Origin of the sequence: Erythrobacter rubeus (assembly GCF_014705715.1) — a bacterium.
GTDB classification, from domain to species: Bacteria; Pseudomonadota; Alphaproteobacteria; order Sphingomonadales; family Sphingomonadaceae; genus Erythrobacter; species Erythrobacter rubeus.
The window spans coordinates 1797385-1909524 of sequence record NZ_JACXLC010000001.1 but is presented as its reverse complement, the minus strand read 5'-3'; the positions used below and the strand labels follow the sequence as shown (position 1 = coordinate 1909524).

Below are 112140 nucleotides of genomic sequence, written 5' to 3'. Positions count from 1 at the left end.
AAGATGATTGCCGAGGCGGTGGGCAATCCGAATGCGATCGCGCCCAAGCTTCCAGCGGGAGTCCTGCAATTTGCAGCGAAAGCGGATCAGGCCATTCGCGGGCCAAAGGCAAAGCTGACCCCTGACCGTGTCGGCTACATGCTGCATCCCGATTGGGTGTGCGACATGAAGAAGGCCCCGCCGATTTCGCTGTGGCAGGCCGTATGGTCGGGCGAAGACGGCCTCAAAATGACCGCTGAATGGTACAAGGCACAGGGTTGGCTCTAGGTGATCCCGCTTTGACGCGGGCAGCCTTGCGACTATACCCTCAGCGGGTCGCATAACTTTCGGACCGTGCGAGCTTTGCCGGTCCGGTTATGCTTGGGGGAATTCCATGAGAAATATCGCACTGTTGGCGGCGCTTGCCGCTGTTGCCGCCTGCTCGCCTGCCGAAACCGAAGAGACCGTGGCCGCCGACGCTGCGGCTGTCGACAAAACGGAAGCCGTGGCCGAAACCACCGCTGCCGATGGCGGGCCATCGCATGGCACTTTCCGCATCACTCAGGCCGATGGCGACGTCATCATCGAGGAACTCGCGGAAGACGGAACTTTCACTGCCACCGATCAAGATGGCGAGGTAACGACCGGCACGTACGAACAGAGATCGCCCAACGAATTCTGTTCAAAGGACGACGATGAAGCGGAAATGAAATGCTACGCCGAAGAGGTGAATGCAGAGGGTGTCTGGACCTCGACCGACCCGGATGATGGCGAAACATCAACCGTCGAGCGCGTTACCGACGAGGAAACAGCCTGATACGGCTGAGGCTCTGAGAACCAAATGACAGGCGCCGCCTCGGCGATATCGGGGCGGCGCTTTTGTCTTAGAGGAACGGCTCTTCGCCGGGCTTGTGGATGCCGCATTCGGTCTTGTCCCAGCCCTTCCAGCGGCCTGAGCGGGGATCCTCGCCATCGGCGACCTTGTTGGTGCAGGGCTCGCAGCCGATCGAGGGAAACCCCTGCGCGACGAGCGGATGACGCGGCAGGTCGTGCTCTTCGAGATAGGCCTGCACATCGCTAGCCGACCAGTCGATCAGTGGATTTATCTTCAACCGGCCCTGCTCGTCCGAAGTGTCGACTTCGAAGCGCGGCAGGTTCGCGCGCGTTTCCGACTGGAACGCCTTGCGCCCGGTAAAGCTCGCATCGAACTGCGCCAGCGCCTTGGCCAGCGGTTTCACCTTGCGAATCTCACAGCACCCGTCCGGATCGTATGACCAGCGCAGGCCGCTTTCATCTTTCGCGATGACTTCGGCGGCATCCGGCGTGAGTACTTGCAAATTGGTAAGGCCAAGCCGCTCTACGACTTCGTCGCGGTAACGCAGCGTCTCGGCGAAATGCTTGCCGGTATCGAGGAACAGTACGGGCACGCTGGAATCGACCTGAGCGATAAGGCGCAGCAGCACCACGCTTTCAGCGCCGAAGCTGGACACGACGGCGACATCTCCTGCGAGATTGCCCTTGATGACGCCCTCGAGCATTTCAGCCGTCGAGCTGCCGCGGAACATCCGGTTCAGGCGAACGGCGTCGTGATCCGAAAAGCGTGGGCTGGTGTCGATACGGTCGATCGCGCGGTCCAGCGCCTCGTGCTGATTGAAAGGAGCGGAGCTTTCCGGCTTATTCATGGCGTAATTCCTGAATGGTTTTGCGGCCATCGGCAGCGCTCTGATAGACGTTGTCCCAGGTCGCGAATGCCTTGACGGCGTCCTCTTCATCGAGCCGCTTGTCCGGCGCGAATGCATCGAAACCGCAGCGACGCATGTGCGAAAGCTGATCGATCAGGACGTCACCCACCGCGCGCAATTCGCCGGTATATCCGGCTTCGCGTAAGATTCGCGCGGCCGAATAGCCGCGGCCATCGCCGAAGGTCGGAAAGTTGACTTCGACCAATGCAAGCCGGTCGAGGAAGGGCAGCAGAGCGCGCGCATCGTCGCCGGGTTCGATCCGCACGGCTGTTGCGTTGGTCTGGTCGCAGCACGCATCGACGGTGACGGTGCCGTGGTCGGCCACTTCGTCGTCGCGGAAACGAAACTGTACCTCGTCAGGCGATACGCCGAGCGAGCCTGCTTCGCTGTCGAACGAGTCATTTCCCATAAAGCGCCTCCTTGAATGGGGACATGCCGATGCGGCGATAGGTGTCGAGGAACCGCTCCCCGTCTTCGCGCTGTGCGATGTAGACGTCGGTCACGGTCTCGACCGCTTCGATCACACCGTCTTCGTCGAAACCGGGGCCGGTGATCTTGGCAAGGCTGACATCCTCCGCCTCGCTGCCGCCGAGGGACAGCTGGTAGTTTTCCTTGCCCTTCTTATCGACGCCGAGGATGCCGATATGGCCGGCATGGTGATGCCCGCAGGCGTTGATGCAGCCCGAGATTTTCAGCTTCAATTCGCCAAGCTCGGCAGTCTTGCCGGATTTGTCGAATCGCTCCGAAATGCGCTGGGCAAGAGGGATCGAGCGGGCATTGGCGAGCGCGCAATAATCGAGACCGGGACATGCGATAATGTCCTCGATCGTGTCGAGATTGGGCGCGCCCAGCTCGGCTGCATCCAGCTCGGTCCAGAGCGCGTGGAGATCGGCGATTTTCACATGCGGAAGGACGATGTTCTGCGTGTGCATCACCCGCAATTCGTCGAAGCTGTACTGCTTGGCGAGCCTCGCCATCGTGCGGATTTGTTCACCCGTAGCATCGCCGGGAATGCCGCCGACGGGCTTTAGCGAGATGACTGCGCTGACATAGCTGTCATGCTTGTGCCGGTGCGTGTTGCGATCGACCCATAATGCGAAATCGGGATCGGAGCGGTCGACCGTTTTCGGACCGTCCTCGAAAGGCGGATCGGCGAAGAACGGTTTCAGCCGCTCCAGTTCGGGTCTGGGCGGTTCGACTCCCTGATCGAGCAAATGAGCGAACTCTTCTTCGACCTGCCGGGTGTACTCCTCCGCACCGAGTTCGTGGACGAGGATCTTGATGCGCGCCTTGTACTTGTTGTCGCGGCGACCGTAGCGGTTGTAAACGCGCAGGCACCCTTCGGCATAGGTCACCAGCTGATCGAGCGGCACGAAATCGCGGATCATCGGCGCGATCATCGGCGTGCGGCCCATACCGCCACCCACGAAAAAGCGCGCACCGATCTCGCCTGCGTCATTTTTCACAATCTGAATGCCGATATCGTGAAGCCGCATCGCTGCGCGGTCTTTCTCCGCAGCGATCACGGCGATCTTGAACTTGCGCGGCAAGTAGGTGAATTCCGGGTGGAAGCTCGACCACTGGCGCAGCAGCTCGGCATAGGGGCGCGGATCGACGAGTTCATCGTGCGTGGCACCCGCGAAGTGGTCCGACGAGATGTTGCGGATGCAATTCCCGCTGGTCTGAATGGCGTGCATTTCGACCTTGGACAGGTCGGCAAGGATGTCGGCGGCGTCTTCCAGTTTGATCCAGTTGTACTGGATGTTCTGGCGGGTGGTGAAATGCCCGTACCCGCGATCATATTTGTCCGCGATGTCGCCAAGCGCGCTCATCTGCGCGCTGTTCAGCGTGCCATAGGGAATGGCGACCCGCAGCATGTAGGCGTGGAGTTGTAAGTAAAGCCCGTTCATCAACCGCAGCGGCTTGAACTGGTCTTCGGTCAGCTTGCCTTCGAGCCGCCGTTTCGCCTGGCCGCGGAATTCCTCGACGCGGGCGTCGACCATCTGCTGGTCATAATTATCGTACTTATACATCAGATTACCCAGTCGATCGCTTCGGGGGATTGGGGTTTGAGTGTCAGATCGGGTCGCACAGTGGGCCCTAGCGCACGCACGCGGTCCTTTATGTGTGCGGGCCTGACCTTGCCGTCATCCTCGCGCTCGGCATCGAGCGAGTAGGGCACATTGACCCGTCGCGCGGCTTCTTCGCGGGCCATGATCTCTTCGGCCTGATCGCCCACATCGACTGCATCGTCGACATAGATCGACCAGTCATTGCCGGTCCACCAGACGACAGCGCCGGTCTTGAGATCGTTTCCGGTGAGTATTTTCATTGCGCAACCTCCGCTGCGATCTTGCCAAGGGCGATATCGTCACGAGCGGTGACCTCGCCGATCACGATGAGCGCGGGGCTCTTGATCGCGTGCTGCATTACGAGGTCCGGCAGCCCGGCAAGCATCCCCCGCACCACGCGCATTTCCGGGCGCGCGCCGTTCTCGATCACGGCGAGCGGGACCTCCGGGGCCAGACCGTCGGCCATCAATTTCTCCGCGATCTGCGGCGCGGTCTTTACGCCCATATAGATCACCAAAGTGCGGCCCTTGCCGGCCAGCCCGGACCAATCCTGGTCAGACAACCCTTTGCACTGGCCAGCGACGAAGCTGACGATGCTCGATGCGTTGCGGTGGGTGAGCGCGATATGCGATGCGGCGGCTGCGCCATTGGCGGCGGAGATGCCAGGAACGATCTCGACCCGGAGACCGGCAGCCTTCGCGTCTTCGGCTTCTTCGCCGCCGCGCCCGAAGATCAGCGGGTCACCGCCCTTAAGGCGAACGATGTCTTGTCCGGTGAGCGCTTCGCGGATGAGCAGCGCGTTGATCTGGTCCTGCGGAAGCGTGTGCTTCGAGCGCTGCTTGGCGACCGAAATCAGCCGGGCATCCGGCGATGCGAGCGCGAGGATATCCTTACTTACCAGTCCATCGTGAACGATGATTTCGGCGCTCTCGATCAGACGCGCGGCGCGGAGGGTCAGCAGATCGGGATCGCCCGGGCCAGCGCCCACGAGATAGATTGTTCCATGCTTGCTCATGGTGACGAGATGGCGAGGAGCGCGCGGCAACACCAGCGAGAATGGATTTGCAGTGCGTTAGGAAAGCTTTCGCGGTGGATCAGCTCGCCTTGGTTTCGCGATCCGCCAGGGCTGAGATCAGGCGGTCCATCTGCTCGCTCGCGCGCAGGTTGAGATCGCGTTGCGGGAACGGGATTTCGATGTCGTTCTCTTTGAACAGCTGCCACATCCGCATGTAGACGTCGGATCGAATGTTCGCGATGCCCTCTTCGGGATCCTGGATCCAGAACCGGATGTCGAAATCGACCGAGGAATCGCCGAACCCCATCACATTGACGCGCGGTTTGGGACGTTTGAGCACTCGCGGTGTGTCCTCGACGGCCTGATAAAGCAGCTTCGTCACGAGGTCGAGATCGCTCCCGTAGGATACGCCGACGGGAGCCTTCACCCGCACATCTCGGGAAGAATAGGACCAGTTGACCACTTGGTTGATCATCAGGTTTTCGTTCGGGATCAGGTGTTCGGTCTGGTCTCGGGTAATGACAGAGATCGCGCGGATGCCGATCTTGCGGATCTGACCGACGCTTTCATTGCCCGCCTGGTCGGTCACGCTGATCACGTCGCCCGGCTTGATGGATTTGTCGAGCAGCAACAGGATACCCGAAATCAAATTACCGAAGGTCTTTTGCAGACCGAAACCGATCGCAAGGCCAAAAGCACCTCCGAAGAACGCCAGCGCGGTCAAATCGATACCGATAAGGTCGATGCCGATCAGAAATGCGAGCGCCCAGATGGCAATGGTGCTCAGCTTTTCGGCAAGCACTTTCTGGGTTTCATCGAATTTCGAAATGCGCCGTATCAGCCCGCGGCTGAAGCGGGTGGCCATCCATGCCACCGTGATGACGAGTAGGATGACGCCGATGACCAGAAGCACATCGAGCAGTGAAATTCGCAGATTGCCGATTTCGAAAGCCCAGCCCCTCAGGGTTTCGAGGAATGCACCTGCAGTTTCGCTGCGCTCCCCGACATCTTCGACGAGATTGCGGGAGCCTTCGATGACCTCGACCGGTTCTTCGGGCGTAGGCTCGGGTTCAGGCGTCGGACTGGCTTCTGCGGCGGGCGTTTCCCCAGTCGCAGCCGCTTCACCGGCTTCTCCGCTTTCCGCGGTGGGATCTACCGTCTCGGTTACGTCAGCTGGCAGCGAGGCGGAAGTCGTCATTTATGGTCCATCTTTGCGAGCGTCTGAGCGAGGTCTGCGATCAGGTCTTGTGGGTCTTCGAGGCCAATCGATAGGCGAATGGCCGGTTTTGTGCCAGTGTCCCCACCCGGCTGGGTGGGGGAGGCCATGACTGCGCGGTACTCCTGCGGCACGATTGGCAGCGCAAGGCTCTCGAACCCGCCCCAGCTGTAGCCGATGCCGAAGTGCTCGAGTTCGTCGACCACCCGGCCGCAGGCCTGCGGATCATCGCTTTCCAGAACGAAGCTGAACAGGCCGCACCCCCCGGTGAAATCGCGGCTCCAGATTGCGTGCCCCGGATCGCCCTCGAGCATCGGGCAGAGGACGCTTGCAATTTGCGGCTGCTGTCTGAGCCATTTCGCGATTTCCACCGCGCTAGCCGTGCTCTGTTCCAACCGGATCGCCATGGTACGCAGACCCCGCGCGGCCAATGCCGCGTCGTCGGGCGAGACGACCTGGCCGAGCTGCTGCGAGGTGCGCCGCAGCGCTCGGTACCAGCGCTCGCCTGCGCTTGCCGAACCCATCATGAGGTCGGAATGCCCGCCGACATGCTTCGACAGGCTCATCATCGTGATGTCGCAGCCGTGCTCTAACGGCGAAAAGCCCAGCGGGCTGGCCCACGTGTTGTCGATCATGGTGACCGCGTCGTTTTCGCGGGCGACGGCGGCAAAGGCGGGCACGTCGCAGACTTCCATCGTCAGGCTGCCGGGGCTTTCAAGCCAGACCGCCCTTACGGGTTCATCAAACAGCGCTCTGTAGGCGCCGATATCCAGCGGGTCGAAGAATTCGGCCTTTACACCAAGACGCTTCAGCAGACCGCTCGCCATGCTCCGCGTCGGGTCGTAGGCGTTGTCGGTCATCAGCAGCCGGTCGCCTGGACGTAGCACCGCGAGCATGCAGCCCGCGATGGCCGCGACGCCGCTAGGATAAAGTACCGTCCCATGCGCGCCCGGCTCTATCTGCGTGAGTGCGTCGGCAAGCGACCACTGTGTGGGAGCACCGCGCCTTCCGTAGAAGAAACCGCCATCGGCATTGCTCTTGCCTGCGAGTTTTCGGTCGGCTTCCGTTTCGTAGAGATGCGTCGATGCGCGCCAGACCGGTGTATTGACGACCGGCCCGGTCCATTCCGGGCGTCGGCCTGCCTGGGTCACGCGCGTGGCAGGGCGCGTGTTCTTGGGATCCTTGCCGCTCATGCGGGGCCGTGCGCCTTCGGGGTTGCAGGATCGGCGCTCCATTCCTGCCAGCTTCCATCATACAGCGCGGTGTCGTGTTTGCCGATCAGATGGAGCGCAAACAGCAGGACGCTCGCCGTGATGCCGCTGCCGCATGTCGCTACGACCGGTCGATCGAGATCCACCCCGGCACCGTGGAACGCCGCACGCAATTCTTCTTCCGACCTGTAGGTCCCATCGGCGTTGAAGAGTTTGTCGAACGGCAAGTTGAGCGAGCCGGGTATGCGTCCGTTTTCTCCGCCGTGTACGGGATCGATACCGGTCCCGAACACGCGGTCGGCGCTGCGCGCATCGAGCACCTGCTCGACCTCGTTTTCGAGATTGTTGAGCATATCCTGTTTGCTGCGAACACCCTTCGGAGAGAACACTCCGCCGGTCGAGACTGGGTCGGGCGCGGCGGAGCCACTTTCGAGATCGCGACCTTCCGCCTTCCATTTGCCGAGCCCGCCGTCCAGAATGGCAACGTCTTCGATACCGTGTGCGGTGAGCGTGAACCAAGCCCGCGCCGAGGTCTTGAGGTCACTATCGTCATAAAGGATCACGGCATCCTCTGGCCCTACACCAAGCCGGTCGAGGCGGTCGGAAAGCTGCGCAGCGCTTGGCAAGGCTGCCGGAACGTCTGACGCGGTGTCGGTCAGGCTCGCAAGGTCCAAGAAATGCGCGCCGGGGATATGAGCCGTCTCGAATTCGGCGCGCGGGTCGCGGTCCGCGGCGGGCAAGTGGCGCGACGCGTCGAGGACCACTAGGTTGTCGCTGCCAAGGCGCTTCGCCAGCCATTCAGTCGACACAAGACTTGGTACAGGATCGCTCATGGCCACAATCGGTAGCGCGGCGTGCTTCGATCGCCAAGTGCGAGCGCGATTACGCGGCTTCGGGCACCGCGTTTTGCTTGATCTCCTGCGCTCGCAATCCCGGCAAGCTTCCCGGCGGAGTGTCGAGAGGGATTGGATGCAACCGCGCCTGGCTTGCCGCGCTCGGTGCACCCACTACGAATGTCCGCGTGCGCTCGGGAAGACCGGTCGCCTTCACTGTGATGTGAAGCAGCGGTACGAATAAAGGCGTTTGCCCCTGACGAAGCCCCTGAATCTGGCCCAATGGCAGCCGCGCTTCGCCGGTTACCGTGCGGCTCTGGTGCGGGCCGATGCGTTCGATTTCCTGCGCTTGCCCGGCGCCCTTTGGCGCGGCGAGGTTCGAATTTTTGGAAGCGCTGGTGAGCGCTGCATCGATCGAAATGTCACGAACCGCATGGCCCGAGCGATTGCAGATCGCGATCCGGTATTCGACCGAAAAGTTCATGACACTGCGCTGCGCTGTGACGATATCCAGCTGCAGGTCTATGTGCACCGGATCATGAGCGGTTGTGACCGCGCGTCCATCCGACACTGCCGCAGCGCTGCGCGATGCATCAGCGACGTTTTCCCCGCTGGCCGCTGAGCTGTCGGTGACTCCGCGGGCCAAGCCGCTGGATCGAGACGCCGCGCTGGCTTTTCGCCTCCACGCCCAAACACCGATCGCGACCAATGCGAGCAAGAGCGCAATGAGAGCGGCCACCAAATAGCTTTGAAGGCCTTCACCGTTATCGCCCGCCGAATTGACTTCCCGCACTTCGAGCTCGGTTGGTCGTCCTGCGCCAGCGCTCGGTGCAGCGATGCTCGGCGTGTCGGTGGTGACTTCGCCTTCAGTTACAGCCGGCAGGCTGCTGGAGGGATTTTCAGCCGCCGGAGGGACGGCTTGCGCATTTGGCAAAGATGTGCCGGTTTGCGGCAGCGTTTGCTGGACGGCCTGCTGGCTGGGAGCGACTTCTTGCGCTCGTATGGGCGGCGTAGTTGGCGGTGCGGAACTCGGTTCGGCCGCAGGCGCAGGAGCCGGCGACAACGTCGGAGCAGGGAGGGAGCTCGCTTCTGGTTCTTGATTGCGGTTTTCCGGGATCGTCACCGGACCGAGCACGACGCCGTCCCGCTCGTCAACCGGCCCTTGAGGCGCTGGTGTTGGTGTGGGGGTGGGCTCCGGGAGACTGAAGGTGCCGGGTGAACCTTGCGCGGCGGCGATGGCCGGATTTGCGATCACGCTTACGGCGGTGGCAAGGAGCGCCGCCTTCCGGAAACCGTTCAGAAATCGTGTCGAGTATGTGTGCGCGCGCATCGTGCGTAAGGTCGGTTAAGCAAATTGTCTTGGATCGGGGGCCTGGTAGTTACTACTTCGCCTGCGTTGCCGTCCAGTTCTTAGCTTGCGCGAACGCGCATTTCGCTGCAACAGCGCGGCATGGAAAGCACACCCGAAAACGAACCTAAACCGCAGTTTCTCGGCAAGGACACGCCGCTTCCTTCGTCACCCGAAGAAGCGCAGCTCGACTATGTGCCCAACCCGCGCAAAGGATCGCTGTACCTGGTGCGGTTTGCAGCACCGGAATTCACCTCGCTGTGCCCCGTCACCTCGCAGCCTGATTTCGCGCATCTCGTCATCGATTACGCGCCTGGCGATACGATCGTCGAATCCAAGAGCCTCAAGCTGTTTCTCGGAAGCTTCCGAAATCACAATGGCTTTCACGAGGATGTAACAGTGGGAATTGGCCAGCGACTTGCCGAGGAGATGCAGCCGAGATGGCTCAGGATCGGCGGCTATTGGTATCCGCGCGGAGGCATTCCCATCGACGTTTTCTGGCAGACCGGCGCGCCGCCCGAGGGGCTGTGGGTGCCCGATCAAGGCGTGCAGCCCTACCGCGGACGCGGCTGAAGACGGTAAGCCCGTCAGCCGCGCGCCTTGAGGATTGCCTTGTTTCTTGCCTCGACGGTCCGGAATGCCTTGAAAACCGACAGGCCCTCATCGACGCGCCCCTCGTGACCGAGCATCCATAGCTGCTCGTAGAACCAGTATATTCCCGCAAAGCCGTTGATCGCTTTCATCATCTGGAACCGCTTGAGGAAGCCGAGCCAGCCCGGGATCAGGTCGAGGTCATTCTCGTAGCGCGGCAGGTTTATGCGCCCTTCGATCAGCTGCTTTGGAGCATCTGTGACGAGGCACAGCGGACGGCCAAGCCCGATGACATCGGCCGCGCCCATGTCGAGCGCCTGCTGCATCGCCGCGCGGGTGCGGAAGCCGCCCGTGACCATCAGCGGGACGCCCACTTCATCCTGCATCGCTTTGGCAAAGTCGACGAAATAGGCCTCACGTGCGGCGGTCGAGGGAGCGACATTTTGCGCTTCCTCATCCTCCATGCCGGCCACACCCATCAGCTTTGGTTGTTCATAGGTGCCGCCCGATATCTCGATCAGATCGACCGATGCCGCCTCAAGCCATTGGACAACCTTGAGACTGTCTTCGAATGCAAACCCGCCCTTCTGGAAATCGGCGCTGTTGAGCTTGACCGAGATCGGGAATTCGGGCCCGACTGCGGAACGCACTGCACCCACCGCCTCAAGCAGGATGCGGGCCCGGTTTTCGAGACTGCCTCCGTATTCGTCGGTGCGCAGATTGACGCGCGGGCTCAGGAACTGCGAAATCAGGTAACCGTGGGCTGCATGAACTTGCACGCCGGTGAAGCCTGCATCCTTGCACGCCTTCGCCGCGATCGCCCATCGCTGAACCAGATCGGCGATTTCTTCTTTCGTCAGCGGTGTCGGCTTGCCGAATTGTCCGCCCGGCAATGCAAGCGCGACATCGGATGAGGATTTCGGGTTCGGATTGACGATCTTTTGTGTCTGGCGCCCGCCATGGCTGATCTGAGCCCACAAATGGTTCCCGCCGCGTGTCCCCGCCTTGGCCCAGCTTGCAAGCCGAGCCGCCATGTCGGCATCCGGCTCGCGGTCAATCACGACATTGCCCGGCCGTTCGAGGTGATCCTTGTCGATGATGATGTTGCCCGTTAGCAGCATTCCTGCGCCGCCATCCGACCAGATACCGTAAAGCCGTTCGAGTTCGGGGGTCGGTCGCCCGTCCGGGGTGGCCATCCCCTCCGTCATCGCGCCTTTGGCAATACGGTTCGGCAGCACTGCACCGCAGGGCAGCGTCAGCGGTTGGTCGAGCATCGCGCAAATCCTCTTTCAGTCTCTATTTGAAACTGGACTAGCCTGATCCGCCATAACACTCAAGCTCTCTGCAGCATCTGCCACCTATGTCGGATATTCGCCCGGCATGAGTGCGGCTATACTCGCTGACATGTCCAGCGAGATCAAAGCCGTCGCGACCTTCCTCGCGCAGACCGCGCCGTTCCAGTTTTTGAGCGATGATCGGATCGCAGCCATCTCACGCAAGGTCACGGTTCGCTATGCCAAAGCTGGAAGCGCTATCATCAGGGCAGGAGATCACAACGATCATCTGTTTGTCGTGCGATCGGGTGCAGTGGAGCTGCGATTGGCTGGCGACGAATTGACCGCGCGCCTCGGCACAGGGAGTAGCTTTGCTTATCCGTCGCTCCTGCGCGGGGGCGAGGTCCATAACACCGCGACCGCCAGCGAAGATACTCTGCTTTACACGATACCAGCCGAGCAATTTCACGCCTTGCGCAGCGAAGTACCTGCGTTTCGGCAGTTTTTTGCCGAGGATGAAGCTGCGCGCATCAAGCACGCCTTGGCTGATCGCAAGCGGTCATCGGCTTTTCAGCTCGATACCAAGCGGTTGGGCGATTTGATCGTCAACACCGCTCCTATTTCGTGTCCACCAGATGCTTCGATCGCAAGTGCGGTTGGATTGATGCACGAACACGATGTCAGCACGCTCGCCATTTGCAATCGGCATGAGTTGCGAGGCATCTTCACCGATAAAGACCTGCGCAATCGCGTCGTCGCCCAGGAAATTCCTCTCGACCGTGCTGTAAGCGAAGTCATGACGGCGTCTCCAAGGACGCTACCGACCGAAGCAACCGCTGCCGAGGCCATGGCTCTCATGGCGGCAGGGGGATTCCGGCATATACCGCTGGTAAAGGGTGATGGTGGGCTCGCGGGAATATTGAGCGCAACCGATATCCTTTCCGCGATTGGCAGCAATGCGATCGACGCAGGGACTGCGATCTTTCGCGCCCGCACCGCCGATGCCCTGATCGAGGCGGCGCAGCGGGTACCGCAGAGCTTTGCGGCGATGACGAGTTCGGGCTTTCAGGCGAGTCATGCGATGCAATTCACGTCGGCACTGGGCGAGGCTGTTCACCGCCGCGCTGCTCAGTTGGCAGAGGAGGAGCTGGGCGAACCGCCTTGCCCCTATGCCCTTGTTGTCTTCGGCTCGCTCGCCCGCCGCGAACAACTGGTGGGATCGGATCAGGATAACGGTCTGGTCATCGCCGAGGATCAGGGTCCGGACGGTGCAGCTTACTTCAAAGCTCTGGGCTCCCGCATTTCGGACCTGCTCGACGCATCTGGTTATGTCTATTGCAAAGGCGGGATTATGGCCAGGAAGGCCGACCAGCGGCTCACGCAGGATGCTTGGCTGCACCGCTATGACCATTGGATATCCGAGCCGACCGAAGATCGCATTTTAAGAGCCACGATCTTCTTCGACATGCGCTGCGTGTATGGCGAGGCGAGCCTTGTGCGGTCTCTTAGGAGTGAGGTCGTGGCCAAGGCGGCATCTTCAAGCATCTTCATCAGCTACCTCGCGCGTGACGCGCTCCGCAGTAAAGTGCCGCTGGGCATCTTTCGCAATCTCGTGCTTGAGAAATCTGACGATGGGCAAAAGGTGTTCGATGCGAAAGCGCAGGCGATCATGCCCATCATCGATATTGCCCGCACCTTGGCGCTCGCCCATGGCCTTAACGAGGTAGGGACGGTGGCACGGTTGGAGGGCTTGGCGCAGTCGGGAAGTATGAGCGCCGACGATGCTCAAAGCCTTTCGGACGCAATGCTTTTCGTTAATGAACTGCGGATTGCACATCAGGCGCGCCAGGTCGAAAAGGGTGCCTCACCAGATAACCTGATCTCGCCTTACTCGCTTTCGCCGCTTGAACGAGATTATCTGAAGGACGCATTCGCTGTCATCCGCCAGGGGCTCGACGCATTGCGGCGAAATTATGCTGGCGGCATTACCTAAGATGTTCACCAAGTGGCGGTTCGATAGGCGGTTGAACAGTCTCGCCGCTTCGGGGCACGAGGTGCTGACAGACTATGCCGGATCGGATTGGCCGGATCGCAATTCAGCTGCGTCTGGAGCCGCATATCTGGCGCTCGACTTCGAGCTCGACGGTCTGCGCCGCGATGCGGACTTGCTGCAGGCGGGCTGGGTTCCTTTTGCAGGCGATTGCATCGCAATGGCCAGTGCGCGGTCGGTCGATATCCGCAGCGATGCGAGTTTAGACCCGGCCGCGGTTACGATTCATGGCATCGGGGAACAGCGCGCCGCCAGAGGGCAAAAGCTTGCCGAAGTCGCCGGCTCCCTGATCGCAGCCCTTTCTGGATGCATTATCGTTGCGCATGCGGCCGAGATAGAAGTGAGCGCGCTCCAACGAGTGGGCAAGGCGATCTGGGGCATCAAGCTCCCGGTACGTTCAATCTGCACACTCGCGCTTGAGCGAAAACTGCACCCTCATCTCGTCGGCGCCGAGGCATATAGACTGGGCCCATGCCGGGCGCGCTACGGCCTGCCGGACTATGAGGTACACGATGCGCTGACCGACGCGATCGCTGCTGCGGAGCTGTTCCAAGCGCAACTTTCGCGGCTCCCCGAGGACGTAATATTGGGCGATCTCGAGCAGCGCTAAAGCCCATTTTTCCGGATAAGACTAAAGTCCATCTCGCGCGTTTCTCAGCGCTAACCTAGCCTCTGGCAAAGCTCAGGGATCGTTCCCGGCACCAGAAGGAGGGGAGAACATGGACGACAACGCCACCACCGACCAGACTAGCGAGGCGGAAAACTCGTACTGGCGAGAGAATATTCGCTTGCTTGTGTCGCTTATGGCAATCTGGTTCGCGTGCTCCTTTGGGGCAGGGATCCTCTTCCGCGACTTTCTCGATCAGTTCAGCCTCGGCGGATATCCGCTCGGCTTCTGGTTCGCGCAGCAAGGGTCGATCTACGTCTTCATCGCTCTCATCTTCTTCTACGTCGTCCGTATGAAGCAGATCGAGCGCAAGTACGATCTCGACGATTGAGGGGGCGATAATGGACACGCAAACCCTGATTTACATTTTCGTTGGCATCACGTTCTCGCTCTATATCGGCATTGCGATCTGGAGCCGGGCGGGTTCTACGAAGGAGTTCTATGTCGCCGGCGGCGGGGTTAACCCGGTCGTCAATGGAATGGCTACAGCCGCCGACTGGATGAGCGCGGCAAGCTTCATCTCAATGGCAGGCATTCTCGCCTTTGCGGGCTATGACGGTTCGGTCTACCTGATGGGCTGGACTGGCGGGTTCGTGATGCTGGCGCTCCTGCTCGCGCCTTATCTGCGTAAATTCGGACAGTTCACCGTTCCCGATTTTATCGGCACGCGGTACTATTCGAAGGCTGCACGCGTCGTCGCGGTGATCTGCCTGATCTTCATCAGCTTCACCTATATCGCCGGACAGATGCGCGGCGTGGGGATCGTATTCTCGCGCTTCCTCGACGTCGACATCACGATGGGTGTCATTATCGGCATGGGGATCGTGTTCATTTACGCCGTGCTGGGGGGGATGAAGGGCATCACCTACACCCAGGTCGCACAGTATTGCGTGCTGATCTTTGCATACATGGTCCCGGCCTTTTTTCTCAGCTTCCTCATCACGGGGACGCCTATCCCGCAGATCGGTCTCGGCTCGGAGGTGGCCGATGGCTCGGGAATGAGCGTCTTGCAGAAGCTCGACAGCGTGCTCGTTGATCTGGGCTTCACTGCCTATACAGATGGGTCGAAGAGCATGATCGACGTGTTCTGCATCACGCTGGCACTGATGGTCGGTACTGCAGGGCTACCTCACGTGATTGTGCGCTTCTTCACCGTGCCCAAGGCATCGGACGCGCGCAAATCGGCAGGCTGGGCGCTAATCTTCATCGCATTACTCTACACGACCGCCCCGGCAATCGGGGCGTTCGGTATGCTCAACTTCGTCGATAAGGTGGATGACACCGCCTACAGTGAAGTCGACGAGTTCTTCCCCATGTGGGAAGGCAACGGCCTGCTCGCATTCCAGGACAAGAATGGCGACGGGGTCATGCAGTACCGCCCCGGTGCGGCGTTCGAAGGCAGTCCGGAATATACCGGCGAAACGGGCCCTTCGGGCGAACGACTTTTGTCGAACACGCCGAATGCGGACAGCGCGAACGAGGTTTATGTCGATCGCGACATCATGGTGCTGGCCAATCCGGAAATCGCCAACCTTCCAGGATGGGTCATCGCGCTAATGGCGGCGGGCGGTCTGGCAGCGGCGCTATCGACGGCGGCGGGCCTGCTGTTGGTAATCTCGAGCTCGGTCAGCCACGACCTGCTGAAGAGCACCTTCGCGCCCAATATTTCGGCGAAGAGCGAATTGCTCGCGGCCCGGATTGCGGCGACGGCGGCGATCTGCGTTGCGGGTTACCTAGGCATCTATCCTCCCGGATGGGTGGCGCAGGTGGTCGCTTTCGCCTTCGGGCTTGCCGCATCCAGCCTCTTCCCGGCAATCTTCATGGGCATCTTCTTCAAGTCGATGAACAAGGAAGGCGCCATCGCCGGGATGGTCAGCGGCCTGGTCTTCACTTTCAGCTACATTCTCTACTTCAAGTTGCTGGACCCGGCAGCGAACACGGCGGAGAACTGGCTGTTCGGAATCTCACCCGAAGGCATCGGAGTGATCGGAATGCTGATCAATTTCGGTATCGCCATCGCTGTTGCCAGCGTGACAAAGTCTACACCCGCCGACATTCGCAAGCTGGTCGATTCGATCCGCGTGCCGCGCGGAGCAGGGGAAGCACACGCTCACTGATCCGACCTCTCCACGGATCGCAACTGGGGCGGCGCTGCAAGGTGCCGCCCCTTTTCCTTGCACAATTACGGCGTTTGGCTAGCTTTTAGCGAAGGGGAGGATTGGGATCATGCTCTTCGGCGCGGCCATTGCAGCTGCTACGATCTATCTGGCGTTTCTTTTCTGGCTGGCCGCGCGAAGAGACCGTGAGGGCGCAGGCAGGTTCGGTCGTTACGCCGGGCTAATCTACGGGCTTTCGCTGGCGGTCTATTGCACCAGCTGGACGTTCTATGGCGGCGTCGGTACGGCGGCCACATCCGGGCTCGATTACCTGCCGATATATCTCGGTCCGATCCTGTTATTCACGGTTGGATTTGGCCTGGTGAGCCGCGTGCTTGCCCAAGGCAAAGCTCAGCATTCCACGTCAATTGCCGACTTTTTGTCGGCCCGATACGGCAAGAGTGCGAGCGTTGCTGCGCTCGTCACCATCATCGCAACGATAGGTTCGCTGCCTTATATGGCGCTGCAACTGCAATCGGTCGGCAGCTCTTTGCTGACACTTGATCCAACCCTCGTGGACCAAGTGGCAGCGGACGAACTGGTGCTGCTGGTTGCAGCGCTGATGGCGCTTTTCGCGATCATGTTTGGCTCCCGCCGGGCCGATCAGGCAGGGGATAATGGCGGACTGGTGCTCACCATCGCCGTGGAGGCGGTGGTGAAACTGGTCGCACTGATCGCTGTAGCGGCGCTAGCTGTGGGTGTTTTGATGCAGGGCGATGGTGCGAGCATGCCCGATGCATTCGAGCCGGCCCAGATCGATGCCCGCTTTGCTGTGCTCACGCTGATTGCGGCCTGCGCTGCGCTGTGCCTGCCTCGGCAGTTTCATATGACCATCGTCGAGGCACCTGAAGAGCGCGCATCACCGGCCATGCGTTGGGTGTTCCCCGCCTACCTCCTGCTGACCTCGCTTGTGATCGTGCCGATTGTGCTCGCAGGGCTGACGGTCCTGCCGGAGGGCACCGATGCGGACACGATCGTAATGGCGCTCCCGCTGGCCGCCGGAAATGAAGCGCTCGCCCTGCTGGTTTTCATCGGCGGATTCTCCGCATCGGCAGGCATGATTGTGGTGGCCAGCGTGGCCTTGTCGACGATGATCACGAACGACCTGATCGCACCGCTCGTTTTCAGACAGGCGCTGAGCGGAACGGGGGATCGCAGCCTTGTCGCAGCAAGGCTGCTTACGATCAGACGCGGAGTGATCGCGGCGCTGCTCCTTTTCGCTTATCTGTTTTATCTTGGGTTCGGAGCGGTCACCAATCTCGCCGGGCTCGGCACGCTTGCATTCGCCGCCGTTGCGCAATTCGCACCGGGCCTGGTGCTCGGTGTCTTGTCACGCGCAGGCAACAGAGCGGGGATGATGGCGGGACTGATCACCGGCTTCGCCCTTTGGCTGGCACTGCTGATCTTGCCAGCAGCAATCAGCGCGTCGCCTGTTATCTCGATCCATCCAGACCCGCTTGTGTCCGGTGTCTTGATAAGCCTCTTGGCCAATTGTGCAGCCTACTGGCTCGGCTCCATCTGGTCGCGGCCCACCCTGGTCGATCAAGCTCAGGCCGCGGTATTCGTCGGCTTACCATCAAGCGGCGCCGCGCTGAGCTTTGTCACCAATAAACGCGTCGCGGATGTTCGACTGCTTCTCGCGCAATTCGTTGGCAAGGATCGCGCAAACGCCGCATTGGCATCGATGCCTCGACCCTACCGCGATAAGGACACCGCCAATGAAGACGTGATGACAATGGCAGAGCGGACGATTTCCGGCGTAATCGGTTCGTCGTCTTCGAGAATGCTGGTGTCCTCTTGGTCCGACGGTGACCCCATCCCGCTCGCGCAAGTCGTTGCAATGATGGGAGAGACGAACAAGCGCCTCTCATTCAGCGCGGACCTGCTTCAGATTGCGATAGAAAACATCGACCAGGGCGTTGCCCTCGTCGATTTCGAAATGAACCTGGTGGCATGGAACAGCCGATACCAGGAACTGTTCGACCTCCCGGATGATCTGGTTGCGGTCGGCACGCCGATCGCGGAACTCATCCGCTACAATTTGCGCCAAAGCGAGACCAGTGATGCCGAAATCGAACTGCAGGTCCGGCGGCGACTTGATCACATGCGTGCCGGGCGCGAGCACCGGATGGAGCGCGAGCAACACGATGGGCGGATCATGCGGATCGTCGGATCGCCCGCTCCGGGTGGCGGCTATGTCACCTCCTATACCGACATCACGGCGGACCGGCGCGCAGAGCAAGCGCTCGAGACCAAGGTCGCAGAGCGGACCGAGCAGCTGAGCGAGGCCAACTCCGCGCTCGAGGAAGCGACGCGTTCGAAGACTCGTTTCCTCGCCGCGGCAAGTCACGATCTGATCCAGCCCCTCAATGCAGCGCGGCTTTTTGCATCCGCAGTAGGTGAAGAGGTCACCGGCCAGGCCCATCTTGAACGGCTGGTTGAAGATTTGGACGGATCTATCGCTTCCGCCGACCGGTTGATCCGCGCGCTGCTCGATATTTCAAAGCTCGACAGTGGCGGTATCGAACCGAAAATCGCACCGGTCGCGCTCGATGCAGTCTTTGACGAAGTCTTCCGCGAATTTGCAGTGCAGGCAGAGGCGAAGAAGCTTGAATTGCGCCGTGTTTCGACAAGCTCGTGGGCGATGACCGACCGGGCCTTGCTAACCAGCGTCGTGCGCAACCTTGTCAGCAATGCGATCAGATACACGTCCGAAGGCGGTGTGCTTATGGGGGTGCGCCGCGCGGGAGATGGGGTGCTGCTGTGCGTGCACGACACCGGCCGAGGGATCGCGGAGGCGGACAAGGGCAGGATTTTCGATGAATTCGAGCGTGCTTCCTCGAGCGACCGCGAGGGTCTGGGCCTCGGTTTGGCTATCGTCCGGCGTATCACTCGCTTGCTCGACATCCATGTCGAGACCGACAGCGAGATCGGAAGAGGCAGCCGCTTTGCCCTACACCTGCCGGTGCTTAAATGGGAAGCTCCGGTAAAGCGCGCGATTGCGGCGAGCGCGAGCGCAAAAGTCGGAAATGCAAGAGTGCTCGTGGTCGAAAATGAACCTGCTGCGCTGAACGCGTTGAAGACGCTCCTTGAAAAATGGGGGCTCGACGTGCTGAGCGCAGGTTCGCTTGACGAGGCCCGCGCGGCGTGCCCTTCCGCGCCGGATATAGCGATCATGGATTACCGGCTGGACGAGAATGAGCGCGGGGACGCCGTCTATCTTTCGTTATCCGACGATTGGAACAATGCGCCGCCTGCCATTCTGCTCACCGCAGAAGCGAGCGAAGAAACGCAGCTTGCCGCTACGAGGATGGGCGCGAACCGGCTTTTGAAGCCATCATCGCCAGCCGCACTGCGCGCGCTCGTATCCGATTGCCTGAACCGCCGGAAGGTTGCAGCCGAAGCCTAATCAGCGGAGCAATCGGCGACGGGTTGTTCGACATCGAGTTTTGCGGCAACCAGCGCAGCCTGTGTCCGGCTGACGACCCCGAGCTTGCGAAAGATGGCGGTGATGTGCGCTTTCACCGTAGCTTCGCTAATATCGAGCTCATAGGCGATCTGCTTGTTAAGCAGGCCCTGCCGTATCGCTCCCAATATCCGGCGCTGGGCGGGCGTCAGGCTGGCGATGCGTCCCAGATCGTCATCGTCTTCTATGCCGCTCTCGGGGAACCAGCTGTCCCCTTCGCGCACTGCGGAAAGCGCATCGCGCATCTCGTCGAGGCTCGCAGATTTGGGGATGAAAGCTGCGGCCCCAAGCTGCTTCGCTGCGGAAAATACGCGCGGCTCCTCGCTCGCAGATACGATCGCAACTGGAAGTGCAGGGAAGTCCTGTCGAAGGTCCATCAAGACCGAAAGCCCATGCGAATCCTCCATATGAAGATCAAGCAAGAGTGCCTCCGCGCCCTGATCGAGCTCGCTACGCGCTTCCGCAGCGGAGCTCGCTTCGACAATTTCCGCGGCCGGCCAGACCTTTGCCACCGCGTGACCGAGTGCGGCCCTGAACAGCGGATGGTCGTCAGCAATGATGATGCGGTCCGGCATGGTTCAGCGATTTTGCCGACCTTCGATCAGACGATCAACCAGAGATGGGTCCGCAAGCGTCGAGGTATCCCCCAGCGACCCGTAATCGTTCTCCGCAACCTTGCGCAGGATGCGGCGCATGATCTTGCCAGAGCGAGTCTTCGGAAGGCCATCGGTGAACTGGATGTGATCCGGCGTGGCGATCGGCCCGATCTCTTTGCGGACATGCGCGCGCAATGCCTTGTATAGTTCATCCGACCCATCGATCCCCGCATTAAGCGTTACATAGCAATAGATGCCTTGCCCCTTGATATCGTGAGGATAGCCAACCACCGCAGCTTCTGCGACGAGATCGTGAAGCACCAGTGCGCTTTCGACCTCGGCGGTGCCCATACGGTGTCCAGAAACATTGATGACGTCATCGACCCGGCCGGTTATCCAGTAATACCCATCCTCATCGCGCTTGCAGCCGTCGCCGGTGAAATATTTGCCTGTGTAAGTGCTGAAATAGGTCTGCTCAAAGCGTTCATGATCGCCGTAGATCGAGCGCGCCTGTCCGGGCCAGCTCGCCGTGATGCAAAGGTTGCCTTCGACCGCGCCCTCGAGAACTGCGCCGTCGTTGTCGACCAGCTGCGGCTGGATGCCAAAGAACGGTAGGCCGGCGCTGCCAGGCTTCATGTCGTGTGCAGCGGGCAGCGTCGTGATCATGACGCCGCCGGTTTCGGTCTGCCACCAAGTATCGACAATCGGACAGCGACCGGCACCAACGACATCATGGTACCAGCGCCATGCTTCTGGATTGATCGGTTCTCCGACCGATCCGAGCAGGCGCAGCGACGAGCGATCCCGGCTCGTCACGAACTCGTCACCCTCCCGCATCAAGGCGCGGATCGCCGTGGGGGCGGTGTAGAGAATGTTTACCTTGTGCTTGTCGACCACATCCCAGAACCGCCCATGGTCGGGATAGTTGGGTACGCCTTCGAAAACGACGCTGGTCGCGCCATTCATCAGCGGACCGTAGACAATATAGCTGTGGCCGGTGACCCAGCCGATGTCGGCGGTGCACCAATAGACCTCGCCCGGTTGATAATCGAAGACATAGTTGAACGTGGTCGCCGTCCACACGCCGTAGCCGCCTGTCGTGTGCAGCACGCCTTTGGGCTTCCCGGTCGAGCCCGAGGTGTAGAGGATGAAGAGCGGGTCCTCCGCTGCCATCACCTCGCACGGACAATCATTGTCGGAGGCGATTTCGTGCAACCAATGATCGCGGCCTTCGGTCATTTCGATCGCGGCACCTGTATGTTGGACGACAAGCATCCCGTCGAGCGGGGTTTCGTGATCGAGCTCGGCGAGGGCCGCATCGACATTTGCCTTGAGCGGAACGCGTTTCGAACCGCGCAGTCCTTCGTCCGCCGTGATCACGAAGCGACTTCCACAATCCTCGATCCTTCCCGCGAGTGCTTCGGGTGAGAAGCCGCCGAACACAACCGAGTGAACTGCGCCGATCCGTGCGCAGGCGAGCATCGCAGTGACACCCTCGATAATCATCGGCATGTAGAGGGTCACCCGGTCGCCTTTCGCCACACCCATGGCTTTCATGGCATTGGCCATACGGACCACTTCGGCATGGAGCTCGCGGTAGGTGAGCGTGCGCCCTGCGGTTTCAGGATCGTCGGGCTCGAAGATGATGGCGGTATCGCCTCCGCGGGTGCCCAGATGCCGGTCGACCGCATTGTGGCACAGGTTCAGCGATCCATCTGCGAACCAGCTTATGCTTGCTGGGTCGAAGGACCATTCCCCGCCTAGGGCCGGCTGTTTGAACCAATCGAGCCGTTCGGCCTGATCAAGCCAGAAGCCATCAGGATCCTCAAGAGATTGCCGGTACATTTCTTGATATTGCTCGGCAACGCAGTGCGTCGCGTGCTTCATCGATGGACGCGAGATTGCTTGGATCACGGCGAGTCTCCCTTTTGTCGCTACTTCAGTACCGTGAAACCGAGGCCGCGCGCCTTCAGACAAAGGTCGTACGACGATCCTCCAATTGTGCGCAAAGGGGACCGCGTTCCATTCTGCTTCATCAGATTAGCGAGGGAGGGAGGAACCATGTCGCAGTTGAAAATCTGCAGAAAGGCGCGCGCCGCATTGCTTTGCGCCACATGCCTTGCAGCGAGCCCTGCCGCGGCGCAGGACGCCTCGGTCGACGAGCGTTTGGATCGGCTGGAAGCCCTGGTCGAAGGGTTGATAGAGCGGCTCGACGCGCAGGAGGGTGCGAACGAGCAGGAGCAGATTGCGATGCAGGCTGAGCGCGATGAAATGCGCGCCCAGGGCGCTGCCTTACTGGCTGCCACTCAGGACCTCCAGACCAGGCAGGACGAGCTCGATGAGCAGATCGCGGCCGCTCCGCCATCTGGAGGTGGATCGAGCCCCGGCAAAACGACTTTTAGCTATGGCGGATACGTCAAGCTCGACGCGATCACTCAGCGCACGAGCGGCGGGCAGCTGCCCAACAATTCGATCCTGCGCGACTTCCTGATCCCGGTTGCCATTCCGGTCGGCGGAGAACCGAGCGGTTTCGACACCGACTTCAGCGCTCGCCAGACGCGGTTCCTGTTCAATACAGAAACCGATGTCGGGACCGAGCACGCGCTCAAAAGCCATATCGAGCTTGACTTCAATGTCACCGAAGGCGGGAATGAGCGGATTTCCAACAGCTTTGTGCCGCGTATTCGGCAAGCCTTCATCACTTATGACAAATGGACGTTCGGCCAGGCGTGGTCGACCTTCCAGAATGTCGGTGCGCTGCCCGACAGTCTCGATTTCATCGGCGTGACGCCGGGCACCGTGTTCGATCGCCAACCGCTCATCCGCTACACGAGTGGCGGCCTCCAGCTTGCTGTTGAACAACCTGAAACCGTCGTGACGGACTCTGACGGTTCGCGCGTGATAGCAGGTGATGACCAACTGCCCGATGTGGTCGCCCGCTACAATTGGGGCGGCGACTGGGGCTCGCTCACCGCGACCGGCATCTTGCGCCAACTGCATGTTTCGAAAGACGACCTGCAAGGAGTCGACGACAGCGCGGTCGGTTATGGCCTAAGCGTATCGGGCAAACTCAGAGTAGGACCCCGGGACGACTTCCGCTTCATGGCAACCGCTGGAGACGGGCTCGGGCGCTATATCGGCCTTAACCTCGTCAACGACGCGGCGATTACGGCGGCGGGCGAACTCGATCCGATCTTCACCTATTCAGGTTTTGCCGCGTTCCGCCATATCTGGTCGGACAAGCTGCGCTCGACGATTGCTGGTTCGTATTTCAAGGCGGACAATCCGGTCCTTTTGACGACCGATCAAGTGACCGACGAAAGCTGGAATGCGTTTGCGAACCTCATCTGGTCGCCGGTCGATCCGCTGAGCATCGGTATAGAGTACTTGTATGCGGAACGGACCTTGGAAGATGGTCAGTCCGGCAACCTGCAAAAAGTCCAGGTTTCAACGCAGTACAAGTTCTGACTTAGAGGCAGAGTTCGCCAAAAGACTTCAAGCCTTGAAGCTCAAATCAGGCAACCAACTTAACGCTGCTTGTGCCCGTTGCGCCCCTGGCTTCGCCGTGCTGTGGGCGAACATTGCGCAGCAGGACTGCTGCAGCTTGCGCTTTCAATTCGGCCAGGTCGGCACCGTATGAAGCATCGTAGCTCTGCATGACCTGCACCCAGCCTGGGAGGTTATAGAAGGCTTTCACGCGGCTGTAGATGTCGTCGCTCCACCACGGCATCGAGTACACCAGCCGGCTTTCAACGAAGCCGTTGGCGTCGAACTTGATCCCGTCGAGACTGGAAAGGTAAGCGACGGGCCGGCCACCGCACAAGACATTCATGGCAACCCCGCTATTGCCGCAAATGACGAGGTCGCAGGCGGCTATTTCTTCATCGAGCGGGTTGCCGATCGTCAGTTCGACTCTGTCGTCGTCAAGCGCCAGCCCTGAAAAATCCGTCTTGAGCAGCGTCACGGGATGCTGCCGGATGAGGATGCGCGCGTCGGGTAGGTCAATTCGGATGGTTGCTATCAGGCTCTTGAGAACGTCGATTTTTGTGCCCGAAGTCAGGAATATCCCGATGGTCTCCACTTCCTCGCGCCACTGCATCGGATGAGCCTCTCCTGGCTGCCCGATCAAGGCTATCTCCGCTGTGCAGGAACTGCGGCGCCTGTAAGTTTGCGTTGTCTTATCCCCGTAGAACAGCGCGCAATCGGCATAGACTGGCGGGACCACAGTCCCGTTCGCGGGTACCGTCGCATGATTTGAATAGACGACCTGTCTGTCTGTGCGGTGCGCGGCGGCAGCCATGCCCACGGCTTCTGGGCTGTAATTGCTGGCGATAATCGCCGCTTTTAGCTCCTGGCGATTCTCGAACAGCCACGAAAACCAAATGTAATAGGCAAGCGCACTTGCGATCCGGGCGGATGGCATGAAGCTGTGGCGACGCGCCAGGATTTGCAGAAACGGCCATATCCTGGCGGACGCGCCGATCATTTTCAGAGCGATTGTCAGCTGGCGAAAGTGCAGAACATGCCTGCGCTCAATAGCGAGACGCAAAAGGCGTAAATCGGGCACCAACGCTGCCACGCGGTCGATCGTTTTTTCTTCATTGGAAAAGTTGTGAAGGGCCACGGCTTCGAGTTCAGCTTCCCGATCTTCGACCGGTCCGATCGAAACAGCGCACTTCACCATGTAGAGGAACAGAAAGAACGGCTGAAGTATCCGTTTGTCAGCGCTTTCATAAAGTGCATCGACCGCGCGATAGACAGCGTTCTTGTTCTTGATTTCTTCGTAGACAGCTGCTCGACCTGATGTGGTTTCCAGTGCCCGTACGATCCGGAGTGCGGTTGGAAGATCGTATTGGCGATCGGTGATCTCAATTGCGGCATCGATCTTCGCCGTACTCGAACTTTCGGTGAATAGGCCACTGGCTTCGACTGCATTTAAGGCCACGCTGATCTACCTCAAACAAATGATTGTTGCTTACCGGACGGTCTTGACCAGCCGCTGCTTGAGGGCCTTATCTCATTTATGTCTTAACAATTTGCGTTCAGGTTCATTCAGGTCCAATGAGGTCGAACGCTGCCATATCGGCAAGAAATGGGGTGTCTATCATTCGTCAAGTAATGCATAATCGGAATATAGCCGAAGATAAAATAAACTTGGTCAATTAGTCTATGATTCTTACTCAATTAGACTCCCTGACGAATTTATCACAAAATTTAGATTCAATATTATTATAGTTTCATATATTTAACTTGGCGAGGCAAAAAACTGACTATGTCGATTTCCGTGAAGTACATTTACTCGGCTTGTATTGTAATCGCGACGCCTGATGTCCGCATTTTGTGTGATCCGTGGTTTACAGAGGGCGTGTATGATGGCTCATGGTATCACTTCCCCGAGGTCTCCAATCCGTTGGAAGCGATTGGCGATATCGACATAGTTTATGTATCCCATATCCATCCGGATCACTACGATGCCGAGTTTCTGAAAAGCTATTTTGCAAGGTATGGCGAAAAAGAAATCCTTATTGCCGACCACGACCCGAACCACCTTTTTTACAAGATGAGAGCTGATGGATTGGGGTGTACAGTGCTTTCTGAGCCGCGGCGTATTGGCTCGACCCTAGTAGACATATTACCTCATCGGACGGGCAGTATATCGGACATCGACAGTGCCCTCATCGTCAAACACGAAGGAGAGCGGCGTTGTTGTGTTGCAAACTCGAACGATGTGATTTTCGATGATGACATGATCGATGCATTTGTGGAGCGAGCTGGGAAAGTGGATATCTTATGCTGCGGTTACACTGGCGCCGGGCCGTTTCCGCAGACGTATTTCGACCTCGACGATCCTAAGTTGCCGGAAGCTGCCAACCAAAAGAAGGAGCAGTTTTTCGAACGATATCTTAAATTGGTTGACGCGGTGGGGGCGAAGAAGAACGTGCCATTTGCCGGTAAGTACATTTTGGGTGGTCGGCTCGCCCCACTGAACGAGTTTCGGGGAGTAGCCGATCCGGTCGAGGTCCTCGAACTTGACCCCAATGCGGTTGTTCTTGCGGACAACGGTGGAACCCTCGATACAATTTCATTCGAGCCAACGGCAGTGCGGACCGAGCCCTATAGCCGGGAAGATATAACGAAAAGAATCTCGGAAATCTCCACTCGGTCGATGGATTACGAGCGCCTCATTAACGCAGAGGAGATTGAGCAGCTTCCGATTCGACGATTGTTGGCGCTGGCTGCGAAAAGAGCCTTTGCGCGTTCTGAATGTAATGCTGACTATTTCTACGTTATCCCAGTCGACGAAAAGCAAGCGGCAATTCTCAATATAAACAAGAATAATCCATCATTATCATATATTGATTTGAATGTTGAATTTCCTCAACCCTACTCTTTACTGAAAATTGACCCTCGCTATTTGTTTGGCCTTTTGACAAACATCTACCATTGGAACAACGCTGAGGTCGGTTCACAGTTCGAGACCCGCCGCCAGCCAAACATTTTCAATCGTGATGCACAGCGTTTTTTGAATTATCTTTCGATAGGCTGACGACGGCCTCCCTAAGAAATAGGACGCCGCACCCAGCCGATTTATGAACGACTGCGCTCTACCTCCGAACAAAATTCCCCGAGCTTTGATCGTTTCAGCCGATCGGTGCGGGACGTTTCTCAGACATTCGTTAACGATTTAGGTTTACAGCTTCTCAAGTACTCGCAGGGGCGGGCGCTTAAAGCGTGAGGGCAAAAGATCGGTCGATGGTCCGGAAACTATTCAGTTTAAACGCCAAGAAGTTTCTGGCGCTGCAATCGCTTTTCTACGCTTTCGCGAACGGCATCGAGGCGCTCGTGCCACTGCTGCTGGCGCCGATCCTTACGCGCATGCTCGACCCGACCGGCTACGGGATCTGGGTGCTCTTCATAACCTACGCGACCTTTATGCGCCCGATCGTCGGGCTCACCACACAGGACGCGATCCGGATGAGGTTCTACGATCTCGACCAGAAACAGCTCGACCGGTTCACGCATACGGCGCTGTTCGTGATGGTCGTGCTGGCCGCGTTCGTATCTCTGGTGACGCTGGTATTTGGCGAACTGCTCGCGACGCTGACCAAATTCCCCGAAGCCTGGCTGGTCAGCATCGTGATCGCCGCGTTCCTTTACGAAGTTTTCTACACGGTCCTCGCGCTTCAGCAGTTCCACAACCGCCGCGGAGCCTTCTTGGCGACACAAGGCATCCAGGCGGTGCTGAGTATGGTATTCATCGTCTGCTTCCTGCTGGCGGGTTGGGATTGGCGCGGGGTCGTGCTCGGCCGAATGCTCAGCATGGGCATTGCCACACTATTTTCGCTGAGGTCGCTCGGTTTTACGTTGCCCGCACTGATTCGGGTCCCCGAGCGATCATTCTATCGCAACATCGCATCCTTTGGTGTGGTGTACTGGCCGGCAGGCGCGGTGGTGATGGCCATGGCGACCGCAGACAAGGTCATCGCGGCGCATTATCTCGGGGTCGAGGCCAGCGCGATGTACGGGGTCGCCGCCTTGTTCGCATCGGCATTCTGGATGGCGAACCACAGCTTTGTCCTCGCGTGGACTCCTTGGTTGTTCCGCAAGCTCAAGATCGCTGCCAGCGAAGGCTTGGGCGAGGTCGCGTCGGTATCGGTCCTCTATTTCATCCTTGCTGCAATCGCCGCTGCCGCGTTCTACGTATTCGCATTACTTGTCGCGCCAATACTTCTCGGCGAGGCGTTTCACAGCGCCATCCCGCTGCTGCAATATGTGATGATCGCGATCGTCCTGCAGGGGTACTTCATGCACAATATGAAGTTCCTCCACTTCGACAAGCGCATCGAGCTGATGTCCATCTGCAGCGCCGCGACGATCGGGCTGAACATCTGGCTGAGCATCCTCTGGGTCCAGACCATGGGAATTCGGGGTATCATGCTGGCGACAGCGGTTTCATTCGGTGCGGCATTCATTATTAGCGGTGTGCTTGTCATGGCGCGATATATGAACACTCGTAAGGGAGCGAAGGCCGTTGTTGGATAATAAGAGCATTCTTGTGACGGGGGGCACGGGCTCTTTCGGAAGAGCTTTTGTCCGTCAGGTCCTCGAAAAGTATCCCGGCGTGCGGCGTCTCGTGATCTATTCGCGCGACGAACTCAAACAGTATGAGATGAGCCAGGAATTCTCTCCGCAAAAATACCCCGCGCTGCGCTATTTCATCGGGGACATTCGCGATCAATCCCGGTTGCGGCGTGCATTTGAAGGGATCGACATCGTCGTACACGCGGCAGCACTGAAGCAGGTGCCAGCGGCGGAATACAACCCGTTCGAGTGCATCAAGACGAATGTTCTAGGCGCGCAGAATATCATCGAATCCTGCCTCGACAGCAGGGTCGAGAATGTCGTTGCGCTCTCGACTGACAAGGCTGCGGCGCCGATCAACCTTTATGGCGCGACCAAGCTGTGTTCGGACAAGCTGTTTACAGCTGCCAACAACATCAGAGGTGCGCGCGACCTGCTTCTTTCTGTCGTCCGATATGGCAATGTCATTGGCAGCCGAGGCTCCGTCGTTCCGTTCTTCCTCGACCGGCGTGAAACCGGCGTGATCCCGATAACCGATCCAACGATGACCCGGTTCAACATCTCTCTGGAGGAAGGGGTCCAGATGGTGCTCTGGGCGCTCGAGCACGCGCAGGGCGGGGAAATCTTCGTCCCGAAGATTCCAAGCTACCTGATCACCGATCTCGCCGAAGCGGTTGCGCCTGAATGCAAGATCGAAATGGTCGGCATCCGGCCGGGTGAGAAAATCCATGAAGAGATGATCACCACGAGTGATAGCCTCAACACGGTCGATCTTGGCCCGTACTACGCGATCCTGCCGACGACTACCGATCAAATGCCCGAGGACTATCTGAAGCGGGTCGGCGGCAAGCCGGTCGAAGCCGGCTTTTCCTTCAACAGCGGCACCAATCCAGACTTTCTTTCGGTCGAGCAATTGCGCGGGCTCATCCGCAAACATGTCGATCCAACGCATGAAGCGTGATGGCGGACTTTATACCCTATGGACGCCAATCGGTTACCGAGGCTGACATTGCCGCAGTCGTCGATGTCCTGAAATCCGATTTTCTAACTCAGGGGCCGGTCGTCCCCGCGTTCGAAGACGCAGTCAGATCGGCGGTCGGCGCGCGGCACGCGGTGGCAGCAAACAGTGCGACCAGCGCTCTGCATGTGGCCTGCATGGCATTGGGTGTGGGTCCGGGAGATAGCGTCTGGACCAGTCCCCTTACTTTCGTCGCCAGTTCCAACGCTGCACTTTATTGCGGCGCTGACGTCGATTTCGTCGATGTCGATGAGCGCAGCTATAATATGTGTCCGGTTCGATTGACGGATAAGCTCGAAGCCGCAGCGGCATCGGGCGAGCTGCCGAAGGTGATTATACCGGTCCACCTGACAGGCCAGTCCTGCGACATGGCGGCAATTCACGCTGCGGCGAGCAGGTATGGCGTCAAGATAATCGAGGACGCCTCGCACGCCATCGGAGGGCGTTTCGGCCCTGATCCTGTCGGAAGTTGCCGGTACAGCGACATCGCGGTTTTCAGCTTTCACCCCGTCAAGATCGTCACGACGGGCGAAGGCGGCATGGCGCTTACCAACGATGATGAGTTGGCCCGCCTCATGCGGCTCGATCGGAGCCACGGGATCACGCGCGATGCAGAAATGATGCACGCCGATGATCCTGGCGCATGGTATTACGAGCAACAGCGGCTCGGTTACAATTACCGCATGACAGACATAAACGCGGCGCTTGGTTTCAGCCAGATGGGCAGGCTCGCCGAATTCATCGAGCGTCGCAGGGAGATTGCGCAGACATATGACGCCGCTTTCGCGGCCCATCCCATTCAGACACCGTGGCAGCATCCCGAGACGGCTTCGGCTTGGCACCTCTATGTTGTCCGCGTCGCAGGGCGGCGCGCGGTCTTCGATGCGCTTCGAGACGCAGGGATCGGAGTGAACCTCCATTACATTCCGGTCTATCTGCAGCCCTATTACCGCGATCTCGGGTTCGAGCCCGGCTATTGCCCCAACGCCGAACGCTATTACTCCGAGGCGATCAGCCTGCCGATGTTTCCGTCGATGACGGCCGAGCAACAGCAACGGGTTATCGCAGAAGTGACGCAAGCGGTTGCTGCGGCAGCGGCTGCATGAATATTGCGATCATCCCGGCTCGCGGGGGCAGCAAGCGCATACCTCGCAAAAATATCCGCCCGTTCTGCGGACGCCCGATGATCGCCTGGCCGATCAAGGCGGCGATTGATTCCAACCTCTTCGATCAAGTAATCGTATCGACCGACGATGATGAAATCGCAGAGGTTGCGCGCGGGGCGGGAGCCGAAACGCCCTTCATGCGGCCTGCCGAGCTTGCTGACGATCACACCGGGACGAGCGATGTGGTTTCACACGCACTGTCTTGGGCTGCGGACATAGGTCTAGAGTTAGATGCAGTCTGCTGTATCTACGCGACAGCGGCATTCCTTTCAGGCGAGGACCTGCGCTCCGCGCATTCCCTTCTGTCACCAGACTGTGATTTTGCGTTTCCCGCCGTTCGTTACGGACATCCTCCGCAGCGCGGGTTTGTAAGCGGTGACGGCGGCCATCCCGAACTCCTCAACCCTGAATACGAAGAGACCCGCACGCAGGACTTGCAAGCCGTCTTCCACGATGCGGGCCAGTTTTACTGGGGTACTCGAGATGCGTGGATGGACCGACGTCCATTCTTCGGTCAGCGCACCAGGTTCATCGAACTGCCGCAATCGCGTGCATGGGATATCGATCGTCCTGACGACTGGGAAATCGCGGAGCACCTGTTTGCCGCCATGCGGGAGCCGAAGCGGTGAAGGCGCTGTTCCGGTGCGATGCTACCGCTGATATTGGCTTCGGCCACTTGAGCCGATGCATTGCTCTTGCCGAAGCGCTGCGACTTTCGGGCGTTGAGAGCACTTTCGCCGGGAAGTTCGATGCTGCGGCGCAGGATCAGCTTGCGGCCGCAGGCTTCAACAGCGTCCCTTTGTCGTTCCGGGTCAATTCAGATGCGGACGACACAGAAGTTGCGGGAGGGACATCTGGCGACACCTTCGATTTCACGATTATCGACAGTTACCGCGCTGACGAAGACTATCTTTTGCAAATCAAGTCGCCAGATCGCAAAATCGTGGTGATCGATGATTTTCGAAAACTGAACAGTTACCCGTGCGATGTGGTTTTGAATTTCACATGGGACGCGCCGAAACTCGGCTATCAAGACGATCCGGTGCTTCTTCTAGGCCCCGAATATTTCCTCGCACGGCGCCGCCTTGTTGACGCGCGTGGACGCAGCATCCTGCGAGATCGACAAGGCGAGGTCAGGAACCTTTTGATTGCCATTGGCGGATCCGATCCCAAAGGGCTGACCGGCCGGTTGCTGAAATTGCTGCGGCAGCAACATGCCGGGCTTTGCGTGCATGCCATAGGCACCGAAAACGACGAGGCGGCGACCCTCCTTGGCGAGTTCGATGAAGGCAGCCGGTTTTTGCCGCGACAACCGGACCTCTCGGAACCGTTGCTGTGGGCCGACGCTGCCCTGACCGGCGGGGGGCTTATAAAATACGAATGCGCCTATATGGGTGTCCCGGCAGCTGCCATTGCGCAGAACGAAGGGCAAGATAGTGAGAGCCAGTCTTTTGCGCGCGCAGGGCTGGTGCACGATCTGGGTCTGGCCGATCAAGTAGATGACGAGAGGTTGTCGCAATCGCTCGAAAAGTTCCTCTCGGATGCCAATTTGAGAGCCAGCCTTGTCGCGCGGGCGCGCGAAACTTTCCCATCCGATCCCGCTGCAAACGCGGCAGATGCTATCCTGGAGGCTGTGAAACGCTGAGATGAGCAACCATTTCAAGAACGATATCGACGCCTTGGCGAAGCATTATGGCGAGCTGGTCAAGCGCCACGGCGATGCGGCCGAGAGCGCGCAATATGCCGACCGGGAAACGCAAGAACGACGGATGCAGGTACTTTGCGAAATCGGCGTTACCAAAGACAGCAAAGTGCTCGATTTCGGGTGCGGAACCGGCCAGATGCTCAACCTGCTTCAGCGCACGATGGAGTTCGAGGGAGAATATGTTGGCTACGATATCTCGCCTGAAGCCATCGAATTCGCCCGGTCGGCCCATCCCGGCGGCAGGTTCGAAGTCCGCGATGTGCTGGAAAACCCCTCGGACGAGACCTTCGACTATGTGCTCGTCAGTGGAGTGTTCAACAACGCGATGTCGGACAACCGCGCTTTCTTCCAGGAGGTCTCGCGGCGTCTGATGGCTCAGGCCGGTAAAGGCTATGCATTCAACATGCTCAGCCGGTTCGTCGATTACTTCGACGAAGGGCTTTATTACGAAGACCCCTTGCAGGCATTCCGGTTTTGCAAGGAAGAACTATCGCCGCTTGTCACCTTGCGGCATGATTACGCGGTCCGGCCTGGCTCGATCCCGTTCGAATTCACCATCTACGTAAACCAGAGCGATATTGATCCACGCGCTTTGAACACGCCGAAACCCGACTGAGACAAAATTGTAGTTAACGAATTGTCTACGCCTTCCCCGTAATTGGGATGGCCATGACATTCGAACCCGAGAATTGCGGCGCCATGGCCCTCCTGAAAGGGACCCGCTGCGCATGAAACCCGTCAGGATTGTTGGCGGCGGGCTTACCGGCATTCTGGCTGCGTTTCAGGCCCATCGGCTGGGCGCGCGGCAGATCGAGCTTCATGAGCGGCTGGACCGGTTGGGCGGCGTGGCACTCCCTAAACTCGAAAATGGCCGCGAGATGCGCGAGGGTTGTATCTATTTCGGCCCGGAAGGCGACCCCATCCGCACTCTGCTCGAAGAGCATGGAGCGATCTTTGAAGACTTCGACAACCGTTTCGGATCGGTCAGTCCCGGCGCATACGGGCCCGTATATCTGGACGATTTCGGGGGTCCGGCGCTCCCTGCAACCAAAACGGATTTGCAGCCGCTTTCGGGAAACAGTCTGGGAGACCGGCTGGATTGCTACGAGGATGCGCTAGCATTTCCGCTTGCTCGCTATGTCCGGTGGCATGTCGGCTGCGCGCCTTCGAAATTGCATGCCGATGCAGCCATACCGCTTGCCATCAATCGGGTTTTTCCAACGGGAATTCCACTGGATACCTTGTCCGCTTCCAAAAGGGCGGATGGCCATGCCAACGAACTGTTCGGTATCCCGCGATCGATGTGGAATTATTCGAGCAATGTTCAGGCGAGCCTGCCGGTCGGCGGCTTCACGAGCTTGATTGACAAGTGCCGCGAGGCGCTGGATGCGATCGGCGTCGAGGTCAACGAACGCAGTCTTGCCCGCCCAAATAAACTGCTCAGCGAAATCGCTCCGGACGAGGTGCTTGTCTGGGCTGCGAGCCCGATGCCGCTTTTCAAGGCGGTCGGGCTCGAGGCTCCAAAAGCTCCGGCGAAGAAGTTCGCGACCTACACATTCGAAGTGGACTGGACTGGCGCAAAACCGTTCTATGTGCAGAATTTCACGACCGATGGCAGCTGTTTCAGAGTGTATATTTATGAAAGCAGAGGTGCGACCCTGTTGACGGCAGAATGCGTCGCCGAAACCGAAAGCGACGAGCTTGCCAAGGATATTCGCTTTCTGCTCGACGGTTTCGAAGGTGAGCTGAAGATTTGCGATCAGCTATATCGCTCGATCAAGCCGCGCTGGCTTTACCATACCGTCGATACCGTGAATAAACTTGGCGAATTGCGCACTGCGCTAGGCGCGAGGCTTGGAGACAATTTTGTCGCTGGCGCGTGGGAAGCTTACGCGAAAGGTGCCAAATTCGCTGAGGTGGAGGCCGATTTGCAGAAAGCATTCGGGGTCAGGATGATTGCGAAGGCATCATGATAAGTGCGATCATGCAGCCCACTTTCCTGCCGTGGATCGGATACTTCGACCTGATCGACACGGCGGATACGTTTGTCTTCCTCGACGATGCGCAGGTGCTGAAGCGAAGTTGGGGTGTGCGTAACCGGATCACCGGCCAGAATGGTGAGACTTTTTTGACGGTGCCTTTGACGGGGCACAGCCAAAATGAGCAGAGCACGTTCGTCGGCACCGCGATCGCTGCAGACCCGAAGTGGTCAAAAACCCACTTGGCTACGATACGCCATGCGTACTCCAAAGCGCCTTACTTTGCCGAGGTCCATGCAAACCTTGAGGCGCTCATGTCCGCTGGCCACGCGACGATCGGCGCGCTCAATATCGATTTCATAACCGATACGGCGCGGCTCATGGGTATCAACACGCCGTTTGTGCATTCGTCTGAACTGGCGGGCATCGACGGTCGGAAGGACGACCGCCTGCTCTCGATTTGCCGGACTATCAGATCGAATACCTACGTCGCGGCTCAAGGCAGTGCGGCTTACATCGAGCGTGACCTTGAAAGCGGCGCGTTTGCAGGTACCGACGTCGATCTCCGCTATCACAACTTTGCCCACCCCATTTACCAGCAACTGAGCGATGAATTTGTCAGCCACATGAGCGTAGTCGATCTGCTGATGAATTGCGGTTATTCGAAAGCTCTCGAAATCATCCGATCAGGACGGCGGCCATTGCTCACCAGTGCCGATATGAGGAAAGATATGGCATGATCGATGCCCCTGAAATCAGCATCGCCGGACGGCCCATCGGCGCTGCGCATGAACCCTATATCATCTGCGAGTTGTCAGGAAATCACAACGGTAGCTTGGATCGCGCGATCAAGCTCCTTGAAGCCGCAGCCGCGACCGGCGCCGATGCGATCAAAATTCAGAGCTATACCGCAGACACCATCACAATCGACCATGATGCGCCTGAATTTCGGGTCGAAGGCGGACTGTGGGATGGCCGCACACTCTATGACTTGTACGGCGAAGCGCAGACACCGTTTGAATGGCACGCGCCGCTGTTCGAGCGTGCCAGGGAACTGGGTGTAACGCTGTTTTCATCACCGTTCGACCGCACTTCCGTAGATATGCTCGAAGAGCTTGGCGCGCCTGCTTACAAGATCGCGTCTTTCGAGGCGGTCGATCTTCCACTCGTTGCCTATTGCGCGTCGAAGGGAAAGCCCCTGATTATCTCCACAGGGATGGCTAACCTTCGCGAGATAGACGAGGTTGTTGCGACCGCCCGGGAAAATGGGTGCAAGGAGATCGTGCTGCTCCACTGCGTGAGCTCATACCCCGCGCCTGACGAGCAGTCGAACGTACGCACGGTACCCGACCTGGCCGAACGCTTTGGGGTCGTCTCCGGTCTGTCCGATCACACGTCGGGATCACCGGTGGCGGTAGCTTCGATCGCGCTCGGCGGCGCAGTGGTCGAAAAACACTTCACGCTCCGGCGCGCGGATGGTGGACCCGATTCCGCTTTCAGTCTGGAACCCGCAGAATTCGAAGCGCTGGTGCGAGACTGCAAACGTGCCTGGCGCGCGCTGGGCCGAGCGACTTACGATCTTCAGGGTAGCGAAAACGCATCAGTCCAGTTTCGCCGTTCTCTCTACGTGGTCCGTGATGTCGCAGCGGGCGATGCGCTTACAGGCGAGAACATTCGCTCTATCCGCCCCGGTCATGGTCTTGCGCCTAAACACCTGCCCGAAGTTCTGGGTCATAAAGCGGCGCGTGACCTCAAGCGAGGCGAGCCGCTTGATTGGCCGTTGGTCGATTGACCTGCCTTTGAAGCGCTAGTCTTTTCGGACGTAATATCGAAATCTCACATATTCGCCCTTGTGCTCCAGCACAGGTCGGTATTGAGCGAGCAGGGCGTTGAAACGCGGGTCGTTCGAGAAAACGTGTGTCCAATCCACGATAACATGGCGCAGCGGCCAACTCGTGGTCTGATCGAGGATCAACGCGTCGGGCGGCATATCCTCCCAAAGGCGCAGAAACTCGTCATGCAGAATCTCCCGCCCCGGCTCTTCGAATGTGAGTGGAGGCGGCACCAAGGCTGCATTCTCTGGCGTGTCGAAAGGCTCAAGCTCGGCGGCGACATAGGAGTTGTTGACGCTGGCATTCCAGCGCCATGCCCCGTTCGCCGCAAGGTATTGACTGACCGGAGACGGGTTCATTATCAGCACGCCTACACGTTTACCTTCGACTGAGAACCCGGCTGCCTCCATCGCCTGATCGAGCTCGGTGACACCCTTTTGATAGGGTGTCGTGCTGAGAAGTTCTCCGCCAATCGGTCTGAGCAATACCACGGCAATCCCGACCAACCAGATTGCTTTCACATCGCGGTGGACGATCCAAAGCCACGCGACATAGGCTGCAGTGACCGGGAACAGATGGTGGCTGTACCAGCGCGACTGGATCCATGCTGCGATCACCGTCCCGCTGACTACCGCGAGACCGATCAATGTCTGTCTCGCGGGCACTTTGAAGACGAATGCTATCGCGACGAAGAACGCTGCGAGCGACATACTGATGGCGGCTTGCTGAAGGTTGGTTGTCTGGTCCGTAAGGTTGGCATCGATCGCATTGACAATCACTCCGATAGCCTCGCGCTGGGCAGGGTCCAGGACCAGCCACACGAGCAGGTAGATTGCAACGATAGCGCCAGAAATAAGGTTCTCGATCCGGAAAAGCAGCAGCGGCCTTCGCTTTATAGCCGCGTCGACAAGCTCCACCAGAAGCACGATGACACTGTAAAGGTACTTCATCAGTAAGGTTGCGCCGAGCCAGAGGCCGACGATGATGCGGGTTCTCCCGGCAATGAGCTTTCCGTCCGGGTCGGAAATGCGCAGGACCAAATATGGCCATATACCGAGCATGACCAAGTGCTCTCGAAGTCCGAACACATTCTTGAATACGATCGGCAACACTATGAAGATCGCTGCCGGTGCAATTAAGAAGACTACAGAGGCGCCCGCGGTCTCACGGCGAATTTGATATCCCAGCCCCGCGGAAAAAAGGACCGCCGTGGCAGTCATGATCACCACCGCAATAGGGAGGCTCAGTCTAGTCAACTGACTGAACCACACGGCTAAGGAAAACCACGCGCGCTCGGCTGGAGGAAAATAGCTGCTGAAATCCTCAAATGAGCTGCCAAGCGTGACCGCTAATCGGGCGGTCAGAACGCCTCCGGCCAAGTCATGATGGACCGAATAGATGGAACCGTAGAAGAAAATAAGACCGGCAAAGGCCACTCCTGCGAGCGCGAAATGCGACAGTGTGATCTCAAGTCGGTCCACACTGCGGGAAGTTCCGGGCGTCGGCGCACGGCTGTTCCATAACCCAATGATCATAGCCTGCTTGACTCTCTCGACGGTGCAATTTGATAAAGCTGCATGGCATCCTGTCTGCGATGACGATGATCAGTCTTTCGCAACCTCGTCACGCCATTTCAACAGTATCCAAGGAACTCGATCCGGCGCAAATTGGCGCCGGTTTTGACGATCGAAATAGGGCGGCATGTGGTCGCCGACGATCAGGATATCGGTTGGCGGGAAATCAAGAGCGCTCGCCTCGCGGATGATAGCCTCGTCGATCGCATCCCAAATCGCGAATTGGCGGCAGATCATCGGGTATTGCTCGGCGAGGATCGTGGAGACGCGATGACAATCATCAACGCCAAGATTGTTCTGGAGCGGAACCGGGAGGTGCGAATTCACGGTCAACCAATAGATGAACTGCGGCGTGTCCGAGCTCTTCAGACGCTGAGCCAATTCACTTGGTACGTCGCGATCGCACACCCCTGGGAAAACGCCGCCGCAAGGGCGGGAGCCGCGCTTGAGCAGGTCCTTGCGGAAGTAAGAATTCTCGAACCCAACATTCGGGTACCAGGACGAACGATCGAAGAATTCGCCGTCGAAACTGTGATAGGCGGTCGTCTCGACTCCGTGGCTGGCGAGCCGGGCTGGGAGGCACGTGCTGTCGCCCTGATCGACAAGGCTGTGATATTCGCCCCATCGGCTGCACAATTCGCGGATCTCTCCTGCGGTGGTGGAACTGAAATAGGTGGTTTCGCCGGTTGTCACCTCGAACCGGGAGCGGACAGCCTCGCTGTCATAGCGCAGAAACAGGAGCCGCTTCATCTCTTCGTTTTCAACGGGGAGGCCGAGAGATTCCACCATTACCACCAGAAGGTTTCGCTCCAGCGGTCCGGTTTCCGGGACAATGCCTGACTGGATCAAGGCCGAAGTAAACGGCGTTTCCGCCGACGCAGCGCGGTTGTAATGCCCGCGCATTCCCATGCTCAGCTGAAAGTCGAAGAGAGCAAACGCACCGGCCAGGCAGACCGTCAGGATTGTGATGCGGAGATCCTGAAAATTCGTCTTTTCCCGCATCCGACGAAGCGCTGCCATGACAAGAAACAGCAACAACCCGCCCCCGAGCATGTATTCCTTGGATTCGGTCACATCGAGTTCGATGAGGAAGCTGAGAGAATAGGTCAGCGAAACTATCGAAAGATTGAAGAGCCCCGCTATGAACGACAAAACAGAATACGTCATCACGACCAGAAAACCCGCGCATTGCAAGAGGTAGCGCTGGTCGCGGAGCAGCAATCCAACGGCGGCGAATGCAATGATCTCAGGGAAGCGCGGTGGCGACCCGACAAAATACATCAGGGCAAAGCCTCCATTGGCGAACACCACCCAAACGAGCAGCCAATTGGCGAAAGCGCGCCATTCACCAGGTTGCACCGGCGTCCACCGTAGACCGGAGCGGTCACTTTGCATTGCGGCTTCGGCCATGTTGTCCTCGTTCCCCCCAATCAGCCCGATTCAATCGATCGCTTGCAGATCGCCGGAACGAAGCGTTCGACAGATACAGCGCGCGAAGATCGATCTCTCGCTTGGTCCGATAATTACTGGTAAAATTTATGGTGGAAAAAGGTTAGTGGCTGGTTAAGCAAGCCAGCGGCGATCCGCAACGGCAGGCAAGCGCCGTCGATCGGGAATATCTGCGCAGAAAATGGTGCCGGCTGCAGGAGTCGAACCCGCGGCCTGATGATTACAAATCAACTGCTCTACCAACTGAGCTAAGCCGGCCCATTTCGCTGTCCCGCCGGCGGATTGTCGCGCCGGTTCGGAACGCGCGCCAAATGCTTCAAAGCGCGCCGAATGTCCACCCCTCTGTGTAGGCAATTTGTGCGGTGAGACATTTCGGTTCCCAGCGGCGCTTTTCGGGGGCGACCCTGCGCAGCCAAGCGGCGGTCAGCAGCGCGTCCGATGAGTGGTCGTCGACCTCGCCGATGCGATCGACTGCAGGGCAATCGAGCACCTCAAGCGCAGCGTTAAGGTCGGCGTAGGTGAGCAGCTTTGTCCGACCACCCAGCGCTGCTGTCTCTTTTGAGGCAAGGCCGGTATAGATTTCGACGAGCATGGATCCGCCTTGCTTTAGCCTTTTGTCCGGAATGGGGTCGACCGGCCAGACAGGCAGATGGCCCTGCAAGCGGTGGAGCATCCTCATGCCGGTGAGCGAGCTTTTGCCGACCTGCGCTGCGCCGACGAGATTGAAATTGCTCACCGGCCGACATTTTTGCGCGCGCTGCGCGGTTTCAGCCTCGCGAAAGCGGCCTTCGCGCGTGACCGCACCGGGCAACAGGAATTTGTCGCCCATGCGGTCTTTGCCGTGGCGGAAATAACGCGAGGCCTGCGGATGCTCGACAAAGCTGTGCGCGCCGAGATGCGGGTCGCCATCGCAGATATCGTCGATCAGCGCCCAAAGCCGCTTGGCGCTTTTGGGGCTCGCATCCCATCCGGGAAAGAACGCGCCCGCATCGTTAAATGGAAGGCTGATGCCGAGGTCGAGGCCGACGAGCGAATTGGCGGGGAGATCGTCGCGCAGGATTTCAAGGACATCGTTTCGGGAAAAGCCGCCTCGCGGGGGTTCGACGAGGACCGGCGCGCCGCCCTTTGCCTCGGCGATGGCGATCGCGATGCCCTTGTGCCGCTCACCCTTGGCGCCGGACCAGTCGATCGCGACGAAGTGGTCCCAGTCACGCGTCATTTGTGTCCTGCCGCTTCGCTACTTGAGGACGGGGCGCGCTCCCCCCTCAGCTTGTCCCAGTACGCGATCCGCTCGAGGACCTTGCGTTCGAACCCGCGTTCGACCGGTTCGTAGAAGGTCTGCGGCTCCAACTGTTCAGGCCAGTAATTGTCGCCCGAAAAGCCTTCGTCGGTGTTGTGATCGTAAGCGTAGCCAGCGCCGTATCCGATCTCCCTCATCAGCTTGGTCGGCGCGTTGAGGATATTGGCGGGCGGCATCAGGCTGCCGGTTTCCTTGGCCGCCTTGAACGCGCTTTTCTGAGCGGCATAGGCCGCATTGGATTTGGGTGCAGTGGCGCAATAGAGGCAGGCCTGGACGATGGCGAGTTCGCCTTCGGGACTGCCGAGGAATTCGTAGGCGTCTTTCGCGGCCAGACACTGGGTGAGTGCCTGCGGATCGGCGAGGCCGATATCCTCGGAGGCAAAGCGCACGAGCCGGCGCAGAACATAGAGCGGTTCCTCGCCAGCGGTCAGCATCCGCGCCAGGTAATAGAGCGCAGCCTGCGGGTCCGAACCGCGCAGGCTTTTATGCAGGGCGCTGATGAGATTGTAATGCCCGTCGCGATCCTTGTCGTAGACGGCCACGCGGCGCTGGAGAAACGCACCGAGAGCCGCCGGATCGAGCGGTTCCGTGATAGAGGCGTTGTAAAGCGTTTCCGCCTGGCCAAGGAGGAAGCGGCCATCGCCATCTGCCGAGGCTACCAGCGCGGCGCGCGCATCCTCGGTCAGGGGGAGGGGGCCTTCCAATTCCTCCGCACGGGTCAGCAAGGCTTCAAGCGCAGCATGATCGAGCCGCTCCAGGATCAGCACCTGTGCACGGCTGAGCAAGGCGGCGTTGAGCGCGAAGCTGGGATTTTCGGTCGTTGCGCCCACCAGTGTGACGGTCCCGCGCTCGACGAAGGGTAGGAAACCGTCCTGCTGCGCGCGGTTGAAGCGATGGATCTCGTCCACGAACAATAGCGTGCGCTGTCCGGCATCCGCCATCCTGTCGGCTTCGGCAAAAGCTTTCTTGAGGTCGGCGACGCCCGAAAAGACCGCACTGATCGACACGAACAGCATGCCCACCTCATCGGCGAGCAGGCGGGCAATGCTTGTTTTTCCAGTGCCAGGCGGTCCCCACAGGATTATGCTGGACAGTTTGCCTGCCGCGACCATTCGGCCAATCGCGCCCTCGGGTCCGGTGAGATGGTCCTGACCGATGATTTCGGAAAGAGCGGCCGGGCGCAATCGGTCGGCCAATGGCGCGTCCTCGCGCGGTGAGCCGGGCCTAGCGGGTGCAGGCGCATCATTTCCAAACAGGTCTGCCATTCGCAGACCGAAATAGGCGGCTCGTCGGAAATTACCAACGCGCACTTGTATCGATAGCTCTAAGATATATCTTGAACCTATCGAATACTATCTGGAGATGAAAAGTGACCTGGCAGAAATACGGTAAGGGCGGCTGGAACAACCTCGGCCCGATGATCGCGATGATGGCAGCTTCGGCGGCGAGCGATTGGGAAGAGGGAGAGCGGCGTTCGCGCCGGTCGCGCAACTGGCAGGACGGTCCCCACCGCCGCAAACGCCGGGGGCGGATGTTCGGTTCGGGCGAGTTGCGGCTGGCTCTGCTTGCGCTCATCAATGAAGAGCCGCGCCACGGATATGAGCTGATCCGTGCAATCGAGGACATGACCGGCGGCGCCTACGCACCAAGCCCCGGTGCAGTTTATCCGACCCTGCAAATGCTCGAAGAGGAAGGCCAGATCAAACAGGCCAAACCCAAGTCCAAGGACGACGACGGCGAGCCCAGCGGCAAGAAGCCGTTCAAGGCCACGAAGTCCGGCAAGGCTGAGCTTGAAGAGCGCGCCGCCGAGGTCGATGAGCTGATGGGCCGTCTGGGTGAGCATGGTGAACGCGCCGAGCGTGTGAAACAGAAATCGCCCGATCTCTTCCGCGCGATGGGCAACCTTGCCAACGTGCTCAAAAACCGGGCGAAAGCGGGCAAGCTCGATCAGAATACGATCAACGAGATCGTCGACATCATCGATGAGGTCGCCAAGCGTATCGAGCGCCTCTGACCCCTTTATCGAGCCGTCAACGCCGCCGATCGTTAACACGTTTGCGCGGGATCGCCTCCGCGCTTAGTCTCCCTCACATCGGAGCGGCCATCCCATAAGGTCGCCCGCTGCGAGGAGGGGAACATGAACAGATTGGGTGAGGCCAAGACGCCTTGGCATCTATGGGTGATCGGAGTTGTCAGTCTACTTTGGAATGCGGTTGGTGCGGCCAGTTACACCATGACCGAGCTCGGCATGCTTGACGGAATGGGCATGCCATCCGAACAACTCGACTATTTTTACAGCTTTCCAGCTTGGGCCGTCGCATTTTGGGCGCTCGGCGTTTGGGGCTGTCTGTTCGGTTCACTCGCGTTGCTGTTTCGCAGCAAGTGGGCGGTCTGGCTGTTCGGCATTTCGATCATCGGGCTGCTCGGCACAACCTATTATCAGCGCGCGGTCGCGGACATGCCCCCATCGCTGGCGACCACCGGGCAGGATATTTTCGCTGCGGTGATCTGGATCATCACCATCGGCCTGTTTTTCTACGCAAGCCGGATGAAACGGGCGGGCGTTTTGCGTTAGACCTCAGGCCGCGGCTGCGCGCGCTTCGTCTGCTTTCTGCAGCGCGCGACGGTCTTCGATCAAGCGGATGTAGGTGTCCGCGACGACCTGGTTGATCGCTTCCCAGCCATATTCGCGGCTGCGCGCTTCGCCCGCATTGCCGTGCGACATGCGCAGCGCCGGATCGGTGCAATAAGGTGCGATCGCCTCCGCATATGCCGCGATATCGCCCGGAGGGACGAGCCGGCCCGTCACGCCGTCATTGACGATGCTCGATGCACCGGTTGCGCCCGCGGCGATCACTGGCAGGCCGCTGGCCATGGCCTCCAGCGTGACGTTACCGAAAGTTTCGGTGATTGAAGGGTTGAAAAATACATCGCCGCTAGCGAGCGCCTGACCCAGGTCCGCCCCGGTCTTGAACCCGACGAAAATGCCGCCTGGCAGGATACCTTCGAACCATTCGCGTGCAGGCCCGTCGCCGATCACCAGCACCTTGTGCGGCACTTGGCGTTTGCGCAGTTGGACGATGGTCTCGGCAAAGACGTCGAGGCCTTTTTCCATGACGAGGCGGCCAAGGAAAACCACCGCCACATCGTCGTCCGCAAGTCCGAGCGAACGGCGCCATTCGAGATCGCGCTTTTCGGAGGAGAAGATCGTCCGATCAACGCCGCGCGACCAAAGCGAGATGTCATTGTGCATGTCCATCTCGAGCAATTCCTCGATCATGCTTTGCGACGGTGCGACGAGCGCATCGCAGCGATTGTAGAACCGGCGAAGCATGCGGATGACGACTGGTTCGAGAAACGCCATCTTGTAATAGCGCGGGTATGTCTCGAACCGTGTGTGCACCGATCCGAGCACCGGAAGGTCATATTCCTGCGCCCATTTGAGCGCCGCGTGACTTGCTACATCGGGCGAAGAAAGGTGCACGACATTCGGCTTGAATTTCAGCAGGTCGCGCTTGATCCTGCCGTTCAATCCGGTCGGAAACCGGTATTCACCGCGCCCGAAAGGAAACCCAACCGAAGGCAGGCTGACCAGATCACCCGTCGGCTCGAAAGCAGGTTCGGCAACGGTCGGGGAATACACCCGTACATTTGCGCCTTTGCCCAGCAACGATCCCACCAGCCGATTGAGCGCCTGATTGGCGCCGTCGCGGGTGTAATTGTAATTGCCGCTGAACAGGGCGATGCGGAGATCCGAAGTCTGCATTGCGAGCGACGTTTAAGCGAGTGTCGCAAATATTGCGAGAGGTAAGAACGGCAACAATTCTCTGCCTCCTGCGTTGACTCCACGAACGACATCACTAGAGCGGCCAACGGGCCACGCGGTCCCAACGCCGCGCGAGCTCTCTGTAAGGAGAGAATACATGACTGAATATGCACGTGGGCTCAGCCATGAGCCGCCGCTCAAGCCTGAGCGCCCTCAATTTTCATCCGGCCCGACGGTCAAGTTCCCCGGATGGTCCCTCGACAAGCTGAAAACCGAATCGCTCGGACGCTCGCATCGCTCGGCTGTGGGCAAGGCGCGGCTGAAATACGCGATCGACCTCACCAAGGAGCTGCTTGGGATACCCGACGATTATCTGGTCGGCATCATGCCGGCGTCCGACACTGGTGCTCTCGAAGCGGCGATGTGGACGATGCTGGATCCTGCGCGCCCGGCGACGGTGGCGGCGTGGGAAAGCTTTGGCAATGTGTGGATTCAGGATGCGGTGAAGCAGCTGAAGCTGCCGAACCTGCAAACGCTCTCCGCCGATTATGGCGAAATCCCCGATCTGTCGACCATTCCTCAGCGCAATGACGTGGTGTTCACCTGGAATGGCACGACGTCGGGAGCGATGATTCCGGACACCGATTGGCTGGAGCCGGGACGCGAAGGCATCACCATCAACGATGCGACCAGCGCGATCTTCGCTATGGAGATGGACTGGGCGAAGCTCGATGCGACGACCTTTAGCTGGCAGAAAGTCATGGGCTCCGAGGCGCAGCACGGAATGCTGATCCTTTCGCCCAAGGCGGTCGAACGCATCGAAAGCTACGATCCGCCTTGGCCGCTGCCCAAGCTGTTCCGCATGAAGAAAGGCGACAAACTCAATCGCGGCATCTTCGAAGGCGCGACGATCAACACGCCTTCGCTGCTGGCGACCGAGGATTACATCGCCGCGCTCGAATGGGCGAAGTCGATCGGCGGGCGCAAAGCGCTGTTCGAGCGTGCGAACACAAACGCCGATCTGGTCAAGAACTGGATCGAGGCAAAGCCGTGGCTGCGCAACATGGTCTCAGACCCGGCCAAGCGCACCAATACCGGCGTGTGCATGGTGTTCCAGGGCGACTGGTATGAAAGCCTGTCGGACGAGGACAAGGCCGCCGTTCCGAAGAAGATCGTCAAGCTGCTCGAAGAGCGGAATGTCGGCTACGATTTCAACGGCTATCGCGACGCTCCGCCGTCCCTGCGCATCTGGTGTGGCGGCACGGTCGAGGCGGAGGATATCGAACGCCTCCTGCCGTGGATCGAATGGGCTTACGAGACCGTCAAGAACGGTTGAAACCGCCCTGCGTGAGCTCCTGCGCAAGCAGGAGTCCAGCCCTCAAGCACAGACCACTCAATTTCGGCGCCCCTGCTTTCGCGGGAGCGCACAAAGGAACCCACAATGTCCCAGAAACCCAAAGTACTGATCTCCGACAAGATGGACCCCAACGCCGCACGCATTTTCGAAGAACGCGGCTGCGACGTCGATGTCATCACTGGCGAGACGCCTGAAGAATTGAAGGCGCGCATCGGGGAGTATCACGGTCTCGCGATCCGCAGTTCGACCAAGGTGACTCCCGAAATCCTCGATGCGGCGACGAATCTCAAGGTCATCGGCCGCGCCGGGATCGGCGTCGACAATGTCGACATTCCCTACGCGAGCGGGAAGGGGGTGGTCGTGATGAACACGCCGTTCGGCAACTCTATCACCACTGCCGAACACGCGATCGCAATGATCATGGCGCTCGCCCGGATGATCCCTGCGGCAGACACGCGCACTCAGAAAGGTGAATGGCCCAAGAAAGACTTCATGGGCATCGAAGTGACCGGCAAGACCCTCGGTCTGATCGGTGCTGGCAATATCGGCGGCATTGTCGCCAGCCGTGCGCAGGGCCTCAAGATGAAGGTCATCGCCTACGACCCCTTCCTTACAGAGGACCGCGCGGTCGGAATCGGGGTCGAGAAAGTCGATCTCGACAACCTTCTTTCACGCGCGGACTTCGTGTCGCTGCATACCCCGCTGACAGATCAGACCCGCAATATCCTGAGCCGGGAGCGGCTGGAGAATGCGAAGCCCGGCATTCGCATCGTCAATTGCGCACGCGGCGGTTTGATCGACGAGGTTGCTCTCAAGGAGCTGCTCGAAAGCGGCCATGTGGCTGGCGCCGCGCTCGATGTGTTTGCCGAGGAACCGGCGAAGGAAAACCCGCTCTTCGGCGCGCCAAACTTCATTTGCACGCCGCACCTTGGTGCATCGACCACCGAAGCGCAGGTCAATGTCGCTCTTCAGGTGGCCGAGCAGATGTCCGATTATCTCGTCAATGGGGGTGTCACCAATGCTCTCAATATGCCGTCGCTCTCAGCCGAGGAAGCGCCGAAGCTGAAGCCGTATATGGCGCTCGCCGAAAAGCTCGGTTCGCTGGTCGGTCAGCTCGCGCACGGCAACCTTACCAAGATCAGCATCGAGCGCGAAGGCGCAGCCGCGCAGCTCAATGGCAAGCCGATCACGGGCGCGGTGCTGGCCGGTTTCATGCGCCGCTATTCCGACACGGTGAACATGGTCAACGCCCCCTATTTGGCGAAGGAGCGCGGGCTCGATGTGAGCGAAATCCGGCATGAGCGTGATGGTGCATTCAACACGCTGATCCGCGTCACGGTGGAAACCGACGCAGGGCCGCGCTCGGTCGCGGGAACGCTTTTCGGAGCGGACAAACCGCGCCTTGTCGAGATTTTCGGCATTGGTATCGAAGCCGATCTCGATGGCGACATGCTCTACGTGGTCAATGACGACAAACCTGGCTTTATCGGGCGGATCGGTTCGCTGCTGGGTGAGCGCGGCATCAATATCGGCACGTTCAACCTAGGCCGGCGCGATGCAGGCGGCGAAGCCGTGCTGCTGCTCAGTCTCGACCAGCCGCTGGGTACTGACGTCTTGGCGGAAGCTGAAACGCTCGAAGGCGTGAAAATGGTCAAATCGCTCGCTTTCTGAAGACGAAGCGCTCCCGGGTCCCAGCTTTCGGGGCTTGACCCGGGGACGCTATCGCCTCACGCGCGTTGGCGAAATGACTGACACATCCGATCTCCTTCCCGAAGGTCTCGAAGACCGCCTGCCCGCATCGGCGGCTCGCATAACGACCGCCATGCGCGCCTGTCTCGATGTGCTCGACCAGCACGGTTACGACCGGGTGCGTCCTCCGCTGCTCGAATTTGAAAGCTCGCTGGCGCGGCGGATGCAGGGCATTTCGACCAAGCAGATGTTCCGCCTGACCGATCCAGCGAGCCTTCGCACGCTCGCTCTGCGCAGCGATATCACACCGCAGATCGGGCGGATCGCTGCGACAAGCATGGCAGGTGCGCCGCGCCCGCTGCGCCTCGCCTATTGCGGTGACACCACGCTGATCCGGGCTAGCCAGCTCGATCCGGCGCGCGAACGGCTGCAATTGGGAGCCGAACTGATCGGCGCCGACACCGCGGCGGCTGCGGGTGAAATCGTCGCGCTGGCCGTTCGCGCGCTGCACGCAGCCGGACTGACCGGCATCTCGGTCGATTTCACGCTGCCCGACCTGGTCGATACCCTCGCTGCGAAAGCGATGCCGCTTGCTCCGGAAACAGTGGAGCAGGTGCGCCGCGAACTCGATACCAAGGATGCAGGCGGTTTGAAGGCGGCTGGCGGCGAAGCCTACCTCCCACTGCTCTACGCCACTGGCCCCTTCGACAAGGCGCTGACAAAACTACGTGAGCTCGATGCAGGCGGCGCGCTGAAGAGCCGTCTCGACGGCCTCGAAGCGATCGCCGCGCGTATTGGAGACACCGCGCGCATCACGCTCGATCCAACAGAGCGTCACGGCTTTGAGTATCAGAGCTGGTTCGGCTTCACGCTCTATGCGCACGGCGTACGCGGCGCAGCAGGGCGGGGCGGAACTTACCGCATTGGCGGCTGCGATGAGGCGGCGACCGGCTTCACGCTCTATGTCGATGCCATCGCCGAAGCTGCACCGCAGCCGGAGACATCGCGCACCGTCTACCTGCCGACGGGTTTCGACGCAGCCGCTGCCGATCGTCTCCGTAGCAAGGGCTGGCGCACCCTCGAACAGCTTTCGGATGATGAAGACCCGAGCGCACTCGGCTGCACGCATATACTGGAGAATGGCGAGGCCGCCGAATTGTAAAGCAGCAAAGGAAAGCCGCAATGAGTGACAAGCCAGTACCCGTATCGATCGATCCGGACCCGCTGGAACCCTTTGCGCTCGCTCCGGCATGGCGCGTCGGCAATCTCGTGTTTCTCTCCGGCCAAGCCGCGCTCGCAGAGGATGGCTCGATCGTCGGAGAAGGCGACTTTGATCTGCAGCTGGGCCAGACCCTCGCCAATATCGAGCGCGTGCTGGAGTCAGCGGGAAGTGACCTTTCCAAGATCGTGAAAGTGACGATTTACCTCACCGACATGGCGAATTTTCCGAAGATCGTGGAGGCGCGCAAGAAGCACTTCACGCCGCCATACCCGGCGGATACCACGGTCGAGGTCAGCAGCCTCGCACTGCCCGAACTGATGGTCGAAATCGACGTCATTGCGGCGGTTTGAAGCCCAGCTTCTGGCAGTGATTATTGCAAAAACCTCTGCCGGTGGATGCTACAAGAGCTCTTCAGGACTACCGGATTTCCCTGTGCCAGGGATCAACTCGGTGCCGAGATACATTTTAAGCAGCTCTTCATTGCCAAGCAGCAGGTATAATCTCAATCGATCGACCAAGGGATTCTGCTTTGCGCGCTCTGCAGTCGGTCCGCCGCCTTCATCGTCCAGATCCGAGACCGGTATCGGTGTTCGTGTAACAAGCGCTACCTCGGCGTCATCTTTGAGGAGCAGAGTTTTTTCCTCGCCTCCTTTCCCGTCGCCAATCACCTTGTCGACATGATCCTCGTCAACTTCGAAATAGCTGCCGAGCGACAGGGTCGGGTAAACTCTCAAAGATGAGGCCGGGACGCCCGCTTTCCCGAGCGTAAAACCTCGAAGAAACTTCTGCTTACCCTTTGTTGCAACGAGCCTTTCTATCGTTTCGCTATTCTTGACTGCCATCGAAACCTCCCTTTCGATTAAGGGCAGCCAAATTACTCGATTTTTGTGTCAACAATTTGCCTGTTGAGCTTGGCTATATCGAACAAGGGAAGGCCTTCACCTATCCGAACACCTGCTCCAAAAACGCATCGATCGCCTGGTTCTGTGCAGAGCCTGCCTCGGTGCCGATCTCGCGGTTGAGGCGCCCGTGATCGGTGTCGGGGATCGCGACGGCCTGCGCATTTTTGCCAGCCTCAGTGAGCTCGCTTGCCAGCAATTTCGCTTGAGCCTCGGTATTCTCGCGGCCTTCGACATAAAGCGCCAGCCAGTTAGGGGCATCATCGCCCCCGACATAGGTCAGCGGTGATAGCGCCCGCTGCCGCGCAGGATCGTCCCCGAAGACGTCGACATAAAGGTTGCGCGCGCGCGGCCCCGCTTCAGCAATGTTCTTTGGAATATCGTAGGCGGCGGCATCGAGCAGAATGACGCCGCGGATGGCCGCGAAGGCATCGCCGGCATATTTGGGTTCGGTGCCGATCAACGCGGCGAGATGCGCGCCTGCGCTATGCCCCATGACCACGATGCGATTTGCGTCGAACCCTATGGCAGAGGCCTGCCCGCGCAGGGCCTGAATCGCCGCGCCGATATCGGCGGCCTGGTCTTCAACCGTAACGCCGGGGAGCAAGCGGTAGCCGGTCGAGGCGAAATAGTAGTTGCTGCCTGTGAAATACGCCGGTTTCGACTGCACAAGCTTGTGGTTGCCAGCCGACCATCCGCCCCCATGAATGTGGAGCACCAGCGGCAATTCATCGACTGCGCATTCCGGTTCGAAGACGTCGATCTGCTGGCGCTGCGCGTTGCCATATATGACCGTGTTGTCTGCACGCACCTGCGCAGCCGGTGGTGGTCCGCTTTGCGCCTCGCGCCGCTGCTGCACCCGCTCGCGCAGCTCGCCGGAGCACTCATCGGAAAGCCGGGCTGCATTCTCGCGGACACAGGCCCTTATCTTCGCGCGGTCGCGCCCGCACAGCTCGGTGATTTCCTCGATGCATTCGCGCGATGGCCGCTCGCGCTGCTGGGCGAAGATCGACCCGGCGGCAAGCGCGGCCAATGTGAACGCCGCGAGGGCAGATTTCGCATATTTCAAGACCATTCTCCTGCGCTCCCATGCCCCGATAACGCAGTCTTGCGCGAAGCGACGGCGAGGCCAAGGGAAACTGTGTCGCAAAGTGTATTCGATCCTTTTTCCAAGGCTCATCGCAAGCACCTTGCCCTTACACCTGCAACCGCCTACGCCCGCGCCGTTTGTTCACCCGTAAAGAAAGCTTTTGAATGGCCAACGTCACCGTGATCGGCGCCCAGTGGGGCGATGAGGGCAAGGGCAAGATCGTCGATTGGCTCGCGAGCCGCGCCGACGCCGTCGTTCGTTTTCAGGGCGGCCATAATGCCGGTCATACGCTGGTCATCGATGGCAAGGTCTTCAAGCTGAGCTTGCTGCCATCGGGCATAGTGTCGGGCACGATGAGCATGATCGGCAACGGCGTCGTGCTCGATCCCTGGGCGCTCAGGGACGAGGTCGAAAAGCTCGAAGGGCAGGGCGTGGTGATCAATGACGATAATCTCGCGATTGCCGACAATTGCCCGCTGATCCTGCCGATGCACCGCGATCTCGATGGCCTGCGCGAAGCCGCGGCGGGCAAGGGGAAGATCGGCACGACCGGGCGCGGCATCGGTCCCGCTTACGAGGACAAGGTGGGCAGGCGAGCAATCCGCGTGTGCGACCTCGCGCATCTCGACAGTCTCGACCCGCAGCTTGACCGCCTTTGCGCGCACCACGATGCCTTGCGCGCAGGTTTCGATCAGCCACCGGTGGACCGTGAGGCCTTGATCGAGGAACTGCGCGATATCGCCGATTTCGTGCAGCGTTTCGCGCAGCCTGTGTGGAAGCGGCTAAAGAAGGTTCGCAAGGCGGGTGCGAAAATCCTGTTCGAAGGCGCGCAGGGCGTGCTGCTCGATGTCGATCACGGAACCTACCCATTCGTTACCAGCTCGAACACGGTCAGCGGCACGGCCGCTGCGGGTAGCGGGCTCGGGCCGAATTCGACTGGTTTCGTGCTTGGCATCGTGAAAGCCTACACGACTCGCGTCGGGTCAGGCCCGTTTCCGACCGAGCTCGATGACGAGGTCGGTCAAGGTATCGGCGAGCGAGGCCACGAATTCGGAACGGTTACCGGGCGTCAGCGCCGGGTCGGCTGGTTCGATGCGGTGATCGTCAGGCAAACCTGCGCGATCAGCGGCGTGACCGGTATCGCGCTCACCAAAATCGATGTCCTCGACGGCCTCGATACGGTCAAGATATGCACCGGCTATCGCCTGCGCGGCAATGTCTACGATTACCTGCCGAGCCATGCGGGCGAGCAGGCGGAGGTCGAACCGATCTATGAAGAGATGGACGGCTGGAGCGAAAGCACCGCGGGTGCGCGCAGCTTTGCCGATCTTCCAGCCAATGCGATCAAATATATCCAGCGCGTGCAGGAGCTGATCGAATGCCCGGTGGCGCTGGTTTCCACCAGCCCGGAGCGCGACGATACGATCCTGATGCGGGATCCGTTCGTCGATTGATCGCCCCGGGCCGAGGAAAACTCAGTCCTGCGCTTTGGCTTCGGAAAGCAGCGCGACCTGCACCTGCAAGCGCTTAACTTCGCGCAGGACGGTGAGCATGTTCATGCGGGCGAACATCCACTCTTTCAGAAAGCCCTGCATGATGAGCAGACCGATCGTGGTCAGGCCCCAGCCGATCATCTCCCCGCCCGCATCGGCGGTGACGGCGCGGTAAAAGCAGTATGCGAGCGCCAGGCCAATCACGATGGCGGCGCCGAACCCCACTCGCGCCCAGCCGCCCAGCGGGCCATGCCAGCTGTCGCCGATCTGCTGAAACATGCCGCGATCTTCATCGAGGCTGGCGAGGAAGGCGTGATCGTCGCTCCCCAGCGCGTCGGCAATGCGGCTGTCGGTTGTGTGGCTGTTGCTCATGGCAAGTCTCCTTCGATTGGATCGAGTGTGAGCGCGTCCTTCAGCTTGCGGCGCGCGTGGAACAGACGGCTCTTCGCAGTCCCGGTGGGGATGTCTTGAACCGCTGCGATTTCGGTGAGGGTCATTCCCTCGATAAAGTGCATATGCGCAGCAAGGCGCTGGTCTGGCGGCAAGGCATCGAACGCCTGTCTTAGCGCGAGCGCTTCACCCTGAACCGCCTGCTGCGATGGCTCGGGAGGCGCGGCATCGGTGGTTTCGGGAATGCGGCCTTGCTTGCGCAAATGGTCCGCTCCGCGCCGATGCAGGATCGCAAAGGCATAGCTGCGAAACCGGGCGGGGTCGCGCAGGCCTGCGATGCCTTTCCAGATCCCGATCCAGCATTCCTGCACCAGATCGCGCGCCAGATCGCTGTCGCCGGTAAACCGGTATGCCGCGCGGACAAGCCGGGCGTTCCAGCGGCCGTGCAATCTCTCCAGCGCCTGCCGGTCTCCCTGCTGCACCATCACGACGAGCAATTCATCGAAAAGAACGCCGGATTGCGGCACGAGAGGGCGAGATTTTTCGGTCATCACAAAGGTAGTCGCGTCCTAAGCGCAAAAGGTTCAATCGCGACGCTGGAAAAGATGTGATATCGACGGTTTACTTGACCTGATCACTATTTGTTCTACTCTCGTTCTCATTTGCAGGAGGCGATTCGATGGGCGAGGCGAAACAGGTGGGTGAAGATTTCCGTTATGACATTGCGCAGGATTCCGCAGGCCTGCCCGCGCGGGTCGCGATCTTCGCGGATCGTCCGCGAATGCGCGAAGAGATTGCGGAGGATCTGACCGGAGCGGGGTTTCGCACGGTCGATGGCGGTGAGATCGCTGCTCTGCTCGACGGGCCGATCACCCTGCTCGGCGATGTGGTGATGGTCGATTGCCCTGTGCTCGATGGCCGCTCGCTTGCCTCTTTGGCGCGGCTCGATATGCGCATTGCCAGATCGGGTGCGCAACTGATCGTTGTGACGTCACTCGACGCGCTCGACGATATTTTCGCGGTCCTCGATCAGTCACGCCCGCAGATCCTGGTGGAGCCGAGCAGGGCCGAGCGCGTGGTCGCGGTAGGCCGCACTTTGGCGAATGTTTCGAGCGCGCGTGTGCGTGAAATGTCCGAAGAAGATCGTATGGCCTTGCTCCGGCTGTCGCAGCAGGTGGACGGGATCGCGCAGGAGCTCGACCGGATATCCTTGGCCGATGCGCCGGCCTCCCAGCGCCTCTCCGACCACAAGCGCGAATTTCGGGACTCTGGCGAGCCGCTTACCGGCGGGCACAGCGCGGGCCCGCGATCAGCTTATCCGCCGCTACCCGATCCAAGAATGGTGCGGCAAATGCTCGCCGCGCGGCAGGCGCGAGCGCGCTTCTTCGATGGAGAGCTGTTTGCCGATCCAGCTTGGGACATGCTGCTCGATCTCACCGCCGCCCATGCCGAGCATCAGCGGGTGTCGGTCACTTCCTTGTGCATCGCTGCGGGCGTTCCGGCGACCACGGCCCTTCGCTGGGTCAAGCAGATGGTCGAGAGCGGCATTTTCGAACGGATCGCGGACCGATCGGACAAGAGGCGTGCCTTTATCGCCTTGAGCGAACGCTCGGTCGAGGCGATGGCGCGCTATTTCGCCGAGGTCGAAATGCCGTTGGCACAGGCGGCTTAGCTACCGGACTAGCCCTTGGTGTCCTGCTCCGTGCCGGTCCATCGCAGGATGACAGTAAGGCGCTTTTCGTTTTGCGATGCGGCCGATCGCATGCACTGCGCCGGTCCGCCGTCAGCCCGCGCCTTGTGGCAAACGGCGTTTTCGCACGTCCACCTTTCGGCATCGGCACGCGCGCGGGCCATGATCTCTGCAGGTATGGCGCCGTCGCAGCAGACCGCATCGGCCTCGCCCAGCATGCGCGCCTGCCTGATGGTGAGGTCCTCGGGATCGGCGCTGCTAATGGCGAACTCGGCTGTCTCACAGTGGTCGCTCTCGAGCTCACCGCGCGCCCAGTCTCCCACTCTGCCTGCCGACTCCGGATTGAGCGGGTCGAGCGCGCCGCCCTCTCGTAGCGCCGCATCGATCGCCCGGCGTCGTTCGCCGCCATCGGGAAGCCGTTTGCGCAGCGAAGGGCGGACGCGTTTTAGCGCACCCGCCAAATCACCCAGCGATTGCGGCAGCAGACGCTCAAGGCGCAGGCGAATATGCTTCGCGAGGCCTGCCGATGCACCGCCAGTGCCAACGGCGATAAGCAGCGGATCCCGGTCGAGGATGCTCGGCGTCGTAAAATCGCACAGTTCGGGGCGATCGACCACGTTCACGATCATTCCGGCGCAGCGCAGATTGATTGCTGCCGCTTCGCAGGCCTTTGCATCGTCGTAAGCGATGAACGCGATACGCACGCCTTCATCCACCGCGCGCTGCATGTCATCGACGATGACACCGCCAGCGCGCTCGACGAGCCTTCGTTTCGGTTCGGCGGCATCGCCTTCGCCCAGCACCAGCACTTTCTGTCCTGCGATCTGGTGAAACAGCGGAAGGCTGCCGATCTCAGGTACGGGTGCGCTCATGCAAGCCAGTCCGGCACGCGTTCTGCATCCATGATCGCGCTCGCTTCGATCCGGTCGGCAACCACGGCAAACTTGTCTCCGTCGACAAGCACTTCGGCCACGAAGCCGCGCGAATTGTAGCTCGAGGCCATGGTGGCGCCATACGCCCCGGCGGTGCGAAACACCGCCAGATCACCGCTTTCGAGAAGGTCGCATTCGCGCCCCATCGCGAAGGTATCGCCGGTCTCGCAAATGGGGCCGACGATGTTGGCTGTCATCTGCGCACCGCGCGGTTCGACGGCTGCAAAGTCGTGGTAAGCACCGTAGAGAGCCGGGCGCGCCAGATCGTTCATCGCCGCATCGACGATGACGAACGGATTGTTGAGCCCGCGCTTCACGCGCACCACCCGGGTCAAAAGCACGCCGGCGTTACCGGCAATGACGCGGCCTGGCTCAAAGATGAGGGATACGCCCCAGTCTTTCGTCACGCGCGCGACCATCGCACCGTATTCGGCGGGCGAGGGCAGCTGGTCGCCGCGCTTGTAGGGCACTCCCAAACCGCCGCCGAGATCGACGTGGCTAATCGTATGACCCGCCCCGCGCAGCGATTTGACAAGTGTGCCGAGCTTTTCGAAAGCTCTCTCAAGCGGTGCCAATTCGCCAAGCTGGCTGCCGATATGCACGGCCACACCGCGCAGGTTCACGCTGTCATGGCTTGCAAGCATACCGAAGATCTGGCCGGCCTGATCGATCGGCACGCCGAATTTGTTGTCGGCCTTCCCGGTGGAGATCTTGTCGTGCGTACCGGCATCGACATCCGGGTTGATACGCAGGGCGCACTGCGCGGTCTTGCCCATGCTGGCGGCGATCTTCGCGAGCTCCAGTCCTTCTTCCTCGCTCTCGATATTGAATTGCCCGATGCCGGCTTCCAGCGCCTCGGAAAGCTCGCGCGCGGTTTTTCCAACTCCCGAGAACACGATCATTTCAGGAGCCATTCCGGCGGCGAGTGCGCGGCGCATTTCGCCAACGGACACGCAATCGGCACCATATCCCTGCTTCTGCAGGACCTTGAGTACGGCGAGGTTCGGGTTGGATTTCACGGCAAACGCGATGAGTTTGTCCGGCACATCGCTCAGCGCGTCGCGGAACACGCGCGCATGCCGCTCCAGCGTGGCGCGCGAATAGACATAGACCGGCGTGCCGACTTCCTCCGCAATGCGGGGCAACGGTACGTCCTCGGCGTGCATCACGCCGTCTTGCAGGGCAAAGTGATCCAAGAGTGTTCTCGTTTATTCGGGAGGAAGATCGAACGGATCGTCTTCGCGTTCTTCGCTGCGGCGGCGCAGCTCGACACTGCGCTCCGGCGCGGCCAAGGTGCTGAGTTCGAGCAGCTCCTCCGAGGTCGGCTGATCGGGAGCGCCGTAGGGAGCAACCGGCAGGCTGGCTCCCTCAGGCGGCGTCAGCTCGGTACGCGATCCGCATGCGGCCAGTGCGAGCCCAAGTCCCAAAAGCAAAACCGTACGCATCATTCGTCCATTCCAAGCTCTGCGCGTGCGCGCTTCACCTGCCTGTCTACCTGCTCCGGCGCGGTTCCGCCATAGCTTGCGCGCGCCGCGACCGATGCATCGACACTCAGCGCATCGAAAACGCTTTCATCAATGCGGTCATCGATGGCCTGAAGATCGGAGAGCGGCAATTCATCGAGCGCGCAGCCGCGCTTTTCTGCGAGTTTCACCGCGGCGCCGGTGATGTGGTGCGCTTCGCGGAAGGGAATATCGGCTTCCGTCACCAGCCAATCAGCTAGGTCGGTCGCGGTCGCGTATCCAAGTTCCGCCGCCTCGCGCATGCGATCCATGTTGAAAGTGCTGTCCGCGACCATGCCCGTCATCGCTGCGATGCTGAGCGCCATCAGTCCGGCCGCTTCGAACACGGGCGGTTTGTCGTCCTGCATGTCTTTCGAATAGGCGAGCGGCAGGCCTTTCATGGTGATCATCAGCGCGGTGTGGCATCCGATCACCCGGCCCGCATGGCCGCGCACCAGTTCGGCGGCGTCGGGGTTCTTCTTTTGCGGCATAATCGAGCTGCCGGTCGAGAGCGTGTCAGGCATGCGGACGAAGCCGTAAGGCTGGCTGGCCCAGATGATGAGCTCCTCGGCAAAGCGCGAAAGGTGCAGGGCGCAAACACTCGCCGCGTAGAGGTAATCCATCGCGAAATCGCGGTCGGATACCGCATCGAGCGAATTGGCGGTCGGCCGGTCGAAGCCGAGCGCGCTCGAAGTCGCGTCGCGGTCGATAGGAAAGCCTGTGCCCGCCAGTGCGGCGCTGCCCAGTGGGCTTTCATTGAGCCTTGCGCGCGTATCCGCGAGCCGGGAACGGTCGCGCCGGATCATCTCGTAATACGCCAACAGGTGATGCCCGAGCGTGACGGGCTGCGCGGTCTGCAAATGGGTGAAACCCGGCATGATGCTGCGTGAATGCTCACCGGCGCGGATGACGAGCGCGCGCTGGAGCGCTGCGAGCCCTGCATCCATCTGGTCGATCGCCTCGCGCACCCAGAGCCGGAAATCGGTGGCGACCTGATCGTTGCGACTGCGTGCAGTGTGTAGCCGTCCTGCAGCGGGGCCGATTAGGTCGGAAAGCCGTGCCTCTGTCGTCATGTGAATATCTTCGAGGTCCCAATCCTCCGGCACGCCGTCTTTTTCGTATTCGGCGGCGATGGCATTGAGCCCGTCGGAAATGGCCTTCGAATCGTCTGCACCGACGATCCCCTGAGCCTCAAGCATGGCGATGTGTGCCTGCGAGGCCGCGATATCCTGGCGCCACAGCGCCTTGTCGAACGGGATCGAGGCATTGATTTCGCGCATGATCGCGCTAGGCCCTTCGGCGAACCTGCCGCCCCACATCGCATTCGATTGGGCATCGGTCTTATCTGAGGAGTCGCTCATGATCCGGATTTCACTCGTTTTGGCTGCTTCGGCGCTTGCTCTTGCGGGGTGCGATAGTGCGCCGGAAGAGACTGCGCAACGCGGTAACGAAGCGCAGGTGGGTGGCGGAGCGCCAACGCCGCCGCCGCTGCCGGGTCAAATCGTGCGGTTCAAGGCGGGCACCGAGCTGCCCGATCTCAGTTTTTCCGATCCGGAGGGCGCCCAGCTGAGTTTGAGCGAACTTGAAGGCACTCCGGTCCTGCTCAACCTCTGGGCGACGTGGTGCGCGCCGTGCGTGATCGAAATGCCGACCCTCGATGCGCTCGCCACCGAAATGGGTGACGATTTGAAAGTGCTCACGGTAAGCCAGGACGTGCGCGGGGCCGAAGTTGTCGAGCCTTTCTTTGCGCAGCGCGATTTCGCGAATCTCGAACAATGGCTCGATGAAGATGCGACGCTGAATGCGGCGCTCAACGAAGACGGCCTGATGCCGCTCACGATACTCTTCGATGCCGAGGGCAAGGAACTGTTCAGGGTTGCCGGGGGCTACGAATGGGATAGCGAAGAGGCGGTCGCGCAGATTTCCGAAGCGATCGGATCGGCGGGCGGCGCCGAGTAAATCCGCGATTGTTTGAAAACGTGGTGGGCGATGACAGGCTCGAACTGCCGACCCTCTCGGTGTAAACGAGATGCTCTACCAACTGAGCTAATCGCCCCAACCACGGGCGCCCTTGAACGGGCGAGAGAGCGCTATCTAGCGGCTAAAAACGCAAAATCAATCGCTGATATGGTCGAAATCGTATCGCGGCGCTAAACGCGTCTGCCATGAGTGCACCCAATCTCCTCGTCCTCGCTACCGGAGGGACCATTGCGGGTATTGCCGGCTCGGCCACCCGTCACGATTATCGTCCGGGCCAGATCGCGATCGAGGATTGGCTTCAGCAGGTCGCCGAATTCGGGCTCTCGGCGAAGCTAACCGGCAAGCAGATCGCCAATATTGGATCGGAAGACATCGGTCCCCCGATCTGGACCAAGCTGCACCGTGAAATCACCGCTGCGATGGCCGACGATGCGATCGACGGGATCGTCGTCACTCACGGCACCGACACGGCAGAAGAGACGGCATTCCTGCTCGACCTGACGCTTCCCGCGACCAAGCCGGTCGTGCTGGTCGGCGCGATGCGTCCGGCCGATGTTGTGGGCAGCGACGGGATGCGCAATTTCGTGAATGCAGTGTGGGTTGCAGGAGATGCAGGCGCTAGCGGACGCGGCGTGCTGGTGGTGATGGGAGACCGCGTGCTGGGGGCGCGCGATGTTCGCAAAGTGCGCACGCGCGGGACTGATGATGCGTTCCGCGGCTTTCCGCGCGGCGGCATCGCACTGGTCACGCCGAGCGCGCTCGAATGGTTTGGCAATCCATGGCGCGAAGGTGAAGGCGCGCGGTTCTCCTATAGCGAAGATTTGCCCGAAGTGCCGATCCTCTACGTTGCCGCCGGGATCGAAGCGGACCTCGTTGACCGTATTCTTGGAGAAAACGCGAAGGGGATCATCGTCGCCGGTGCGGGTGAGGGCAACATGCCCGATGGCGTGCGGCGCCGTCTGGCGGAATACGCACGCGATGGCGTGGTCGTCGTGCGCGCCAGCCGCGTCGATGAAGGACTCGTCGACCGCGAAGAGGGCGAGGATGACGCCAACCGTTTCGTCGCGGCGCGCGCGCTCAATCCGCAGAAATCGCGGATCCTGCTCAAATTGTTGCTTTCAGAAGGGGTAAGCGACCTGGAGACAATCCAGGCCGCTTTCGACAATCCCTAGCCGTCAGGTCAGGACCAGGGCGTGACCAGGTATTTTTCGCCGGTCTTCATCTGGCGATAATCGGTGATGGCGTCCTTGGTCAGCATTTCTTCCAGATTGACCTTCGCCTTGTAGTGCGAAGCAAAGGTCGTGGTGAGGTTCTGCTGGACGCGGGTGCGCATCTTCACGACCGTTTCCATGCCGGCCTTCTGAAGGAACGGCGTCAGAAGCCAGCCCGAAATGCCCCATTGCAGGCCGTAGCTTGGCGTGAGGATGGTCGGGCTGAGGTCGAGCCGCCCGTACATGTACATCTTCTTGTCCTGCGTTGAGCCGTAGCGTGAGTACTCGTCCATCTGCGAGGCCGCGACCTGTTCCATCGCTTTCAACACGTTGTCGCTGGCCTGACCGCCACCGATCGGATCGAAGCCGAGATAGGCCCCGGTTTCCTTGATCGCGCTGCGAAGCTGCTTCATGTAATCGTCGTCCGACGAATTCACGATGTACTTCGCGCCGATGCCCTTCAGCAGGTCGACATGCTCCTGCTTGCGCACGACGTTGACGACCTTCAGCCCGTCCTCGATCGCGATCTTGTTGAGCATCTGACCAAGGTTGGAGGCCGCGGCGAGGTGCACGATCGCGTCGTGGCCTTCCATCTTCGCGGTCTCGACAAAGCCCAAGGCGGTCATCGGGTTGACGAAGCTGGACGCGCCAACCTCGCTCGAATGATCGCCCAGCGGCAGGCACATCATGGCATCGGCGATGGCATACTGGCTGAATGCATTGCCCGGTACGCAGGCAACGCGCTGACCCATCAGCGCCTTCGCCATGTCGCCGTCACCCGTCGCGACGACTTCACCGGCACCTTCATTGCCTGCCGGAAGGCGCTGTCCATGGCGGTTCTTCTGACCGGAAAGGAAAGGTTCCGGCATGTCGGCGACAACCTTGCCGGTGGAATAATCCGCGTTCTCGAAATCCGCCGCGCTTGTGAGGATAGCAAGATCGGAGGGATTGATCGGTGCCGCCTCCATCTTGACCAGGACCTGGTTTCCGGTGGGCTGCGGGAAGCTCTCCTCGCTGATTTCAAGCGTGAGTTTGCCATCCGCGCCAAGGGTGGTGAATAGCTGTTTGCCGGTCATGGTCATGGGTTTGTCTCTCCAGTGATTTTCTTTGTGGTTTCGGGATCGGTCTTTTCGCGCGGCGACAGCTCGAGGATTACGGCCATCGTGGCCCACACGGCGAGTGTAGGCTGCAATTTGGGCACCTTTGCGATGCTGAAAAACTCTTCTGCCACTTCCGGCAGGAAATAGATGGCAGCGGCCGTCGATGCGACGTTGAACAAAGTGTACTCGCTCAGCGCGATTGCCTGGATCATCATCACGATTAGCGCGCTGATGCTCAGCATGGCCATGAAGTCCGTGACAGGCAATTCCTGTCCGCCCACGAGTACGAAACCCAATACGGCCCCAAACACGATATTCATCGCGCTGAGCCCGGCGCGGTAGTCGCCTTCGGACATCGCCGAACTGGTGGGGAACTTGTACCACTTCGCCATTGTCAGCCGCCCCCTTCCGGATAAAGTGCCGCCACGAAATACAGCCCGTGCGGCGGCGCGTTAAGTCCCAATTGCTGGCGGTCGCGCGCGGCGAGCGCCTGTGCAACCCGCTCGACCTCCCAAGTCCCCGCGCCGACGAATTTGAGGCAGCCGACCATCGATCGGACCTGGTGGTGGAGGAAGCTTCGCGCCTCTGCATGGATATGGATTTCCGGGCCGTATGGTCCGTCTGTTTGCGCGACATCGAGCCGGTCGAGCGTCTTCACCGGATCTTTCGCCTGGCATTTGACCGAGCGAAAGGTGGTGAAGTCGTGCTCGCCTATCAGCGACTTTGCGGCCTCCCGCATCGCTTCGATATCGAGCTGCGGAGCGACCTGCCACGCGCGGTTCTTCGCGAGCGCGAGCGGCGCGCGGCGATTGACGATCCGGTAGAGATACTTGCGGCCCGTGCAGGAGAACCGCGCATGCCAGTCCTCCGGCACGATCTCGCAGAGGTTCACCGCGATGGGCTGCGGCCGCAGATGGGCGTTGATAGCTCCCATCAGGCGGAACGGCGTCAGCTCGGTTTCCAGATCGACATGGCTGCGCATGGCGATCGCATGTACCCCTGCATCGGTCCTGCCCGACGAATGAAGCACGGCATCCTCGCCGGTGATCGCGTGCAGTGCGTCCTCGATCGCCTGCTGCACGCTTGGCCCATGCTTTTGCCGCTGTAGGCCTTGGTACGGCGTGCCGTCGAACTCGTAGATGAGGGCGAAGCGCGTCATTCCGCTGAAGTCTTAAGTACGCCGATTGGCTTTGGACGCGACATGCACGGCACGGTTGGATTTAGCGACGGCTCTAGGCCCATATTGGAAAAATTCAGGTCGACCACCTCATCCATCTCAAGTTTGTCAAGGTCGACCAGATAAGTGTAGGTTCGAGTAGGTGCCTTCGCGATCAAGGCCAAGCGTTCCCCGAACCAACCGAATTTGCACGTTCCGTCTGTCAGTGGGCATTTCCGATCGGCAAGGTTCTTAACGCTGTCGTATCTCCATACGGCTCCGTCCCAAACAGTGAATGAATAGACGGTGGAACCATTGCCCCGATCCTTTTTGCAAATGATTAGCTGATCAGAAACCGTCAATGGGCTAATCTCAACTAGATCGTCAAAGGCGACTATCGGAACTGGATCAGTACGTGGCGGCGGTGGAGGTTCGCTTTCGAGCGCGCTTGAACAGCTTTCAAGCTGGTAATAAAAGAAGCCTACCGACAAGACAGTCACGCCCAACGCAAACCACGGTTGGCGGCTCATACGATTGTGCTCCCAACTTTAATCGCACGGCCTCTGAGGAAATCGCTGCGGTTCATTGCCGGCTTGCCCGCGCGCTGAAGGCGGAGAGGCTGGATCGCGCCGCTCCCGCAGGCGATCGTCAAGTCATCGTTCAGCACGGTGCCCGGTGCGCCGGATGCGGTCTTGGACTCACCCTTGAGCAGCTTAACCCGCTCGCCTTCCAGTTCGAACCAGGCGCCCGGAAATGGCGCCAGACCGTGCACATAGCGGACCAGCTCGCTCGCCGGGCGTGACCAGTCGATCCGCGCCTCCGCCTTGTCGATCTTGGGCGCGTAGGTCGCTTGGCGCTCATCCTGCGGCTGCGCTGCGAAGCCGCCTAGGTCGGCAAGCACCTCAACCATGGCGCTTGCGCCCAATTCGGCGAGTTCCTCGGTCAATTCTCCGGTCGTCTTGTCTTCGATCGGGGTGCGCACGATGTGCAGCATCGGCCCTGTATCGAGCCCGGCTTCCATCTGCATAATCGTGACGCCGGTTTCTTCGTCCCCTGCCATTATCGCGCGGTGGATTGGCGCAGCACCGCGCCAGCGGGGAAGGATCGAGGCGTGGATGTTGAGACAGCCGTGGCTCGGCGCATCGAGCACCGCCTGCGGCAGGATGAGACCATAGGCGGCGACCACCGCGACATCGGCATTGAGCGCTGCAAATTCGGCCTGCGCTTCTTCGCCTTTGAGCGATCTTGGTGAGCGCACTTCTATGCCCAGCTCTTCCGCTTTGGCCTGCACGGGGGAGGGGCGTAGCTTCTTCCCTCGGCCTGCCGGACGTGGCGGCTGGGTGTAAACGCATGCGACTTCGTGGCCGGCGGCATCAAGGGCGGCGAGCGCGGGCACTGCAAAATCGGGCGTTCCCATGAAAATTATGCGCATGAAGCTTCGCCCCGGCCTTTCTCGTTTCCGCGCCAGCCCCTATCTCTCCCCTCATGGCATCGCAAGAGATCGAAGCGCTTTCCGGCGCATTGGCCCGGCTTCCCGGACTGGGGCCGCGTTCGGCGCGGCGTGCGGTGCTGTGGCTGGTGAAGAACCGCGAACAGGCGCTGCCCGCTCTGCTGGAGGCGCTCGACGCCGTTTCGGAAACGCTGGTCGAATGCTCGACCTGCGGCAATGTCGACACACGCGATCCGTGCGGTATCTGCGCCGATGCCAAGCGCGATGACAAATCGATCTGCGTGGTCGAGGACGTTGCCGATGTCTGGGCGCTCGACCGGGCGCGGTTGTTCCAGGGTCGGTATCATGTACTTGGCGGCAGACTGTCCGCGCTCGACGGAGTGGGGCCGGAAGATCTCAACATCGCCGACCTGCTCGAGCGCGTCGCGGGCGGGGCGGTCGACGAGGTGGTGCTCGCCATGAACGCCACGCTCGAAGGGCAAACGACCGCGCATTATCTCGCCGAACGGCTGGAGCCGCACAATGTCCGCATCACGCAGCTCGCCCACGGCCTGCCGGTCGGCGGCGAGCTGGATTATCTCGACGAAGGCACGCTGGCGCAGGCCCTGCGCGCGCGGCTGCCCGTGGGATGACGCTGCGCATCGAGGGGCTGGCAGATGCTGATTTCGGTGAGGTTGCCGACCTCTGGTATCGAAGCTGGCTTTCGACCGGTGCAGAGCACGGCGAAGGAGTAACGCGAATTGTCCTGGAGCAGCGCCTGCGGGACGAGCCATGGGACATCTGGGTGGGCCGCTCGGACACCGGGATAGCGGCATTTCTTGCCATCGACCGCGAGGACGCCTGCCTGAGCCAGCTCTTTGTCGCTCCCGAACATCAGAACCAAGGCATCGGGGAAAAACTGCTCAGTTTTGCGCAGCGCGAGATGTCACGCGGTTTCTGGCTGCGAACCGACGAAGGCAATTCAGGCGCACGGCGATTTTATGAGCGCCGCGGCCTGAAGCTTGATCGCATCGATGATGGCCGCGCCTATTATCGATGGGATCCTGCAGCCTCAGCGATCACCCTCATCGAACCGTTACGCTTGCGAGGCTGCGCCGCACGCACTAAATTACTTCCATGGCTATTCGCGAAATTCTTGAAGTGCCGGATCCCCGGCTCAAAACCGTGTCCGTCCCTGTCGAACCCGATGAGTTCGACGATGAGCTCAAGCAGCTCGTCGAAGACATGTTCGAAACGATGTACGATGCGCCCGGCATCGGCCTCGCGGCAATCCAGGTCGGCGTGCCCAAACGGGTGCTGGTGATCGACCTTCAACCCGAGGATCCCGATGCCGAGCCGGTTGAATGCGAGCATGACGGGCACAAGCACACGCATCCCGCGACGAAGAAAGAGCCGCGCATCTTCATCAATCCAGTGATCGTCGATCCGGCAGAAGAACTATCGACCTATCAGGAAGGGTGCCTGTCGGTACCGGAAATCTATGCCGATGTGGACCGCCCGGCGACCTGCACGGTCCGGTATCAGGACCTCGATGGCAATCATCATGAAGAGAAGCTCGAAGGGCTGCTGGCAACCTGCCTCCAGCATGAGATGGATCACCTCGAAGGCATCCTGTTCATCGACCACCTGTCTCGCCTGAAGCGGCAGATGGCGCTCAAGAAGTTGAAAAAGCTGCGTCAGGCGGCGTGATGTGTTTTGCGCTCACCCATCCCGGTGAGCGTCCTCGCTAGACGCGTAGCCGAGCTACGCCCGGTGCGGGCGGGCAGTCGCGCTTGCGGGCCGACTATTTGTCGGCCCGACCTCATTTTTCATCCTTCGGTTTTCATGCGGCCGACCGCTTTCTTTACGTCGCGGATCACCTCTTCGCACATCTGCACGCAGCGCTTGCAGTGCCGGTCATCATGCATGGAGCAATGTTCGAGGCACTGCTCGCACGCGACGATGGTCGCGAGACCCATGGCGCGGATCGCGATCACATTCTGACCGGTGCGGCGCGATCCCATGCGGTAAAACGCCGTGCACGCGTCCGAGGCGTCGAGGCAGCGGCGAATGCACTCCGCCCGATCCTCGTCCTTGTGCGCTAAGCAGGCATCGGCGCACGAATTAATGATCGCCGCACCGTACATCGCATGCTTCACCGCGTCGCCGAGGTCCGAATTGTAATCGTCACCCACATGCGGGTGGTCCTGTATCATTTCCTTGATCGACATGGATTTTCTCTCCTTTGGAATTGGAGCGAACGGGGCTGGGGATTGGTTCCGAATTGGCGGCTTTGACGCTTGGCCTGCGCCTTCGTTCCAGCTATGTTCCACAGATGGATGCAAATGTTCTGATCGCTGTCGTGGGAGTGCTGGCGCTGCTCGTCGGGCTGGGCGTGGGGTGGTTTCTGGGCGGAAAGCCAGCAAGCGACCTGCGAGCGCGACTGGATGAGCGCGAGAGCGAGTTCAAGACGGCGATTGCCGAACTCGGCGAGGCGAAGATTGATCTGTCAGCGGCCAACGAGCGCGCCGCCCGGGCCGGGCAATTGGCTGAAGAACTGGAGGCTTCGCGTGCCGAAAACGCCGCGTTAAAAGCAGAGCGCGCAGGATTTGCCGAACAGAAGCGTCTGCTTGAGGAATCGCGCGGGGCGTTGCTGAAGGAATTCGAAAACACCGGCGCACAGGTGCTGGGCAAAGCGCAGGAGGCGTTTCTCCGCCGCGCAGATGAACGTTTCAAGCAATCGGAAGAAGCGGGTGAGCAGAAGATCAAGGCGCTGCTTTCACCGGTCGGAGAGCGGCTGGCAAAGTACGAACAGCAGGTCGAAACGCTCGAAAACCAGCGCAAGGATGCTTTCGGGCAGCTTCACGGCCTGATACAGTCGATGCGCGAAGGACAGGAAGAGGTCCGGCGCGAAGCGCAGCGTCTTGGCAACTCGCTCACCAACGCGCCCAAGGCGCGCGGGCGCTGGGGTGAGCGTGCACTGCAGAACGTGCTCGAACAGTGCGGGCTGGCCGAGCACACCGATTTCCATCTCGAACAATCGGTCGATACCGAAAGCGGGCGGCTGCGGCCTGACGCGATCGTCAACGTACCGGGTCAGAAACAGCTCGTCATCGATGCGAAGGTATCGCTCAACGCCTACCAGGCCGCGTTCGAGGCGGACGACGATGCTGAACGGATCACGCACTTGGACCTCCATGCGAAGAGCATGCGCAATCACGTCCAGACGCTGGGCAGCAAGAGCTATCAGAGCCAATTCGAACGCGCGCCCGATTACGTGGTGATGTTTGTGCCGGGCGAGCATTTCGTCGCCGCCGCGCTTGAGCACGACCCCAAGCTGTGGGACTTCGCTTTCCGCAACAAGGTGCTGCTCGCGACGCCGACCAACCTGGTTGCCATTGCGCGCACCGTCGCGCAGGTCTGGCGGCAGGACAAGATGGCCGAAGAGGCGCAGGAAATCGGCAAGATGGGCGCAGAATTGTACGACCGCCTGCGGGTGGCCGCCGATCACATGAAGCGCGTTGGCGGCGGTCTCGAAAGCGCGGTGAACAATTACAACAAGTTCGTCGGCAGCTTCGAGCGTAACGTGCTCACCTCGGGCCGGCGGATGGCCGAAAAGGGCATCGAAATCTCGAAGGAGATCGAAGATGTTCCGCTGGTCGAGGCGACCCCGCGATACAACAATGACGATATCGATGCTCTGGAGAGCGACAGCGGCAAAGACCGCGACGCTGCCGAATAACTATCCTTCAAGCGAAGCGAGCACTTCGTAGGCGAGCACCGCGCCCGCCACCGCTGCATTCAGGCTGTCCGCGCGCCCGCGCATCGGCATGGTGACGCGCAGGTCGCATTCGTCCTCGTAGGATTCCGGCAGGCCTTGGGATTCGTTGCCGACGAGGATGAAACACGGGGATGCGTACGGTGCGCCGCGATAGGGGACAGCATCGCGCAGGCTTGCCGCGACAAGTTGTCCCGCTCCGCCGCGTAGCCAATGCACGAATTCCGCCCACCGCGCCTGCGCCAAGCCCTGCGTGAAGACTGCGCCCATGCTGGCACGCACCGCTTCGGCGCTGAACGGGTCGGCGCAATCGTCGATCAGGATCAGCCCACCCGCTCCCACGGCGTCGCCTGTACGCAGCATCGTGCCAAGATTGCCGGGATCGCGCAAAGCCTGCGCCACCAGCCAGATCGGCGCGGTATCGCGCTCCATCTGCGACAGCGCGGTGTCCCATTCGTCGAACACCCCGACCACGCTCTGCGCGTTCGATTTTCCCGTAATCTTGGTCAGAATGTCGGGCGAGGTCTCGATGATCTCGCCGCCCGCACCTGCAACTTCGGTTTCAAGCCGCTCGAGCAGGGGATGCGGCTCGCGGCCCTGCGCCATGACAAGCTTGCGCGGCAGCCGGCCGCCATCGCGCGCATCTTCGAGAAGGCGCAATCCTTCGACCAGAAACTGCCCGGCGCGCTTGCGATGTTTCTTGTCGCGCAAGGATCGCAGATATTTGACGGTCGGATTGGAAAATCCGGTGATCTGTTTGCGCATGGCCGCGATGTCTTCCGATCAAGAACGCGCGGCTAGTCTTCGCCGAACCCGTTTTCTATCAGCCCGACGAGCTCTACCAGCACGTTTTCGGCGTCGCTTCCGCCGACGATCACGTCGACATTGTCGCCCTTTGCCGCGCCCAGCATCATCAGCCCCAGGATCGAGCCGCCAGCCGCCTCATTGCCATCCTTCGCAACGCGCACGTCCACACCTTCCGGAAGAGCGGCAACAGCGCCAACGAATTTCGCGCTAGCCCGCGCGTGGAGCCCGCGCTTGTTGACGATAGTGACATTGCGGCGAAGTTCGCTCATCCAGGCCGCCTCACGCTTTGGCCGCAGCCTGCCCGGCATCTTCGCCGAGAAGCTCGCTGGCTACGGTGATGTAGTTGCGGCCCGCCTGCTGCGCGGCCTCGACCGCGTCGACCACATCCATCTTGCCGCGTGCCCCCGCCAGGCGGATGAGCATCGGCAGATTGATGCCGGCAATCACCTCGACCCGCCCGATATCGAGCAGCGAAATCGCTAGATTGGACGGCGTGCCACCGAACAGGTCGGTCAGGATGATGACCCCGCTGCCGGTGTCTACGGTTTCGATCGCCGCAGCGATGTCCGCGCGGCGCTGTTCCATGTCATCATTCGGCCCGATGCACACGGTTTCGATGCCGGACTGCTTGCCGACAACATGCTCCATCGCTTCGACAAATTGGTCCGCGAGGCGGCCATGGGTGACCAGGATCAAGCCAATCATGCGGGAGTCACGTCCGTAAGTTACCTAACCCGGCACACGCTCGATTTCGTCGGCGGCGCGCGAGCCCAAATTTCGATGCCGGACAGTGGGCGAAAATCCGGCCTCGCGCAAGCCTTGGGCCATGCGTTCGGCGGTGAAAACCGATCGGTGTCTCCCCCCGGTACACCCGAAGGCGACGTGCACATAAGCCTTGCCCTGCGCTTCGTAGCGCGGGAGCAGAGTTAGCAGCAAATCGCGGATCTGTTCGAATGCTGCATGAAAAGCCGGGTCTTTCTCGATATGCTCGCCAACCGGCGCGTCACGCCCCGTTAGTTCACGCAGGCCGTCGACCCAATGCGGGTTGTCGAGAAAGCGCATGTCGAAAACAAGGTCGGCCAGCGGCGGCATTCCGCGCGCGAAACCGAAGCTGGAAATGGTCAAGGTGGCGTCGCCGGCTTCACCAATATCGAACAGATCGCGCACATGCGCTTGCAGCTCGTTGGTGGCGAGCGAGGTCGTGTCGATCACCGTGTCCGCGGCGTGGCGCAGCGCCTCCAGCAGGTCGCGCTCCGCTGCGATCCCCTCCTGCAGCGGGCGTCCATGGGTCATCGGGTGGCGGCGACGCGTTTCGTTGAAGCGCCGCTCCAGCTCGCCGTCCGCACAGTCGATAAACATGAAGCTGACAGAGAGATCATTGCGTTCGGTCAGCTGACCCAGAAGTTCGATGATGTCCGCCGGAACGAAGCCGCGCGTGCGCGAATCGAACCCGATGGCCAGCGGCCCGCGTTGCTCGTCCACCGGCTCATCCCCGGGCGCAACCAGCCTTTCGAGCATGCGAACAGGGAAATTGTCGATGGTTTCCCAGCCCAGATCCTCCAGCACGTCTAGCGTGGTCGATTTGCCAGCCCCGGAAAGGCCGGTCACGAGCAGAATGCGCTGCGGGCCGGGATCGGCAGCGGATTGATCGGCAGGATGCGCAGTATCCATGCCTCGTCTTCGCGAAATTGCCACCGAATGGGAAGCGCCTTTTTTGCAAGGGCTGTCGCCCGTGAGAAATCAGGCGGCGCGCATTCCATGCGCGGCGAGCGCTATCTCAGCACGCCGGGCAGGCGCGATCTCTCCGGGAAGGAAAGGCAAGACCGGAACTTGAATGCCGAGCAGGTCGCGGGTTGGCGCGTTGTCCGGCAACCGTTCACCGGTTTCTCCCAGCGTAAGGACCAGAGCGACCGGCGTGGGATCAGCGACCGGCAGGTTGATCAACCCCACTCCGCGGACCTCCAGCAGCCCGGCTATGTTCGGCGGCGGCGAGGCTATTGCCTGATCGCCATGCCGCTCCAGCGTCACACCATCATCACCGATTAGCACGGCGCCGCGATCGATGAGGGCCAGCGCAAGCGAGGACTTGCCGATGCCGGGCGGTCCTTCCATCAACAGCGCGCGGCCTTCGATCGCGACGGCGGTGGCCTGCAAGATGATGGGCGGACTATCCGTCATGCGGCGGGAAGCTTGAACCGCAGGCAAGCGCCGGGCTTACCATCGGGGCGCGCTTCTGCCGTGAGCGATCCGTCATGCGCCTCGGCAATAGCTCGCGCGATCGCCAGCCCAAGCCCTGAATGATTCCCGAAATCTTCCTCTTCAGGACGAACCGAATGGAAGCGGTGAAACACCTTTTCCCGCGACTTTTCCGGGATGCCCGGTCCGGAATCGCAGACCAGCACGGTTACGCAATTGCCATCGTTGTCGATCATTACTTCGATGGGGGCCTCTGGCGGCGAGAAAGACACGGCGTTGTCGAGCAGGTTCTCCACGACTCGTTCCAACCGCGCGCCGACGCCCAGCACTTGCGCCGCGAAACCGCGGGTCTGAAGCTCGATGCGATGGTCGAGATTTTCGGCGCGGTGTTCACGGCTGCCGATGATCTCCTGCACAAGGCCGGTCATGTTGATCCGCTCGAGCGTTGCGCGGGACATCTCGGCATCGATCCGGCTCGCATCGGAAATCTCGGAAACGAGCCGGTCGATCCGCCGTACGTCATGGGTCGCGATCTGTTCAAGCTCGCGGCGCGTGTCCGGGTCCTCGACGCGGGGGAGCGATTCGATCGCACTGCGCAGGCTGGCAAGCGGGTTCTTGATCTCATGCGCGACATCGGCGGCAAAGCTGTCCACCGCGTCGATGCGCTCTCGTAGGCCCCCGGTCATGTCGGACACTGCGCGCGCGAGCAGCCCGATCTCGTCGCTGCGTTCCGGTAGCCGCGGCACTTCGACTTCGCGTTCGCGCCCTTGGCGGACCTTGATCGCGGCCCGCGCAAGTTCTCGCAGCGGCGTGACGATCGTTCGTGCGAGATAGAGCGAGAGCATGGCGGAGGCGAAGAGGACCAGCAGCACGGCTGTGACCAGCGTGGTGCGGGCTGCGCGGACCGTCGCGGTAATGTCCACCGCATTGCGCACGGTCAGCAAAGTTGCGCCATTCAGTCCGACAGGAGCGGCGGCCGTTATGACGGGGGTTCCATCTTCCCAATCGTAGAGCGTGATCTGGCTCAGCCGCTCTTCGCGTGCGCGCACCAGTTCCGGCCAGGCATCGGCCGTTTGCGCTTCGGGTTCGACATAATCGGTCACCGCTTCGGCGCTGACGATGGCGTCGACCGTTCGGTCGAGCCACCGCGCGAATTGCTGATCCCATGTGTCGTCGCTGATATCGTCGAATTCGAACGATGGTTCATCGAGCGCAAAACTGTCTGCCCATAGCAGCCCCTCGGCATCGAACATGCGCAGCCGCATGCCCTGTTCCTTGCCGATCTGGACCAGCAGTGCCTCCTGCCTCTCACGGGTGGCACCCGCGAGCGCTTCTGCGGTGATCTGCGCTTCGATGCGGGCGAGCTTGAAGCGTTCATTGATCAACTGCGTGCGGTAGCTGTCGATGTAGAACAGTCCGCCGCCAAGCAATGCGAGCGGCAGGATATTCACGACAAGGATACGAGCGGTGAGCGAGAACCGGCCGCCGCTGCTCAGCGTTTCGGTTCCGCCGCCGACCTGCGGCGTTTCCAGACTGGCGCTTTGATAAGCGTCTTCAGCCATCGTTGAAACTGTACCCCGCACCGTAGAGCGTATCGATCGCACTGAACTGCGGATCGGCGCTGCGGAACTTGCGCCGCATCCGTTTGATGTGGCTGTCCACAGTTCTGTCATCGACGAAGATATCGTCGGGATAGGCGGCATCCATCAGCTGGTTGCGGCTCTTGATGACGCCGGGACGCGCGGCGAGCGCTTCCAGGATGAGGAACTCGGTGACGGTCAGGCTGACAGGGCGGCCATCCCAGGTCACATGATGCCGCGCCGCGTCCATTTGCAAGCGTCCGCGCTCCAGCTTTTGATGCACGGCTTCGGACGAGCCTGTGTCATCCCCCGACAACTCGCGCGAAGGATCGGCGCGGCGCAGTATGGCGCGGATGCGCGCGATCAGGAGCCGCTGGCTGAACGGCTTGGCGATGTAATCGTCCGCGCCGAGCTCAAGCCCTGCTTCCTCGTCATCCTCGTCATCCTTGGAGGTGAGGAAAATCACGGGCAGCGGCACATGTTCGCGCATTCGCTTCAGCAATTCGAGGCCGTCCATTTTCGGCATTTTGATATCGAACACGCCCAGCGCCGGCGGATTTTCGATGAGCGCCTTGAGCGCGGTCTCGCCGTCGGAGTATAGCCGCGTCACGAAACCCTCGGCCTGGAGCGCGATCGATACCGTCGTCAGGATATTGCGATCATCATCCACAAGCGCGATCACCGGTGCATCTTCCGAAGCAATAGAGGATGCCTGAGAGCCCTCATCGCCGGGGGCGCTTTCCATCGTATCGTTCATACTCAGCTCTCCTGCGGCCTGCGGGGGTAGGGCCGCGTTTCCAGACGATTAGCGCGTTCCAGATCGAGAGACAACGCAGCGCACCCGGGTGCATCCATGCCTTCACCTTACCACTTTGGGTTAATGGCCGTGTGCGCGTTTGACGTGCGCGGAGCGGAGAGATATGCGAGATGAAAATGGGATTAGACGGATTCTAAGGGCATATTTCTGCCCTTTCTGCAGGCTATTCATTCCGCCGTTTGCACCAGTGCTTGAACCGGTGGGAAGTGCCTGCTTCCGTGTGAAAAAAGCCAGTCCTTTGATGGAGAACTTACGTTGACGCCTCTTGCCCAATCGCTGACCAGTCAGGGGATAGAAACCCGCGCGGAAATACACCCCAACCTCGGCACGCCCGCTCTGGTCGAGGCATCGCTTGCAGCCGAAGAGGGCGCCCTGTCGAAGCATGGCGCTCTGGTGGTTCAGACCGGAGCGAAGACAGGCCGCAGCGCCAAGGACAAGTTCATCGTGCGCGACGAAACGACCGAAGACACGGTGTGGTGGGGCAAGGTCAACGCAGCGATGACGCCGGAGCACTTCGCCAATCTTAAAGCGGACTTCATGGCGGCGGTTGCGGACAAGGAAACGCTTTACGTTGCCGACCTGTTTGGCGGTTCGCAGCCCGAACACCGCGTCAATGTGCGGGTGATCAACGAGCTCGCCTGGCACAACCTGTTCATCCGCACGCTGTTGGTGCGTCCGACTGCCGACCAGCTCAGTGATTTCGCGCCCGAATACACCATTATCGACCTGCCGAGTTTCGAGGCTGATCCTGCGCGCCACGGTACCAACAGCGAAACCGTGATCGCGGTGAATCTCACTGAAAAGCTGATTCTGATCGGCGGGACCAAATATGCCGGCGAGATGAAGAAAAGCGTTTTCGGCATCCTCAATTACCTGCTGCCGACCAAGGGTGTGATGCCGATGCATTGCTCGGCCAATATCAGCGAAGACGGCAAGACCGCTGTGTTCTTCGGCCTGTCGGGCACGGGCAAGACCACGCTGTCTGCTGATGCTTCGCGCACGCTCATCGGCGATGACGAGCACGGATGGTCGGATACCGCCGTCTTCAATTTTGAAGGCGGCTGCTATGCCAAGATGATCCGCCTGTCCGAAGAGGCAGAGCCGGAAATCTACGCCACCACTCGCCGCTTTGGCACGGTGCTCGAAAACGTAGTCATGGACCCGCAGACGCGCGAGCTTGATTTCGACGACAACTCGCTCGCTGAAAACACGCGCGGGGCCTATCCGATCGACTACATCCCGAACACGAGCAAAGACAATCTCGGCCCTGTGCCGAGCAACGTCGTAATGCTCACCGCAGACGCATTTGGAGTGCTGCCTCCAATTGCGCGGCTCACGCCCGATCAGGCGATGTATCACTTCCTGTCCGGCTACACGGCTAAGGTCGCCGGCACCGAGATCGGCGTGACCGAACCTGAAGCGACCTTCAGCACCTGCTTCGGCGCGCCGTTCATGCCGCGGCACCCGAGCGTCTACGGCAATCTGCTGAAAGAGCGCATTGCCAAGGGGCAGGTTCAGTGCTGGCTGCTCAACACGGGCTGGACCGGAGGCAAATGCGGCACCGGAAACCGCATGCCGATCAAGGCGACCCGCGCGCTGCTGAACGCTGCGCTCGACGGCGATCTCGACAATGTCGAATACCGCAAGGATGGCAATTTCGGCTTCGAAGTGCCTGTGCATGTCCCTGTTCTGGCGGAGCAAGGCATCGATCAGACGATCCTCGACCCGCGCAGCACCTGGGATGACAAGTCCGAATATGATCGGACCGCGCACAAGCTGGTGCAATTGTTCATCGACAATTTCGCCGAGTTTGCGCCGCATGTGGACGAAGGTGTTCGTCAGGCGGCGCCAGAGGCGCCCGTCGCGGCCTGATCATCTTTCAAGAGTTGGAGAGGAAAAGCCTCGCTCAGCGCAGTGGCGCGGGGCGGGGCTTTTTTTGGCACGAATGCTGTGCTGAAACGTCTGTTTAACAACGGGGATAACCAAAGACAGGAGAGCTGAACAATGAGCCTTTTCGATCAAATCCTGGGTGCAGCCCACAACCACCCGACCGTGAAGAACATGGCTGAGAAACTCGGCATCGATCAGGCGACCGCGGAAAAAGCGATCGCCGCGCTTACCGAAGGCCACCAGGCCGAGGGTGACACACTGGAGGTTGCTTCGGCCAAGAGCGGTCTCGACACCGGTGTCCTCTCGCAGGTGATGGAGCATGTCGGCGGCGAAGGATCGCTGACGGGCTTCATGCAATTGCTCGATCAGGATCACGACGGCAATCCGCTGAACGACATCGCCGACATGGCATCGGGCCTGTTTGGCAAGAAATGAGCGCGCAACGGAAAGCACAATCAGGAGACACGCAATGAGCCTTGCTCAAATGCTGCAACAATCTGGCGCTATCACGTCGATGGCGAGCGAACTCGGTATCGACGAGGGCACCGCAAAGACGGCAGCCGGCGCGCTTCTCCCGGCAATCGTTGCCGGGATGGGGCGTAGCGCCACGGGCGGAGCGACGACGCCCGACCCTCTGGGCGGGCTCGGCGGTCTTGCCGGTGCGATCCTGGGCGGTAGCGGAGCATCCGCTGGCGGGCTGCTCGATGCGGTGCTCGGCAACAGCCCGACGCCGACGGCAGCGGGGAACGACATTCTCGGCAATATCTTCGGCAGCAAGGATGTGAGCCGATCGGTCGCGAGCGAGGTCGCCGCGATGACGGGTCTCGACGAAGGGTTGCTGAAGAAAATGCTGCCGATCCTGGCAATGGCCGTAGCGGGCTATATGGCGAAACAGGCCACCGGTGCGGGCACCGGCGGCGCTGCGCCATCGCAAAACCCCCTTGGCGGTATCCTCGGATCAATCGTCGGCGGGATGATGAAACGGTAGAGGAAGCAGGGGCGCGGCCGCGTCCCTGTTTCAAAACCACGCCACTTGCCGAGCGATCAGCTTAGGCGCTCGCGATCGTCGAGGTAGCTCCAGATTCGGCTGACCACCACGGACCCTTCGCCAACGGCGCTGGCCACCCGTTTGATCGACCCGGAACGCACGTCGCCGACCGCGAAGATGCCATCGGTCCCCGTTTCGAAAGGCGTCTCGCGGCCAACCTCCGATCCGGTCAGGACATATCCCTTCTCGTCGGTCTCGACGAGGCCGGAAAGCCATTCGGTATTGGGCGCGGCACCAATCATGATGAACAGCGCTTTTGTGTCGACGCGGCGTTCTCCTTCCTTTGTCTTGAAAGTCACAGCTTCGAGCCAATCGTCGCCGTGGAGCGCGCTCACTTCGGTATGGTAGTGGATCGTGATCTTCGGATCTGCATCGAGCCGCTGGCTAAGGTAGCTGGACATTGACGCGGCAAGGCTTCCGGAGCGCACGACGAGGTGAACGTGGGCCGCGGTGCGTGAAAGGAACATCGCAGCCTGGCCGGCCGAGTTGCCGCCGCCAATGACCACCGCTTCCGTGCCGCCGCAGAACCGCGCTTCCATCTCCGTCGCGGAATAGAAAACACCTGCACCTTCGAGCCGTTCGAGATTTTCGAGAGGCAGGCGGTTATACTGCACGCCGGTGCTGACGAGGATGGCGCCGGCGCAGAGTTCATCGCCATCGTCCAGCTCCGCACAGAAGCTCCCATCGTCGCGCTTGGCCAGCCCGACCACACGGCGAGGCATGACAAATCGCGTCCCGAATTTCAGCGCCTGTATCTGTCCGCGATAGGTGAGGTCGGTGCCGCTGATGCCGGTCGGGAAACCCATATAGTTTTCGATGCGGCTGGACGTGCCCGCCTGGCCGCCGACCGCAGTATCCTCGATCACCAGCGCGTCGAGCCCCTCGGAACCGGCATAGACTGCCGCTGCAACCCCGGCAGGCCCGCCGCCGACGATGAGCAGGTCGAATTCGCGCTGCGAACAGATGTCGAGATCGAGCCCGAGAAACTGCGCAACCTTGCGCGGTGTCGGATCTTCGAGCTTTTGGTCGGAATCGAGCACGACCGACGGCTCATGCCCGGTCAAATCGCAAACCTGCGCGGTTTCGCTGTCGGAGGCATCCATGTCGTAGCTTCGGAACGGGATGCGATTGCGCGAAAGGAAACGCTCCACCGCCTGAACGGCCGGATCGCGATCGGCGCCGATCACTTTCACGGACGAATTCTTGAGCTCGAATTGCCGCCTGCGCCGCGCCGCGAAAACCGTGATGATATGATCGGAAAGCTCGGGGATGCGGCTCATAAGGTCGAGCATCGCCGTGCGCGGTGCCTCGATCACGCGGGTTTCCTTGGCCGCGCGCATAGGCAGGAACCACGTCCCGCGGTTCATGAAACCGATCTCGCCCATAAACTGCGTCGGACCCAAAGCAGCATCGAACAGGCGCTCTTTCGTATAGGGATCGACGACCTCTATCTCGCCTTCGAGTACGTAGACGAAAGTGTCCATGGGCTCGCCGCTGCGCGCGAACCAGTGCCCCTTGGGATAGGTCTTTTCCTCGCCGATTTCGCAGATCGCTTGGACATGGTCATCGGCCAGCGGAACGCGCCGCATGGTTTCGAGATCTTCACCGAGTTGTTCCATGCGAGCCTCCTGAATTGCTTGCGAAAACTAGATGGGGTCAGGTCCGCGCGGCTGCAATATAGCGCGACACAGTTTTGTCGACGACATCGAGCGGTGCGTTGCCGCCAAGGATGACGGCGGTGTTGAATGCTCTGAAATCGTAGTCGCTGCCCAATTCGGCCTGCGCTCGCTCGCGTTGCCGCACGATTTCGCTGTGGCCCAGCTTGTATCCGGTCGCCTGTCCGGGCCAGCTGCAATACCGATCGACTTCGCTTGCGACCTCTTCGTATTTGGAGCCATTGCGTTCGACAAAGAATTGCCGGGCCTGCTCGCGGCTCCAGCCTTTCGAATGCAAACCGGTGTCGACGACCATGCGGCAAGCGCGGAAGGCGAGCGATTGAAGATATCCAAGCCGCCCCACCTTGAAATCGTCGTACGCGCCGAGTTCGTCGGCGATCTGCTCCCCGTACAAGGCCCAGCCTTCGCTGAACGGATTGAAGGCGAGGATCGAGCGGATGAGCGGCAGGCGGTTGGAATACTCGCCCTCCCACACGTGACCCGGAATGGTCTCGTGATAGGTCAGGTCGGCGAGGTCGTATTTCCGGTGCAGGTCTGTCGTGCGCAGGTTGATCCAGAAACGGCCCGGGATCGTCCCGTCCTTGCTTCCCGCACCGCCATAGGCACCCGGTGCGCCCGCTTCCTCTGCAATCGGGATACGGGTGACTTCGAGATTGGGATCGACCAGCTCGGTGAATGCGCGCGGCATCTGCGCTCTGATCCAGTCGACCTGTTCGTTGATGAAGGCGAAGATTTCCTCGCGGCCCTTGTCCCCTTCCGAGAACTTGTAGCGCGGATCTGCGGCAAGCGTCTGCATGCGCTCGCCGACAGAGCCACTGGTGTAGCCGATCTCTCGCAGGATCGGGTCCATGCGCGCGTGCAATTGTTCAAGCTCATCGAGACCCTGCCGGTGAATCTCGTCGGGCGTCAGGCGCGTGGTGGTGCTCGAACGCAGGGCCCAGGCGTAGAACTCCTCTCCGCTCGGGCGGGCGGCCATGCCCGGATCGGACGTCGCCACTCCGCGCTGCTGCTTCAATTCTTCAAGCTGCGCCTCTAGCGCTGCTGCGATCGCACCGCTCTCAATTGCCAGCGCTTGATCGGCGCGCGTTTCGTCCGTGCCCATCTCCGCAAGCGCCCCGCGCAGGTGATCGGTGAACAATTCGCCTTTGCCTGCGCTTGCGAGCGAAAGCTCCATCTGGCCGATCGCCTTGTCGATCAGGAAATCGGGCGGCACCAGCCCCATCGCCCGCGCATTCCGGATGCGCTCCAGCTCACCGCCGAGAGCCTCGGGAACAGCCTCCATACGCTCGATGTAGAAATCGGCATCGGTTGCACTGCGCAGTGGCTGGTCCGACTGCATGAAACGCGGCAGGCCGATATACGCGCCGACATTCTGGATGACGACATAGGGCGCGGTGCGCCAATTGCCGACAGGCGTATCGCCATAGGGTAGCGCGAACCCATCGAGCGCGAGTTCGTACGCGCTTTCTACGACTTCGATATTCGTCAATGTCTCTGTGTCCAGACCCTCGCGCGGATAGGCCCGCAGGGTCGCGAGGCTTTCACGCAGGGTGCTGGCGTAGGCATCCTGGCCTTCGGGCGACTGGTCTTCCAGCTTGCCGCGCAGATGCGCATAGCTGCCCGTATCGACGCCCAAAGTCGTCGCACGCGTCGGCTCGTGTTCCAGCATCGCGTAGGCGATCCTGTCGAGCATCGCGTTGGCGTTCGCGTTCGCATCGGTAGAGGCCGCCGCGGCATTGCCCGCCTGATAGGCTGCTCCGGCGCATCCCGGCATCAGCGCCAATGCGGAAACGCCGCCAAGCCCCATTGCGGTCGAACGTAGGGCCTGGCGGCGCGTGATATTCTTGTTTGTCTCTCTCATGGCGGACGGTGTTACCGCGCGCCCGAAAGCTGTCAAATCAGTTCTTGAGTTCGCCAGGTACGACGCCCCCAGCCTTGGCGATCTCGTCCATGACGTCGCGGTGCAACTTGATGTTGTCCTCGGCTGAGCCCGAATAGCCGGTATTGCCCATTTCCTGAGCAAGTTCCTTGCGGTTTTCGTAGCTCGGATCGATTTTCACGAGTTTCATCAGATCGACGATCGAAGTGCGCCAATTGAGGTCTTCGGCGCCGGGAATGTTGGCGATGCGTTTCTCGACCTCTTCCTGGCTGATCGGTGCGCGCTCCTTAGGTCCAGATGTGGCCGTCGGTTTGGGATCGGCCTTGATCTCTTCCTTCTCGTCGTCGCCGAAGATCGCGTTCTTGATCGAACTGAAAATACCCATGCATTCCTCCTCTTGTGATCTTGCCTCTTATGAACTTGCAGGTGTAGCGCCCACGCTTGCGTGGCACAATCGGCGGACACTTCACCCAACCAACGTCCCAGAAGGCTAATCGTTCATGGATATTGTTCTTTCCATCGTGATGCTGGCAGCGTTCGCCCTGCTGGCGGGCGCCTTTGTTTACTGGCGGCGCACCGGCGAGGTGAAGCAGCCCGCGCTGATGGTGCTGCTGGCCGTCATCGCGATCGCAAATGTGCTGATCTGGACGGTGCCGACTTCCGATGGCACGTCGCCGATCCAGCGGGCGGAGGAGGCCGGCGGATAACATCCCGCCAGCCCCGTTCGCATCAATTCGGCAATTTCCAATTGATCGAGTTGCGATAAGTGCCGGCAATCGGGTTGCCGTAGCTATCCTTTGCAGGCTCGAACTGGGCCCTACGCTGGATCAGCTTGCACGTCGCCTCATCCAGCGGAGCATGTCCGCTCGACTTGGTAATCGTGCAATCGCTGACCTTGCCCTTCCGGTCGATTGTGAGCGCAAAACTGGCGACGCCAGACATTTCTTCGCGCACCCAGCGGCTGCGATAATCGCTGTCCGTCACCCATCGGCCCGGATTGCCGCGCGGAGACGCCTTGATCGGATCCGGGAGGGCGGGGCTCGGCGTTGCCTGACCGATGGGACCGCCGACCTCGACCGGGCCAAAAGTGTCGGCACCGATTTCGGGCAAGCTATCGATCGGCTTGGTTGGAACGGGATCGTATTCGAAATCGAACGGTGTTTCGACCCTCGTTTCGTAAGTCGGCGTGACCTCGCGTGTCTGCTCGGTTTGCGGTTCGTCCGGGGTCACGGGTGGATCGATCTCAGGCTCGATCACCGTGACGTCATATGTGTCGGGATTTTCCACGATTTCCGGGATGACCGCTTTGACCGCGAGTCCGACGACCAGCACGGCTCCGACCCCGGCAGGCACACCTAGCGCGCCTATCATCGCCAGCGGGTTCGCTCGATTGGCGGTTTGCGCATAGCTCATATTGAAGTTCCTCTCTCACTTTATGCGAGCGGCGCCGGAACCGAGGGGGAGGTGGATCGTCGAAACCGGCACCTCTCATCAGCAATGTTACAACGTAACCTATGCAGAGCAAGAACTTTCGCGTTTCTTTTCAGTACCTTTTATGTTCGCGCACATGACCTTTGGCCGCGTTGCTGTGGGCGTGCAATAGCGCTTGCAGTCGCGAACGACCGTGATGTGGAAACTGCGATGTCGTCGAAGCGGTTCGGCTTTGGAGGCCGAACGAAAGCTACTTGATCGGGCAGTCCGGTGACAGGCGGAAGTCGAGGTAGTTGTCGACCGACAGCATCATGTCATCCATTTCGTTCTCGAAGAAATGGTTCGCGCGCGGGATCTCGTCGTGATGGATCGTGATGTGCTTTTGCGTGCGCAGCTTGTCGACGAGCTTCTGCACGGCTGCTGGCTGGACCACCGTGTCGGCTGCACCCTGCACGAAAATACCGCTGGCCGGGCACGGCGCGAGGAAGCTGAAATCGTACATGTTCGCAGGCGGTGCGACAGAGATGAAGCCGCGCACTTCCGGCCGGCGCATGAGCAATTGCATGCCGATCAAAGCGCCGAAGGAGTACCCGGCAACCCAGGTCGTCTGCGCCTCCGGATGGATCGACTGCACCCAGTCGAGCGCGCTCGCCGCGTCGGACAATTCACCGATGCCGTTGTCGAAGCTTCCCTGGCTGCGGCCCACACCGCGAAAGTTGAAGCGCAGCACCGCAAAGCCCCGGTCCGCGAACGTCTTGTAAAGCCGCTGAACGATCCGGTCGTTCATCGTGCCGCCGCCTTCCGGATGCGGATGCAGGATCATCGCGACGGGCGCGCGCGGGCGCGGAGGAGGGGAGAAACGACCTTCAAGACGGCCTTCGGGGCCGGGGAAGATGACTGATGGCATGAATGGACCTTGCGCTGAATTTAGTGATCGCGCGCCGGGTGGCGTGCGCGAAAGCGGGCTCTATATAGGGTCGGATGAGAAATTCGCAATTTTTTGTGGGCGCGTCCTATCCCTGAACGGACCTATCTCGATCACGCTGCAACATCGCCTTTGCGGCCGGAAGCGCGCGCCGCGATGGAGGAGGGTTTTCGCATCTGGGCAAACCCGTCTTCGCCCCATGCCGAAGGGCGCAAGGCCAGGGCCGCGCTCGAGGATGCGCGCGAGCGGATCAAACGCGCGCTGGGCTGGGACGGCGAACTTATCTTTACAAGCGGGGCGAGCGAGGCGGCTGACCTTGCGCTTAGATCGGCGAAGGCGGGCGCAAGGTTGGTCAGCGCAGTCGAACACGATGCTATCCTGAAGGCTGCGCCAGACGCCGAGCGCTTACCGGTCCATTCCAATGGGGCGCTCAATCTCAACGTTCTTAGCGAAGCCGTGCGACCGGCGCGCGCAATGGTCGCTGTGCAGCACATCAACTCCGAAACGGGGAACATGCAGGATTTGGCAGCGATCTCAAAAATCGTTCGCGATGCAGGTGGATGCTTGCTCGTTGATTGTGCACAGAGTGCTGGCAAGAAGTCTTTGCCTGATTGTGACATGGCGATAATATCGGCGCATAAATTCGGCGGACCGATCGGTATCGGCGCACTGCTGGTGAAGGACTACGCGATGCTCGAACCGAGCGGCGGGCATGAGCGCGGTTACAGGCGCGGTACGGAGAATCTCCCGGGCGCGCTCGGAATGGCTGCTGCGCTCGAGGCAGCTAGTCAACCTTATGTCAGCGGCCTCGTTTCAAAGAAGCTAAAGGAATTTGGCGCGTTCGTTCGCGGTTTTTCCGGGCCCTGCACATGGCTTTCGGATCATTTGAGCTGTCCGACCACTTACATTCAGGCCGTTGCCACTCCGCAATTATCGGGGAGCGCGCAAGTGATGCGGCTCGACCTGGATGGAATTGCAGTTTCTCAAGGAAGTGCCTGTTCGTCTGGAACAATGAAGACAAGCCACGTGCTAGAGGCGATGGGCCTAGACCCCAATATCGCTTCCAATGTTATTCGCATAAGTGTTGGATGGAATTCCAAGGGCGCAGATATTGACCGGCTTACGGAGCGTTGGATCGAAATGGCGGAATATTGATCTATCTCGATTACCAGGCCACCACCCCGCTCGCGCCGGAGGCACGCGATGCGATGCTGCGCTGGCTCGATGGGCCGGATGGCATAGGCTTCGGCAATCCGCATTCGCCGCACCGGATGGGCCGGCAGGCGGCGGCGGCTATCGAACTGGCGCGTGACCGTGTGGCGGCGCTGTTTCCGGCAGGCGGCAAGGTCATCTTCACCGGCGGCGCGACCGAAGCGCTAAACCTCGCGATCCGGGGAAGCGGGAAGGACGGCAGCGTGTCGGTCTCGGCAATCGAGCACGCCGCCGTGCTCGACACGGCCAAAGCAACGGGCCGCGCGCATATTCTCAACGTCTCGAAAGAGGGACAGTGCAACACCGCGCAGGATGTCCCGAACGATGTGCGGCTGATCGCGGTGATGCAGGTCAATAACGAGATCGGTACGATCCAGCCCACGATCGACTGGCACCGCAAGGCGAAGGAAAGCAATGCGCTGTTCCTGATCGACGCCGTTCAGGCCTACGGCAAAATGGAAATCACCGGCGCGGACATGATCGCGATTTCGGCGCACAAGTTTCATGGGCCCAAGGGCGTCGGCGCGCTGTGGGTGCGCGACGGGATCGAGCTCGATCCGCAGGTGAACGGCGGTCTGCAGGAAGGCGTGCGTTCGGGAACGCTTTCCCCCGCACTCATCGCCGGGATGGGCGCGGCGGCGCATCTGGCGAAGGAGGTGCGCAGCGAAGACGCCGCGCATACCGAGGATTTGTGGAACCGCGCACGGGAACTGTTCGCCGACTGGACGCTCAACGGCAGCGAGGACGCGCGCTGGCACGGCAATCTCAACATCCGCCGTGACGGCCTCGATGTGAACCGCCTGATGAGCGAATGCCGCAATGTCATGTTCTCCGCTGGAAGCGCATGCGCCAGCGGATCGGGCCGCACGAGCCATGTGCTCGAAGCGATCGGTCTTTCGAAAGCGCAGGCGAAGTCTTCCATCCGTCTGGGCTTCGGGCGCTACACGAAGATGGCCGATCTTGAGAAGGCGGCCGAAGCGATCAACGCGGCCGCAAAGGAACAGGGCTTGTGAGCGTATCCGTGACTTTCATCGACCCAAACGGCGACAGCGTTCAGGCCAAAGGCGAAGAAGGCGATAACCTGCTGCGCGTCGGCCAGGCTGCCGGCTTGCCGCTTGAAGGTACCTGCGAGGGCCAGATGGCGTGTTCGACCTGCCATGTGATCATCGCCGTCGACTGGTTCGACCGGCTCCAAGAGGCGAGCGAGGAAGAAGAGGACATGCTCGATTTCGCCGCCGGCGCGCGCCGCACGAGCCGCCTCTCCTGCCAGATCGACCTGACGGGTGAGCTCGACGGACTTGTCGTCAGCGTGCCATCGGAAAGCGCCGACGCGCGTAAGATGTAGGCGTCAGCGCACCCGCGACGGCGCGACGATGACAGCATTGGCGAGCAGCAGATCGAGCCCGTCGAGATAAGCGCGCAAGGTTGGATCGTGCGCGAAGGCGATGGTCATCCCCGCGCCGGATCGCTGCGCCATCAGGTAAGGCTTGAAGGCAAGCTGCCGCCGGTTCTCATCCCAGACATAGCCGCTGGCGATCAGGCTGTCGGCATCCGCAAAGCGCAGCACGTTGGTGCCTTTCGACCGGTCCAGCGGAGTGAAGATCTGCGATCCCTGCGCGTTCACCACCGCGCCGTCATCATACCCTGCCGAGAGGAAGTGATCGCGATCGGCCACGGTGTTGAGCAGCGCGCCGGGTAGCGTATCGGGCAGCGCCGACTGATCCTGTATGGCCGATCGGTAGTCTTCCGCCGAGGTCAGTTCGCTGCCCTCGGCAAGCGCTGGACCCTCTGCGTCCTCGCTCTCGTCGGATTCCCCAGGCTCAAGGCCGATTGCGGCCTCGCGTTTGACGGCGAGCAGCGGGTCTTCGCCTGTCGAGAATGCCTCAACGCTGCCTTCGATCGCGATCAGAACACCGCCGCGTTCCACGAATGCAGCAAGCTTATCGAGTCCCCCTTCGCGAAGCTCGCTCGCCGGTGATCCGTCCGGGATGAGCACCACGTCGTATTCCGAAAGATCGGCGCCTGCAAAACGGTCGGTGCGGATCGGGACGACCGGCAGGCCAAGGCGCTGTTCGAGAACATAGCGCGCCGCGCCTGCGCTCAGCTGATTGATCCCGTCATCCCACGCGATCGCGACTTTCGGCAAGGTAAGGCGCACGTACGCCTCGCTGCCGAGATTGGGGCCGGTCTCGACCCAGCTATCCTGCATTGCAACGGTCTGCGCGCCCACCTCGCGCGCCAGCTGCGAAAGCTGGGCCATGCCATCGGCGCCATTCGAGGCCGCCGGGAAGATGACCGTGCCACGCGGGAATGCGCGGCCATCCTTCGTAAAGGCTTCGTCGGTGACGCGCGCCTCCAGCCCAGCGCGCAGCGCGAGCGTGACCAGCCGCGCCTGCCCGCTGTCGGTCCACGGCACTGCCGTCGCGAAATCGCCTGACCCTTCGGCCAACGGCAGGATCGGTGCATCCGCAGTCAGCGCCTCGCCGGAGGCGGAGGTGCCGCACAGATCGACATTGACGCCCGACATCAGCCCGGCGGACCATGCAGTCACATCGTAAAGCTCATGGCGCAGGTCGCGCGCCCGGCGCTGTTCCTGCTGGCGTACAAAATCTTCGGGCAGGGGAGTGTCCCGGTCGAGCAGGCTGCGCACCAGCCGCGCGGCAGGCTGCGCTTGCGGCACCGCCAGGAACCCTTGCGGATAGGAGCGTCCACATGCGCTCGCGGCGCCGCCTTGCCGGAACACGGTGATCCCCTGAGCGGCCAGTCTGCGCCCCAGGGTTTCGGCGTTCCAGCGGCGCTGTACGAGGTCGATGAAATACGTGCTCCGTCCCGCAGCGCCATTGGCATTGGCGGAGCGGTATGCAGCGTAATCGCTCAGCAATCGGTCGGCATTGTCGGCAACCGCTTCGGCTGTCGAAAAACTCGCAATGAAGTGGTTCCGCACGGCGTCGGCATAGGTGAGCACCGTGCCGTCGCGCCTCTCGAACACAAGGCCGCGCGGCGATCCCTGCTCGTATGTGCTGCCGATCGCGCCGTGATGCGTGTTCCAGGTGTCGCCGTAGCCGGGATAGAACAGGTCATAGACTTCCCGCGTGAAATAGGGCTCTCCCATCTGGTCGAACCACATGGCGTTGTTGCGACCGATCATTTCGTATGCGCGCAGCTGTGCGGCGGTGATGTTGGGGTTGAGCGGCTGCGCTGCCGGGCTGAAGAAATAGGTGTCGTCGCCGCTCATCTCGTGCAGATCGACCACCACCACCGGGTTCCACTCGCGAATGGCGGCGACCTTGCCGCGTGTTTCCGGCTGGCTCAGCGTGAACCAGTCGCGATTGAGATCGAACATGTAATGATTGACGCGGCCCGATGGCCATTCCTCATCATGCTCCGCGGCCTGACGGTCGGCGGCAGGTTCGATCCCGACAGCCGCGCGAAAGTGATTGACGAAGCGCGCCCGCCCGTCGGGGTTCTGCATGGGGTCTATGATGACGACGCTTTCGCGCATGATCTGCTCTGCGCGCGCGTCTCCCCGTGCGGCGAGCAGGTGATACGCTGTCATCAAGGCGGCATCGGTGGAGGATACTTCATTGCCGTGGACGCCATATGTCAGCCAGGTCACCGGCAGCGCGCTCCCATTGCTCGCGCGCCCTGCCGAGATCGTGGCGAGGTCAGCCTGGATGGCATCGATCCGCGCCATGTTCTCGGGCGCGGTCAGGACGACATAGACGAGTTTTCGGCCCTCCCAGCTGGTCGCATATTGCACCACGCGCATCCGGTCCGGCGCAGCATCTGCGAGCGCGCGCAGATAGGTCAGCGCTTCGTCAGGAGACGTGATGCGCGCACCCGGTTCGTGCTCCACGATTTGCGAAAGTGTGGGAATGGCGGGATCGAATTCTGCGTCGAGAAAGGACCGCGCGGATGCCTGGGCCGGGAACAGCGCGATTGCACACAGAACCGAAAGACAAGCTCGTAAGTAGAGTGACCGCATCGCAATTCCCCGAATATCGCCAGATCGACAGCCGTTCTCTCCGGCAAGGTGATCGCGCGGTCAAGCGGTCATGGGGATCGAGGCTCTCCGTCAACTGGCCCGCCCGTACGAAAACCCCGCCGCGCAATGAAGCGCAGCGGGGCCCCGAGCTTGTTGCCGATCATCCGACCGACAAGAATAACTTTGTTGTATCAGGCGTTTTCCGGAATTCGCGCCATGTCGTCATTCATCTGCAGGGCGCTTATCAGCGTCGAGGTGAACGCGGGAATATCGCTTGGGTTGCGGCTGGTGATGAGGTTGCCATCCAGTGCGACGGTCTTGTCGACGATGTCGCCGCCTGCATTTTCGAGATCGGTGCGGATCGAGGGCCAACCGGTCACCGTCTTGCCGTCGATAATGTCCGCTTCGGCGAGCAGCCATGGTGCGTGGCAGATGGCAGCAATCGGCTTGTTCGCGCCGTCGAACTGTTTGATGAGGTCGATGACCGTCTCGTCCATCCGCAGGACGTCCGGATTGATCTGTCCGCCCGGCAGCAACAGCGCGTCATAATCGCCTTCGGATACCTCTTCGACGGTCAGGTCGACTTTCACACTGTCGCCCCAATTGCCGTCCTTCCAACCCATGATCTCGCCATCATCGAGGCTGGCGACAGTGATGTCTGCGCCGGCATCTTCGAGCAGCGATTTGGGTTCCATCAGTTCCGATTGTTCAAACCCGTCGGTCGCGATGATCAGGATGCGTGTCATAGTTTTATCTCCTTGTATTCGTTTGATAATAGTACGAAGGAGGCGAGGCGCCGTTCCGGGATGGCAGACGAGGCGTTGCGATGGTAAGGCGAGCTGCGAACGTCCGGCCCACCGCGTTTTCCGGGCCATCGGAGAACTCACGAATGACTATGCAGCAACGCGCGAAGGACCTGGTCGAGGCGCGCTGGTTCGAACGGTTCATCATAACCGTCATCGTCATCAACGCGATCGGTCTGGGCCTGGAAACCTATCCCGGGGCGATGTCTGTCGCAGGCGAGCTCATCCGGCGATTGGACCAGATCGCCATCGCTATTTTCGTGATCGAACTCGCGATCAAGCTGTTTGCCTACAGGCTCGCGTTTTTCCGCAATGGCTGGAACGTGTTCGATCTCGCCATCGTCGGCGCGGCGCTGGTGCCCGCGGGGGAGCAATTCTCTGTCCTGCGTGCACTGCGCATTCTGAGAGCGCTTCGACTGGTTTCCGTGGTGCCGAGCATGCGCAAGGTCATCGTCGGCTTGTTCAGCGCCATTCCCAGTATCGCCACGGTGATCGTGATGCTGCTGCTACTGTTCTACATCAGCGCGGTGATGGCGACGAAACTGTTCGGAGAGGCGTTCCCCGAATGGTTCGGCTCGCTCGGCGCGTCGCTCTATTCGCTGTTCCAGATCATGACGCTGGAAAGCTGGTCGATGGGCATCGTGCGCCCGGTGATGGAAGTGTTCCCGTGGGCATGGATGTTCTTCGTCCCGTTCATCCTGATTACAAGCTTCATCGTGCTAAACCTGTTCATCGGTGTCATCGTCAACGCGATGGCGGAGGCTACCGATGAAGAGGCGCACGATGAGCGGGAGGAAATTCTTCGCGAACTGCGCGACTTAAGAGCCGATATCGCTGAATTGCGCAGTGGCCAGCAGTCTTAGGACCGCTCGCCAAAGCAGATGCCAGAGCTTCGGCCACTGCGCCGGTTTCCAGCTCTAGTTATAGCTCGCATCGAGTTCCGGCGCGTGCTCCCCCAGCCACGCAAGCGCATCCTGAACGTCGCCTTCCGCCACGTCATAACAATCCTGCATGGCCGCTACCTTGCCATCTTCGAACCGCCAAGTGCTCGGCGCGGAGAAATGCAGTAGCGGCAGATCTCCCAGACGGTAGACGCCCATGGCGCGCGCGCAGACGACATTTGGCGCGAACTCCCGAACCCCGACACCGAACCACCATCTTTGGTCGAAATGTTTGTCGAAGTTGGCGATCGACTTTCTGAACCCTGCGAGCACCGCATTGATGCCGATTAAATGGCAGGCGAACGGAACGCCCGAGACGGTGTAAGTGACATTTTCGCTCATAAGAGGACGAAGCGCGTCCCAATCGTCTGCGCCAACAGCTTTGTCGAACGCAGCGATCCATTTTCTCCAGTTCTCGATCATCAATTCTGCTCCTTTCCTGCAGAATGATCTGTGAAGGTAATGGACTCAATTACCTAGACGTCATAATCTCAAGTCATGTCATTCGGATTTAATCTCGCTCGCATTCGGCGTTCGCGCGGATGGTCGCAGGAGGAGCTTTCAGGCCGTGCAGGCTTGTCTCAGAGGCATCTCAGCTTTCTTGAGACAGGGCGCGCCCGGCCTGGGGACCAAAGCCTGGCAAAGCTTAGCAAGGCTCTTGCACTCAGGGGGTGGGAGCACCGCGCCCTGTTCGCGTCGCTCGCGCCGCTTGCCGAGCTTTCGATGTCACGAGAGCATGAAAAACCGTTTATCGATGAAATGGTGGAGCGGGTATCGCATTGGCCTGCCTATGCGTTTCGACCCGATGGCACGCTCCTCGCCGCAAATGGCGCATTAGGCCGGCTACTCGCCGAGGTGGCGCCCAGGCAAGATCTTTGGAATATGACGGCTCCGTCAACCGGACCGAACATATATGATCTGCTTTTCCATCCAGCGGGATTGGTGCGCTGGCTAACCAATCCGCGCGAAACGCTCTCCGAAACACTTCGGCGTGTCCGTATCGAAGCTGCCCAAGACCGGGCACTCTTGCCAGTTCTAAGCCGCCTTGAAGGCTACCCATCTGCCGAGCTGTGCGGAGCATTTCACGACCTCCCCCCGCCTGTGCTTATTGAACGCTATCGCATCGCGAATAAGGACCTCGCGATTATATCGGTGCTTACGCATTTTGCCTCGCCCGGAGATCTCGAACTGGATTCGCTACGGATCGAGAGTTTCGTTCCCGCAGACGATGCGAGTGAAGCGTTGGTTGCGCACATTTGCGGGTAGCGACGCTTGCCGCCGTCATTCAAGTGCGTGCCATCTTTGTGTTGCGCCTGTTCATCTGCCGCCACTAGAGATGCAATTCATGTCCCGGCAATAGCTAGGAGCTTCCCGGCTATCGTGCAGTGCGCTCCGCCAGAGGCCAAGCCGAGATTGAAGAGGAAACTAGCGTGGGTGTGCGTACAACACTGCTGATGCTTCTTCTCGCTTGCCTGAGCCTCGCCGGGGCATGCGCGAGCGTGACGCATCGCGACGTATTTACGATCTATGTGGCCTCGTCAGGCGATGATCGACGTGATGGATTGACCCGCGGCACTGCGATCCTGAGTTTGAACAGAGCGCACGAAATATTGATGGCAGCAAATCCCGGCCAAGACACGGAAATCCGCATCGCGGCGGGAACGTATTATGATCAACATGTCACATGGACATTCACCATGCCGGACAACTCCATCACGTTTTTGCCTCTCGATAAAGACAAGAGCCGCCCCGTGTTCGATGGTTGCCCGGCTCCTGATCCCGAACCTCCCCAATGCGAAGGAGGCACCTGGTTTATCCTCACTTCCGCGAATGGAGCGCAGACCAATCTTCACTTCGAAGATCTTCACATAAAGCGATACCAGACCGCGATATCTTTCGATGGAAACAGGAACCGGCCCTCCGCATCGAACGGCGGCAACAGTGTACAAGGGTCTTACTTCGAAGACATCGGCAATGGCTTCAACACAGATCTCGTCCCTTCGACTGCCGCCATTCGGTTCAGGAATTCCAAAGCGAACGTCATCAGCGACAACCACTTTGCCAATATCGAAAACATCGGACGGGGATCGCGCCTGATCCACGCGCTTTACCTAGCGCATCACTCCAGCGACAACCGGATCGTGCGAAACCGGTTTTGGAATGTCAGCGGTGATGCGATCAGACTGCGCGATGCTTCGGACAATAACGAAATTTCGAAGAACCGGTTCAGCAAGGCAGGCCTGTACGGTTATTCGGACTGGTATTGCGACAAAGAGGCGAGAGACGATTGCACCAAACGTTCGCCGGAATGTCCGAGCTGGGGCAATACGTTCAAGAGCAATGTCCTCGATGGAACGCTTCAATGTAACCCGATGCCGGAATACCATTTCTACCAGGATGACGTGGCCGCGGGCTGCACGCCTCCCCCGGAAAGCGCGAAGCGTCTTTATACAGAGGGCAATACAAACACATCGGAGGTTTGCTCGCTGCGATGACCGAACGTTCGATCTGAACAAACAAAGCTCTTATCCTGTGGAAACGCCTCTCCCCGCGCAGGGCGTGCGTTGCTAAGCGAAGAGGATGTCCGAGACTACTTTGCCCGATGATTCCGATCCGTTCGACGCGATTGTCGATGCGCCGTTCGATGCTGCTCTTTCCGAGCGTTATCTCGTCTATGCGCTGTCCACGATCACCGCGCGTTCGCTGCCGGATCTGCGCGACGGATTGAAGCCGGTTCATCGCCGGCTGCTCTGGACCATGCGGCAGCTGAAGCTCGACCCGGCCAACACCTTCAAGAAATCGGCCCGCGTTGTGGGCGAGGTCATCGGCAAGTATCACCCGCATGGCGATACCGCTGCCTATGATGCGATGGTTCGGCTCGCGCAGAATTTCTCGCTGCGTTACCCGCTCGTCGAAGGGCAGGGCAATTTCGGCAACATCGATGGCGATAACGCGGCTGCCTATCGCTACACCGAGGCGCGCCTGACTCGGACCGCGATGCAGCTGATGGACGGGCTGGATGCGGGCACTGTCGATTTCATCCCTACCTACAATGGCGAGGAGCAGGAACCCGAACTGATGCCGGGCCTGTTTCCAAACCTGCTGGCCAATGGTGCGAGCGGGATCGCCGTCGGCATGGCGACCAACATTCCATCCCACAATGTCGCCGAAATTATCGATGCGACGCTTGAGCTGATCGACAATCCGCATGTCGAACACGAACGGCTGATGGAACTGTTCCGCGGGCCAGACCTACCCACCGGCGGTCAGATCATCGACAGCAAGGACATCATCTCGGAAGCCTACGCGACCGGGCGGGGCAGCTTCCGCGTGCGCGGCGTGTTCGAGGCTCCCGAAGCGGACAAACCGGAAGACAAGGTCGCCGGGATCGAACGTTTGGGTGGCGGGCAGTGGCAGCTTGTCATCTCCGAAATCCCCTATCAGGTCGCAAAGGGCAAGCTGATCGAGCAGATCGCGCAGGCGATTGCCGACAAGAAGCTGCCGATCCTCGAAGATGTGCGCGACGAAAGCGACGAGACGATCCGGATCGTGCTGGTGCCCAAAAGCCGGAACGTCGATCCGGAGTTGCTGAAAGAATCGATCTTCAAGCTGACGGACATGGAAACCCGCTTCGGCCTTAACCTCAACGTCCTCGATGCGACGCGCACGCCGATGGTGATGGGACTGAAGGAATTGCTCCAACACTGGACGGCCTCGCAGATCGAGATCCTCCAGCGCCGTACCCAGCACCGTCTCGATCAGATCGCGCGGCGGCTGGAACTCGTCGAGGGCTACATCATCGCCTTCCTCAACCTCGACCGGGTGATCGAGATCATCCGCTATGAGGACGAGCCCAAGGCGGTGATGATAGCGGAGTTCAGCCTGACCGACCGGCAGGCCGAGGCGATCCTCAACATGCGGCTGCGGAGCCTGCGCAAGCTCGAGGAGATGGAGCTCAATCAGGAAAAGACGGACCTGCTGGCAGAGCAGGATGATCTCGAAAAACTGCTGGGCAGTCCGGCCCGCCAGCGCACGCGGTTGAAAAAGGACTTGCGGGGTCTGCGAAAGGATTATGCCGAGGATACCGCCATTGGCGCGCGGCGCACGCGCATCGAGGAGGCGGAACCCGCCGTCGAGTTTTCGATGGATGCGATGATCGAGAAAGAGCCGGTGACCGTGATACTCAGCCAGAAAGGCTGGATCCGCGCCGCGAAAGGCCACGTGCCGCTCGATCAGGAATTCAAGTACAAGGAAGGCGATGCACTGGCCCATATTCTGCACGCGCAGACCACCGACAAGCTGCTGATCGCGGCGCATAACGGCCGTTTCTACACGCTCGGCTGCGATAAACTGCCGGGTGCGCGCGGGTTTGGAGAGCCGGTGCGCACGATGATCGATCTGGAGGCAGATACCGCGATTGCGAGCATGGTCGTTCACAAACCGGGCGGAAAGCTGCTGCTCGCATCTTCGATCGGCAAGGGCTTCGTGGCGGAAACCAACGATCTGCTCGCTGAAACGCGCAAGGGCAGGCAGGTGGTGAACCTTAAAGGCGATGCGAAATTGCAGGTGATCCGGGAAATCCCCGAAGAGCACGATCACGTCGCCTGCGTGGGCGATAACCGCAAGCTGATCGTATTCAACCTTGAAGAGATGCCGGTCATGGCGCGAGGGCAGGGCGTGATGCTGCAACGCTACCGCGATGGCGGTCTGTCGGACGCGACGACTTTCAAGCTGGAAGACGGGCTGAGCTGGAAAATGGGAGGATCAGGCGATCGCACCCGGACCGAAACCGACATCTGGCAGTGGAAAGTCGCCCGCAGCGCCGCCGGGCGTCTGCCGCCGCAGGGTTTCCCGAAGAACAACACTTTTGATTGATCCGGGCGATTGATGCGCCCGCGCATATCAGCCGCAAAAAAAGAAAGGCCGCGAATGTCCGAATGACACTCACGGCCTTTTCTCAGAATCGATTGGCTGGCGGGCTGGGATCGCCTGCCAAGCGCCGCGGCATTAGCCAGCGTCGGCTTCTGTTTCGGCTTCCGCTTCTGCCTGCTTCGCAGCAGCCTGAGCCGGGGTCAGAATCTCGGCACCTTCGGGCACTTCGACGGTGTTGGCGGCGATGTCTGCAGCCGAGAACAGCACCATCAGGGCGCCGTTGGGATCGACGACGAAAGATTCGCGCTTCAGCGTGATGATCCCGGCGTCGCTCTGAACGATCGCGGTGTCGGCGTCATCGACAGTGTAGACAGTGCCAGCGGGCATTCCGTCTGCGCTGATCACTGCAGCGCCAGCAACGAGAGCAGCGTCACGCGCGGCGTCGGCTTCGGCTTTCTGCGCGTCGAGCATGCTGTTGATCTGGTCTTTCGTGGCATTGACAGTCCACTTGCCTTCACGCTCGGCGAGGAGGTTTGCGGGCAGCGGCGCCTTATGCGCGCCGGTGTCGACGGTCACGATGCCATCGGCATTGCTTTCGACGGTACCGATCGGCGCGTCGTCATTGCCGTAAACAACAGCGCCCGCATCCTGCGCGGATGCCGCGTAGGGGGTCACAGCCATTGCGGTGGCCAGAATTGCCAGCTTTGCGAATTTCATAAGAAGTACTCTCCGTTGATCAAACTCGTGAGGGCCGCCGCAGAACGGAAGGGCAGCGCACGCATGACTGGCTTCGGACCCGAAAGGGCCAACAATGTCGACGCCAACAGCGATGAAATGCGCGCACCCGACCAATGAACGAACCGCGCAGGAAGTTCCCCTAGACAGAGAGCATGCGCTTTTCAACCGGGCGACCGGTGGGTTTCCTATGACGGACCGCAGGTGAAGCGAACCTTAACGTAAACGTTAAGCGGCGCTCAGTTCCTCATCGAGGAGTTGCCCGACCCGCTCTTCGCCGGGAAACCCTTCGGCCACCCAGCGCCGCTCGACCGCGCGCAGGATCCGCGCGACCTCAGGCCCGGCATCGACCCCGCGTGCGACGATCGTGCCGCCCTTCAGCGGAAAGCTCGGTACGTCCCAGCCCCTGACCGCGCTAGCGTCGTCACCGAGCAGGAGCAGCCGGTGCACGGCAATGTCCGTTCCCTCTTCATAGGCGAGCGCTTTGGGATGGTCGCGATCGGTTTCCAATCGCTTGGCCGTTCCCACCAGCACGCTGCGCTGAGCCTTCGACAGGCGCAGACGCGCCGCGACGATTTCCGCGACATCGGGGGAGGGGGGCAGCAGAGCGGCGAGCCGGCGCAGCGGGTCCGGCGGATAACCGAACGACCGCTCCCGCTCGATGACGTCGCGCATCAGCTCGACATGCGGAAGCGCCGTTTCCGGCAAGATCACCCGCAGCACCGCGCGGTTGAACATCCGCTCCACCGTGTCGCCCGGATCGGGCAGGGCCAGCAGCTTGAGCAATTCATCGGCGACACGTTCACGGCTCAGCCCCTTGATCGTGTCGGCCAGATCGGCGCAGGCTTCTTCCGCTTCGTGATCCAGCTCGGCCCCGAAGCGTGCCTGGAACCGGTAATATCGCAGTATGCGCAGGTGATCCTCTGCTATTCGCTCGCGCGGATCGCCGATGAAACGGACGCGGCGCACGGCGAGATCATCCAGTCCGCCGAAGTAGTCCGTAATCTCGAGTGTCTCGGGGTGCGCGTACAGGGCGTTGATGGTGAAGTCGCGGCGCGCCGCGTCGTCGCGCCAGTCGCTAGCGAATGCGACCGTTGCACGTCTTCCATCGGTCGAGACATCATGGCGCAGGGTCGTGATTTCGACCGGCCCGTCTTCGAGTATGGCGGTGATTGTGCCGTGGTCGATCCCGGTGGGCACGGTGCGTATGCCTGCCTCCCGGCATTTGTCGATCACGGCGTCGGGCAGGTGCGTCGTCGCACAATCGACATCGCTGACTTCGCTGCCAAGCAAGGTGTCCCGGACCGCGCCGCCGACCCAGCGGATGTTGTCCGCGCCAAGTGCACCTGTAAGCAGGCGCAGGCCATCGCGCCGCGGCCAGCTCGCATCCTCCAATGAACCCGGAAAGTCGTGTCCGCTCATGCCGATGGCTCGAGCGAGATGCGCCGCGAAAGGTTCGCTATAATCGCTGCGGTCACGCCCCAGATCCGAAAGCCTTGATAGTCCATTTCCAGATAGCGCCGGTTCGCCCCCCGCCAGTACACCTCGTTGACCGACCAGTTACTGCGTTCGAGCAGCAGTGCAAGCGGCGCTTCGAACCATGCTTCGACTTCGGCGGGGTTTGGTACGAGCTCCAGGCCCGAAGGGACCACTGCGAGCACCGGGGTGACGCAGAAACCGGTGCCGGTCTGATAGTCGTCGCTCGTGCCGATTACGCGCACCTTTTCGCGCGGTAGCGATAGCTCTTCCTCCGCTTCACGCAGCGCGGCGGTCACCGCATCTTCGCCCGGATCGAGCTTGCCGCCGGGAAAGGCGACCTGACCGGGGTGATCGCGCATTCCGCGCGGGCGCTGGGTCAGAATGACCTGCGGATCATCGTCTACATCGGTAACGGCTATCAGCACCGCTGCCGGGGTGGAGCGGCCGTCTGCGAATTCCGCATCGGTTAGCAGGTCGGGAATGTCGCGGGCGTGCCCCGCCTCGAAGGCGGCCTTGAGTGAGGTGAAAACCGTGCTCATGCAGCCTGCGCGTTCCTTCAGGGAAGGAGCGAAAAAATCGCGCCCTGGCTCGTCACCATCAGGCCTTGATTGAGATCGTCCCCGCTTGTTTCCATCGCGATATCGGCGAGCTGTCCATAGGTCGAGCGGTTGAGGCGTGCCTCGCAGCCGCGGCGCACGTGGAGATAGATTGCCGGGGTTTCGGGATCGCCCGCCGCACGGATCGCATTGTCGGGGCCTGCCACCACCAGTTCATCGGTGTTGAGGCGGAACGCGATATCGCCATCGCGCATCACGCAATCGACCGCGACGAAAGCCGCGTCGTCAACTTCGATGCTAAGCTTTTCGAATGGCGTGACCAGCCAGTGCTGTCCGGCATCATCGCGAGTCAGGAGGCCCGAAAACGCGCGCACCATGGCCGGGCGGCGGATCGGATCGCCTTCGTGATACCAGGTGCCATCCGCAGCGATGCGCATCTCGCTTTCGCCGATCTGCTGGGGCGCCCAGCCTTCGACAGGCGGCAGCTTGCGGTTTGCAACTTGCTCCGCGATTTCGGCAAGGGTCAGTTCGGCGAGATAGGGGGGCGGTTCGTAAGGCATGACGCTATAATGCGATGCCAGAACTCTGTGTTCCCGCCAAGTCGGGAGACGACCTTAATCGCGCCCTGCGATCCCGCCTTCGGGGTTCCACGGGCCGAGCATGCCGTGTTTCGGCATCGCGGAAAGCGCTGCACCGCGGGCGAGCAGGCGCTCGGGCTCGAATGGGCCGGGGCAGCGCCAGCCGCCGGTAGCCGCCGAAGAAAATCCCCACCTTCCGTAATAATCGGCATCGCCGATCAGGACTTGCGGGAAGGATGGCGACCCGTTTTGCGCAAGTCGGGTATCGGCATCAAGCATGGCTGCCATCAGTCCCATGCCGAAGCCTTCGCCCTGCCGTTCCGGCAGCACCGCGACCGGCCCCACCATCACCAGCGGAACGGGCCGCGCATCTTCATCGATCAGCGCGACCGGCCAGCACTGGATCGTGGCAACCAGCATCTCGTCTTCGTCGAGCGCGGCAAAGCTCAGTGCATCGAGCGGTGCCATGCCTGCGCGGATCCGGTACGCCGTGCGCGCATGGCGGTCTTTCCCGAAAGCGCGGTCGAGCAATTCGTCGACCATTGCCGGGTCGACAGCGGATAGCGGGATAAGGGTCGCAGCGTGATCTGACATGGGGCGGCGCGCTTAAGCCGTTTGGCGCGCCGTGCCCATCAAAAAATCACATGCTGAGCTTGAGCACTCGGCCCTCAGGCCCGTCTTCGGCGATCCAGACGCTGCCATCGGGACCCTCTTCGATCGAGCGGATCCGGCCATCGAACTCGTGACGAGCGACTTCGGACGCTTCGTCACCGTCGATCGCGACATGCACGATAGCCTGGCTGCTGAGCCCAGCGATCAGCGCATCGCCTTTCCACGGTGCGAACATGTCGCCGGAATAGATGATCATGTCGCCCGGCGCGATCACCGGAGTCCATGTCGCGGCCGGCTTGGTAAAGCCGTCATCCGGCGAATGGTCCTCGATCGGATCGCCATTGTAGTGATCGCCGTAGGAGCGGGTCGGCCAGCCGTAGTTTGCGCCAGCGGCCACCAGGTTGAGCTCATCGCCGCCTGCCGGACCATGCTCGACGTCCCAGAGGCGGCCCTGCTCGTCCCAATCCATGCCAAGGATGTTGCGATGGCCGTAGGACCAGATTTCAGCGGTGTTGCCGCCTTGGTCGGCCATCGGATTGCCTGTCGCCGGGGTGCCATCGAGGTTCAGCCGTACGATCGTGCCGAGCGTGTTGGTCGTGTCCTGCGCTGGTTCAAGCTTCTGCCGGTCACCGCTAGCGATGAACATGTACTGCTCGTCCGGCGAGAAGGTGATGCGGTGCGAATAATGGCCCTGTCCGGTCACTTTCGGAGCCTGCCGCCAGATGACATTGAGGTCCTCGATCGCGCAGGCATCGGTCTCTTCGCAGACCATCGTGCCACGTCCCACGACCGCGCCGCGGGTGTCGCCTTCTCCGGCTTCGGCCCAGCTGAGATAGACGGTGCGGCGATTGAACGTGTCGGAGGCTTCCGATGGCAGGAAGGCGATATCGCCAAATCCGCCCTGTCCGCCGTAGGCAACCTCGGGCACGCCGGTGACCGTACCCATCCGGCCTGCGCCGTCATTGGCGGCGGTGTCGATGAATTTGAGCGTGCCCTCTTTCTCGGTCACGAACAGCATTCCGGTGCCGGGCGCGAATTCGATCGCCCATGGCTCATCGAAAGTGCCCATTTCAGTCACGTCGAATGCGATGTCGGCGCTTTGCTCGGTTTCTGCGCTATCCCCGGTTTCTGCCGCCGCGCAGCTTGCGAGCGCGAAGGCCGAAAGGGAAAGTGCGAGCGGAAGCTTGGATGTGTGCGTCATGGTTGAGATAACTCCCGATTGTAATTCCGGTGCCCGGCCAGCCATTATCGGCGTGGATGAAGCGGGGCGCGGGCCGCTGGCAGGACCGGTCGTGGCCGCTGCCGTTGTGCTGGGTGAGGACGTACCGGCAGGGCTCGACGATTCCAAGAAGTTATCTGCCAAACGGCGCGCTGTGCTCGACCAGGAGATCCGGCGGACGTGTCTCTGGGCGGTGGCCGTGGCGCAGCCTGAGGAGATCGACCGGCTCAATATCTTCCAGGCGACGATGGAGGCGATGACGCGCTGCGTCGCCGATCTTGCGGGGCAATGCGGTGAGCCTCTCGAGGTGCTGATCGATGGGAACATGACGCCAGCGGGACGGCGCGCAGGGTGGCGCTGGAACGCGCGCGCGATCGTTGGCGGTGACGGGTTCGAGCCTGCCATCAGCGCGGCATCGATCGTCGCAAAGGAGTGGCGCGACCGGATGATGGTAGAGGCCTCAGCCGCCCATCCGCATTACGGCTGGGAACGCAATAAGGGGTATGGAACGAGAGAGCACATGGAAGCGTTGCGCCTCCATGGACCGACACCCTTCCACCGCCAAAGCTTTGCTCCCGTCGCGCAAGCGACTTTGCTGTAGAACACGCTTGCCCTAAGCGCCGCCCATGCTGAACGCGATTCTCCTGAGCCTTGCCGGATTGGTCGGCCTTGCCATTGGCGGTGAGCTGCTGGTGCGCGGTGCCGTGGGCATTGCCCAGAAACTCGGCGTCTCCACGCTTTTTACCGGCCTCGTCATCGTCGGCTTTGCGACCTCGATGCCCGAAATGGTCGCAAGCGTCCAAGCCGCTCTCGCCGGATCGCCCGAGATCGCGTGGGGCAATATCGTCGGCTCGAACCTAGCGAACACGCTCCTTATCCTGGGTGTTTCCGCGCTGGTGATGCCGATCGTGTTGACCGGGACGGGACGACGTGATGCGGTCTTCGCTCTTGGAGCGACGCTGCTGCTGTGGGCGCTCGTATGGTCGCAGCTCGGCGCGCGGTGGATCGGGATCGCGCTGCTTGGCGGCATTCTCGGCTATATCGTCTGGCGCTACCGTCACCCCGGTGCCGCTCAGATAGAGGAGGAGGACGAGGATGGCCCCTCCAACGCTGTGATCGCGGTCGTGCTGTTTGTGGCCGGCCTCGGCATTCTGGTGGTGGGAGGCAATGCGCTCGTCACCGGCGCGATTTCGCTTGCGACGATTTTCCGCGTTCCTGAAACGGTAATCGGTCTGACGGTGGTCGCTGTCGGCACATCCCTGCCGGAACTTGCCGCTTCGATCGCAGCGGCTTTGCGCGGAAAGCCGGGCCTCGCCCTCGGCAATGTGGTGGGCTCCAACATCTACAACATCCTGCTGATCGGGGGGGCGACCATGAGCATTGCGCCTTTCGCCTTGCCGATCGAGCTGGTCGGCCTGCAGATGGCGCTCCTCACGGGAAGCGCGGTGCTGCTTCTCGCGCTGCTGTGGCGCGGAAAACAGATCGGACGTCTGCTCGGCGCGGCGCTGGTCGCGGCGTTTGCCGCCAACGTCGTGCTCGTTTTCAATTAATCGCGCGGACCGAGTCTTCCCGACCACACCCCTTCATATCGAGTCCCGGATTAACGAGAGGACTCAACATCTTGTGCTGGTCACCTTTCGTTCCGTGTCAAAGGCTGCGCGTTTTACGGCGCATTAACCATAACCCTTCAGAATCTTCGCTTGACGCAGAGTGGGGATGGACTCACCCTGTGGATAACTCTGGGTCCGGCGTGTGGAGAAAGATGTCGTGGGCGTGATCGAAACAGCGAAGGTGCAGGCGAAACGCGCGTCGAAAGCATCGAAAAGGCTTGGTGCGGAAGAAATCCGCGCGCTTCTGCCGATCGGGCAAATTCTCACCGGCGACTGCGTCGAGGCGATGCGATCATTGCCCGACAATTCGATCGACTGCGTGTTCGCCGATCCGCCCTATAACCTCCAGCTTGGCGGTGACCTCAACCGGCCGGACGGCAGCGAAGTCGATGCGGTCACCGATCACTGGGATCAGTTCGACAGTTTCCGTGTCTATGACGAATTCACGCGCGACTGGCTGACCGAGGCCCGCCGCGTCCTAAAACCCGATGGCGCGCTGTGGGTCATCGGCAGCTATCACAATATCTTTCGCGTCGGGGCGATCCTGCAGGATCTGGGCTTTTGGATTTTGAACGACGTCGTCTGGCGGAAGACCAATCCGATGCCGAATTTCAAGGGCACGCGCTTCACCAACGCGCACGAAACTCTGATCTGGGCGAGCCAGGGGGAAAAGGCGCGCTACCATTTCAATTACCGCGCGATGAAAACACTCAACGACGAATTGCAGATGCGCAGCGACTGGGTGTTGCCGATCTGCTCCGGCGGAGAGCGGCTGAAAGAGGATGGGAAAAAGGCGCACCCCACCCAAAAACCCGAAGCGCTGCTGTACCGCGTCCTGCTAGCCACCACCGAAAAAGGCGATGTGGTGCTCGATCCGTTCTTCGGAACCGGGACAACCGGCGCCGTTGCCAAGCGCTTGGGCCGCGACTGGATCGGCTGCGAGCGCGAGGAATTCTATCGCGGCGTCGCCATGAAACGGATCGAGAAAGAACTCCCGCTCGATGAGAGCGCGCTTGAAACCATGCAATCGAAGAAGACCGCACCACGTGTTGCTTTCGGAACGCTGGTCGAGAACGGGCTCATCCCGCCGGGCACCAAGGTGTTCGACAAGAAACGCCGCTGGATTGCGCTGGTGCGCGCGGATGGCTCGCTCGAATATCAGGGCAAGACCGGATCCATTCATGGCCTGGGCAAGGACTTGCAGGACGCACCCAGCTGCAATGGCTGGACGTTCTGGCACTACGAGGTCGAAGGACCCGCCGGGAAAGACGTAAAACCGATCGATGCGGCGCGTCAGATTCATCTGCTTGCGTCCGAAGACGGATAAGCGCGCTTTCGGTCCATCGTTTATAAGTTTCAAGCGCAACATTCTGTCGTGAGACGGAAACAGTTGGTCGCAAGTGCCTGAAACCTGACGCAATTCTCCTCGTTCCTCGTTCGGGCAAGCGCAACTCCCCCAGCGTTTGCGTTCAGAAATGAATGAGGAAGAAATGACCAAAGTATTCTCACGTAGCTTACTCCCCGCAGCGGCCATTGCGTTTTTTGCGGCGCCAACGGCAGCACTGGCCGATGGTCCTTATATCGGCGTCAGCGGCGGTGTAGCTCTGCCCGAAGACAGCACGAATTCGGGCGAATTCGACGTCGATGTCCCGGCGACCGACGATTTCGGCGCGATTCCCGCCGGCACCGAGCTGGGCTGGGAAACCGAGTTCGACACCGGTTTCGCTATCAGCGGTCAGGCTGGTTATGCATTCGACAATGGCTTCCGCCTCGAACTGGAAGCGGCGTATTCAGAATATGACGTCGACACACACAGCGGTCTGACCGTGGGCGGCGCAAATATCGACGGCGCAGACGTTGCGATCCTGACCCGCGGTGTGCCCGATGCTGCGAACCCGACTGTCGGCACGGTGATTGCCGACGGGCAGGGCGATGTCTCCAATTTCGGTGTGTTCGGCAATGTCTATTACGACATCAATACGGGCAGCGCGTTCAAGCCGTATATCGGCGCCGGGATCGGTTATCAGTGGGTCGATGTCGATTTCAGCCCGTCGGGCGTGGCTATCGCCGACGATGATGACAGCGCGTTCTCCTATCAGCTGATGGCAGGCGCGAGTTTTGAAGTATCACCAGGCTTCGACGTCTTCGGCCAATACACCTATCGTGACACCACCGAGGATGCGGAAATTCCGCTTACCCTGCTGCCCGCAACGCTGGATGTGGAATCCTCGCAGTCGATCCTTTCGCTCGGCGTGCGTTTCCAGCTTGGTCAGTAAGCAAGCCGGGATTTTATCCAAAAGCACAAAGGGCCGCGCAGCGATGCGCGGCCCTTTTTCGTGCGGCGTCTGCCGATGCCTGTTTGTGGCTGTTCAAAGCTTGGGCGCTCGAGCTGTCCTACTTCGCGGTCAGGCGCTATCGATATGCGCATGACGAACAGCCGCCTCTATCGACACTCCGCCAGCCCGCTAAATAGGCTCGCGAACTCCCCGAAAAATACTGCGCCAGGACCGTGTAACATGCGGTCCATGTTACGGTGTATCCCATGAGCGATACGGGCGACGCGCGGGTCTACCTCCACCCGATCGGCTTCGCCAGCGGGCCACAGGCAGAGGATGGTGCGGCGATCCGGCTGGCAGGCTCGATGGTCTATGCGAGCCGCTTCGCCCTTGTGGTGCGCGAAGGCGGGGCACCGGTGCAGCGGGTCCTGTTCGGCGCGCGCGAGTTCGAAAGCGCACTAGATGGGCTGGACACCGCTCTTGCCCAGGAAGCGCGGAGGCAATGGGCCAACCTGCAGAAGGTGCACGCGCCGTGGCAAGCCGGAGAGCGGACGATACGCTTCGACCAGCCGCAGGTGATGGGCGTGCTGAACGTGACGCCTGACAGCTTCTTCGATGGCGGCGAGTTCCTCGAACGTCCCGATGCCGGACAAGCCCATGCCGCCGCCATGCTGGAGGCGGGAGCGGCCGTAATCGACATCGGGGGCGAGAGCACGCGGCCCGGCGCTGCGGCGACGTGGGAGGGGGACGAGAAGGATCGCGTGCTCCCTGCAATCGAATACTGCGCGGCCATGGGCGCCGCGATCAGCGTGGATACACGGCGCGCAGGTGTGCTTGAGGCAGCGTTGAAGGCTGGGGCGCACATCGCCAATGACGTATCGGCGCTGCGCTACGACCCTCGCTCCGCGGAGCTGGCGGCGAACAGCGGATGCCCGGTCATCCTGATGCACGCACCGGGCAGCGGCGACGATCTGCATGAGGGCGGCGAGTACCGCGATGTGGTCAGCGAGGTGTTCGACTTCCTGAAGGCCGCTCGCGACCGAGCCGTTGTCGGCGGGGTCGCCGAAGACCGCATCATGCTCGATCCCGGTATCGGCTTCGGCAAGAGCCTGGCGGACAACCTGGCTTTGCTGAACGCCTTGCCGCTGTTCCACGCGCTGGGTTCACCCTTGCTGCTCGGTGTCAGCCGGAAACGGATGATCGGCGCGCTTTCGCATGAAGAGGAAGCGCATGACCGGCTCGGCGGATCGCTCGCGCTGGCGATGCGGGGCATGGATGCGGGCGTGCACATGCTGCGGGTTCACGATGTGAAGGAAACGGTGCAGGCCCGCAATGTCTGGCGCGGTCTGCGCGATGCGGCGCTTACCGATTTCGCCCAATTGCCAATGGATTGACGGCAGCTGCGAAAGAAAACGAAAGCGGTGTAACCGAACGGAGAAAGGCGGCGAACGGGGGGTATCCATAACGGTAACACAAGGGCCGCCTTCCGATGACCAAGACACTCGCTCCCCGCACCATTGCGTTGGCGCTCACACTTCCCGCGGCGGCCTTCGCCACCTCTGCTGCGGCACAGTCATCGGATTTCGAGCCGGAAGGCGGGTTCTATGTGTCCGTTCAGGCCGGTGTATCCTCACCTACCGATGAAACTTTCGATGGAATACAGGATCCGGTCGCAGGATCGCCCGGCGTCGCAGGCGCCCCGGCTCAGGTCGAGGTCGAATACGACGAAGGCTTCAATGGAACGGCGGCAATCGGCTACCGCTTGCCGCGGCGCGTTTTCGGCCTCTTGCAGCCGAGCATCGAGCTGGAATACGCCTATTCCGAAGCGGACGTGAGCGGCGGCAGCTTCAATGGCGGCATCCAGAGGTTCGATGGCGATGTCGAGGTGCACACCGTATCGATCAATTACCAGACGGACTTTCGCTGGGCGGAAGATCAGCGCTTCATCCCTTTCATCGGCGGCGGCATCGGAATTGCTGATGTCGATCACAACGCTGCCTATTTCCCCGCCAACGGGATCGCGACCGCGCCCACTTTCGCCGTGACTGGCGGCGACACCGGCTTGTCGCTCCAAAGCAATATCGGCATCCAGTATGTCCTCACCGATAATATCGAGCTGCAAACCCGCGTCCGTTATCAGCGTATCACGGGGCTCGATTTCGAGCGGCGCTTCGTCGCCGGAGGAGCCGATCTCTTTAATGCCGATCTCGATGGCCGGTTCGAAACCGTGAACGTGCTTGCCGGCGTGCGCTATCGCTTTTGACGCCGGCGCACTTCCGTCATCAAGAAGGAGAGTTGGGCGAAAGTCGCGATAGCGTAATGGTTTGATCCCATGGGATGTGCAATCAGACCCGCAGCACAACCTAGGGGGGACTCGCCCATGCGCCGACTTTCGCTTTTCGCTCTTACAACTGCCGCCGCGGCCCTGGCTGCAGGGCCAGCCACTGCCGACCAGCATGATGCACAGGTTCCGCTTAGCGCAGAGGAACTCCTCCAGCCCTATTACGAGAAGCTTCAGCAGCAAATCGAACTGCCGGTCGCACCGCCGAATGCCGGGATTGCGCCGGAAACGGTCATCACCCGCCTCGCCTTCGGGAGCTGCAATCATCAGTCCCGCTCGCAGCATATGTGGGCGCAAATCGCCGCGACAAATCCTGAGCTGTTCCTCTTCATCGGGGATAACAATTACGGTGATCAGGGCTGGGATGGCGATGCTGCGCTGACGACTTTACGCCAAGCTTATCAGACACAGGCACAGACGCCCGAACTGACTGCGTTTCGCTCGCAAATCCCGATGATGATCACCTGGGACGATCACGATTTCGGGTTCAACGATGGCGGGGCAAGTTTCACCTACCGCGATTGGTCCGAGACGATTTTCGAGACGTTCTGGGGAGCATCCGACGAAGTGAAATCGCGTCCAGGCATCTATGAAAGCCGTACATTCGGCACCGATGGCAGGCTCACGCAGGTGATCATGCTGGACACGCGTTTCTTCCGCTCCGACCTGGCAATGATGGAATACACGCCGGAGCGCCCGCCGCTCGGTCCCTATGTGCCGAGCGAAGACGCTGCCAAGACGATGCTCGGCGGAGCGCAGTGGGAGTGGCTTGAACAGGAGCTTGCCAAACCTGCAGACCTGCGCGTGATCGTGTCCTCCATTCAGGTCATCACCGACGCGCACAATTACGAAAGCTGGGAGGCGCTCCCGCTGGAACGCGCGAAGCTGTACGAGTTACTGGCCGCACGAGAAGACAGCGGCATGGTGCTGCTATCGGGCGACCGTCATGCAGGCGGCATCTACTCCGACACACCCGAGGCAGCAGACGGAGAGCAAATCTGGGAGCTGACCAGCTCATCGCTTAATTACTCCTTCTCCTCGACCGAGCGGAACACCGCGCGCGAACCCGATCCCAAGCGGCTTACCGATTTCATCTCGGAAGAAAACTTCGGACTTGTCGAAATCGACTGGGATGCGCGCACCTTCACCACGAGCCTGCGCGGAAGCGAAGGCGAGGTTCGGGTGACGCGCACCATCAGCTTTTGATCCTCGCTAGCCGGGAGATGCTGCACTCCCGGCTAGCAGCCCGCCATCCAGCGTAAGCTCTGCGCCGGTCATGTACGCGCTGTCATCGCTTGCGAGGAACACGCAGGTGGCAGCGACCTCCTCCACAGTGCCGAAACGTTTCAGCGGCGTGTCCGCCACCAACGCCGCCATGTTCGCCTCCCGCTCCGGGCCATCTCCGAGCATTGGCTCCCACATGGGCGTAAGAATGGCTGCGGGGTGCACCGAATTGCAGCGGATCGACCATCCCTGCTGCGCGGCGTAGAGGGCGACGGACTTGCTGTGATTGCGGATCGCCGCTTTGCTCGCCGCGTACGCGGCCGCTCCGGGGATGCCCACCAGGCCCGAGCGGGAGGACATGTTTATGATCGAGCCGGTGCCTTTCGCCTTCATCGCCCGCAGTGCATACCGACAGCCGAGAAACGTTCCATCGGTGTTGACTGCATGAACAGCATGCCAGTCCTCAAGCGAGGCATTCTCGGGATCGTGCGGACGCGGTCCGTCTTCGAAGCCAGTGATGCCGGCATTGTTGACGAGCACGTCGATGGCAGGAAACTCGGCTTCGAATTTGGCCCAATCGCCTTCGCTACGCACGTCGAGCTCGCGGAATGTACAGCCGAGAGCCTTCGCTGCGGCTTCGCCCTGTTCGCGGTCGATATCGGTGAGGATGACATCGGCGCCTTCGGCGACGAACGACTTGCAGATGGCCTCGCCGATGCCGCGCGCAGCACCAGTGACGACGCAGCGCGCCTGTGACAATTTAGACATGAGGATACCTCGAAATTCAGGTTGGATAACGGACTCGTGAAGGTCCGGAGCTGGGATATGTCCGCCTTAACGGTCGCTCTTGGTCACCTGACTTGCTCCTCGAATTGACTTTCGGCTCCTTAGGTCAGTCCGAAAATCCGATCAAGCGGCGTTGTCGATTCCTAGGTCGGAGAGCTTGCGGTAAAGGGTCGAGCGACCGATGCCGAGACGGCGGGCAACCTCGGTCATGCGTCCCCGGTAGTGCCCGATGGCGAGGCGAATGACATCGGCCTCTATTTCCTCGAGCGGGCGCAGATTGCCGTCTTCGGTGTACAGCATCACGCCCATCCCATCGTGCGAGCTCGCAAGCGGATCGCTTTCGATGTCGCCAAGCATTTCGGACAGCTGCGGGAAGCTGTCTTCGGTCAGCGTGTTGCCTTCGCAATAGACCGCTGCGCGGAACAGCACGGATTGTAGTTGGCGGACATTGCCCGGCCATTCATATGCGGCGAGCAATGCGAGCGCGCTGTCGGACACCGAAAGGTGTTTAAGGCCGGGTTGCTCGCCGATGCGGCCGAGGAAATGACGGGTCAGAGCGGCTATATCCCCGGTGCGTTCGCGTAGAGGCGGCAGCACTATGCGCGTGCCGGAAAGCTTCGCTGCAAGTGCGGCGTCGAAATGACCCGCGTCCACCAGAGCGGACAGCGTGATGTTGCTTGCGACAAGCAAGCGGACATCGACGCGGAAACCATGCGCGGCGCCAATAGGCCGAACGATGCCGCTCTCGAGCGCTTCGGCGAGGCGGTTCTGAACGTCGGGCGTCAATCGGTCGACTTCGTCCAGCACAAGCGTTCCGCCGTCGCATTGCTGCAATGCACCGATTTGCCGATCGAATGCGCCGGGAAAGGCGTTGGGCTCATGCCCGAACAGCACCGATTCCATCGAATTGGGCGTTACGCTCGCAGCATTTATGAAGCGCAGCGTTTCCTTCGCCCGCGGGCTGGCTGCGTGCATGGCGCGCATCAGCATTTCCTTGCCCGTGCCGCTTTCGCCTTCGATCAGCGCATGGCCGTGACCGCGTGCAGCCTTCGCCGCTTGGGCAAGCGCGGTGCGGAATTTCGGCGCAGTGCCGATCATCGCATCGAAATCGAGTGTCGCGGACATCTTCTCAGTCAGCGGGGCGAGTTCATCCTGGGGCGCTTCGCGCGTAGTCACACTCCGCAGCGCTTCCATCAGACGGTCGGGAGAAACGGGTTTGACGAGGTAATCGCTTGCGCCCGCGCGCATCGCCTCGACCGCGAGCAGCGGAGAAGCACTGGTCGTCAGCATGAGGATCGGAAGGGTGGGGCGGCGGCGCTTCAGTTCTTCGATCAAGGCGCAGGCATCATCGCCGGGCACCCATTGATCGAGCAGAATGGCGGATAATTGCATCCCATCGCGGGTGCCCAGCATGGCGATCGCGGATTCGCCGTCGGCGGCCACGACCGTGCGCCAGCCATCGCGCGCGGCGATAGCCGATATCAACCTGCTTTGCGCAGGCTCATCGTCGATCAGCATCACGAGACGCGTATCGGCCACCGCAACCGGCGGGTTTTCGAGGTGCGAATCGCTATCCGACATAGGTTGAGCCGCGAATCCTCCACACTCCCCGGAAACCGTCCCGGGGTGAAACGTGGGGTAGGATTACGGGCTTGAGGTAAAGACCGAATTAAGGCTGACGCGGCGCGGACGGGATTTTATCCGATTTTTGCGTCGACCCCTCTCATCCCGCCTCTCTCGGCAGAGCGGACTTGAGTGCAGCGGCACTCCGCGATACGGGCAATATCCAGCAGGCATCGGCACCTTTTGCCGATTTCGACGTTAAGCATCCAAGGGGATACCAGAGCCATGGCTTCGCACGATATGGACAAGGCACGCCAGACTTACAGCGGCTTTATGAGCACGCTGAAATGGGCTGTTCCGGTCATCGCGATCATAACACTTTTCGTAATTACGCTTATCGCTGATTGAAGGCAGACACCGCCACGTGAAAATTGCTGTCCTTAAAGAGCGCGCCGCAGGCGAAACGCGCGTTGCCGCTACGCCTGAAACGGTCAAGAAATTCATTGCGCTAGGCAATGATTTCGCAGTGGAAACCGGCGCCGGGGGCGGCGCATCGATCCCGGACGATGCCTATGCGGAAGCCGGCGCGACCATCGGCGATGCGGCGACGTGCGTGAAGGATGCCGACATCGTGCTCGGTATCCGGGCTCCGGAGACGGCCGTGCTCGAAGGGGCGAAATCGGGCGCCCGGGTGGCGGCTTTGTTCGATCCGTTCACCAATGGCGATCTGGTCGACGCCTATGCCAAGGCGGGGCTGGAGGCCTTGTCGATGGAATTCATGCCGCGCATCACCCGGGCGCAGAGCATGGACGTGCTGTCGAGCCAATCGAACCTCTCAGGATACAAGGCGGTCCTCACCGCTGCCGACACTTTCGGCCGGGCATTTCCGATGATGATGACCGCGGCGGGAACGGTGAAAGCGGCAAAATGCTTCGTCATGGGTGTCGGCGTGGCGGGCCTTCAGGCGATCGCCACGGCCAAGCGGCTCGGCGCTCAGGTTTCCGCAACCGATGTCCGTTCCGCCACCAAAGAGCAGATCGAAAGCCTCGGTGCAAAAGCGATTTTCGTCGAGGATGTCGAGGGGATCGAAGGGGAAGGTTCGGGCGGCTACGCCACCGAGATGAGCGAAGAGTACAAGGCCGCTCAGGCAAAGCTCGTCTCCGAGCATATCGCCAAGCAGGATATCGTGATCACCACCGCGCTCATTCCCGGCCGCGCAGCACCTCGTCTGATCACGGACGAACAGATCGCGACCATGCAACCAGGCAGCGTGATATACGACCTCGCGGTTGCGCAGGGCGGGAACGTGGAGGGCTCCGTGCCTGACGATATGGTCGTGCGGCACGGCGTCACGATCATCGGCTATGCCAACACACCCGCGCACCTCGCCGCCGACGCATCGGCGCTGTTTGCGCGCAACCACTTCAACTTCCTTTCGGCCTTTTGGGACAAGGCGACGGGCAAGCCCGAACTCGACGAAGAGATCGGCGATGCGATCCGTCTGACGAAAGGCGGGTCGGTTGTGAACGAGCGGCTGAAGGGGGCCTGATCCATGGACTTCATCTCGATCCTATCGATCTTCGTGCTGGCGTGTTTCGTCGGATATTACGTGGTCTGGTCGGTCACGCCCGCGCTTCACACGCCGCTGATGGCGGTGACCAATGCGATTTCCTCCGTCATCATCGTCGGCGCGCTGATTGCGGCGGCTGAGGCGGGCAGCCCGACAGCCAAGTATCTGGGGCTGGCAGGTGTTGTGCTCGCCAGCATCAACATCTTCGGCGGTTTCGCAGTGACCGAGCGGATGCTGGCCATGTACAAGAAAAAGGAGAAGTAAAAGATGACCTTCTCCGTCCTTGCAGGCGCAGCAGACGCCGCCGCGACCCCCGCATGGGTTCCTCTCGCCTATCTCGTCTCGGGCGTGTTCTTCATCCTTGCGCTGCGCGGACTATCGAGCCCTGCCACCTCACGCGCTGGCAACCGCAACGGCATCATCGGCATGCTGATCGCGGTGGCGACGACGCTGGTGACGCATGACATCGCTAACATTGTCGAAATCGGTATTGCGATCGCTATCGGCGGCCTGATCGGGTTTACCATCGCCCGCCGCATTGCCATGACGGCTATGCCGGAACTGGTGGCCGGATTTCACTCGCTGGTCGGTTTGGCTGCCGTGCTCGTCGGTTGGGCAGCGTATCTCAATCCGGGCGCCTTCGGCCTGCTGGTCGACGGCGCGATCTCGCCTGTCAGCAAGGTCGAAATGGGTCTTGGCATCGCCATCGGTGCCATCACCTTCTCAGGATCCGTCATCGCCTTTGCCAAGCTTTCGGGCAAGATGAGCGGCTCTCCCATCCTCTTGCCAGGACGCCACATCATCAATCTGGGCACGCTGGCGGCGATCATCGTGCTGACCGGGCTGTTCGCGGCGGCGACCGGTCCTGCGGCGACATTGCCTTTCATCGTCGCCGTGACGGTGCTCGCCTTCGCCATCGGATCCCTGCTGATCATCCCAATCGGCGGAGCGGACATGCCGGTCGTCGTGTCGATGCTGAACAGCTATTCCGGCTGGGCGGCGGCAGCGATGGGCTTCACGCTCGGCAACACCGCGATGATTATTACTGGGGCGCTTGTCGGTTCATCGGGCGCGATCCTGTCTTACATCATGTGCCGCGCGATGAATCGCAGCTTCATCAGCGTGATCGCCGGCGGATTCGGCGCGGACGATAGCGGCGGAAGCGGGGAGCCTCGCGAGCAGCGCCCTTACAAGCAGGGCAGCGCCGAAGACGCAGCCTACATGCTGGAGCAGGCCGAGAAGGTCATCATCATCCCGGGTTACGGCATGGCGGTAGCGCAGGCCCAGCATGCATTGCGTGAGATGAGCGATGTGCTTGAGGAGAACGGAACCGAAGTTAAGTTTGCGATCCATCCGGTGGCCGGGCGCATGCCGGGTCACATGAACGTTCTGCTGGCAGAGGCCAGCGTCGATTACGACAAGGTTTTCGAGCTTGAGGACATCAACTCCGAATTCGCTCAGGCGGATGTCGCCTTCATCATCGGGGCGAACGATGTGGTGAACCCGGCAGCGAAGACCGACAAATCCTCGCCGATCTACGGAATGCCGGTGTTCGATGTCGACAAGGCCAAGCAGGTCTTCTTCATCAAGAGGTCGATGGGCGGAGTCGGATATGCCGGGGTCGACAACGATGTGTTCTACATGGACCAAACCGTCATGCTGCTCTCGGATGCGAAAAAGATGGTCGAGGAAATCGTCAAAGCGCTCGATTAGGGTTCGCAAGTCATGCGCAACATTGTCATTCTGCTGGTCGTGTTCCTGATCGGCATCGGCGCGTGGTTTCTGCTGCGCGATGGTGGTTTGATCGAGCAGGTGACGGAAACCCGTGTGGAAGAAGCTCTGCTCGCCAACCAAGTACCTGCGCCCATGGCGGCATGCATGGCACCGCGCCTGGTCGATCGCCTAAGCATCGATCAATTACGCAAGCTTGAACGCGCTGCGCCGCAGGATGGTGAGAACACCATCCCGCTATCGACGGGCGAGGCGATGGCAAGGCTCAGGCGGGTCGATGACCGCGAAGCGCTCGAAGCCGTGGTTACGGTTGCGGGCGGGTGCGGCTTTGAGCTCCTTTTGCAAGGCCGCTAAAACTCTCCGCTGGCCGCGGGCCTCCGCGTATTCTCAAGGCCGAGCGCTCTTGCATTCCCGGTGGCTTGCGGCAGAATGGCTTCGGGATAGGGAGACATTCATGTTCAGATTGACGATTGCCGCTTTGGCGCTGTGCGGCACGGCGCCTGTATTCGCCGAAACCCACACCGTGTCGCCGGGCGAAGGCGCACAGGAACGTTTGCAAGAGGCGCTGATCCTGGCGGAGCCGGGCGACGAGATCGTTCTGGAGGCAGGCCGGTATGAACTCACCGATGGCCTCAGCCTCGATATCGATGGAGTGATCGTCAGGGGATCGGGAATGGAAGATACCATTCTCGACTTCACGCAGCAGGCCGGTTCGGGCGAGGGGCTGCTGGTGACGAGCGACAACGTCACCCTGCGCGATTTTGCGATGGAAAATCCCAAAGGCGATGGGAT

General features: G+C 60.6%; 111 protein-coding genes, 2 tRNA genes and 1 pseudogene (2 of these 114 cut by a window edge). 57 read left to right on the top strand and 57 right to left on the bottom strand.

Translation table 11 applies throughout. The features are described 5' to 3' along the window. Positions 1 to 267: the end of an NAD-dependent epimerase/dehydratase family protein gene (locus IB285_RS09460; protein ID WP_190787938.1), read on the top strand. It extends 645 nt beyond the left edge of the window; only the last 267 of its 912 coding nucleotides appear in the window; its start codon lies off the left edge, out of view; it ends in the stop codon at positions 265 to 267. A 106-nt stretch (positions 268 to 373) separates the two neighbouring features. Then, entirely contained in the window at positions 374 to 796 is a 423-nt protein-coding gene (locus IB285_RS09455; protein ID WP_190787937.1) for a hypothetical protein, read from the top strand. A gap of 67 nt (positions 797 to 863) precedes the next feature. On the opposite strand, the gene IB285_RS09450 is transcribed toward IB285_RS09455, so the two are convergent. The 9 genes from IB285_RS09450 to IB285_RS09410 form a co-directional block, all read right to left on the bottom strand. After that, positions 864 to 1661, bottom strand: coding sequence for a phosphoadenylyl-sulfate reductase (locus IB285_RS09450; protein WP_190787936.1), 798 nt, complete (start codon positions 1659 to 1661; stop codon positions 864 to 866). Next, the gene (locus tag IB285_RS09445) at positions 1654 to 2130 is read right to left on the bottom strand and encodes a DUF934 domain-containing protein (protein WP_190787935.1); all 477 of its coding nucleotides are present in this window, start codon (positions 2128 to 2130) and stop codon (positions 1654 to 1656) included. The genes IB285_RS09450 and IB285_RS09445 overlap by 8 nt, the downstream gene beginning before the upstream one ends. Next, entirely contained in the window at positions 2120 to 3754 is a 1635-nt protein-coding gene (locus IB285_RS09440; protein WP_190787934.1) for a nitrite/sulfite reductase, read from the bottom strand. Before IB285_RS09440 ends, IB285_RS09445 begins: the two co-directional genes overlap by 11 nt. After that, positions 3754 to 4053 carry a DUF2849 domain-containing protein gene (locus tag IB285_RS09435; protein WP_190787933.1) on the bottom strand — a complete coding sequence of 100 codons (300 nt, stop codon included), beginning with the start codon at positions 4051 to 4053 and terminating at the stop codon, positions 3754 to 3756. Before IB285_RS09435 ends, IB285_RS09440 begins: the two co-directional genes overlap by 1 nt. Next, positions 4050 to 4808 carry a uroporphyrinogen-III C-methyltransferase gene (gene cobA, locus IB285_RS09430; RefSeq protein ID WP_190787932.1) on the bottom strand — a complete coding sequence of 253 codons (759 nt, stop codon included), beginning with the start codon at positions 4806 to 4808 and terminating at the stop codon, positions 4050 to 4052. The genes IB285_RS09435 and cobA overlap by 4 nt, the downstream gene beginning before the upstream one ends. A 79-nt stretch (positions 4809 to 4887) precedes the next feature. Then, entirely contained in the window at positions 4888 to 6006 is a 1119-nt protein-coding gene (locus IB285_RS09425; protein WP_190787931.1) for a mechanosensitive ion channel family protein, read from the bottom strand. Further along, positions 6003 to 7217 carry a cystathionine beta-lyase gene (gene metC, locus IB285_RS09420; RefSeq protein ID WP_190787930.1) on the bottom strand — a complete coding sequence of 405 codons (1215 nt, stop codon included), beginning with the start codon at positions 7215 to 7217 and terminating at the stop codon, positions 6003 to 6005. The genes IB285_RS09425 and metC overlap by 4 nt, the downstream gene beginning before the upstream one ends. Beyond that, positions 7214 to 8068: a sulfurtransferase gene (locus tag IB285_RS09415; protein ID WP_190787929.1), complete on the bottom strand. Its 855-nt coding sequence runs from the start codon at positions 8066 to 8068 to the stop codon at positions 7214 to 7216. The genes metC and IB285_RS09415 overlap by 4 nt, the downstream gene beginning before the upstream one ends. Before the next feature lie 49 nt (positions 8069 to 8117). Next, on the bottom strand, positions 8118 to 9398 hold the full coding sequence (locus IB285_RS09410) for a hypothetical protein (protein ID WP_190787928.1): 1281 nt from the start codon (positions 9396 to 9398) through the stop codon (positions 8118 to 8120). A 120-nt stretch (positions 9399 to 9518) separates the two neighbouring features. Here IB285_RS09410 and queF point away from each other — a divergent pair, with 120 nt between their 5' ends. Then, complete coding sequence (queF, locus tag IB285_RS09405) at positions 9519 to 9989, top strand: preQ(1) synthase (protein WP_190787927.1); 471 nt, start codon at positions 9519 to 9521, stop codon at positions 9987 to 9989. A gap of 14 nt (positions 9990 to 10003) precedes the next feature. Here the strand turns inward: queF and IB285_RS09400 are convergent, their stop codons facing one another. Beyond that, positions 10004 to 11281, bottom strand: a complete 1278-nt coding sequence (locus IB285_RS09400; protein ID WP_190787926.1) for an NADH:flavin oxidoreductase/NADH oxidase family protein — start codon at positions 11279 to 11281, stop codon at positions 10004 to 10006. 106 nt (positions 11282 to 11387) lie between these two features. Between IB285_RS09400 and IB285_RS09395 the strand changes: the two genes are divergently transcribed. The 5 genes from IB285_RS09395 (at position 11388) to IB285_RS09375 (ending at position 19563) form a co-directional block, all read left to right on the top strand. After that, positions 11388 to 13274, top strand: a complete 1887-nt coding sequence (locus IB285_RS09395; RefSeq protein ID WP_190787925.1) for a putative nucleotidyltransferase substrate binding domain-containing protein — start codon at positions 11388 to 11390, stop codon at positions 13272 to 13274. Position 13275: 1 nt separating this feature from the next. Continuing rightward, positions 13276 to 13941, top strand: a complete 666-nt coding sequence (locus tag IB285_RS09390) for an exonuclease domain-containing protein (RefSeq protein WP_190787924.1) — start codon at positions 13276 to 13278, stop codon at positions 13939 to 13941. A 109-nt stretch (positions 13942 to 14050) separates the two neighbouring features. Then, the gene (locus IB285_RS09385) at positions 14051 to 14329 is read left to right on the top strand and encodes a DUF4212 domain-containing protein (RefSeq protein WP_190787923.1); all 279 of its coding nucleotides are present in this window, start codon (positions 14051 to 14053) and stop codon (positions 14327 to 14329) included. A gap of 10 nt (positions 14330 to 14339) precedes the next feature. Continuing rightward, positions 14340 to 16115 carry a sodium:solute symporter family protein gene (locus IB285_RS09380; protein ID WP_190787922.1) on the top strand — a complete coding sequence of 592 codons (1776 nt, stop codon included), beginning with the start codon at positions 14340 to 14342 and terminating at the stop codon, positions 16113 to 16115. Between the two features lie 109 nt (positions 16116 to 16224). Then, complete coding sequence (locus IB285_RS09375) at positions 16225 to 19563, top strand: hybrid sensor histidine kinase/response regulator (protein WP_190787921.1); 3339 nt, start codon at positions 16225 to 16227, stop codon at positions 19561 to 19563. On the opposite strand, the gene IB285_RS09370 is transcribed toward IB285_RS09375, so the two are convergent. Continuing rightward, positions 19560 to 20195 carry a response regulator transcription factor gene (locus IB285_RS09370; RefSeq protein ID WP_190787920.1) on the bottom strand — a complete coding sequence of 212 codons (636 nt, stop codon included), beginning with the start codon at positions 20193 to 20195 and terminating at the stop codon, positions 19560 to 19562. The genes IB285_RS09375 and IB285_RS09370 overlap by 4 nt on opposite strands. A 3-nt stretch (positions 20196 to 20198) precedes the next feature. Beyond that, on the bottom strand, positions 20199 to 22103 hold the full coding sequence (gene acs, locus IB285_RS09365) for an acetate--CoA ligase (RefSeq protein ID WP_190789062.1): 1905 nt from the start codon (positions 22101 to 22103) through the stop codon (positions 20199 to 20201). A gap of 174 nt (positions 22104 to 22277) precedes the next feature. On the opposite strand from acs, the gene IB285_RS09360 reads away from it, so the two are divergent. Further along, positions 22278 to 23684 carry a DcaP family trimeric outer membrane transporter gene (locus IB285_RS09360; RefSeq protein ID WP_234033104.1) on the top strand — a complete coding sequence of 469 codons (1407 nt, stop codon included), beginning with the start codon at positions 22278 to 22280 and terminating at the stop codon, positions 23682 to 23684. Between the two features lie 46 nt (positions 23685 to 23730). Here the strand turns inward: IB285_RS09360 and IB285_RS09355 are convergent, their stop codons facing one another. Next, complete coding sequence (locus IB285_RS09355) at positions 23731 to 25161, bottom strand: hypothetical protein (RefSeq protein ID WP_190787919.1); 1431 nt, start codon at positions 25159 to 25161, stop codon at positions 23731 to 23733. 327 nt (positions 25162 to 25488) lie between these two features. Here IB285_RS09355 and IB285_RS09350 point away from each other — a divergent pair, with 327 nt between their 5' ends. The 10 genes from IB285_RS09350 (at position 25489) to pseI (ending at position 35958) form a co-directional block, all read left to right on the top strand. Continuing rightward, the gene (locus IB285_RS09350) at positions 25489 to 26763 is read left to right on the top strand and encodes an MBL fold metallo-hydrolase (RefSeq protein ID WP_190787918.1); all 1275 of its coding nucleotides are present in this window, start codon (positions 25489 to 25491) and stop codon (positions 26761 to 26763) included. A gap of 206 nt (positions 26764 to 26969) precedes the next feature. Then, positions 26970 to 28259 (top strand): lipopolysaccharide biosynthesis protein, encoded by a 1290-nt coding sequence (locus IB285_RS09345; protein WP_190787917.1) that lies wholly within the window; start codon positions 26970 to 26972, stop codon positions 28257 to 28259. A gap of 13 nt (positions 28260 to 28272) precedes the next feature. Beyond that, a complete protein-coding gene (gene pseB / locus IB285_RS09340) occupies positions 28273 to 29259 on the top strand; it encodes a UDP-N-acetylglucosamine 4,6-dehydratase (inverting) (RefSeq protein ID WP_328705877.1) in 987 nt (328 codons plus the stop codon). Continuing rightward, complete coding sequence (gene pseC / locus IB285_RS09335) at positions 29259 to 30422, top strand: UDP-4-amino-4,6-dideoxy-N-acetyl-beta-L-altrosamine transaminase (RefSeq protein WP_190787915.1); 1164 nt, start codon at positions 29259 to 29261, stop codon at positions 30420 to 30422. The genes pseB and pseC overlap by 1 nt, the downstream gene beginning before the upstream one ends. Continuing rightward, positions 30419 to 31111, top strand: coding sequence for a pseudaminic acid cytidylyltransferase (pseF, locus tag IB285_RS09330; protein WP_190787914.1), 693 nt, complete (start codon positions 30419 to 30421; stop codon positions 31109 to 31111). The genes pseC and pseF overlap by 4 nt, the downstream gene beginning before the upstream one ends. A 47-nt stretch (positions 31112 to 31158) precedes the next feature. Further along, positions 31159 to 32127 carry a hypothetical protein gene (locus tag IB285_RS09325; protein WP_190787913.1) on the top strand — a complete coding sequence of 323 codons (969 nt, stop codon included), beginning with the start codon at positions 31159 to 31161 and terminating at the stop codon, positions 32125 to 32127. Position 32128: 1 nt separating this feature from the next. Continuing rightward, complete coding sequence (locus IB285_RS09320) at positions 32129 to 32803, top strand: class I SAM-dependent methyltransferase (protein ID WP_190787912.1); 675 nt, start codon at positions 32129 to 32131, stop codon at positions 32801 to 32803. A 112-nt stretch (positions 32804 to 32915) separates the two neighbouring features. After that, entirely contained in the window at positions 32916 to 34160 is a 1245-nt protein-coding gene (locus IB285_RS09315; protein ID WP_190787911.1) for an NAD(P)-binding protein, read from the top strand. Continuing rightward, positions 34157 to 34906: a WbqC family protein gene (locus IB285_RS09310; RefSeq protein WP_190787910.1), complete on the top strand. Its 750-nt coding sequence runs from the start codon at positions 34157 to 34159 to the stop codon at positions 34904 to 34906. The genes IB285_RS09315 and IB285_RS09310 overlap by 4 nt, the downstream gene beginning before the upstream one ends. Continuing rightward, positions 34903 to 35958, top strand: a complete 1056-nt coding sequence (gene pseI, locus IB285_RS09305; RefSeq protein ID WP_190787909.1) for a pseudaminic acid synthase — start codon at positions 34903 to 34905, stop codon at positions 35956 to 35958. The genes IB285_RS09310 and pseI overlap by 4 nt, the downstream gene beginning before the upstream one ends. A gap of 15 nt (positions 35959 to 35973) precedes the next feature. Here pseI and IB285_RS09300 read toward each other — a convergent pair whose 3' ends face one another. The 5 genes from IB285_RS09300 to IB285_RS09280 all read right to left on the bottom strand — a co-directional run bounded on the left by IB285_RS09300 (position 35974) and on the right by IB285_RS09280 (position 41586). Continuing rightward, complete coding sequence (locus tag IB285_RS09300; protein ID WP_234033103.1) at positions 35974 to 37218, bottom strand: hypothetical protein; 1245 nt, start codon at positions 37216 to 37218, stop codon at positions 35974 to 35976. A gap of 384 nt (positions 37219 to 37602) precedes the next feature. Next, a complete protein-coding gene (locus IB285_RS09295) occupies positions 37603 to 38982 on the bottom strand; it encodes a sulfatase-like hydrolase/transferase (RefSeq protein WP_190787907.1) in 1380 nt (459 codons plus the stop codon). Positions 38983 to 39203: 221 nt separating this feature from the next. Beyond that, positions 39204 to 39279 (bottom strand) — tRNA-Thr (locus IB285_RS09290). Between the two features lie 58 nt (positions 39280 to 39337). After that, positions 39338 to 40240, bottom strand: coding sequence for a hypothetical protein (locus IB285_RS09285; RefSeq protein ID WP_190787906.1), 903 nt, complete (start codon positions 40238 to 40240; stop codon positions 39338 to 39340). Then, complete coding sequence (locus IB285_RS09280; RefSeq protein ID WP_190787905.1) at positions 40237 to 41586, bottom strand: replication-associated recombination protein A; 1350 nt, start codon at positions 41584 to 41586, stop codon at positions 40237 to 40239. The genes IB285_RS09285 and IB285_RS09280 overlap by 4 nt, the downstream gene beginning before the upstream one ends. Positions 41587 to 41690: 104 nt before the next feature. On the opposite strand from IB285_RS09280, the gene IB285_RS09275 reads away from it, so the two are divergent. Both IB285_RS09275 and IB285_RS09270 read left to right on the top strand, forming a co-directional pair. Further along, positions 41691 to 42335: a PadR family transcriptional regulator gene (locus IB285_RS09275; protein WP_328705876.1), complete on the top strand. Its 645-nt coding sequence runs from the start codon at positions 41691 to 41693 to the stop codon at positions 42333 to 42335. Between the two features lie 123 nt (positions 42336 to 42458). Continuing rightward, a complete protein-coding gene (locus tag IB285_RS09270) occupies positions 42459 to 42896 on the top strand; it encodes a hypothetical protein (protein WP_190787904.1) in 438 nt (145 codons plus the stop codon). 3 nt (positions 42897 to 42899) lie between these two features. Here the strand turns inward: IB285_RS09270 and IB285_RS09265 are convergent, their stop codons facing one another. Beyond that, positions 42900 to 44087: a glycosyltransferase family 4 protein gene (locus IB285_RS09265; protein ID WP_190787903.1), complete on the bottom strand. Its 1188-nt coding sequence runs from the start codon at positions 44085 to 44087 to the stop codon at positions 42900 to 42902. Positions 44088 to 44244: 157 nt separating this feature from the next. Here IB285_RS09265 and IB285_RS09260 point away from each other — a divergent pair, with 157 nt between their 5' ends. The 4 genes from IB285_RS09260 to IB285_RS09245 all read left to right on the top strand — a co-directional run bounded on the left by IB285_RS09260 (position 44245) and on the right by IB285_RS09245 (position 48705). After that, positions 44245 to 45423: a phosphoserine transaminase gene (locus IB285_RS09260; RefSeq protein WP_190787902.1), complete on the top strand. Its 1179-nt coding sequence runs from the start codon at positions 44245 to 44247 to the stop codon at positions 45421 to 45423. A gap of 105 nt (positions 45424 to 45528) precedes the next feature. After that, on the top strand, positions 45529 to 47115 hold the full coding sequence (gene serA / locus IB285_RS09255) for a phosphoglycerate dehydrogenase (RefSeq protein WP_190787901.1): 1587 nt from the start codon (positions 45529 to 45531) through the stop codon (positions 47113 to 47115). Positions 47116 to 47188: 73 nt separating this feature from the next. After that, positions 47189 to 48295 carry an ATP phosphoribosyltransferase regulatory subunit gene (locus IB285_RS09250; RefSeq protein ID WP_190787900.1) on the top strand — a complete coding sequence of 369 codons (1107 nt, stop codon included), beginning with the start codon at positions 47189 to 47191 and terminating at the stop codon, positions 48293 to 48295. 20 nt (positions 48296 to 48315) lie between these two features. After that, on the top strand, positions 48316 to 48705 hold the full coding sequence (locus tag IB285_RS09245; RefSeq protein WP_190787899.1) for a RidA family protein: 390 nt from the start codon (positions 48316 to 48318) through the stop codon (positions 48703 to 48705). Between the two features lie 48 nt (positions 48706 to 48753). Here the strand turns inward: IB285_RS09245 and IB285_RS09240 are convergent, their stop codons facing one another. Further along, a complete protein-coding gene (locus IB285_RS09240) occupies positions 48754 to 49197 on the bottom strand; it encodes a hypothetical protein (protein ID WP_190787898.1) in 444 nt (147 codons plus the stop codon). Between the two features lie 100 nt (positions 49198 to 49297). After that, a complete protein-coding gene (locus IB285_RS09235) occupies positions 49298 to 50323 on the bottom strand; it encodes an alpha/beta hydrolase (protein WP_190787897.1) in 1026 nt (341 codons plus the stop codon). Between the two features lie 185 nt (positions 50324 to 50508). Here IB285_RS09235 and IB285_RS09230 point away from each other — a divergent pair, with 185 nt between their 5' ends. After that, complete coding sequence (locus IB285_RS09230) at positions 50509 to 51798, top strand: adenylosuccinate synthase (RefSeq protein WP_190787896.1); 1290 nt, start codon at positions 50509 to 50511, stop codon at positions 51796 to 51798. A gap of 21 nt (positions 51799 to 51819) precedes the next feature. On the opposite strand, the gene IB285_RS09225 is transcribed toward IB285_RS09230, so the two are convergent. Both IB285_RS09225 and IB285_RS09220 read right to left on the bottom strand, forming a co-directional pair. Further along, positions 51820 to 52209, bottom strand: coding sequence for a DUF6768 family protein (locus IB285_RS09225; protein ID WP_190787895.1), 390 nt, complete (start codon positions 52207 to 52209; stop codon positions 51820 to 51822). After that, the gene (locus IB285_RS09220; protein ID WP_190787894.1) at positions 52206 to 52778 is read right to left on the bottom strand and encodes an RNA polymerase sigma factor; all 573 of its coding nucleotides are present in this window, start codon (positions 52776 to 52778) and stop codon (positions 52206 to 52208) included. Before IB285_RS09220 ends, IB285_RS09225 begins: the two co-directional genes overlap by 4 nt. 128 nt (positions 52779 to 52906) lie before the next feature. On the opposite strand from IB285_RS09220, the gene IB285_RS09215 reads away from it, so the two are divergent. Continuing rightward, positions 52907 to 53899: a MarR family transcriptional regulator gene (locus IB285_RS09215; protein ID WP_190787893.1), complete on the top strand. Its 993-nt coding sequence runs from the start codon at positions 52907 to 52909 to the stop codon at positions 53897 to 53899. Between the two features lie 8 nt (positions 53900 to 53907). Here IB285_RS09215 and IB285_RS09210 read toward each other — a convergent pair whose 3' ends face one another. From IB285_RS09210 to argH, 4 genes are read right to left on the bottom strand one after another with little or no spacing between them, the layout of a single operon-like run. After that, entirely contained in the window at positions 53908 to 54789 is an 882-nt protein-coding gene (locus IB285_RS09210; RefSeq protein ID WP_190787892.1) for a precorrin-2 dehydrogenase/sirohydrochlorin ferrochelatase family protein, read from the bottom strand. Beyond that, a complete protein-coding gene (gene lysA, locus IB285_RS09205) occupies positions 54786 to 56045 on the bottom strand; it encodes a diaminopimelate decarboxylase (RefSeq protein WP_190787891.1) in 1260 nt (419 codons plus the stop codon). Before lysA ends, IB285_RS09210 begins: the two co-directional genes overlap by 4 nt. A gap of 12 nt (positions 56046 to 56057) precedes the next feature. Next, a complete protein-coding gene (locus tag IB285_RS09200; protein WP_407925620.1) occupies positions 56058 to 56294 on the bottom strand; it encodes a hypothetical protein in 237 nt (78 codons plus the stop codon). After that, positions 56294 to 57670, bottom strand: a complete 1377-nt coding sequence (gene argH, locus IB285_RS09195) for an argininosuccinate lyase (protein ID WP_190789059.1) — start codon at positions 57668 to 57670, stop codon at positions 56294 to 56296. Before argH ends, IB285_RS09200 begins: the two co-directional genes overlap by 1 nt. 40 nt (positions 57671 to 57710) lie before the next feature. Here argH and IB285_RS09190 point away from each other — a divergent pair, with 40 nt between their 5' ends. Continuing rightward, positions 57711 to 58310, top strand: a complete 600-nt coding sequence (locus IB285_RS09190) for a TlpA family protein disulfide reductase (RefSeq protein WP_190787889.1) — start codon at positions 57711 to 57713, stop codon at positions 58308 to 58310. A gap of 21 nt (positions 58311 to 58331) precedes the next feature. Here IB285_RS09190 and IB285_RS09185 read toward each other — a convergent pair. Next, a tRNA-Val gene (locus IB285_RS09185) sits at positions 58332 to 58407 on the bottom strand. A gap of 109 nt (positions 58408 to 58516) precedes the next feature. On the opposite strand from IB285_RS09185, the gene IB285_RS09180 reads away from it, so the two are divergent. Further along, the gene (locus IB285_RS09180; RefSeq protein ID WP_190787888.1) at positions 58517 to 59503 is read left to right on the top strand and encodes an asparaginase; all 987 of its coding nucleotides are present in this window, start codon (positions 58517 to 58519) and stop codon (positions 59501 to 59503) included. An 8-nt stretch (positions 59504 to 59511) separates the two neighbouring features. Here IB285_RS09180 and IB285_RS09175 read toward each other — a convergent pair whose 3' ends face one another. The 5 genes from IB285_RS09175 to fmt are packed head-to-tail and all read right to left on the bottom strand — an operon-like array spanning position 59512 to position 63230. Next, on the bottom strand, positions 59512 to 60624 hold the full coding sequence (locus IB285_RS09175; RefSeq protein ID WP_190787887.1) for a zinc-binding dehydrogenase: 1113 nt from the start codon (positions 60622 to 60624) through the stop codon (positions 59512 to 59514). Then, entirely contained in the window at positions 60621 to 61034 is a 414-nt protein-coding gene (locus IB285_RS09170) for a hypothetical protein (protein ID WP_190787886.1), read from the bottom strand. Before IB285_RS09170 ends, IB285_RS09175 begins: the two co-directional genes overlap by 4 nt. A 2-nt stretch (positions 61035 to 61036) precedes the next feature. Continuing rightward, on the bottom strand, positions 61037 to 61801 hold the full coding sequence (gene truA, locus IB285_RS09165; RefSeq protein WP_190787885.1) for a tRNA pseudouridine(38-40) synthase TruA: 765 nt from the start codon (positions 61799 to 61801) through the stop codon (positions 61037 to 61039). Then, positions 61798 to 62328 carry a hypothetical protein gene (locus tag IB285_RS09160; protein WP_190787884.1) on the bottom strand — a complete coding sequence of 177 codons (531 nt, stop codon included), beginning with the start codon at positions 62326 to 62328 and terminating at the stop codon, positions 61798 to 61800. The genes truA and IB285_RS09160 overlap by 4 nt, the downstream gene beginning before the upstream one ends. After that, complete coding sequence (gene fmt / locus IB285_RS09155) at positions 62325 to 63230, bottom strand: methionyl-tRNA formyltransferase (RefSeq protein ID WP_190787883.1); 906 nt, start codon at positions 63228 to 63230, stop codon at positions 62325 to 62327. Before fmt ends, IB285_RS09160 begins: the two co-directional genes overlap by 4 nt. A 53-nt stretch (positions 63231 to 63283) precedes the next feature. Between fmt and recR the strand changes: the two genes are divergently transcribed. The 3 genes and pseudogenes from recR to def all read left to right on the top strand — a co-directional run bounded on the left by recR (position 63284) and on the right by def (position 64937). Beyond that, a complete protein-coding gene (gene recR / locus IB285_RS09150; RefSeq protein WP_190787882.1) occupies positions 63284 to 63880 on the top strand; it encodes a recombination mediator RecR in 597 nt (198 codons plus the stop codon). After that, positions 63877 to 64230, top strand: a pseudogene (locus tag IB285_RS15200) (GNAT family N-acetyltransferase); the annotation flags it as partial. The gene recR and the pseudogene IB285_RS15200, both read left to right, overlap by 4 nt. A gap of 134 nt (positions 64231 to 64364) precedes the next feature. Beyond that, entirely contained in the window at positions 64365 to 64937 is a 573-nt protein-coding gene (gene def / locus IB285_RS09145; protein ID WP_190787881.1) for a peptide deformylase, read from the top strand. A 119-nt stretch (positions 64938 to 65056) separates the two neighbouring features. On the opposite strand, the gene IB285_RS09140 is transcribed toward def, so the two are convergent. Beyond that, positions 65057 to 65458, bottom strand: coding sequence for a four-helix bundle copper-binding protein (locus IB285_RS09140; RefSeq protein ID WP_190787880.1), 402 nt, complete (start codon positions 65456 to 65458; stop codon positions 65057 to 65059). Between the two features lie 104 nt (positions 65459 to 65562). Between IB285_RS09140 and rmuC the strand changes: the two genes are divergently transcribed. Then, the gene (gene rmuC / locus IB285_RS09135; protein ID WP_190787879.1) at positions 65563 to 66969 is read left to right on the top strand and encodes a DNA recombination protein RmuC; all 1407 of its coding nucleotides are present in this window, start codon (positions 65563 to 65565) and stop codon (positions 66967 to 66969) included. Here the strand turns inward: rmuC and IB285_RS09130 are convergent, their stop codons facing one another. The 7 genes from IB285_RS09130 to IB285_RS09100 form a co-directional block, all read right to left on the bottom strand. After that, the gene (locus IB285_RS09130) at positions 66970 to 67770 is read right to left on the bottom strand and encodes a TrmH family RNA methyltransferase (protein ID WP_190787878.1); all 801 of its coding nucleotides are present in this window, start codon (positions 67768 to 67770) and stop codon (positions 66970 to 66972) included. A 32-nt stretch (positions 67771 to 67802) separates the two neighbouring features. Then, complete coding sequence (locus IB285_RS09125; RefSeq protein WP_190787877.1) at positions 67803 to 68081, bottom strand: HPr family phosphocarrier protein; 279 nt, start codon at positions 68079 to 68081, stop codon at positions 67803 to 67805. 10 nt (positions 68082 to 68091) lie between these two features. Continuing rightward, complete coding sequence (locus IB285_RS09120; RefSeq protein ID WP_190787876.1) at positions 68092 to 68517, bottom strand: PTS sugar transporter subunit IIA; 426 nt, start codon at positions 68515 to 68517, stop codon at positions 68092 to 68094. A 24-nt stretch (positions 68518 to 68541) separates the two neighbouring features. After that, positions 68542 to 69483, bottom strand: coding sequence for an RNase adapter RapZ (rapZ, locus tag IB285_RS09115; protein WP_190787875.1), 942 nt, complete (start codon positions 69481 to 69483; stop codon positions 68542 to 68544). A 69-nt stretch (positions 69484 to 69552) separates the two neighbouring features. Then, positions 69553 to 69990, bottom strand: coding sequence for an HPr kinase/phosphorylase (locus tag IB285_RS09110; RefSeq protein WP_190787874.1), 438 nt, complete (start codon positions 69988 to 69990; stop codon positions 69553 to 69555). Further along, positions 69987 to 71570, bottom strand: a complete 1584-nt coding sequence (locus IB285_RS09105; protein ID WP_190787873.1) for a sensor histidine kinase — start codon at positions 71568 to 71570, stop codon at positions 69987 to 69989. The genes IB285_RS09110 and IB285_RS09105 overlap by 4 nt, the downstream gene beginning before the upstream one ends. After that, a complete protein-coding gene (locus tag IB285_RS09100; RefSeq protein WP_407925619.1) occupies positions 71563 to 72333 on the bottom strand; it encodes a response regulator in 771 nt (256 codons plus the stop codon). The genes IB285_RS09105 and IB285_RS09100 overlap by 8 nt, the downstream gene beginning before the upstream one ends. Before the next feature lie 327 nt (positions 72334 to 72660). On the opposite strand from IB285_RS09100, the gene IB285_RS09095 reads away from it, so the two are divergent. From IB285_RS09095 to IB285_RS09085, 3 genes are all read left to right on the top strand, one after another. Beyond that, positions 72661 to 74277: a phosphoenolpyruvate carboxykinase gene (locus IB285_RS09095; protein WP_190787871.1), complete on the top strand. Its 1617-nt coding sequence runs from the start codon at positions 72661 to 72663 to the stop codon at positions 74275 to 74277. Positions 74278 to 74409: 132 nt separating this feature from the next. Next, positions 74410 to 74730, top strand: a complete 321-nt coding sequence (locus IB285_RS09090; RefSeq protein WP_190787870.1) for a hypothetical protein — start codon at positions 74410 to 74412, stop codon at positions 74728 to 74730. Positions 74731 to 74764: 34 nt separating this feature from the next. Further along, positions 74765 to 75283, top strand: a complete 519-nt coding sequence (locus IB285_RS09085) for a DUF937 domain-containing protein (protein WP_190787869.1) — start codon at positions 74765 to 74767, stop codon at positions 75281 to 75283. 56 nt (positions 75284 to 75339) lie between these two features. Here IB285_RS09085 and IB285_RS09080 read toward each other — a convergent pair whose 3' ends face one another. Genes IB285_RS09080 through IB285_RS09070 form a run of 3 tightly spaced genes read right to left on the bottom strand, consistent with a single transcriptional unit; the run spans position 75340 to position 79283 of the window. Next, positions 75340 to 76962: an FAD-dependent oxidoreductase gene (locus IB285_RS09080; protein ID WP_190787868.1), complete on the bottom strand. Its 1623-nt coding sequence runs from the start codon at positions 76960 to 76962 to the stop codon at positions 75340 to 75342. A gap of 37 nt (positions 76963 to 76999) precedes the next feature. After that, on the bottom strand, positions 77000 to 78880 hold the full coding sequence (locus IB285_RS09075; RefSeq protein WP_190787867.1) for a DUF885 domain-containing protein: 1881 nt from the start codon (positions 78878 to 78880) through the stop codon (positions 77000 to 77002). Between the two features lie 37 nt (positions 78881 to 78917). Continuing rightward, positions 78918 to 79283, bottom strand: a complete 366-nt coding sequence (locus IB285_RS09070) for a DUF3597 domain-containing protein (protein WP_190787866.1) — start codon at positions 79281 to 79283, stop codon at positions 78918 to 78920. Positions 79284 to 79398: 115 nt separating this feature from the next. On the opposite strand from IB285_RS09070, the gene IB285_RS09065 reads away from it, so the two are divergent. After that, positions 79399 to 79605 carry a hypothetical protein gene (locus tag IB285_RS09065; RefSeq protein WP_190787865.1) on the top strand — a complete coding sequence of 69 codons (207 nt, stop codon included), beginning with the start codon at positions 79399 to 79401 and terminating at the stop codon, positions 79603 to 79605. A 22-nt stretch (positions 79606 to 79627) separates the two neighbouring features. On the opposite strand, the gene IB285_RS09060 is transcribed toward IB285_RS09065, so the two are convergent. Together IB285_RS09060 and IB285_RS09055 are read right to left on the bottom strand one after the other, a co-directional pair. Further along, a complete protein-coding gene (locus IB285_RS09060; protein ID WP_190787864.1) occupies positions 79628 to 80311 on the bottom strand; it encodes an energy transducer TonB in 684 nt (227 codons plus the stop codon). A 268-nt stretch (positions 80312 to 80579) separates the two neighbouring features. Further along, on the bottom strand, positions 80580 to 81236 hold the full coding sequence (locus IB285_RS09055) for an alpha/beta hydrolase (protein ID WP_190787863.1): 657 nt from the start codon (positions 81234 to 81236) through the stop codon (positions 80580 to 80582). Between the two features lie 108 nt (positions 81237 to 81344). Here IB285_RS09055 and IB285_RS09050 point away from each other — a divergent pair, with 108 nt between their 5' ends. Genes IB285_RS09050 through IB285_RS09040 form a run of 3 tightly spaced genes read left to right on the top strand, consistent with a single transcriptional unit; the run spans position 81345 to position 83811 of the window. Then, on the top strand, positions 81345 to 82409 hold the full coding sequence (locus IB285_RS09050) for a cysteine desulfurase family protein (RefSeq protein ID WP_190789058.1): 1065 nt from the start codon (positions 81345 to 81347) through the stop codon (positions 82407 to 82409). Then, positions 82406 to 83479: a cysteine desulfurase family protein gene (locus IB285_RS09045; RefSeq protein WP_190787862.1), complete on the top strand. Its 1074-nt coding sequence runs from the start codon at positions 82406 to 82408 to the stop codon at positions 83477 to 83479. Before IB285_RS09050 ends, IB285_RS09045 begins: the two co-directional genes overlap by 4 nt. After that, positions 83476 to 83811 carry a 2Fe-2S iron-sulfur cluster-binding protein gene (locus IB285_RS09040; RefSeq protein WP_190787861.1) on the top strand — a complete coding sequence of 112 codons (336 nt, stop codon included), beginning with the start codon at positions 83476 to 83478 and terminating at the stop codon, positions 83809 to 83811. Before IB285_RS09045 ends, IB285_RS09040 begins: the two co-directional genes overlap by 4 nt. Before the next feature lie 3 nt (positions 83812 to 83814). Here the strand turns inward: IB285_RS09040 and IB285_RS09035 are convergent, their stop codons facing one another. Then, complete coding sequence (locus IB285_RS09035) at positions 83815 to 86451, bottom strand: M14 family metallopeptidase (RefSeq protein ID WP_190787860.1); 2637 nt, start codon at positions 86449 to 86451, stop codon at positions 83815 to 83817. Between the two features lie 191 nt (positions 86452 to 86642). Beyond that, entirely contained in the window at positions 86643 to 87197 is a 555-nt protein-coding gene (locus IB285_RS09030) for a type 1 glutamine amidotransferase domain-containing protein (protein ID WP_190787859.1), read from the bottom strand. 143 nt (positions 87198 to 87340) lie between these two features. Here IB285_RS09030 and IB285_RS09025 point away from each other — a divergent pair, with 143 nt between their 5' ends. Continuing rightward, positions 87341 to 88117, top strand: coding sequence for an ion transporter (locus tag IB285_RS09025; protein ID WP_199803354.1), 777 nt, complete (start codon positions 87341 to 87343; stop codon positions 88115 to 88117). Positions 88118 to 88171: 54 nt separating this feature from the next. Here the strand turns inward: IB285_RS09025 and IB285_RS09020 are convergent, their stop codons facing one another. Next, positions 88172 to 88618 carry a nuclear transport factor 2 family protein gene (locus IB285_RS09020; RefSeq protein ID WP_190787858.1) on the bottom strand — a complete coding sequence of 149 codons (447 nt, stop codon included), beginning with the start codon at positions 88616 to 88618 and terminating at the stop codon, positions 88172 to 88174. A 75-nt stretch (positions 88619 to 88693) separates the two neighbouring features. Here IB285_RS09020 and IB285_RS09015 point away from each other — a divergent pair, with 75 nt between their 5' ends. The 3 genes from IB285_RS09015 (at position 88694) to parC (ending at position 93070) form a co-directional block, all read left to right on the top strand. Continuing rightward, positions 88694 to 89461 (top strand): helix-turn-helix domain-containing protein, encoded by a 768-nt coding sequence (locus IB285_RS09015; RefSeq protein ID WP_190787857.1) that lies wholly within the window; start codon positions 88694 to 88696, stop codon positions 89459 to 89461. Between the two features lie 164 nt (positions 89462 to 89625). Beyond that, the gene (locus IB285_RS09010) at positions 89626 to 90690 is read left to right on the top strand and encodes a right-handed parallel beta-helix repeat-containing protein (RefSeq protein ID WP_190787856.1); all 1065 of its coding nucleotides are present in this window, start codon (positions 89626 to 89628) and stop codon (positions 90688 to 90690) included. Positions 90691 to 90775: 85 nt separating this feature from the next. Next, a complete protein-coding gene (gene parC / locus IB285_RS09005; protein ID WP_190787855.1) occupies positions 90776 to 93070 on the top strand; it encodes a DNA topoisomerase IV subunit A in 2295 nt (764 codons plus the stop codon). Between the two features lie 132 nt (positions 93071 to 93202). Here the strand turns inward: parC and IB285_RS09000 are convergent, their stop codons facing one another. The 6 genes from IB285_RS09000 to IB285_RS08975 all read right to left on the bottom strand — a co-directional run bounded on the left by IB285_RS09000 (position 93203) and on the right by IB285_RS08975 (position 98229). Continuing rightward, positions 93203 to 93784, bottom strand: coding sequence for a hypothetical protein (locus tag IB285_RS09000; protein WP_190787854.1), 582 nt, complete (start codon positions 93782 to 93784; stop codon positions 93203 to 93205). 246 nt (positions 93785 to 94030) lie between these two features. Further along, positions 94031 to 95224: a CCA tRNA nucleotidyltransferase gene (locus tag IB285_RS08995; RefSeq protein ID WP_190787853.1), complete on the bottom strand. Its 1194-nt coding sequence runs from the start codon at positions 95222 to 95224 to the stop codon at positions 94031 to 94033. Beyond that, positions 95221 to 95820 (bottom strand): CoA pyrophosphatase, encoded by a 600-nt coding sequence (locus tag IB285_RS08990; RefSeq protein WP_190787852.1) that lies wholly within the window; start codon positions 95818 to 95820, stop codon positions 95221 to 95223. The genes IB285_RS08995 and IB285_RS08990 overlap by 4 nt, the downstream gene beginning before the upstream one ends. 17 nt (positions 95821 to 95837) lie before the next feature. Then, positions 95838 to 96398 carry a DUF1285 domain-containing protein gene (locus IB285_RS08985; protein WP_190787851.1) on the bottom strand — a complete coding sequence of 187 codons (561 nt, stop codon included), beginning with the start codon at positions 96396 to 96398 and terminating at the stop codon, positions 95838 to 95840. A gap of 54 nt (positions 96399 to 96452) precedes the next feature. Further along, positions 96453 to 97010 (bottom strand): GNAT family N-acetyltransferase, encoded by a 558-nt coding sequence (locus tag IB285_RS08980; RefSeq protein WP_190787850.1) that lies wholly within the window; start codon positions 97008 to 97010, stop codon positions 96453 to 96455. Positions 97011 to 97056: 46 nt separating this feature from the next. Continuing rightward, positions 97057 to 98229 (bottom strand): PQQ-dependent sugar dehydrogenase, encoded by a 1173-nt coding sequence (locus tag IB285_RS08975; protein ID WP_190787849.1) that lies wholly within the window; start codon positions 98227 to 98229, stop codon positions 97057 to 97059. Between IB285_RS08975 and IB285_RS08970 the strand changes: the two genes are divergently transcribed. From IB285_RS08970 to IB285_RS08940, 7 genes are all read left to right on the top strand, one after another. Then, the gene (locus IB285_RS08970) at positions 98228 to 98848 is read left to right on the top strand and encodes a ribonuclease HII (RefSeq protein WP_190787848.1); all 621 of its coding nucleotides are present in this window, start codon (positions 98228 to 98230) and stop codon (positions 98846 to 98848) included. The genes IB285_RS08975 and IB285_RS08970 overlap by 2 nt on opposite strands. Before the next feature lie 25 nt (positions 98849 to 98873). Next, complete coding sequence (locus IB285_RS08965) at positions 98874 to 99797, top strand: calcium/sodium antiporter (protein ID WP_190787847.1); 924 nt, start codon at positions 98874 to 98876, stop codon at positions 99795 to 99797. 241 nt (positions 99798 to 100038) lie between these two features. Continuing rightward, positions 100039 to 101184: a site-specific DNA-methyltransferase gene (locus tag IB285_RS08960; protein ID WP_328705907.1), complete on the top strand. Its 1146-nt coding sequence runs from the start codon at positions 100039 to 100041 to the stop codon at positions 101182 to 101184. A 163-nt stretch (positions 101185 to 101347) separates the two neighbouring features. Continuing rightward, a complete protein-coding gene (locus IB285_RS08955) occupies positions 101348 to 102133 on the top strand; it encodes an outer membrane protein (protein ID WP_190787846.1) in 786 nt (261 codons plus the stop codon). A 266-nt stretch (positions 102134 to 102399) separates the two neighbouring features. Further along, a complete protein-coding gene (folP, locus tag IB285_RS08950) occupies positions 102400 to 103527 on the top strand; it encodes a dihydropteroate synthase (RefSeq protein ID WP_190787845.1) in 1128 nt (375 codons plus the stop codon). A 95-nt stretch (positions 103528 to 103622) separates the two neighbouring features. Next, a complete protein-coding gene (locus IB285_RS08945; protein WP_190787844.1) occupies positions 103623 to 104396 on the top strand; it encodes an outer membrane beta-barrel protein in 774 nt (257 codons plus the stop codon). 117 nt (positions 104397 to 104513) lie between these two features. Beyond that, on the top strand, positions 104514 to 105680 hold the full coding sequence (locus IB285_RS08940; protein ID WP_190787843.1) for an alkaline phosphatase D family protein: 1167 nt from the start codon (positions 104514 to 104516) through the stop codon (positions 105678 to 105680). A gap of 6 nt (positions 105681 to 105686) precedes the next feature. Here the strand turns inward: IB285_RS08940 and IB285_RS08935 are convergent, their stop codons facing one another. Beyond that, entirely contained in the window at positions 105687 to 106466 is a 780-nt protein-coding gene (locus tag IB285_RS08935; RefSeq protein ID WP_190787842.1) for an SDR family NAD(P)-dependent oxidoreductase, read from the bottom strand. A gap of 141 nt (positions 106467 to 106607) precedes the next feature. Beyond that, complete coding sequence (locus IB285_RS08930) at positions 106608 to 108065, bottom strand: sigma-54-dependent transcriptional regulator (protein WP_190787841.1); 1458 nt, start codon at positions 108063 to 108065, stop codon at positions 106608 to 106610. Positions 108066 to 108332: 267 nt separating this feature from the next. Between IB285_RS08930 and IB285_RS15095 the strand changes: the two genes are divergently transcribed. The 6 genes from IB285_RS15095 to IB285_RS08905 all read left to right on the top strand — a co-directional run. Continuing rightward, on the top strand, positions 108333 to 108455 hold the full coding sequence (locus IB285_RS15095) for a hypothetical protein (protein WP_268888705.1): 123 nt from the start codon (positions 108333 to 108335) through the stop codon (positions 108453 to 108455). A gap of 16 nt (positions 108456 to 108471) precedes the next feature. Continuing rightward, the gene (locus IB285_RS08925; RefSeq protein WP_190787840.1) at positions 108472 to 109596 is read left to right on the top strand and encodes an NAD(P) transhydrogenase subunit alpha; all 1125 of its coding nucleotides are present in this window, start codon (positions 108472 to 108474) and stop codon (positions 109594 to 109596) included. A 3-nt stretch (positions 109597 to 109599) separates the two neighbouring features. Next, entirely contained in the window at positions 109600 to 109881 is a 282-nt protein-coding gene (locus IB285_RS08920; RefSeq protein WP_190787839.1) for an NAD(P) transhydrogenase subunit alpha, read from the top strand. 3 nt (positions 109882 to 109884) lie between these two features. Further along, complete coding sequence (locus IB285_RS08915) at positions 109885 to 111330, top strand: NAD(P)(+) transhydrogenase (Re/Si-specific) subunit beta (protein WP_190787838.1); 1446 nt, start codon at positions 109885 to 109887, stop codon at positions 111328 to 111330. Between the two features lie 12 nt (positions 111331 to 111342). Then, positions 111343 to 111702, top strand: a complete 360-nt coding sequence (locus IB285_RS08910; RefSeq protein WP_190787837.1) for a hypothetical protein — start codon at positions 111343 to 111345, stop codon at positions 111700 to 111702. A gap of 100 nt (positions 111703 to 111802) precedes the next feature. Beyond that, positions 111803 to 112140, top strand: the beginning of a protein-coding gene (locus IB285_RS08905) for a parallel beta-helix domain-containing protein (protein WP_190787836.1). 865 nt of this gene lie beyond the right edge of the window; 338 of the gene's 1203 nt are visible here — the first part of the coding sequence; the start codon lies at positions 111803 to 111805; its stop codon lies beyond the right edge, outside the window.

Excerpts from the sequence above, each read along its gene's own strand:
- IB285_RS09455 (WP_190787937.1), top strand. The coding sequence starts at position 374 with ATGAGAAATATCGCACTGTTGGCGGCGCTTGCCGCTGTTGCCGCCTGC.
- IB285_RS09450 (WP_190787936.1), bottom strand. The coding sequence starts at position 1,661 with ATGAATAAGCCGGAAAGCTCCGCTCCTTTCAATCAGCACGAGGCGCTG.
- IB285_RS09445 (WP_190787935.1), bottom strand. The coding sequence starts at position 2,130 with ATGGGAAATGACTCGTTCGACAGCGAAGCAGGCTCGCTCGGCGTATCG.
- IB285_RS09440 (WP_190787934.1), bottom strand. The coding sequence starts at position 3,754 with ATGTATAAGTACGATAATTATGACCAGCAGATGGTCGACGCCCGCGTC.
- IB285_RS09435 (WP_190787933.1), bottom strand. The coding sequence starts at position 4,053 with ATGAAAATACTCACCGGAAACGATCTCAAGACCGGCGCTGTCGTCTGG.
- cobA (WP_190787932.1), bottom strand. The coding sequence starts at position 4,808 with ATGAGCAAGCATGGAACAATCTATCTCGTGGGCGCTGGCCCGGGCGAT.
- IB285_RS09425 (WP_190787931.1), bottom strand. The coding sequence starts at position 6,006 with ATGACGACTTCCGCCTCGCTGCCAGCTGACGTAACCGAGACGGTAGAT.
- metC (WP_190787930.1), bottom strand. The coding sequence starts at position 7,217 with ATGAGCGGCAAGGATCCCAAGAACACGCGCCCTGCCACGCGCGTGACC.
- IB285_RS09415 (WP_190787929.1), bottom strand. The coding sequence starts at position 8,068 with ATGAGCGATCCTGTACCAAGTCTTGTGTCGACTGAATGGCTGGCGAAG.
- IB285_RS09410 (WP_190787928.1), bottom strand. The coding sequence starts at position 9,398 with ATGCGCGCGCACACATACTCGACACGATTTCTGAACGGTTTCCGGAAG.
- queF (WP_190787927.1), top strand. The coding sequence starts at position 9,519 with ATGGAAAGCACACCCGAAAACGAACCTAAACCGCAGTTTCTCGGCAAG.
- IB285_RS09400 (WP_190787926.1), bottom strand. The coding sequence starts at position 11,281 with ATGCTCGACCAACCGCTGACGCTGCCCTGCGGTGCAGTGCTGCCGAAC.
- IB285_RS09395 (WP_190787925.1), top strand. The coding sequence starts at position 11,388 with ATGAGTGCGGCTATACTCGCTGACATGTCCAGCGAGATCAAAGCCGTC.
- IB285_RS09390 (WP_190787924.1), top strand. The coding sequence starts at position 13,276 with ATGTTCACCAAGTGGCGGTTCGATAGGCGGTTGAACAGTCTCGCCGCT.
- IB285_RS09385 (WP_190787923.1), top strand. The coding sequence starts at position 14,051 with ATGGACGACAACGCCACCACCGACCAGACTAGCGAGGCGGAAAACTCG.
- IB285_RS09380 (WP_190787922.1), top strand. The coding sequence starts at position 14,340 with ATGGACACGCAAACCCTGATTTACATTTTCGTTGGCATCACGTTCTCG.
- IB285_RS09375 (WP_190787921.1), top strand. The coding sequence starts at position 16,225 with ATGCTCTTCGGCGCGGCCATTGCAGCTGCTACGATCTATCTGGCGTTT.
- IB285_RS09370 (WP_190787920.1), bottom strand. The coding sequence starts at position 20,195 with ATGCCGGACCGCATCATCATTGCTGACGACCATCCGCTGTTCAGGGCC.
- acs (WP_190789062.1), bottom strand. The coding sequence starts at position 22,103 with ATGAAGCACGCGACGCACTGCGTTGCCGAGCAATATCAAGAAATGTAC.
- IB285_RS09360 (WP_234033104.1), top strand. The coding sequence starts at position 22,278 with ATGTCGCAGTTGAAAATCTGCAGAAAGGCGCGCGCCGCATTGCTTTGC.
- IB285_RS09350 (WP_190787918.1), top strand. The coding sequence starts at position 25,489 with ATGTCGATTTCCGTGAAGTACATTTACTCGGCTTGTATTGTAATCGCG.
- IB285_RS09345 (WP_190787917.1), top strand. The coding sequence starts at position 26,970 with ATGGTCCGGAAACTATTCAGTTTAAACGCCAAGAAGTTTCTGGCGCTG.
- pseC (WP_190787915.1), top strand. The coding sequence starts at position 29,259 with ATGGCGGACTTTATACCCTATGGACGCCAATCGGTTACCGAGGCTGAC.
- pseF (WP_190787914.1), top strand. The coding sequence starts at position 30,419 with ATGAATATTGCGATCATCCCGGCTCGCGGGGGCAGCAAGCGCATACCT.
- IB285_RS09320 (WP_190787912.1), top strand. The coding sequence starts at position 32,129 with ATGAGCAACCATTTCAAGAACGATATCGACGCCTTGGCGAAGCATTAT.
- IB285_RS09315 (WP_190787911.1), top strand. The coding sequence starts at position 32,916 with ATGAAACCCGTCAGGATTGTTGGCGGCGGGCTTACCGGCATTCTGGCT.
- IB285_RS09310 (WP_190787910.1), top strand. The coding sequence starts at position 34,157 with ATGATAAGTGCGATCATGCAGCCCACTTTCCTGCCGTGGATCGGATAC.
- pseI (WP_190787909.1), top strand. The coding sequence starts at position 34,903 with ATGATCGATGCCCCTGAAATCAGCATCGCCGGACGGCCCATCGGCGCT.
- IB285_RS09300 (WP_234033103.1), bottom strand. The coding sequence starts at position 37,218 with ATGACTGCCACGGCGGTCCTTTTTTCCGCGGGGCTGGGATATCAAATT.
- IB285_RS09295 (WP_190787907.1), bottom strand. The coding sequence starts at position 38,982 with ATGGCCGAAGCCGCAATGCAAAGTGACCGCTCCGGTCTACGGTGGACG.
- IB285_RS09285 (WP_190787906.1), bottom strand. The coding sequence starts at position 40,240 with ATGACGCGTGACTGGGACCACTTCGTCGCGATCGACTGGTCCGGCGCC.
- IB285_RS09280 (WP_190787905.1), bottom strand. The coding sequence starts at position 41,586 with ATGGCAGACCTGTTTGGAAATGATGCGCCTGCACCCGCTAGGCCCGGC.
- IB285_RS09270 (WP_190787904.1), top strand. The coding sequence starts at position 42,459 with ATGAACAGATTGGGTGAGGCCAAGACGCCTTGGCATCTATGGGTGATC.
- IB285_RS09265 (WP_190787903.1), bottom strand. The coding sequence starts at position 44,087 with ATGCAGACTTCGGATCTCCGCATCGCCCTGTTCAGCGGCAATTACAAT.
- IB285_RS09260 (WP_190787902.1), top strand. The coding sequence starts at position 44,245 with ATGACTGAATATGCACGTGGGCTCAGCCATGAGCCGCCGCTCAAGCCT.
- serA (WP_190787901.1), top strand. The coding sequence starts at position 45,529 with ATGTCCCAGAAACCCAAAGTACTGATCTCCGACAAGATGGACCCCAAC.
- IB285_RS09250 (WP_190787900.1), top strand. The coding sequence starts at position 47,189 with ATGACTGACACATCCGATCTCCTTCCCGAAGGTCTCGAAGACCGCCTG.
- IB285_RS09245 (WP_190787899.1), top strand. The coding sequence starts at position 48,316 with ATGAGTGACAAGCCAGTACCCGTATCGATCGATCCGGACCCGCTGGAA.
- IB285_RS09240 (WP_190787898.1), bottom strand. The coding sequence starts at position 49,197 with ATGGCAGTCAAGAATAGCGAAACGATAGAAAGGCTCGTTGCAACAAAG.
- IB285_RS09230 (WP_190787896.1), top strand. The coding sequence starts at position 50,509 with ATGGCCAACGTCACCGTGATCGGCGCCCAGTGGGGCGATGAGGGCAAG.
- IB285_RS09225 (WP_190787895.1), bottom strand. The coding sequence starts at position 52,209 with ATGAGCAACAGCCACACAACCGACAGCCGCATTGCCGACGCGCTGGGG.
- IB285_RS09220 (WP_190787894.1), bottom strand. The coding sequence starts at position 52,778 with ATGACCGAAAAATCTCGCCCTCTCGTGCCGCAATCCGGCGTTCTTTTC.
- IB285_RS09215 (WP_190787893.1), top strand. The coding sequence starts at position 52,907 with ATGGGCGAGGCGAAACAGGTGGGTGAAGATTTCCGTTATGACATTGCG.
- IB285_RS09210 (WP_190787892.1), bottom strand. The coding sequence starts at position 54,789 with ATGAGCGCACCCGTACCTGAGATCGGCAGCCTTCCGCTGTTTCACCAG.
- IB285_RS09200 (WP_407925620.1), bottom strand. The coding sequence starts at position 56,294 with ATGCGTACGGTTTTGCTTTTGGGACTTGGGCTCGCACTGGCCGCATGC.
- argH (WP_190789059.1), bottom strand. The coding sequence starts at position 57,670 with ATGTGGGGCGGCAGGTTCGCCGAAGGGCCTAGCGCGATCATGCGCGAA.
- IB285_RS09190 (WP_190787889.1), top strand. The coding sequence starts at position 57,711 with ATGATCCGGATTTCACTCGTTTTGGCTGCTTCGGCGCTTGCTCTTGCG.
- IB285_RS09180 (WP_190787888.1), top strand. The coding sequence starts at position 58,517 with ATGAGTGCACCCAATCTCCTCGTCCTCGCTACCGGAGGGACCATTGCG.
- IB285_RS09175 (WP_190787887.1), bottom strand. The coding sequence starts at position 60,624 with ATGACCATGACCGGCAAACAGCTATTCACCACCCTTGGCGCGGATGGC.
- IB285_RS09170 (WP_190787886.1), bottom strand. The coding sequence starts at position 61,034 with ATGGCGAAGTGGTACAAGTTCCCCACCAGTTCGGCGATGTCCGAAGGC.
- truA (WP_190787885.1), bottom strand. The coding sequence starts at position 61,801 with ATGACGCGCTTCGCCCTCATCTACGAGTTCGACGGCACGCCGTACCAA.
- IB285_RS09160 (WP_190787884.1), bottom strand. The coding sequence starts at position 62,328 with ATGAGCCGCCAACCGTGGTTTGCGTTGGGCGTGACTGTCTTGTCGGTA.
- fmt (WP_190787883.1), bottom strand. The coding sequence starts at position 63,230 with ATGCGCATAATTTTCATGGGAACGCCCGATTTTGCAGTGCCCGCGCTC.
- recR (WP_190787882.1), top strand. The coding sequence starts at position 63,284 with ATGGCATCGCAAGAGATCGAAGCGCTTTCCGGCGCATTGGCCCGGCTT.
- def (WP_190787881.1), top strand. The coding sequence starts at position 64,365 with ATGGCTATTCGCGAAATTCTTGAAGTGCCGGATCCCCGGCTCAAAACC.
- IB285_RS09140 (WP_190787880.1), bottom strand. The coding sequence starts at position 65,458 with ATGTCGATCAAGGAAATGATACAGGACCACCCGCATGTGGGTGACGAT.
- rmuC (WP_190787879.1), top strand. The coding sequence starts at position 65,563 with ATGGATGCAAATGTTCTGATCGCTGTCGTGGGAGTGCTGGCGCTGCTC.
- IB285_RS09130 (WP_190787878.1), bottom strand. The coding sequence starts at position 67,770 with ATGCGCAAACAGATCACCGGATTTTCCAATCCGACCGTCAAATATCTG.
- IB285_RS09125 (WP_190787877.1), bottom strand. The coding sequence starts at position 68,081 with ATGAGCGAACTTCGCCGCAATGTCACTATCGTCAACAAGCGCGGGCTC.
- IB285_RS09120 (WP_190787876.1), bottom strand. The coding sequence starts at position 68,517 with ATGATTGGCTTGATCCTGGTCACCCATGGCCGCCTCGCGGACCAATTT.
- rapZ (WP_190787875.1), bottom strand. The coding sequence starts at position 69,483 with ATGGATACTGCGCATCCTGCCGATCAATCCGCTGCCGATCCCGGCCCG.
- IB285_RS09110 (WP_190787874.1), bottom strand. The coding sequence starts at position 69,990 with ATGACGGATAGTCCGCCCATCATCTTGCAGGCCACCGCCGTCGCGATC.
- IB285_RS09105 (WP_190787873.1), bottom strand. The coding sequence starts at position 71,570 with ATGGCTGAAGACGCTTATCAAAGCGCCAGTCTGGAAACGCCGCAGGTC.
- IB285_RS09100 (WP_407925619.1), bottom strand. The coding sequence starts at position 72,333 with ATGGAAAGCGCCCCCGGCGATGAGGGCTCTCAGGCATCCTCTATTGCT.
- IB285_RS09090 (WP_190787870.1), top strand. The coding sequence starts at position 74,410 with ATGAGCCTTTTCGATCAAATCCTGGGTGCAGCCCACAACCACCCGACC.
- IB285_RS09085 (WP_190787869.1), top strand. The coding sequence starts at position 74,765 with ATGAGCCTTGCTCAAATGCTGCAACAATCTGGCGCTATCACGTCGATG.
- IB285_RS09080 (WP_190787868.1), bottom strand. The coding sequence starts at position 76,962 with ATGGAACAACTCGGTGAAGATCTCGAAACCATGCGGCGCGTTCCGCTG.
- IB285_RS09075 (WP_190787867.1), bottom strand. The coding sequence starts at position 78,880 with ATGAGAGAGACAAACAAGAATATCACGCGCCGCCAGGCCCTACGTTCG.
- IB285_RS09070 (WP_190787866.1), bottom strand. The coding sequence starts at position 79,283 with ATGGGTATTTTCAGTTCGATCAAGAACGCGATCTTCGGCGACGACGAG.
- IB285_RS09065 (WP_190787865.1), top strand. The coding sequence starts at position 79,399 with ATGGATATTGTTCTTTCCATCGTGATGCTGGCAGCGTTCGCCCTGCTG.
- IB285_RS09060 (WP_190787864.1), bottom strand. The coding sequence starts at position 80,311 with ATGAGCTATGCGCAAACCGCCAATCGAGCGAACCCGCTGGCGATGATA.
- IB285_RS09055 (WP_190787863.1), bottom strand. The coding sequence starts at position 81,236 with ATGCCATCAGTCATCTTCCCCGGCCCCGAAGGCCGTCTTGAAGGTCGT.
- IB285_RS09035 (WP_190787860.1), bottom strand. The coding sequence starts at position 86,451 with ATGCGGTCACTCTACTTACGAGCTTGTCTTTCGGTTCTGTGTGCAATC.
- IB285_RS09030 (WP_190787859.1), bottom strand. The coding sequence starts at position 87,197 with ATGACACGCATCCTGATCATCGCGACCGACGGGTTTGAACAATCGGAA.
- IB285_RS09025 (WP_199803354.1), top strand. The coding sequence starts at position 87,341 with ATGACTATGCAGCAACGCGCGAAGGACCTGGTCGAGGCGCGCTGGTTC.
- IB285_RS09020 (WP_190787858.1), bottom strand. The coding sequence starts at position 88,618 with ATGATCGAGAACTGGAGAAAATGGATCGCTGCGTTCGACAAAGCTGTT.
- IB285_RS09015 (WP_190787857.1), top strand. The coding sequence starts at position 88,694 with ATGTCATTCGGATTTAATCTCGCTCGCATTCGGCGTTCGCGCGGATGG.
- parC (WP_190787855.1), top strand. The coding sequence starts at position 90,776 with ATGTCCGAGACTACTTTGCCCGATGATTCCGATCCGTTCGACGCGATT.
- IB285_RS09000 (WP_190787854.1), bottom strand. The coding sequence starts at position 93,784 with ATGAAATTCGCAAAGCTGGCAATTCTGGCCACCGCAATGGCTGTGACC.
- IB285_RS08995 (WP_190787853.1), bottom strand. The coding sequence starts at position 95,224 with ATGAGCGGACACGACTTTCCGGGTTCATTGGAGGATGCGAGCTGGCCG.
- IB285_RS08990 (WP_190787852.1), bottom strand. The coding sequence starts at position 95,820 with ATGAGCACGGTTTTCACCTCACTCAAGGCCGCCTTCGAGGCGGGGCAC.
- IB285_RS08985 (WP_190787851.1), bottom strand. The coding sequence starts at position 96,398 with ATGCCTTACGAACCGCCCCCCTATCTCGCCGAACTGACCCTTGCCGAA.
- IB285_RS08980 (WP_190787850.1), bottom strand. The coding sequence starts at position 97,010 with ATGTCAGATCACGCTGCGACCCTTATCCCGCTATCCGCTGTCGACCCG.
- IB285_RS08970 (WP_190787848.1), top strand. The coding sequence starts at position 98,228 with ATGGTTGAGATAACTCCCGATTGTAATTCCGGTGCCCGGCCAGCCATT.
- IB285_RS08975 (WP_190787849.1), bottom strand. The coding sequence starts at position 98,229 with ATGACGCACACATCCAAGCTTCCGCTCGCACTTTCCCTTTCGGCCTTC.
- IB285_RS08965 (WP_190787847.1), top strand. The coding sequence starts at position 98,874 with ATGCTGAACGCGATTCTCCTGAGCCTTGCCGGATTGGTCGGCCTTGCC.
- IB285_RS08955 (WP_190787846.1), top strand. The coding sequence starts at position 101,348 with ATGACCAAAGTATTCTCACGTAGCTTACTCCCCGCAGCGGCCATTGCG.
- folP (WP_190787845.1), top strand. The coding sequence starts at position 102,400 with ATGAGCGATACGGGCGACGCGCGGGTCTACCTCCACCCGATCGGCTTC.
- IB285_RS08945 (WP_190787844.1), top strand. The coding sequence starts at position 103,623 with ATGACCAAGACACTCGCTCCCCGCACCATTGCGTTGGCGCTCACACTT.
- IB285_RS08940 (WP_190787843.1), top strand. The coding sequence starts at position 104,514 with ATGCGCCGACTTTCGCTTTTCGCTCTTACAACTGCCGCCGCGGCCCTG.
- IB285_RS08935 (WP_190787842.1), bottom strand. The coding sequence starts at position 106,466 with ATGTCTAAATTGTCACAGGCGCGCTGCGTCGTCACTGGTGCTGCGCGC.
- IB285_RS08930 (WP_190787841.1), bottom strand. The coding sequence starts at position 108,065 with ATGTCGGATAGCGATTCGCACCTCGAAAACCCGCCGGTTGCGGTGGCC.
- IB285_RS15095 (WP_268888705.1), top strand. The coding sequence starts at position 108,333 with ATGGCTTCGCACGATATGGACAAGGCACGCCAGACTTACAGCGGCTTT.
- IB285_RS08920 (WP_190787839.1), top strand. The coding sequence starts at position 109,600 with ATGGACTTCATCTCGATCCTATCGATCTTCGTGCTGGCGTGTTTCGTC.
- IB285_RS08915 (WP_190787838.1), top strand. The coding sequence starts at position 109,885 with ATGACCTTCTCCGTCCTTGCAGGCGCAGCAGACGCCGCCGCGACCCCC.
- IB285_RS08910 (WP_190787837.1), top strand. The coding sequence starts at position 111,343 with ATGCGCAACATTGTCATTCTGCTGGTCGTGTTCCTGATCGGCATCGGC.